This window comes from Phytoactinopolyspora limicola, from assembly GCF_011320225.1.
GTDB classification, from domain to species: Bacteria; Actinomycetota; Actinomycetes; order Jiangellales; family Jiangellaceae; genus Phytoactinopolyspora; species Phytoactinopolyspora limicola.
Genome location: NZ_JAAOEN010000002.1, coordinates 362375 through 476803, shown reverse-complemented (window position 1 = coordinate 476803; position 114429 = coordinate 362375). Strand labels below are relative to the sequence as shown.

Genomic DNA, 114429 nt, shown 5'->3' with positions numbered 1-114429 from the left:
CACAGAAAGGCGCTTGGCATGAAACTCTGCTGGATCGACATCCGCGGTTCCGGTACGGAGATGAACGCGATCGTCGAGGAGGCCGTGCACTTGCACGTCGATGCGCTCGTCTCGGACGACCCGGTGGATCTGCGGGACCTGCCGGCGTCGGTGAGCAGGGTCCTCCTTCTCGAGTCGCGGCCGGTGCCGGATTCGTTTGACGGTGTCGACATCGTGATCGTGGATGCCGACCGTGACCCGGCCGAGCTCGCCGCGGAGCACCCCCAGGTGGACTTCGGCCGTCGCGTCGAGGTCAACGATTCGCCGAGCCTGAACCTCGCCTGCGAGGTGGCTAGATCTGACCCATGGTGTGTGCTGGAGTTCCGCGATCCCACCAAGATCCCGCTCGAGATCATCCTCGCCGCGGCGGACAAGGCTGAAGGAAGCCTGATCACGGTGGTTCGGGACGTGGCCGAGGCGGAGATCGTTTTCGATGTTCTTGAACACGGATCCGACGGCGTGCTGTTGGCCCCTCAGGCGGTGGGGGAGAGCGCGAAGCTAAACGCCGCGGCGAAGCCTGATTCGCGGGACATCGCCCTGACCGAGCTGACTGTCGTCAGCATCACTGACGTTGGGATGGGCGACCGGGTCTGTGTGGATAGCTGTCTTCATTTCCGGGAGGACGAAGGTATCCTCGTCGGTTCGTATTCGCAGGGTATGATTTTGTGCTCGAGCGAGACTCATCCGCTGCCTTACATGCCCACCCGACCGTTCCGAGTCAACGCCGGTGCGCTGCATTCGTACACGCTGGTCGGTGCCGAACGAACCGGGTACCTCAGCGAGCTGCGGTCCGGCGGCAAGGTCCTCGCCGTTGACTCCTCAGGGCGGACCCGGCCCATCGTCGTGGGTCGAGTCAAGATCGAGTCGCGGCCGCTGCTGAGCATCGATGCCGAAGGGCCGGACGGACAGAAAGTCAACCTGATTATCCAGCACGACTGGCATGTACGCGTCCTCGGGCCCGGCGGTGTTGTGCTCAACTCGACCGAGTTCAAGCCGGGTGACCGGGTCCTCGGGTACTTGTCGAGTGCGGCACGGCACGTCGGCTACGCGGTCGACGAATTCTGCCTCGAGAAGTGACCCTCGACATCACGGTCGTCGGTGGCGGCATCGCTGGCCTCACCGTGGCCGCGGCGCTGGACCGCGCGGGAATGCGCTGCACGGTCTTCGAGCAGGTGGAGCGGCCTCGGGCGGTAGGTGCTGGTCTCCAGATATCTCCCAACGCGGCGCGGCTACTGCACCGTCTCGGTCTTGAACAGTATCTGCGGGCCACTGCCGTTCGGCCGGAGGCGATCGAACTGCGCCGCTGGGATGACGGCCGTGTTCTGGGCCGTACCGCGCTCGGTGATGCGTGCGAGAAACTGTACGGTGCGCCCTACTACACGATGCACCGGGTTGATCTCTATGAGGGCCTGCTCCAGCTCGCGGCGCCGTACGTACGGTTCGGGTGCCGAATCGATTCCGTCACCCAGCGGGAGGTGGGTGACGGAATCGTCGTTGGCGCGGACGGTGTTCACTCTGTCGTACGGGCGACGCTGACCTCGGACCGGCCTCGATTCTCCGGGCAGACCGTCTACCGTGCACTGGTGCCTTCGGCAGCCGCCCCCTGGCTTCGCCGGGAACCCAAGGTGGCGATCTGGCCCGGGCCCGGTCGGCACTGCGTTTGCTACCCCGTGTCCGGCGGTTCGTCTTTCAACATCGTTGCGACGGCGCCGGCTGAGACTGCGCACGCAGAGTGGTGGACCACCCCGGCAACTAGGGAGGAGCTGATGGCCGCCTACTCTGGTTGGGACGAGGACCTGACCCGGATTCTCGACGCATCCATGCAGGTGACAAGGTGGTCCCTGCACGACCGGGACACCATGACCCGGTGGGGGAGCGGGCGGCTAACACTCGCCGGTGACGCTGCTCATCCGATGCTGCCGTTCCTCGGTCAGGGTGCCAATATGGCAATCGAGGATGCGTGTGCGCTCGCCGCGTGCCTGCGGCGGGATGGCCCGGGCGAAAGCACAGAGGCCGGGGTCACCGAGGCGCTGCGCCGGTACGAGAGCCGGCGGCAAATTCGGACGGAACGAGTTCACCAGGCGTCCCGGGAGAACGCGCGTACTCTTCACCTTTACGACGGTGACGGGCAGCGCAAGCGGGACGCGGCCGTGGACGAGGCGCACAATCTGCGCAACCGTTCATGGCTCTTCGGCCACGATGCCGAAGAGCCATGAACGACCAAGGGTGCGCCTGTCACACAAGCATCGTGCCTCCGTCGACCTCCAGGTTGACGCCATTCACCGCAGGATTTCGCAGGAGGAAGACGATGGCGTCCACGACGTCGTGGGTGGTCGCGAGCCTGCCGGTCGGGGTTCGGGATCGGGAGCGTTCGAGGATCTCCGGCTTGTTCGCCCAGTACGGACTGTCCCTGACCATCGCGGGGTGGATGGCGTTGACGCGCCGCGGGGCGAGCTCTACGGCGAGTGTGCGGACCATGGCGCTTACGCCGCCGTTGATGGTGGAGACGGTGGTGGATCCGGGATAAGGCCGGGCCATTGCGAGCCCGCCGATGATCACGATCGAGGCGTCGTCGGCCATCCACGGCGTCAGGGTGTGCACGACCTCGATATAGCCGACGAGCTTCAGCGTGACCAGCCTCGTAGCTTTGGCGACGTCATAGGACTGGACTGTGTTCGCGTCGCGTTCGATGGCGGCTAGGACGAGATGATCGACTCGCTCGATGCCGAGGAGGTGCTCGCCGATCTCGGCAGGCCGGGTGAGATCTACGGCGAGCCCGTGTGCCCGGCCGCCGATCTGCTCGGCAGCCGTCTTAGCGCGGCTTGGGTCGCGTCCGGTGAGTACGACGTCGTGGTCCTGCGCGGCAAGGTGCTCTGCGACGCCAAGGCCGAGCCCGGATGTTCCGCCGATGACAACCGTGGTCGGCATATTCTTCCCTCCTCACGATCGGCCGAACAGGCGAGACAGGGTGTCACGGCGCCCCCAGGCAATTATCCCGGCCATGACGCCGAGGAGCATGATAGGAATTGGGGTGATATCAAGCACGGGCCCGTGGAAACCGAGGGCGCATAGCGCTAAACCGACGAAGGCGAGACCGGCGAGGCCGGAGAGCCTAGGTATGACGAGAGCCACCGCTCCGACTATTTGGACGACACCGGTGAAATACTGAAACCATGAGCCCCAGCCGATTTGGTCAAAGATTTCCACGTGAAAGATTAGCTTGCTTAGTCCGGCGATGAAGAAAGAGCCGGCGGTGATTCCTTGAATGATCCACAGATTTCGGTTTCGCTTCCGCGCGGTTTCGGAGATTCTTGTGTGGATTGTCGTGTCCTCGATCATGTTTCCGACCTCTCATGACTGATTTCCGGTGACTACACGCATGACATTCCATGCGTTGAATTCGGTGTTGCTCCGCCATGCGACACGCTGGTCTGGCCTAATGAGAACGAGGTCGCGTTCCCACAAGCGCCGTGCGTGATCGTCGTGGATTACCACGTGCCTGATGGTTACTTCGTGTAGCTGCGCGGCCGCGAGCAAGGGTTCCGCCCGCCCGTCCCCGGCGAAGTCGACCAGGGTGAACCCGGAGCCGAGTTGCTCGAAGAGCGAATGTCCCTCGGCAGTCAACACACTGGGCGGCCGACTGCCCGGCGTGGTGGTAGGTATGTACTGCCACGGGTCCCACGCCGGGCTCGGGAGCGGTTCGTCGCAGACGACTGGAGATCCGTTGTACCGGTCGCCGAGCTCGACTCCGCTGTATTCATTCTCCCCACGTTCAGCCTGGAGATATTCGGCGATCTCCGCGAGGGGGCGGCCCCTCTTTAACATGCGGCCCGCGGTGACGTGCACTCCGATGTGCCGCCGCGACATGTGGATGTTGTTCAGGGCGACCGGCCGCCGTTCAGTCTCGTAGCTGTCTAGCAGCTTGGGGCCACCCCAGCTGCGGATGACGGCGGAGAGCTTCCAGCCGATGTCGACCGCATCGGCGACGCCGGTATTCATTCCGTAGCCGCCGGTGGGAAACATTTGATGCGCGGCGTCACCTGCGAGGAACACCCGGTCCTTTCGGTACGAGTCGGCAATGACGAACCGGGGGCGCCAGCGAGAAGTAACCAGCACCTCGTCGATATCGAGGTCGAGACCGAGGAGCGAGCGCACCAAGCCTGCAGGATCCTCGGGTGGCACCGTGAAGTCGTCCGGGTGCTCGGCATGTGCGTGCACGGTCCATGTCTCAACTTCGTCCTGCGCGAGGATCACGTATCGGAAGGCGAAGTAGTGCCAGAATCGACCGTGTCGGTGCAGGGTAGCCAGGTCATGGCTACGCAGGTGGACTTGGTAGAGGCCAGGCAGATCCGGCACGTCGGTCACTGGCCGCACGGCGATGCCGAGCATGTCCCGGATCGTGCTCGCCGGGCCGTCGCACCCGACGACGAAACCGGATCGCACGGCTGCGAGATCTCCCGACGCTACGTCTGCGACATATGTCGTGACGCCGTCGTCGTCTTGTTCGAGTCCGACGATGCGTTTTCCGCATCGCAGATCGATGAGCTCGCTTTCCTCGCAGTGGGTCCGCAGTATCGGTTCCAGCACGGTCTGCGACATCCGCTGCCACGGCTGTGCTGGCTGCGTACCGTCGTTGCGGTCGCGGATCCGGTCCCATACGTCGTTGACCGATGGTAGGTCCCACGTCGTGATCACCTCTCCGTCGAGACCGGTCGACCAGATCACGTCGAAGGCGTGCTCCGGCGCCACCCCGGCGGCGCGGACATCGCTGGCGAGGCCAAGGCGGTCGAACAGCTCCATGCTGCGGGTGTTGATGACATCCAGTTTCGGTTGGGAAGTGGTTGTTAGGCTCTGCTCGACGAGGACGCTCGGTACGCCGTGGTGGGCGAGCTCGAGCGCCGTCACCATGCCCACAGGGCCCGCGCCGACGACCGTGACCGGTGTCATTTGTCAGCTCCGGCGCCGGATAGGGAGCGGATCTCCATCTCGGCGTAGGCGGCGTCGTCGCGCTCCCGGCTGAGCTTGGAGCCGAGCCAGCCGTAGAGGAAGCCGAGCGGGATCGACACGAGGCCTACGTACGACCACGGGAAGATCGCGAAGTCGACGTCGGGAAGCATGGACTGCGGAGCACCGGAGACTGCCGGCGAGAACGCGACCAGCACTACCGTGGTGATGAGGCCGCCGTACATGGTCCACAGCACCCCGGAGGTGTTGAAGCGGCGCCAGAACCAGGAGTAGACCATAGTCGGCAGGATCGAGGACGCGACGAGCGTCACGTTGAGCGCGAGCATGAAATGCAGGTTCTGCCGCATCAGCAGCAGTCCGACGACGGTCATGAGGACGCAGAGAACCACGACTGTGATGCGGGCCGTGTGGACCTCCTGGCCCTCCGAGGGAGTGTGCCGAGCGATGTTGCGGTAGATGTCGTGAGTGAACGTGGCCGCGGCGGAGATCGCGAGGCCTGCGGTCACCGCGATGATCGTGATGAAGACGACGGAGGCGATGAAAGCGAGCAAGGCCACGCCGCCGAGCTCCTCGGCGAGCAGCGGTGCGGCGGAAAGGCGCCCGCCAGGAGAGGACTGGATTGTCTCTGCGCCGACGAGCGCAGCGGCACCGAAGCCGATCAGCATGACGAGCACGTAGAACGGCACTATCAGCCAGATTGCCCACGAGACCGACCGGCGGGTTTCGCGTGCCGAGGGCGTCGTGAGGAATCGGATGAAAAGGTATGGCAGGGCGGCGTGCCCGAGGATCACGGTGAGCATCTGGGAGACGAACTGAAGCTTGTCCGTGGTGTCCGCGCCGAACTTCCCGCCGGGGGTGAGCAGCGCCGCGCTCTGCGACCCGGCGCCGCTCGCTGCGTCACCAAGAAGCGTAGAGATGTCGAAGCGATAGTGCAGCAGCAGCGCCCCGCCGAGTGCGACGACACCGACGAACAGCAGTCCCGCCTTGAGTATCTGCGTCCAGGTGGTGCCGCGCATCCCGCCATAGAACACGATCACTGTGGTGGCGGTGCCGATGAGGAGGATGACCATCGCCTCCGCGAGCGGCGAGGCAACTCCCAGCAGCAGTGTCACGATCGCGGCGGCACCGGTGAGCTGGATCGTCATGTAGAGAAAGAAGACGATCAGCGTGACCGTCGCCGCGGCCATGCGGACGGGCCGTTCTTGCATTCGGATACTAAGAGCGTCGCCCAAGGTGAATCGTCCCGTATTGCGCAGCGGTTCGGCAATGAGCACCAGCGCCACGAGCCAGGCGATAATGAAGCTGACGCCGAAGAGGACCGCGTCGTATCCATTGAGCGCGACGTCACCGCTGAGCGCGAGAAACGACGTCATCAACAGATACGTGCCGAAGAGCGCGAGTCCGTTCTGCGGGCCGGTGAACGCCCGATTGGCGACGTAGTAGTCGGACGGGGTGTTCTTCCCGCGGCCGATCCGCGCGACGAAGACTAGAATGATCGCAAGGAAGATCATGGAAAGTACCCCGGCACTCATCGGTTGCTCCTTTCGAACTCGTCGCGGACTCGTTCGGCGAGGGGGTCAAGCCAGCGGCGGGCGTACCGCAGGTAGAACGCGGTGATCAGGAGCGTCGAGAGGATCTGGCCGACGACGAATAGGAGTCCGACGTTGACGTTGCCCGCCACCTCAAGAGCGAACAGGTCCGGAGCCCAGCCCGCGAGCAATATCGTGGCGAGGAACCAGCCGACGAAGACCGTGAACAGCGCGGCGATGAGGCGTCTAGCTCGCCGGCGCAGCTGGATAAAGGCGTCGCTGCTCTGAATCGTGAGATAGGTCGTCGTCCTCGTCTTCTGAGGGCCCACTGGAGTGGTCATGATCCTCCTCGGATGGTGGGGTTGAGCAGAGAGACGATGAGGTCGCTGAGGATGGCGGGGCCGTTGCGGGTGAGCACAGATTCCGGATGGAACTGCGCCGAAGCGAATCCGGGACCGCGCATCGCGTGGACGTCGCCGCTCTCCTTGTCGCGGCTGACATAGATGGCTTCGCCCGAGCGCGCGTCGATGGTGTCGTGGTCGCAGCGCGCCGCGAAAGTGTTGTAGAAGCCGGCGTACTCGGACCGCCCGAACAGGTCGATCTCCATCTGAAGACCCTGGTTCGGGATCTCCCTGCGGACGATGTCCAGGCCGAGCAATGAGGCGAGGATCTGGTGGGACAGGCAAACCGCCAGTAACGGTCGGCCGGCGTCGAGTAGATAGGTGATCGTGTCCCGGAGGGCCCGGACACGCGGATCGGATGAGTCACGAGGGTCTCCTGGGCCAGGGCCGCCGACGACCACGTCCCAGCCGCTGAGACGGCCGGGCCGGGTGCAGGGGTGGACAGCGACCTCGGGACCTTGCGCCCTTAAGACCTGGGCGAGCATCGCGGTGAAGGCGTCCTGGGCGTCGAGGATGAGGATGCGTCGTTGTTTCAGCGGGCGGCGGTCACATACGTTCGCCGGGTTCAGCCAGAAGTCGCTGAGAGTGGTGTTGCGCCCGGCGAGCGCCGCTCGGATCTGCGGACTGTGCGCGAGCCCACGCCGCCGTACAGGTTCATCCGTCTGTGGAGCCGGCGAGGTCAGCGCGGAGAGAAGACCGGCAGCCTTCGCGTGGGTCTCCGCGATCTCCGACGCCGGATCCGAGAGGCGCACCAGCGTGGAGCCAATGCCGATGCGCAGCCGACCGGTGTCGTCGATATCGGCGGTCCTGATGAGGATGGAAGAGTCCAGCGTGTGCCGTCCTGCGGCATCCCGCCCGATCAGTGCGACCGCGCCACTGTAGTAACCACGCCCGGATGGTTCCCTGCGCGCGATCACGCGACAGGCGTTTTCCAGAGGGCTTCCGGTGACCGTGGGGGCGAACATGGTCTCGCGGAGGATCTCCCGCGCGTCAAGGGCACTGCACCCCTGAATGATGTACTCCGTGTGGGTGAGCCGTGCCATCTCTTTCAGAGCCGGACCAGTAACTGAAGGCGCCGCGTCGCAGATCCGCGACATCATCTTGAGTTCCTCATCCACGACCATGTCAAGCTCGTCGGTTTCCTTGCGGTCGGCCAGGAAACTGAGCAGGTCCTGCAGGCCCGGGCCTTCGGTCCCATGCCGCAGTGTTCCGCTGATCGGATTCATTACTGCGGTGCCGCCCGTCAGCGTCACGTGCCGCTCGGGGGTGGCGCCGACGAAGGTCCTGTCGCCGGTGTGCACGACGAACGTCCAGTAGGTGCCGCTTTCGCTGAGCATCAGACGTCGGAAGACGGTGAGTGCTGTCGCCGCGGCGTCGGCGGGGACGTTGGCCGTGAAGGTGCGGCGGAGGACGAAGTTCGACCCTTCGCCATTGCCGATATCGTCCTTGACGACCTCCCGTACGATTTGCGCGTAGGCCTCGTCGCTGACGTCGAAGCCGTCCGAGTGGAGGTGTATCGGAGTCTCGGGAATGTGCCGCAGAATCGCCTCGGCTGGGGCGTTGTGGTGTTCGCGTATGACGATTCCACGGATCGGTTCGCCATCGTCGAGACAGGCGTACCCGCGTTCGGTGATCTGGCGGTATGGAATCAGCGCCAGTAGACGCGGCCCCTGGGCGCCGCCGAGAGGTAGGTCCGCGAGGCGGCTCACCCGGATCGCATCGCCGGAGAACACCTCCAGCGCCGCGGAACCCAGCGGGGAATCCGGGCGGTATACCAGAGCGAATGGCGGCGGATTCCCGCCGAGGATTCTCTCCAGAATTTCGTCCGGCCAGCTTTTCATGCGTTCACGATGGCGCGTTACCCGAATCCGCGCATCGCGTGTCCTCGTGATTTAGGGCGGTCTGCCCGGCGCGAGTCCGCTCCCGCAGGCGTACCGCGGGGATCATGTTCTCCGGTAGATATACATCGACTCGGGAACCGAGCCGGATCAGCCCGATGCGTTCGCCCCGGCCGACCCGTGTGCCCTCGGGCACGTAAGGAACAATCCGCCGCGCCACAGCACCGGCGATCTGTACCAACTCGATATCACCGTGCTTGGTGTCCAAACGCCAGATTACGCGTTCGTTCCGGTCGCTATCTTTCTCGAATGCGGGCAGGTATCCACCGGACACATGCTGCACCGAGGTGATCACGCCGTCAGCGGGAGCCCGGTTGACATGCACGTCAAACGGGCTCATGAAGATCGATACTCGGGTGCGCCCGTCTGGCCACGGCTCGATCGCTTGGACGACGCCGTCGGCGGGGGAAAGTATGGAGCCCGCCCCGGGCGTGCGATCGGGGTCGCGGAAGAACCACAGCATCAACCCCGACAGCGCGGTCATGGAGGTGGCTGCGGCAGTCCATGGCCACGACCGGCGCGCCGTTGCTACCCCGATCGTGACAGCGGCGGCCGAGACCATCGGGGCCAGCCATCGTGATGTGCCACGCGCCAGCCGTACCTCACCCATAGGACAACTCCCGCAGACTGATCCGCCAAGGTCCCCACTGCCCCGCCGCGCCTTGGCCGTGCTCGCGTTCGGCCCGGCTGAACTGGGTCAGGCTGCGGGCGGAGAAGAGACCCATCCCCACCTGGAAGCCAGTGGGGCGGGCCGGCGCGACGGCCCAGTAGTGCGGCTCGCCATCGACGAACCAGGTAAAACCGCCCGTGTCGGACCGGTATGCCAGGGAGTAGCGATGCTGTTGCCCCGGCCTGGTAGCGACGTCCAGGACGATTCGGTGGGTGAACTGATTCTCGCCGGTGCCCCTGGGCACAGCGAGCCGCTCATGCACGGCGTACACAGTGTCGTTGGTGGCGGCCATATTGATGACCGTGCCGGTGGCGAAGTCCACCAGATTGGCCGTACCGAAGGCGTCGAGTAGATCGAAGGGAACCTGACCGTTGGTCGTGACCGCCATGTCCACCTCGAAGATGAGCTCGAGGCCGGGTGGCGCTTTGAAGTGCTCGGTGGACAAGCAGAGCAGCTTGGCGTTGTTGCCCATCGGATCCGTGTCGTGGAAACGGGTGAACGGCAGCACCGAGATGTTCAGTCGACCGTCACCGGCACGAACCCGGGCGTTGCGGTCCCGGTACTCGTGGACCGTGCCGTTCTGGTCCCGCATGCGGACGATCTCCCAGCGGGAGGGGTCCAATTGAGTGGACCGCTCCAAGAAACTGTCGTAGGCGCGTTCTTTCATTGCCGTCATTCTCTGGTGCCCGGTGCAAGCACACATCGCGTGAATACGCGATGTGTGGCGTGAGCGTGGCCGCCATCCTGACAACAAAGTCAAAGTCATTACTCCGGGAGAGATCTGATGAGAGAAACCGGCCTCTTTATCTCCGAATTTTTCAGGAATCCGCGCCGTACCGGAGCGGTCGCTCCAAGTTCGGCGCGCATGGCCCGGCCGATGGCTCGTTCTATTGCGGAACACAATGCCCCGGTCGTCGTTGAGCTCGGTCCGGGCACGGGAGCGTTCACCACCGAGATCCAGCGACAGCTTGGTGGTCGCGGCCACCACATAGCTGTGGAGGTCAACGAACGGTTCGCCGCGTTGTTGCACGACCGGTTCCCCGACGTTGATGTTGCTGTCGACCGCGCCGAGGAAACACCCAACCTGCTGGCCGCCCGTGGGCTGGCGGCGGCCGATGTGATTGTGAGTGGTCTGCCTTGGGCCGCATATCCGAGGCAGACCCAGCTGGAGATCCTCGGTAGCATCTGCGACAGCCTGACGGCCGAGGGGACATTCGTGACGTTCGCATACCTTCACGCGGCCTGGGCTCCGCCCGCCCGGCGATTCCGCGCGCTACTGGAGGAGAGCTTTGGGGAGGTGATCGTCGGCCGGACCGTGTGGGCGAACCTGCCTCCGGCCTTCGCCTATACGGCTCGATGGGTTCGAAGATAGATCAGGTGGCCTGCGACTAGTGTCCCGTGCGACACACTAGCGGGCTTGCAACTCGATGATTGCGATTTCCGGGGGAACTCCGACGCGGACCGGTGGTCCAAAGAACCCTGCCCCGCGGGTAACGAAGATGGATGTGCCGCTCATCGAGGCGAGCCCTGAGACAACTGGCTGCTGCAGTCCAGTGATCCGGTCGAAAGGCACTGTTTGGCCGCCATGTGTATGCCCGGACAGCTGCAAGTCGACGCCGTGTTCGATGGCGTCGAAGACCTGTACCGGCTGATGTGCGAGAAGCACGACCGGATGTGCCGGATCGCGGTCGGATAGCGCCTGGTCGTAATCAGGGCCGGACGCGTCGTACATGGGAGCGGCGATGTCGTTGACGCCGGCCAGATTGAACGCCGCACGCCCGCTGGGTATCTCCACCCGGTCGTTGAGAAGTGGTGTCATGCCGAGCTCTCGCACTCTCTCTAACCACGAGTCCGCGCCGGAGGAGTACTCGTGGTTACCGGTCACGAAGTAGGTGCCGAGACGCGACTTCAGGTGCCGTAGTCCGTCGATCTTATGGCCGACCGCGTCGATGGTGCCATCGACGAGGTCCCCGACGATCGCTACCATGTCGACCTGCTGCCGGTTGACGTGCCGCACCACCCGCGCTGCCATCTCTTCATGGATAAGCGGGCCGAAATGGGTGTCGCTGACGAGAGCGATCCGGAACCCAGAGGCGCTGGAATGCAGCCCGCGCAGCGGTACCGTCGCCCGGACGGTTCGCAGATCACTAAAGGCCGTATACATGCCGTACCCGACCGTGCAAGCGGCGGTGATACCCGCCGTCGCCGCGAACGCGCGGGCGATAAAGACCCGCCGGTCGAGCAATGACGCTGGACCGGAACTTGCGGACTCTCCGGCTGGCGTCTCGGCGTCGGCATCCTCCTGGCCGTCCGCGGTAACCAGCGTGTTCTCCTTGGTGGTCAGTGATGCCGATGGACGGCTGCGCTTTCTGTTACGGCTGCGCCACCGGAACGCGAGGATCATCCGGGGAACTTCAAGGATGAGCAGGACGATCAGCAGGTAGAAAAGCAGGCCGATCCACGTGTACCCGGGCCACGCCAGCCACCAGGCATCAACGGCGACGGTGCGGGTGATCATGAATGTCACGGTGGCGAAGATGCCGAGTCCGGCGATGGCAATCGTGCCCACACGACGCCACCGTCCGGGGGCCGTGGTGTCACGGATCAGCCGCGCCCACAGGTAGTAGTGCAGCGCGGCCGATAGCACGACGATGATGCTGAAGAATGCCACAGGGCCTAACATGCTGACTGCCTCCAGAGTCCAAGGCTCCTCTGACGGCAGTGTGCTGCCCTACTGCCCGGCAGGGCATCACGTGAACACGTGATGCCCTGCCGGGATGGGCACCGCGACAATCCTGAGGATGAGTGATCGTGAGCACGCGCCGACCGAAATGATGAGGCTGATTTACGGAGCCTTTCTGAGTCAGCAGCTGGCTACCGCCGCCGATCTGGGAGTCGCAGATTTGCTCGCCGACGGCCCAAAGCCAGTCTCGGTGCTCTCTGAACGGACGGGGACAGATCCGGTCGCGCTGCACCGCGTCCTGCGCGGGCTCGCGGCCGTGGGGGTGTTCACGGAGATCGCGCCGGCGACGTTCGGGCTCACACCGCTCGCCATGACTCTACGGGCCGACGTCCCGGAGTCGTTGCGCAACGTTGCACGGCTCGCCGGTGCCCGGGAAACTCACGAAGCGCTCGCCGGGCTAGAACATAGCATTCGCACCGGCTTGCCCTCATTCGAGCGAGCATACGGCACCGACTGGTGGTCCTACCTCGCCGCCAATCCTGGCCGGGCCTCGCTCTTTCACGCGGCGATGGGTGATGTCGCCCGACAGACTCATGCCGCCGTGGCTAGCGCGTACGACTTCTCGGACCGGAGGATCCTCGTTGATGTCGGCGGGGGACACGGCCACCTGGCTGCCGCTATTCTCCAGCGCTACCCGGAGATGACCGCTGTCGTCTTCGACCGGCCAGAGGTGGTTTCCGATGTGCCCACCACCCTCGACAAGACCGGGGTTGCCGGGCGGGCGAGAGCAGAGGGCGGCGACTTCTTCGAACGGATACCGGAAAATGGAGATGTCTATGTGCTCTCGTGGATCTTGCACGACTGGGACGATGACGATGCCGCCACCATCCTCGCGAATGTCCGCGAGGCAATGGCTCCAGGTGCGAAGGTTATCGTGATCGACACGTTGATCCCGCCCGGCGACGAGCCGCACCTGGGCAAGCTCCTCGACATCATCATGCTCATGCAACATGGCGGTAAGGAACGCACCGAGGCCGAGATGGTCGGTGTGCTCCGGGCCGGCGGGTTGACCGAGACCGAAATCGTGGAGCTTGCGCCTTGGCCGACGGCGCTGATCGTGGCCCAGTCCTAGGCCGTGATCGAGAAGTGGGTGAGAACCGGAAGCCCGGGTGTTCGCGATCGAACCAGGAGAAGATCTCCGAGCGCGGTCGGTAGGCAGCTGCGGCACGCAGCCGTACGGGAGTTCTTTTACTTCGGCTCGAACAGCTCGATCGGGTTTCCGGACGGGTCCTCGAGGAGAATCTGCCGGCCACCGCGCCCGTCCACGATGTCGTTGCGGAAGCTCGTCCCCGCCTCCCGGAGCGCCGCGACGAACGCGTCGAGGTCGTCGACCTCGATCTGGATGCGGTTCCATCCGCCGGGTTTGGGCTTGCGCCCGTCCGGCATCGACTGGGCCGCTCCGCCTGCGCCGTGTGGGGCGCTGAGCAGCATCCGCAGTTGGTCGCGGGCGATGATAGCGAACCCTTTGCCGGGCCGGAATACGGTGGTGAAACCGAGGTGCCCGGTGTAGAAGTTGACCGCGGCGTCGACGTTGTCGACGATGTAGCGCACGCTCACCGTTGCCATGGATCCTCCTGGCTCATATCAAGTCCTTGCCGGTTAAGTCTGCACCGTCGGCGTCGTGCGGGGCGAGGCGCAGCAGATAGTCGCCGGGGTCGAAGCGCCGTACCCGCCGCCGGAATGTCCCGGTTAATCCCGGCCAGAGAGTAGTGTTACGACCCCGTTCGTCGAGGTACCAGCTGTGACAGCCCGAGAGCCAAACCGTACCTTTCATGCGCGCCTGAACATCGGCGACGAATGAAGACTGCGTGTCGCGGCGCACATCCAGCGTTGCCACCCGGAATCGGCTCATGAACCTGAGCGCGTCGACTACGTAGTTAACCTGAGCTTCCATCGTGAGCAACGAGGAGTTCTGGCCGGAGACGGTGTTCGGGCCTAGGAGCAGGAAGAGGTTGGGAAACCCAGCGACGGCCGTGCCAAGGTAGGCCTCGGCGCTGCCATTCCATCGTTCAGCAAGGCTACTCGTGCGTCCGTGCAGGCGGTGCGCGATCGGCATGTGGGCCGCCTCGAAGCCGGTAGCGTGAATAATGACGTTGATGAGGCGGTGAGCACCGTCTTCGGTGACGATTCCGTCCGGGGTCACCGCCCAGATCGCGTCGGTGACCAGCTCGGTGTTGGCCTGGGTGATCGCTGGGAGATAGCGGTTGGAGAGGATGAGCCGTTTACATCCGATCGTGTAGTCGGGAGTCAGGGCAGCCCGCAGGCCCGGGTCACGGACCTGGCTGTGCAGGTGGAGACGGGCGAGCCACTCTGCTGGTTTGAGGAGCCGCCGATTGACCGTGAGGCCGGCGACCAGCGACTCGCGCGCCCAGAAGATGGTGGTGCGGACCACGCGTTGTAGCACGGGAAAGCGGCGGTAAAGTCGGCGTTCCCAGTCGGCCCTACGCCGGTCAAGCCGTGGCATCACCCAAGGCGGGGTGCGCTGAAACACGTATAGCCGGCTGACGATTGGCTGGATCTCGGGAATGAACTGGGTGGCGGAGGCGCCGGTGCCGATGACCGCCACCCGGCGGTCGGCGAGGTTGAGCGTGTGATCCCAGGCGGCTGAGTGGAAGACGTCCCCGGCGAACCGTTCGAGGCCCGGGATGGAAGGGGAAGCCGGCTCGCTGAGTGGTCCCGTTGCCGCGATGAGAACGTTCGCCGTGTAGGTTTCACGTGCTGTCGTGATCTCCCAATAGGCCTCTTCCTCCCGCCACTTCGCGAAGAGCACCTCATGACGGAGCCGCAGGTGGGGCCGGACCCCGTAGGTGTCGGCGCAACGGTGCAGGTAGTCCGCGACCTCGCGTTGGGTCGGGAACGTGCTGGTCCAGTGTGGCCTGGGGGCGAAGGAGAAGGAATAGAGTGCTGATGGGACGTCACAGGCGCAACCGGGGTAGGTGTTGTCATGCCATGCGCCGCCGATGTCTCCGGCGCGTTCGAGGACGATGAAGTCCTCCATGCCGTGATCACGGAGCCGGATCGCCATGCACAGGCCGGAGAATCCCGCACCGATGATCGCCACATGTACGTGCGTCACGGTGTGCCCTCGTCCCTCAACCTGAGCCACAGGGCGGGCCCGGAGAGCAGGTAGCCTGCGATAGCGAGACCGAATGCCGTGGCCGGGTTGATGAATGCGACGGCCACACCTGCGGGCCAGACCCACCACGGCAGTGCGGTCAGCCGGCCGAACTTAGCGTATGGCAGGGTCGTGACCATCAGGATTGACAGCATGACGGCGAAGACGATGTAGGGAACGCCTGGGCGGAGGTCCAGGAGGATGCCTCCGGCGACGATTCCCGTCGGCATTGCCGCCGGGAGACCGCTGAAGTAGCGACCGTTCTTGGGCATGGCGTTGAACCGGGCGAGGCGGACCATCGCGCACGCTGCCAGCAAGGCGGACATCAGGGCGACCGCGACCGTGGGGGTGGTCGTCTCCAGCCAGTAGTAGGCGAGTAGTGGAGTTGCCACCCCGAAGGCGCACAGATCGGCGAGCGAGTCCATTTGAGCACCGAACGGGCTAGTGACGCCGAAGCGGCGGGCGAGCCCGCCGTCGAGTCCATCCATGACGATGCAGGCGAGGAGGAACACCGCCGACCAGTGCGGTTCGCCTCGGGTGACCAGCAGGATCGCCGCCCCTCCCATCAGCAGACTGGAGACTGTGCAAGCGTTGACGGCGAGAAAACTCAGCCGTCGCCGCGGTGTCGGATCACCTGGAAGTAGCGATAGCCTTCCGGGCGGGGCATACGGGCCGAGCGGTCTTGGAACTGCCTCCGGCGCAGCGGCACTGCGTGGTCGAAACACCGGTTGCTGCACCGCCTTCTTGCCGCCGTCGCGGAGCCGTCGCGTCCAGGCCCCGGAAGCGACATTCTCGGCCCTTCGTTGTTTGAACACGACAACCTCCTTAAGCGTCACGCGTTCGCCAGCAGCATCCATCTCGCGCGTCATTGGAGGCATCACCCGTTCACGGGATTCCGCGGCATATCCCGTGAATCGGTGATGTATCCACACATCGTCGAATCGGAGGCTTGAGCAAAACATCAGTTGGGCAGGAGGAAATCGCGGAGAATGGGTGACGTTCTGGTTCAGAAGTACGGCGGAAGTTCACTTCTGACGCTCGACCAGGTGCTCCAGGCGGCCGAATGCGTCGCCCGCAGCCACCATTCGGGAAAGCGTATGGCTGTCGTTGTGTCGGCGAGAGGTGACGCGACCGACCAGCTGATCCGGCTGGCCGAGGAGATTTGTGGGGCGGGGGTCGCGACAGTCCGCGCCCGGCGCGAGGCGGACCAGCTGATGGCGACGGGCGAGACCGCTGCTGCCGCCCAGATGGCTCTTGCGCTGGGCCGGCTCGGTGTCCCGTCCGTCTCTCTCACTGGAGGCCAGTGCGGGATCACCGTCGCCGGTCGTCAAGGAGCCGGGACGATTACCGGGATTGACACCGGCCGTATCTACCGGCATCTGGACGCCGGCGAGGTCGTGGTCGTCGCCGGATTCCAGGGGATCAACGATGAGGGCGACGTCGTCACGCTCGGCCGTGGCGGTTCCGACACGACGGCGGTGGCTCTCGCCGCGGCATTACGCGCGCGCCATTGCGCCATCTTTACGGATGTCGGTGGTGTCTGCACGGCCGACCCGCGGTTGGTGCGCGCGGCCGGTGTGCTGCCGGTCGTGGACACGGCGCTTATGGCCGAAATGGCCTTTGCTGGCGCCAAGGTTCTGCACACCCGAGCCGCCGAACTTGCTGCTCTGCGAGGTGTGGAGATCCATCTGGGGAGCTCGCGGGCACAAGAGCTCGGAACAGTGATCACTGATGTCGGGGAGGAAGAGAGCATCATGATGGAGACGGACACCACTGTCATGGCGGTCACCCATGAGACCGACGTCGCGGGTGTTGTTGTACGGCCCGGCAAGGACCGTAAGGATCCGACGGAGAAGGTACTCACAGTCCTTGCGCAACGGTCGATCCCAGTCGATCAGGTAACCCATTGCTCGACCGGATGCGCCGGGGAGCCCCGTCTCGGCTTCACCACGAGCCGGGAGCACGCCGAGAGCTTCGCCCGAGCTATGTCGGACGGAGCGCCCGAACTGAGCGTCACGATCCAGGGGGACATGGCCAAGGTGTCGCTGATCGGCGTTGGCTTGCTCACCCGGCCAGGACACATGTCACGACTGATCTCCGTGCTGGCGGCGAAGGGTATTTCGGTGGGCCGGACCTCGACATCACAATCGCGGCTGTCGGTCACGGTGCCTGGCGACCGCGTGGTCGACGCCGTGGAGGCGTTGCACCGGGAGTTCGAACTCACTGAGGTCGGGACCGGGCAACCGTCGAGTCTGCCGGTCTGACCGGTCCGCTCACTGGTCAGTGTCACCGCAGGCCAGCCGAACAAGAGAGGAATGTTCAATGGTCGCCAACCTTACGTTCGCCAAGGGGGTCCGGACGCGACGGCTATTCCATCGGGTTAGCGGCAGGATCTTCATCGTGCCACTAGACCACTCGATCACCGATGGTCCGATCACTGGCGGCTGCAGCCTCGATGATCTTGTGGGTCGGCTCGCCGGCAACGGCGTTGACGCGGTTGTTCTCCACAAGGGCAGTGCCCGACAAGTGAACGATGCCCATTTCGCCGAAACGTCGTTCATCATGCACCTGAGCGCCAGCACAGCGTGTGCCCCGGATCCGGACGCCAAACGCCTCGTCGCCAGCGTGGAGGAGGCGCTGCGCATGGGCGCCGACGCGGTGAGCGTGCACCTCAACATCGGGTCCATGGACGAGGCGCGACAGATCGCCGACGTGGGGACTGTCGCCGGGGCCTGTGATCGGTGGAACGTCCCGCTGCTCGCGATGGTGTATCCCCGAGGGCCGAAGATCGAGAATCCGCGGAATCCGGATCTGATCGCTCACGCTGCGACGGTTGCTGCGGACCTTGGCGCGGACATCGTTAAGACCGTCTACGCAGGATCGCCGGATGTCATGCGCGATATTGTCGACGCCGTTCCCATACCGGTGGTTGTCGCAGGCGGCCCGCGACAGGCCGATGCCGACGCGATCCTGGACTATGTGGATGAGACGTTACAGGCGGGAACTGCGGGCCTAGCGATGGGCCGTAACGTCTTTCAGGCGCCGAGTCCGGGGTTGATGGCGAGACGGATCGCCCAGCGGGTCCATGCTGATGAGGTGCGGTTCGTGAACGCGGCCGGGTTCGAGAACGGTACCAGGTGAGCGCGATGCCGGTCCTCGACTTTCATGCACGGCTGCACCCCGGAGGTATGGACGGGCTGCTTGCCGCTATGGATTATCACGGCATCGATCGGGCGGTGGTCAGCGCCGGAGGAGTGATCGATCCGTATCGCCTGTCCGATCAGATCATCTGGGGCGGTCACATCGAATCCGACGCTGACAACGAGGCGGTGCTCGCCACCTGCACGGCCTCCGGCGGACGCCTGCTGCCGCGGTATTTTGCAAACCCGCACCGCGATCCGTCCGAGTACCACGCGTGGGGGCCGGACTTCTGCGGCGTCGAGATCTCACCGGCTGTACACGGTGTTCCGCTCACTGATGAACGCACGATCGCCCTCGTCGAGGTTGCCGAGTCGGTGGGGCACGCGGTCTACATCGTCAGCCTCGGCCGTGCGGGCTGCGGTTCGCGTGACCTGGCCTTCCTGGCGTCGAAGTTCCCTGCCGTGCGGTTCGTGCTGGGGCACTGCGGCTTCATCGGCATCGACTTTGGTGCGATCAAGGACGTCGCCGATCTCGGAAATGTCTTCGCCGAGACGTCGGGCTGTTACCTGGCTGTCGTCCGCGTTGCGCTGGAGCGTCTTGGCGCCGAACGCTTGCTCTTCGGGACCGAGTACCCGGGACAGGACCCCGGTGTCGAACTCGCCAAGTACCGCGCACTCGATATCAGCCTAGAGCAATGGCGCCTGATCTCGTGGACCAACGGTGCCCCACTGCTCTCCATCGGAGGTGTTACCGATGACTGACCTGCCGCAGATCGGTGACTGGAAGGGGTACGTTGAGCTCGCTGCGCTCCAGGACGAGCGGTTGTCACATGTCCTTGAACGCGCGGCTGCTTCGCCGTTTTACGCCGACCGAATCCCTACGGTCGGGCGGACGCGTGCTGACCTCAACGCGCTTGCGTGTACCACCAAACGTGATCTGCGCGACAGCTATCCGTTCGGCATGCTCGCCTGCGGAATGGACCGGGTCGCCACTTACCACGAGTCGAGCGGGACGGCTGGGCAACCTACGCCGTCTTTCTACACCGAGGCCGACTGGACCGACCTTGCCGAACGCTACGCCCGCAAACGGATCCCGATCACGCCCGACGACACCTTCCTGGTGCGCACGCCGTACGCTCTCATGATCACCGGGCATCTGGCACAGGCCGCCGCCCGATTGCAGGGTGCGGCGGTGGTTCCGGGTGATAACCGGTCGCTGGCGATGCCGTATTCGAGGGTGGTTCGGGTCCTGCATGATCTGGGAGTGACGCTGACCTGGTCGATGCCGACCGAAACACTGCTATGGGCGGCTGCGGCCAGGGAGGCCGGATACCGGGAGTTCCCGGCCCTGCGTGCTTTGTTCGTCGGAGGTGAGCCGCTGAGCTTGCCCCGGCGTAGACGGATCGAGGAGATCTGGGGAGTCCCCGTCGTCGAAGAGTACGGCTCCACCGAGACCGGCAGCCTCGCCGGCGAGTGCGACCAGGGCCATCTGCACCTCTGGGCCGACCGCGCGATCTTCGAGGTGCGCGATCCAGCCAGTGCAGAGATCATGCCGGAGGGCCGCGGCCAGCTCGTCGTCACCCCGCTGTACCGGGAGGCGATGCCGCTGCTGCGCTACAACCTGGAGGACGACGTCGAGGTCTCCTATGCCCCGTGCGACTGCGGCTGGGGTCTCCCGAGGATCCGGGTGTTTGGACGCGCCGCGTTCGGCTACCCCGTCCAGGGAGCGCGGATTACCCAGTACCGGCTGGAGGAGTTGGTGTTCGGGCTCCCTGCCGATCTTGAGGTCATGTTCTGGAGGGCGAAGACGTCTCCTGACGTTCTACGCGTGCAGATCGAGGTCCCGTGCGGGCGCCATGACGAGGCACGCAATGCGCTGACATCGGCGATCCACGAGGCGTACGGCGTGTACTGCGAGGTCACTGCGTTGCCTGCGGGGTCCCTGGTGCCGCGTGCGACGCTCACCGCGGTCCATGACGTCGTCAAGCCACGCAGCCTGTTCGGCGCCGACGAGGAATGGGACAAGGCGCTGCTCTATCACTGACGAGGAGGCAATCATGGATCAGCTGGGAATCGAGGGCCGCGTTGTTGTGGTCACTGGAACCGCCCAGGGGATCGGAGCCGCCGTGGCGCGGACCCTCGGACGTAGTGGCGGGCGGATCGCCGCGGTGGATGTTGACGGTGATCGCCTGAACGATGTCGTGAGAGGCATCGAGCCGGAAGCACTCCCTTATGTGGCCGACGTCCGCGACCCCGCACAGGTGGACCTCGTGGTTAAACGGGTCGAGCGCGACCTGGGCGCCGTGGACATCCTGGTGAACGTCGCCGGGGTACTGCGGACGGCACCGGCGACAGAGCTGACGGACGAAGATTGGGCGTACGTGTTCAGCGTCAACGCCACCGGAGTGTTCAACTTCTCCCGCGCGGTCGCCCGAGCCATGCTCCCCCGCCGGTCGGGATCGATCATCACGGTGAGTTCTAATGCCTCCCACGTGCCGCGGACAGGCATGGCCGCATACGCAGCATCGAAGGCGGCTAGCACCATGTTCACCCGGTGCTTAGGGCTAGAGCTGGCGCCGCATGGTATCCGGTGCAACATCGTGGCGCCGGGGTCAACCGACACGCCCATGCAACGATCCTTGTGGACGTCTGGGAACGGAGCGGAATCCGTCATCGCTGGTGACTCCGAGGCGTACCGCGCCGGGATTCCGCTGGGGAAGCTAGCGTCTCCTTTCGATGTGGCCGATGCTGTGGCCTTCCTCGCCTCCGACCGGGCGAGACACATCACCATGCAGGAACTGTGCGTGGACGGTGGAGCTTCACTCTGACCCTATTCGGAAGGTGTTTTGTGATGCCGATTCCGACGATCGGGCCTTACCCGATGCCCGCCGACCTTCCGGCGAACCAGGTGCCATGGTGGCCCGACACTTCGCGGGCATTGCTGCTTGTCCACGACATGCAGCGCTACTTCCTGAACTTCTTCCGCCCGAGGAAGTCGCCTTATAGAGAGCTCGTTGGCAATATAGGTCTGCTCATATCGGCGGCGCGCTCCTCCGATGTCCCTGTGGCTTACACGGCACAGCCCGGCGGAATGTCGCCGGCCCAACGTGGCCTGCTCTGCGACTTCTGGGGGCCGGGCATGACGGCCGAACCTGAGCACAATGAGATCATCGGCGAGCTCGCCCCGGAGTCCGATGACGTCGTGATCACGAAGTGGCGGTATAGCGCGTTCCACCGGACCGGCCTGCTGGAGACGATGCGGAAGCTCGGACGGGACCAGCTGCTGATCTGTGGTGTCTATGCCCACGTCGGGTGCATGCTTACGGCGTGCGACGCCTTCAGTCACGACGTAGAGCCGTTCCTCGTCGCCGATGCAGTTGCCGACTTCAGCCTTGAAGATCATCGAATGGCGCTCACCTACGCAGTCCGCCGGTGCGCGTCTGTCCTGCCTACCGTGCAGGTCCTTGGTGCAGTGCGGACCGAGCAGCGTCTGGGTGGTATCCGCTGAGAGCATCTGCATGTCCCGGTCAATCCCAGCCAGAGTGTAGGTTATGACCCCACTGGGAGCCTACGCGGTGAGAAAGGGCAGGAATGACCGCACGCCGAGTTGCATTCGCAGCGGTTGAGGACGGGCAGCTGACCTTCGGTGACCCGGGATCTCGTCATCTGGTGATGACCGCGGCGACGGTGCGCTGTGCTGGCCAGTTCCCTGATGGTGAGTCCGGCCCTGACGACGCGTCCGGGAGCGCTGCGGGCCCCGGGGCGGTGCCATGGACCGAGATCGTCGAACTCACGGTTGACGCTCCCCAATCGCGGATGCGATATCCGATCCCCGCGGTGACCGCCATCGCCACAGGCGTGTCGTTGATCGGCTGGGAATGGTCACCTGGCACCGCCGCAGGCTTCAAGGCGAGCTGCGCAACAGGCTTAGTCGAGGGTGAAGTAGTCCGGCCCGGCGTAACGACCAGTGGTCATCTTCTGCCGCTGCATGAGTAGGTCGTTGAGCAGACTGGACGCCCCGAGCCGGAACCAGTCCGGCGACAGCCAGTCTTCGCCGGCCGTCTCGTTGACCAGCACCAGATAACGGATGGCGTCCTTGCTGGTGCGGATGCCACCGGCCGGTTTGACGCCGACCTGACGCCCGATGGCCTCGCGGAAGTCGCGGACCGCCTCGAGCATGACGAGCGTGACCGGGAGGGTCGCGGCCGGGGCGACCTTACCGGTGCTCGTCTTGATGAAGTCGGCGCCGGCGAGCATGGCTAGCCACGATGCCCGCCGGACGTTGTCATAAGTGGCCAGCTCGCCGGTTTCGAGGATCACTTTGAGGTGGGCCTCGCCGCAGGCTTCCTTGACGGCGGTGATCTCGTCGGACACCTGGCCGTATCGGCCGGCGAGGAAGGCGCCGCGGTCGATGACCATATCGACTTCGTCCGCGCCGGCGGCCACGGCAGCTCGAGTGTCGGCCAGCTTAACCTCGAGACTGGTGCGCCCCGCCGGGAAACCTGTTGCGACGCTAGCCACCTTGACGCCGCTGTCGCCGAGCGCATCGCGGGTAACGGCGGCGAGATCGGGATAGACACATACCGCGGCCACCGGGGGCACGGTTGGATCGGACGGGTCGGGGCGTTGCGCCTTGGCGCACAGCGCCCGGACCTTACCGGGGGTGTCCTGTCCCTCGAGTGTGGTCAGGTCGATCATGGAGATGGCGAGGTCGATCGCGTACTGCTTGGCGGTGGTTTTGATAGACCGCGTGGCCAGAGTAGCGGCCCGGGCCTCGGCGCCCACCTGATCAACGCCGGGAAGCCCGTACAGGAAGCGGCGCAAGGATGCTTCGGACGAGGTCACGTCGGCTACGTGCGCTGGATCGAGCACAGTCACGGTGTCGAGTCTACGGGCCTGACCGGTCTCGCTGCCCCAGGTGGGACTGCACACGTCGATGCCTCATGCCGCCGTGGCCGCCGTCAGCCTCCTTGTGGTGGACGCCGGAGTGCAGTAAGCCTCCTTGTGGTGGACGCCGGTGTGCAGTAAGCCTCCTTGTTGTTGTCTGGGCGACAACAAGCCTCCTTGTGGCCGACGCCCGGTGGCAGTAAGCCTCCTTGTGGCGCATCGGGTGGGTGCGACCGATCGGCGGAGCCGGTTACAGCTGGAGCAACCTGGCCAGGTCGGTGCGCAGCGCGGCCAGCTGTTCGGCGGCAACAACTCGGGCGGCGTCGATGTCATCGGCCACGTCGACGACGACCTCGAGGTAGCACTTGAGTTTCGGTTCGGTGCCGCTCGGCCGCACGATGAGCCGGGCGCCGTCGCTGGTGAGGTAACGGAGTCCGTCGGTGGGTGGCAGGCCGGCCAGTCCGTCTCGGAGATCGTCCACGGTGGATACCGCCGATCCGCCGAGCACCGCCGGCGGGTTCCTCCGCAGCCTGCGCATCGTGTCGGTGATCAGTTTGAGGTCATCCACCCGGATCGATAGCTGGTCGGTGGCGTGGACGCCGTGGGCGCGGGCGAGGTCGTCCAGGACGTCCCACAACGTGTGGCCCGCGGACTTCGTTTCAGCTGCCATTTCGGCCAGGAGCACCGCGGCCGAGATACCGTCCTTGTCTCGAACGGCTGCCGGGTCGACGCAGTAGCCGAGGGCTTCCTCATACCCGTAGACGAGGCCTGGCACGCGGGAGATCCATTTGAAGCCGGTGAGTGTTTCGGCGTGGGCTATCCCGTGCGCCGTGGCGACCCGGCCGAGTAGCCGCGACGACACGATGGTGTTGACGAATACCCCGCCGGAGGCTGTCAGCTCACGTCCGCCCCGGCGCGCCAGGTGTAGCCCAAGCAACGTGCCGACGTCGTCGCCGTGCAGCATCTGCCACGAGCCCGCTCCGGACGAAGCCGGGCCGGGAAGGGCGACGGCCAGCCGGTCGGCGTCGGGGTCGTTCGCCACCACGAGGTCGGCGTCGAGCCGGCTGGCGAGCGCCAACGCTAGATCGATGGCGCCGGGCTCCTCCGGGTTGGGGAACTCCACGGTGGGGAAATCTGGATCAGGCTCGGCCTGCTCGGCGACCGGGTGGACGTCGTGGAACCCCGCGCGGCGTAGCGCCTCGACCGCAGTGGCGCCGCCGACGCCGTGCAGGGACGTCAGCACGATGCGGAGGTCGCGTCCACTGGTGCCGGGGGCTGGTGAGCTGGCCATGGCGGCCGCCGCGTCGAGATAGGCCTCGACGACGTGGTCGCCGACCTCGGTCCAGCCGCTGGCCGCCCGGGGAATGTGCGCGGTGAAATGTACATCCTTGATGTACGACGCGATCTCGGCGTCGACCGGGGCGACGATTTGGGAGCCGGCGTCGGGCCCGCCGAGGTAGACCTTGTAGCCGTTGTCGTGTGGCGGGTTGTGGCTGGCGGTCACCATCACCCCGGCATCGGCGTCGAGATAGCGCACCGCGAATGCCAACACCGGCGTGGGCAGCTCGCGCGGGAGGACGAGTGTGTCGATCCCGGCAGCGGTGAACACGGCGGCGCTGTCCACTGCGAACGTCCGGGAGCCGTGCCGGGCGTCGTATCCGATGACCACCCGGTGCCGGTCCGGCCGGACCGGTTCGCGCATCCCGACGAGGTAGTGGGCCAGCCCGGCGGCGGCCCGCAGCACAACCGAGCGGTTCATCCGGTTCGGCCCGGCCCCAAGGCGGCCGCGTAGGCCGGCGGTACCGAAGGTCAGGAAGCCGGCGAACCGGTCACCGAGGTCCGCCAAGGCGGCGCTGTCGCCGTCTTCGGCGCGTTCGATGATGGCACGCAACTCCGCACGCGTGGCCGGATCGGGATCGTCGGCCAGCCAGGTGTGAGCCTCGTAGAGAACTTCGCCCATCAGCTCATCGTCCCATGATCATGAACACTTGTCCGTGCTAGGACCCGGACAAGTGTTCATGATCATGGGGTGAGGCGGGCGACGATGTCCGCGAGAAGTGCGCTGATCCGCGGCGCCGCGGCCTGCCCGGTCTCCAGGACCTCCGCGTGACTGAGCGGCGCCGGACTGATCCCCGCGGCCAGGTTGGTGATCAGCGAGATACCAAGCACCTCCATACCCGCCTCCCTGGCCGCGATCGCCTCGAGCGCCGTGGACATACCCACGAGGTCGCCACCGATACGCCGGGCGAACTGGATCTCGGCCGGGGTCTCGTAGTGCGGGCCCCGGAACTGTACGTAGACACCTTCGGCGAGCGACGGATCGACCTCGCGGGCCAGCGCCCGCAGCCGGGTCGCATACAGGTCGGTCAGGTCCACGAACGTGGCGCCTTCCAGCGGCGACGTGGCCGTGAGGTTGATGTGGTCGTTGATCAACACTGGAGTGCCAGGTGCCCACTCCGGGTTCAGGCCGCCGCAGCCGTTGGTGAGCACGAGGGTGCGCGCGCCGGCCGCTGCCGCTGTGCGGACGCCGTGCACGACGGCCCGCACCCCGTGCCCCTCGTAGAGATGGGTGCGGGCCCCTAAGACCAGCGCATGCCGGGTGGGCTCGCCAGCGGCCGAGGCGACCCGGATCGACCGGATGGTGCCGGCGTGTCCGGCCACGGCGGAGGTGGTGAACCCGCTGATGTCGGCGGCCGGGATCTCGGCCACGGTCTCGCCGATCAGTTCGGCGGCGCCTCCCCAGCCGGAACCGAGCACCAAGGCAACGTCGTGCGACGGTACACCGGTCAGCTCGGCCAGCTGGCTGGCCGCGGAGCGAGCGAGGTCATGGGCGGAAATGTTCTCGGACACGCGGCAGACGCTACCGTCCCGCGGCGCGGTTTGCCCGCTGGCACCACCGACGACCCCGCCCGAACGGGCCAGATGCACGACCGTGCGCCAGAATGGCGGGGTGACACGTGTGGCGATCCTCGGTGGCGGTCCTGGCGGATACGAAGCGGCGCTGGTGGCCGCTCAACTCGGCGCGGAGGTGACACTCGTCGACCGCGACGGCGTCGGCGGCTCCACCGTGCTCACCGACTGCGTGCCAAGCAAGACGCTGATCGCCACCGCCGAGGTCGCCACCGACGCCGCGGAGTCCTCCGAGCTGGGCGTGGTGCTCGGCGACGACGCGGTGCGGGTGGACCTGGCCAGAGTTAATGCCCGGGTGCAACGGCTCGCCGCGGCCCAGTCCGCCGACACCACCGCCACGGTGGAGCGCGCAGGTGTGCGGATCGTCCGCGGAACTGGACGGCTCGCTCCCGGTGATCGCGTCCTGGTCGACCTCAACGACGGCGGCACCGACGAACTCGTCGCCGACGTCGCGTTGGTGGCCACGGGGGCCCGCCCACGTGTACTGCGCGACGCAGAGCCCGACGGTGAACGGATCCTCACCTGGGAGCAGGTGTACGACCTCCAGGAGTTGCCGGAGCGGCTCATCGTCGTGGGCTCCGGGGTGACCGGCGCGGAGTTCGCCAGCGGCTACAACGCGTTGGGTTCCGACGTCGTACTCGTATCGTCTCGCGACCGAGTGCTACCCGGCGAAGACGCCGACGCCGCATTGGTGCTGGAGGACGTTTTCGCCCGCCGCGGGCTCACCGTGTTGTCGCGGTCGAGGGCAGCATCGGTGAAACGGGTGGGTGACGGTGTGGTGGTGACGCTCTCCGACGGACGCACCGTCGAAGGCACACATTGCCTGATGGCGGTCGGCTCGGTGCCCAACACCGAGAGTCTCGGCCTGGCCGAGTGCGGGGTAGCGGTCGACGAACAAGGTTTCATCACGGTCGACAAGGTGTCGCGGACCTCCGGACGCGGTGTCTACGCCGCGGGAGATTGCACCGGAGTGCTGATGCTCGCCTCGGTGGCGGCTATGCAGGGCCGCACCGCGATGTGGCACGCCCTGGGCGACGCGGTCCGTCCGCTGGACCTCAAGACCGTCGCCGCCAACGTCTTCACCGCGCCGGAGATCGCCACGGTGGGCTGGAGTCAGGCTGCCGTCGACTCGGGCGAGATCGACGCGCGGGCGGTGAAGCTCCCACTGGCCACCAACGCGCGGGCGAAGATGCAGGGCATCAAGGACGGCTTCGTGAAGCTCTTCTGCCGGCCGGGCACCGGGATCGTCGTCGGCGGAGTCGTGGTCGCGCCGCGGGCGAGTGAGCTGATCTACCCGATCTCGCTGGCGGTCGAGGCGTCCTTGACCGTCGACCAGCTGGCCCGCGCGTTCACGGTGTACCCGTCGCTGTCCGGCTCGGTGGCCGAGGCTGCTCGCCGGCTGCGGCACCGCGGCTGAGCAGCGCGCTGGTAGCGGTAGGCGTCAGTCCCACGCGGTCTCCCGTGTTCGGCACGACGAGTGTTCCGTCGGCTGTCTATCGCGGGGGCAGCGCTTGGGCTGTCGGAACGATCGAGCTGTTGTTGGTCGGCAGCGGCAACTGCAGGACGCTGTGGCAACCGTAGTCAGCCACCAGGAGCCGGTCTTCCCACACCGCTAGTGATAGTGGCCGGATGAGCTGGCTGTCCATCGCCGCGGTATCAGCATCGTCGCAGGTGAACTCGCCGTCGTCCGGAGGCTGTTGACGGGCCGCGAGCACCGAGACCGTCTCGGGTGTCATGCGGCGTACGCACCTGCCGCCGTCACAGGCGGTCAGAACTCGAAGCCGCCGAATCCGCCGCCGAAGTCGCCGCCGCCACCGTCGAATCCGCCGCCGAAGTCGCCGCCACCGTCGTCGAATCCGCCGCCGAAGTCGCCGCCACCCTCACCACCGGCACCAGCTCCGTAAGCCATTGGCGCGGCCATCGCCGAACCGAGCATGGTGCCGACCATCATGGCCGGCAGGACCGCGCCGAAGTAGCCGGCCGCCCAGCCGCCGTAGGCGGGACCGGCCTCCCAGTACGGGCGGCGCTCACCGTCGCCGGCGCGGACGAGGCGGACGTCCGGGTCCAGCCCTTGTTTAACCCGCATGGCGTCGGCAGCGCACGCCGGAACGAGGCGCGGCACACCGCCGGGCGGCGCCCACGACACGTCCTCGACCGACGGGCCGTGACCGGGGTCGAAGAAACACGGCGAGCGGCGTTCGGGCAGGGAGTCGCCGCTCATCCGGGCTTGGACGCAGCCGAGCAGCCAGCGGCCCTCCTCGAGTGCGTTGGTGACCGGCTTGAGATCTTCGGCCTTCTCGGCCCGGTCGGCATACATCTTCGCGTTCTCGTAGAGGTCGAGCGCTCGGCCGTATTCCTGCCGAGCCTCGATCGGGACGGCCGAGTCTGCCTGCACGTCCAGGTCCAGTTCGGACAGGCGCTCGCCGTAGGCGGTGATGTCTTCGTCGAGGGCATTACGCACCTGGTCGAGTTCGACCCGTTCGCGGTTGCGCCGATTGCGGCGGTAGAGCAGGTAACCTCCACCACCGGCCGCTACCAGGATGGCCAGCGGCAGCATCCCGCCACCGCCGCCGCGCGGGCGGGTGGTGGCGCCCCCGGCTCCGGTGCCCGCACCGGCCTGGTTCTCCGCCAACCGCTCGATCTGGTTGACGCTGTGCTCGATCAACTCCAGGGTGTTGGTGCCGAAGTCGGCCGCGCCGTGGGCGACCTGGCGGACGCCGTTGATAGCGGTTGAGACGGCGTCACCCTCCCCGTTGCTGAGGAAGACGACGTAGGTACCTTGCTGCCCGACAGCATTAGCGATATCGCGCGGAGCGCGGCTGGCGGCCTTCGCCTCGACCGGAAGGATGGCAACCCAGATGGGCACCGCGGCGTCGTCGAGATGTGAGCGGGCCTCGTTCTGGTCACCGGAGGTGAAAGGGATGTCGGCCGCCGCCAGTTCGGCCTCGGCGTCGGGATGGACATAGAGGCGTGAGTTGCGTAGTGCTTGCCCGGCTTCGTCCCACGCGTTCGACATACCTCCATCATCCACTTCTTGCTGATCGCGTGCTACATCCGGTCCGGGGTGAAGAACACCACGTGTCATCGCGCCGGTTGACCGCTTCAGGCACGTCGTTCCGGGCCTTGGGTTCGGCGCGGGTGACGGTGTTCCGGGCCTAGGCGTCGGGGTCGACCCTGGTGTTGATCATCAGGGGTGGCTCATGCCCCGGGTTGACCCTCCGTGACTGCGGGTCATACCCCGGCCAGACGGGTCTGACCTGGTGAATCATCCGCCGGCCAGACGTTTTGACGGGTCTGCCCCGGCACGATGGATGGTGTCAGTCGCACTGAACAGGAGGGCACCATGGTTACCCACGCCATACCGGTCGTCCCAGCCGAGCGGGAGCGCGCCACAACCTGGCTACCGCGCATCCTCGCCGCATTGCGCGCCGCCTTTGAGACCGCGTCGAGTCGGCTATCCGGGTGGGCGCACAACCCCGACGCGGACCCGGCGTCCCTGCAACGGATCCTCGTCGAACTCGGCCGCCTGCATCCGGACCAGGCGACCGGCCGGCCGAATCCGGCGACGACACGCGCCGTGGCCGTGTTCCAGCGGGGCCGTGACCTGCGGGCTGACGGTGTCGCCGATGCTCGAACGGTGCACGCGCTCGCCCGCGCCTGGCATGCGGCATGAAACGTCGGCGGCCGCCGTACCCCCTGCCCCCCGTGATCGTCAGCAGGATCGTGTCGCTCCACCCCGGTGATCGTCGGCAGAATCGTGTCGCTATGGCGACCCAAATCCGGCGACGATCACCGGGAGCGGGGGCAGAAATGGGGCGATGATCACGGGTGAGGGGGGACCGGTGAGGGGGGGACCGGTGAGGGGGGAGGGGACTCAAGGGCCGGTCTGCTCCACGAGATGTGTCACCTTGATCCGGACGGTAACCCGTCGTTCGTCGTCGGCCAGGTCCCGGAAGTCTTGCCCGGTGTACTTGTGCGCCAGCTGGTTGATCACCTCGGCGCCGTCGTCGGCGCTAAACGTCGCCGCGCCGCTGACGCTGGCCCAGCTGAAGGGGTGGTCGGGATCCAGGACGCTCACCGACACCGTCGGGTTGTGCCGCAGGAAACGTTCCTTGGCACGGTCCAGGGCAGTGTTGAACAGCACGGTGTCGTCGTCTTCCACGTCCAGCCAGACCACGGAGTTGTGTGGTGAGCCGTCGGGACGGATCGCGGTGGCCCAGCCGAGTATCGGCCGGGAGAACAGCGAACGGGCGTGATCGGACAGGGGCGGCATAGGGCACTCCTCGATGGCGGGTACCTGATTGGAGACGTGTCAGCCCATAACGTCGGACACCGGCCATCATGTTCCGCGGCACCACATTGAGCCGCCGGTGTATGCGCAGCAAGAAGCCACGATGGCCCAGAATGAACCCATGGACGAGAAACCACAGTCCACTGTGCTGACCCGATCGAGGCTCGCCGAAGACATCCGCGACCTCGGCCTGGGCGCCGGTGATGCGGTGATGATCCACGCTGCGTTCAGCCGCGTCGGACCGGTTCTCGGCGGGCCGGACACCCTCGTGGACGCGGTCCTCGACGTCATCGGACCCGACGGAACGCTGTTGAGCTATCAGGACTGGGAGCTTGCGGTCGACATCTGGGATGACGACGGTCGGGTCGTGGATCATCTGCGCGCGCACGTGCCGCCCTTCGACCCGGCGACCGCCCGTCCATCCCGCAGCCACGGCATCATCGCCGCGACCATCGGGACCCGGCCAGGCGTGCGGCGCAGCGGCAACCCCGGTGCATCGGTGGCCGCCCTCGGCGCACGCGCGGAGGAGTTCGTCACCTCGCACCCTCTTGACTTCGGCTACGGGGAAGGATCACCGTTCGCACGGCTGGTCGAGACGGGCGGCCAGGTGGTGATGGTGGGTGCACCACTCGACACGATGACCCTTCTGCACCATGCCGAACATCTCGCCGATCTGCCCGGCAAACGCCGAGTCCGGGTCGAATACCCCCTCCTCAGCCCGGCGGGTGGGGTGACCTGGCGGACGGTCGAGGAGTTCGACACCAGCGATCCAGTTGTCGAGGGGCCAGCGGACGACTACTTTCGGCTCATCGTCGAGGAGTATCTCGCCACCGGAGCGGGAAACCAGGGCCAGATCGGCCAGGCGCCCAGTGTTCTTGTCGACGCCGCTGGCATCGTCACCTTCGCCGTCAGGTGGCTTGAGCAACGATACGGGCGCCGATGACGTCAGCCGCGCTGACCCGGCGACCTGGACCGGCCACCACCACGAGGTTCATTGGCCGGTGAGGACACGTTCGACGAGGTTGGCGCGGAGTGCGCCGTAGCCGGTGGACGCCCAGGGCTCCAGGCCGGACTCGTAGTAGGGGACGTCCTGGCCGCCGACGGTGACCTGGAGCGTATCCGGCTGTACGTCGCTGTCCACCTGCTCGGCGCAGACGCCGCACGCACCTACCGACCCGGCAGCGCTGCCGGGAAGCCGGACGTCGCGCTGGGCAGCGCCGTGGAGCGGATTGAAGAAACACGGCCGGGGCCGTGGGCGCCGGCGCAGGGCGTCGCGGCCCGCGGTGCGCCGCAGGTGCGCTTCACCGGTCTCGGCCAGTACCAGCGCGCCGACTATGTCGGCGAGGTTCTGCTGCCGGTCCAGGGTGCGTCCGGCGGCGTCGTAGGCGTCCAACGCGGCCCGATACTCGGTTAGTGCGCTGCCGCCGGGAGGAACGTCGGTACGCTCCAGCTCCTCTCCGAGGGCCAGGATGGTGCTGCGGGCTTGCTCGGTGACGGCCTCCGAGCGGGCACCACGAACCGCGTCGAGTACATGGGCCGGCACGCTGTACGCCCGGGCTACTCGCCGGCTGTCCCGCCGGATCTTGGCCCGGTAGGCGAAGGCCCAGATAATGGCGCCGACGACGGCGAAGACCACGACACCGCCGGCCGCCGCCGCGACACCCTCGGTGAACGACTCCGACGAACTCGACGAACGAGAGTCACGCAACTCTCGGTAGGCCTGCTCGCCGGTGCCCGTGGCGACCAGTTCCACGAACCGCTCGATCTTGCCGACGTGCGTGTCCTCTTGATGCGCGACCCGCGCCGCGTCGTACTGGCTGGATACGCCGTGGGTGCGGGCAGTGAGCACGTCCAGCGAATCGATCGACACGTAGACGCCGTCGGCACCGAGCTGGTCGTGGACGAGGGTGAGCAACTGCCCGGCGCTGCCGTTGAACTCGTCGTCGTAGCGCAGCGGCAGATACACCACGTAGATAGGGACGGGAGAGTCCTCGACCATCTCGGTGATCGACTGAACATGTTCGGCGGGCAGTGCACCAGGCTCGACGTACACCGGCGACTCTGCGAGGTGGTCGGCGATGGAGGCGACGCGATCAGTCGACATCATTGTCCTCGGGGATCCACTGAGTACGACGATCCGGCGGGTACATCCGGGGGATGACGCTGGACAAGCGACCATCGTAGACGGAGGCGCCGAGCCAGGTGAGCGCGTCACCGTAGCGGTCCACCGACGACGCGTGCCGGTCCTGATCGATGATGACGTAGTGTCCGTCCCGGCCGACCTCGTCGGAGAGTGCGATCACGGCGGCGTCGGTGTTGCCACCCATGCCGTCCTGCCGGATGAACGGGGCGATGACGACGTAGATCGGCGGCCCCGCGTCGAGTGCCTCGATCACCGCGGCCCGCTCGTCGGGCGGCAACATGTGGGACAGCGCCGGATCGACGTACAGCGGTGCCTCCTCCAACGCGGCAGCGGCCTCGAGGATGCGGTCGTCGGCCGGTGGAAGGTCGGCGTAGTCGGCCAGTTCCTGCCGGGTGGCCCAGCTGCGATCCGGCCGTTCGTCCGCGGGTTCCCGGCTGGAGTTCCAGTCGAGGGCACCAGCGAGCACGCCCGCCACGAGCCCGATGGCAATGGCGGGGAGGAGGTGGCTGCGCTGCCCGGGTGTCTGCGACTCCTGCTCATCGGGGCTCATGTGCCAACCTCCCAGGGAGCGGAGTTCCCGCGCGGGCGCCGGCCAAGACCAGGTCAGGGAGGTCGGCGCGCAGGGAGCCGTAGCCGGACACCGCCCACACGTCGGGCCGGCGGTAGTACGGAATGACCCGCCAGCCGCGCCGTAGCCGGAACACATCCGGCTGGTGATCCTTCGAGAGGTCGTCGGCGCAGCGCTGGCAGACCGGGACCCGGACCTGCTGGCGCTGGCCGGGTAGCTCGGCGGTGGTGCGGTGCGGTCCGTGCAAGGGGTGGAGGAAACAGGGCTGTGGGCCGGGCGGCGGATCGGTGTGTGAGGCGGCGTACACGGCATGTTCGGCCAGCACTGCCGCACCCATGATGTCGGCCGGGTCGGTACTGTCCCGCAGCCGTCGGGCGGCGTCGGCGGCTCTCCATGCCACCGGCGGTACGGCTGAACCGTCCGGACCGGATACGTCGGTCTTCCATCCGTCGATAGAAGCGAGCGCCGTGGCCAGCCGCTCGCGTGCTGGGCCGATGTCGGTGGGCGAGCCGGTGATCGCCCGGCCCGCCGCGCGTCGCCCGAGCACCACGTTGGCCAGCGCGGCGACGACGATGGCGACGATGAAGCCGGTGCCGAGGTAGGAGTCGTCGCGGCTGGATGTGGGCCACGGAGGTGTGGTGAGTTCGCGTTGAGCGGAGAACGAGCGGAAGTCGACCTCGGTGACCACCATGACGGGCTGGGTCAGCAGTTCGTCGATGATCTCCGCGGCCGCGGCGTCGGCCTCGGGTGAGACGAGGTCGTCTACCCATGAGGTCAGCCGGAGCTGGGCGACGGCCTGGGCACCGGGACTCAACGTGACCTCGGCAGCCTGGGCGGCGTCATGGATGGCCAGCCACGACCGGGCCGGATCGGGGACGTCGACGCCGGCGGCTATGCCGCTCACGGCATATTCGATTCCCACGACGTATACGCCGTCCTCGCCGAGCCGTCGGTGCAGGAGGGCGGCAAGCTCCGCCGGATCGGCGCTGCCCCCGGAGCCGTCTCGGAGCAGATCGTCGCCCGGAACGTAGTGGACCAGCACGGCGTACGCCGGATACGGCAGGGCGTCGATCTCGGCCCGCAGGGCTGCCCGGAGGGCCTCGGCATCTCCGTTGCCCATAGCCCGGTCCACATACACAGGGTCGTCGGCGAGGTGGTGCACGATCTGATCGACCCGGTTGTGCAACGAGCTGATCCCGGGGCCGGTGTCGGCGGTGGTGTGCGCTGGTTGCGCTGCTGCGGCGCCATCAATGACGCCACCCATCACGCCGGCCGCGACACTGGCCACGACGAACGTAGCCACGACGGAAGCGACGGCCCTGATCAGCCGCTGCCGCACCGTCTGCGTGACGTAGCCCACCGCCGGGTATCGCCTCCGTCTTGACTGGTAGCTCTACTCCGAGGTGATGGTGCAGATGGCCGACCCGTTGGCGACGGTGGCGCCGATGGTGGCGTCGAGTCCGGTGACCACGCCGGCCTTGTGTGCGGTGAGCGGCTGTTCCATCTTCATCGCCTCGAGGACCACGATGACGTCTCCCTCGGCAACCTGCTGGCCCTCGTCCGCGACCACTTTGATGATGGTGCCCTGCATAGGCGATACGAGAGCGTCGCTGCTGCTGGTGGCGGTGGCAGCAGCACCGGACTGCCGGCGTGCCGGTTTGCGGGCGGCAGTTTGGCCCGACGCCGCCGTACCGGCACCAAGACCGGCCGGAAGCACCACCTCGAGCCGTTTACCGCCGACCTCCACGGTGATCCGTTCCCGGGACGCGGTGTCGTCGGTAGCGTCAGTGCCGCCCGAATACGGTTGCAGGGTGTTGTTCCACTCGGTCTCGATCCACCGGGTGTGTACCTGGAACGGCGTGTGCGGATCGGCCGGTGCGAACGCGTCGTCGTCGAGGACCGCCCGGTGGAACGGGACGACGGTGGCCAGCCCGTCGACCTGGAACTCCGCAAGCGCCCGGCGAGCCCGTTGAATCGCCTGGGTACGGTCGGCGCCGGTGACGATCAGCTTGGCCAGCAGGGAGTCGAAGTTCTGGCCGATGACACTGCCGGGTTCGATGCCGGCGTCGACCCGGACACCGGGCCCGGACGGTGGCACGAAGGTCGTCACCCGGCCCGGAGCGGGCAGGAAGTTGCGGCCCGGGTCCTCGCCGTTGATCCGGAACTCGATGGAATGCCCGCGCACCGGCGGATCGTCGTATCCGAGCTCTTCTCCCTCGGCGATGCGGAACATCTCCCGCACCAGGTCGATGCCGGTGACCTCTTCGGTGACCGGGTGCTCCACCTGAAGCCTGGTGTTGACCTCCAGGAACGAGATGGTGCCGTCGGCGCCCACCAGGAACTCGCAGGTACCGGCGCCGACGTAGCCGGCCTCGCGCAAGATGGCCTTGGACGCTTGATAGAGCTGAGTGTTCTGGGCCTCCGAGAGGAACGGCGCCGGAGCCTCTTCCACCAGCTTCTGGTGCCGGCGCTGCAACGAGCAGTCGCGGGTGGAGATCACCGCGACGTTGCCGTGCTGGTCGGCCAGGCATTGGGTCTCGACGTGCCGTGGCTGGTCCAGGTATCGCTCGACGAAACACTCACCGCGGCCGAACGATGCCACCGCTTCCCGCACCGCGGAGTCGTACAGCTCTGGGATCTCTTCCAGGGTGCGGGCTACCTTCAGCCCACGTCCGCCGCCGCCGAAGGCCGCCTTGATCGCGATGGGGAGGCCGTGTTCCTTCGCGAACGTGACGACCTCTTCGGCGCCGCCCACGGGGTCGGGGGTACCGGCCACCAAGGGCGCACCGGCACGCTGCGCGATGTGCCGGGCGCTCACCTTGTCGCCGAGTGATTCGATGGCCGCCGGTGGGGGACCGATCCAGGTGAGCCCGGCATCGATGACGGCCTGAGCGAAACCGGCGTTCTCGGCGAGGAACCCGTAACCGGGGTGGACCGCGTCCGCACCGGATCTGGCGGCGACGTCCAACAGCTTCTGGATGTCGAGATAGGTTTGGGTGCCGGTCTCGCCGTCGAGGCTGTATGCCTCGTCCGCAACCCTGGTGTGCGGAGCGTCGCGGTCGCCGTCGGCGTACACAGCGACGCTGCTGATTCCGGCGTCTCGGCAGGCACGGGCGACCCGGACGGCGATCTCACCGCGGTTGGCGATGAGTACCTTGGTGATGCTGCGCTTCACAACCTCTCCCTTCGGCTGACCTCCTCGTGGCCTGCTGCTACAGGTTAGTCCACCAGATTTCACCGATGAGCGGGCTGATCGTGACATTCCTCATGAAGGCGCCGCCACGTCGATCATGGGCACGTGAGCCCTCTAGAAGCCTGCGAGGTGTCACGTGCCCATGATTACGGAAACGGCTCAGGCAGTGCTGCGTTTAAGGGCTTGCCGGACCATATATCCGCCGCCGACGAGCGCCCCACCGCCGAGGGCCGCGAGGATCACCGCACCGGGTGAGATGGACAAGCCGCCGTTGGCTTCGCTCGCGGTGTTGGTGGTCATGTCGTGGTAGGGCGGTGTAGTCGTGACTTGATCTTCTCCTGGGGACGGCTGCTCGGCATCGTCGTCAGTGCCCGTCTCGTCATCGTCGCTGGGGATGTCGGTATTCGTGTCGCCCGATGTCGCTGGTTCGTCGGCTGTGTCGGAGCCGAGGAGGCCGCCGACACCCTCGCCGTCGTATGTGGGTGCACCGGCGCCGGCCTCGCCCATGACGTCGACGGTCAGCGTGTAATCGACCAGATGGTCGTTGCCACCGTCCGGGTCTTGGTTGTCGGTCACGGCAATGAAGTAGGGACCCGGGATCACTGCGTCGTGAACACCGTCCCAGTAGAGGGCCTCGCGGTTGAGTAGCCGGATGGAGGGTGTAGCCGCCCCTAGGCGGAATCTCATGTCACCGCGCTCCTCGGACCAGTCTGGCAGCCCTTCCGTGACGGAGTTCCGGTCCCGAAGGGTTCGGTAAGGGCCGAAAATCCGAAGGTCGTACCGAGCCGAACTGCCGGTGCCGAAGCTGCCTTTTTCGTCAGGGCCGACCTCCATCAGCGCCTGGACGTGCTGTCCCCAATCGGCGTCGACGGCGATGACCTTGGTTTCGCCGGGCAGCATTGACATTTCGTAGGTTCCGGGCTCCACAATCGGCGCGGACGAGAAGCTATTGCCGGGCTCAATGTCGTCGCGCGGCTCGCCGGCGCTCATGTCGTGCCAAGTAGCGATCTCCGATGCCGGCAGCTCGTCGGAGTTGGTGGTCGGTGGTTCTTCATAGACGACCAATTCGAAGTCCTGGCCGGCCAGTCCAGCACCGCCGAAGAGGCCGTCCTGGCCCACCTCGATGATGAGGGAATCCACGCTCTCACAATCATCACTGCGGATGAGGCGTGCTGTGGAGTTGGTGCCTATGCCAAGTAGCCCGTGGTCCGAGGATTCCTGTAAGGCCTCCAGTCCGCAGATGTCGCGATCCTCGGTGAGTATGCGGACTCGGCTCTGTGGGCGGCCATCCCCGTCGGTGAGTGATGCCGTGATCCCGGCGTGTAATGTCGAGCCGGCCATGCTGCGATCCACTCGATAGTAGATCGGCTTGATGTTGTTGGCATACGACCGTCCGTCGTTGGCGAAGGTGTCGATGTACTGGCCCGGCTCGATGGGGGTGGCTTCGGCAATGGTGGCGCCGCCGGTGATGCGCTCGCCTTTCAACTCGAACGGTTCGAAGGCGCGAGTGGAGACCTCAGTGAGGGCATTGGCGAGCTCGTCGGCGTTGGAGACGTCGTAGTACACCCCGCCGCCGTTGTCGGCGATGCATTCCATGGTTGCCCGCGCGTTTTCGTCGAGATCGAATCCGACGACGTGAATGCGCATGTTGTAGCCCCGGCTGATGAGATCGGCGGCGACCTCACAGGGGTCCGGGTCGCACGTCGGTTCACCGTCGGAGACGAGCACGATGGTGCGTTGGGTCTCGGTACCGAGGTCGTTGGCGGCCTGCTGGAGTGCGTATCCGATGGGGGTTTCGCCGTAGGGCTCGTAGTCGGCGACGGCGGCGCGCAAATTGTCGCGGTTGTCGGTGGCGGGCTCGACGACTTGCACCGAGTCTTCGCATGCGCCGGGATCGGAGGAGCTGAAGACTTCTGATCCGAAGACTCGCAGTCCGACATGGGCGTTGTCCGGGAGGTCGTCGATCAGGGTGTTGAGGGCCGACTTGGCGGCCTCGATGCGGGTGGTGCCCGCGTCGTCGCCGGTGGGTTCAGCCATAGAGCCGGAAGCGTCCATGACCAGCTGCAGGCGGCCAGTGTTGTCCTGGTTGGTTGATTGGTCGGCGTGGGCCGGGTGGGCCAGGAACGGCATTGCCGCGGTGCCAGTAAGGACGGCTGCGGCCAACATGCCGAGGAGTTGGTTGCGGTTGTTTGCCATCATCCAAACCTTCGATCGTTTGCGATTGCGAATTCACCATAAGCATTTGCAATCGCGAACGTCAACTTTTCATGCCATGCTTCTCTTGTGGAACCGGAGATCATTGAGCGCAACCGCCGCCAGCAGGCTGAACTCTACGGTGCCGCCCTGGGCGACTTGGTGCTGACCGTGCGCAACTCACTCGGACTGACTCAGAGACGTATCGCCGAAGTACTTGGGCTGTCACCTCCGATGCTGTCGCAGCTGATCAGCGCGCAGCGGGTGAAGATCGGTAACCCGGCTGTGGTGGCTCGGCTGACGGCACTGCTCGACTTGGCCGAAACAAACTTAGCTCTGGAGCCCGATGAGCTCGAAGCCCGCCTGGGGGCAGTCTCGCTCGCATCAGGCGCATTCACTCAGCAGTCCAGCAGACATGCGGTGACCGAGGAGGTCCGCAAAGCCCTCCTGGCGACCGGCTCGCCTGCCCGGCTGCGTGCGTCGGCCGAACTCGTTGAGCCTTCGCACGCCGCGCTGGCTCGACTCCTACGCGAGGCGGCTGACCATGGGTGAGGTGTTCGCCGGCCGATACGAGCTAGTCGAACTCGTTGGCCAGGGCGGCATGGGAACGGTGTGGATCGTCTGGGACCGGCGTAGCGAATGCTTTCGTGCGGCAAAAGTGCTGAGGCAAGCCGACGCGGCGTCGCTCGTGCGGTTTGTGCGCGAGCAGTCGTTTCGTATCTCGCACGAACACTGCGTCACTCCGCATGGCTGGGCCGGCGAAGACGATCGGGTGCTGTTCACTATGGATCTTGTGCGCGGGGGATCGGTCGCGACGTTGCTCGGCGACTACGGTCCCCTGCCGTCCGGATGGGCGGCGGTGCTGCTTGATCAGCTGCTCTCCGCGCTGGAAGGAGTACACCACGCGGGTCTGGTCCATCGCGATGTCAAGCCGGCCAACCTGCTGTTGGAGCCTACCGGCACCGGCCGGCCCCACCTGCGGCTCAGCGATTTCGGGGTGGCGGTTCCGGTCAACGAACCGCGCATGACACGCACCAGTGCAGTGCTCGGTACACCTGGTTATCTCGCGCCCGAACAGCTGCGCGGCGAAGACCCCGACCTGCGCTCCGACTTGTGGGCGGCGGGGGTCGTCTTGGCTGAGATGCTGACCGGCCAACCGATGCGACACGACGGCTCGGGTGTGCCGGAGGAGGTGCCGGCTGGGGTAGCGCCGAAGCTCTGGGAGTTAGTTCAGTCGCTAACCGCGCCCGGCCTTCAGGACCGGCCGGAAAGCGCCGTTCGGGCCCGAGCCTTGCTGGCCCGGACGGGCCTTCTAGTCGAGCCGCCGCAGATTCCCGACGACGACGGCCGCGGCATCGAGGTGCTGGAGCAGATCGCGTGGCCCGGACCCGGGCGCGACGTCGATGAGAAGCCGCAAGTGTCCGTCGACGCACCCGTGGGGGAGCCGACACTGGTGGCGGCCGGTCCTGTTGTTCCGCCGCCACCCCTACCACCGACGCAGCACCTACCGCCGACGCAGCACCTACCGCCGACGCAGCACCTACAGCCGGCTGAGAACCACGTGCCGAACGAGGATGTCCGATCGGCCGAGCCAGAGGTCGGTGCGTACGGTTGGCGTTCGGGCCGGACATGGCTGGGTGTCGTCGTCGTTGGTGTGGGTCTGGTCCTTCTCGCCGCCGCAGTGATGGTGGCCGTCTCCTGACGGCCTACCAATCACGACCCGCTGCCCAGCCGATGAAGATCGGACCGGCAGCGCTGCTCCAGCTCGTCGAACTCGGTCAGGATCGCTTGGATGTCCCGCAACCTGGACTCCAGCTCGGCGCGGCGTTGGGTGATCTGCTGAAGTAAGTATTCGAGCTGTCCGGCTTCGCCTACGTCGGTGTCGTACATGCCGACGATCTTCTTGATCTCGGTCAGGGAGAACCCGAGGCGCTTGCCGCGTAAGACGAGTTTCAGGCGCACCCGGTCGCCCTCGCCGAAGATACGCTGGCTGCCCTCCCGAGCCGGGCTGAGGAGGTCCTGCTCCTCGTAGAAGCGGATGGTGCGGAGCGTGACGCCGAACTCGTTCGCGAGTTCGGTGATCGTCCAGGTCCGGGCGGCGCCCAACGTCATCGCTCCTCTCGCTTCGGTGATGGTGCTCTTCGGTGATTCCGGCGTTCATCCTCCGGCAGGCTGCCTCGTGGTCTGGCGTCGCCCTATCGCTTACGTTAACGTAAGCGTCAACCGATGTCCGCGATCACGACGAGGTGACGCACACATGCCATTCGAGCTGTCGGCAGAACACGAGACGTTCCGCAAAGTGGTCCGGGAGTTCGCCCGGGCGGAGATCGCACCGCACGCAGCGCAGTGGGACCTCGACCACCATTTTCCGGTCGGCGTGGTCCGGGCCATGGGTGAGTTAGGACTGTTCGGCTTAACCGCGCCCGAGGAGTACGGGGGCTCGGGTGGAGACCTGACCAGCCTCTGTGTCGCCATCGAGGAGATCGGACGGGTCGACCAGTCGCTGGGGATCACCCTGGAGGCGGCCGTCGGGCTCGGCATCAACCCGATCCTCAACTACGGCACCGACGAGCAGAAACAGCGCTGGCTGCCAGACCTCACGGCCGGCCGGGCGCTCGCCGGATTCGGTCTCACTGAACCCGGCTCCGGCTCCGACGCCGGCGCCACGTCGACTCGGGCGGTCCTCGACGGCGACGAGTGGGCCATCGACGGAGCCAAACAATTCATCACCAACTCCGGCAGCGATCTCACCTCATGTGTAACCATCACCGCGCGCACCGGCACCACTGACGCCGGTGAACCCGAGATCTCGGCGATCATCGTCCCGGCGGGTACTCCCGGGTTCACCGTCGAACCGGCGTATCACAAGCTCGGATGGCACGCCTCCGACACGCACCCACTAACGTTCACCGGTGCCCGGGTGCCGGCCGACCACCTGCTCGGGGCCAGAGGCAAAGGGTTCGCCCAGTTCCTCGCCACTCTCGACGATGGCCGGATCGCCATCGCCGCGCTCGCCGTGGGATGTATTCAGGCGATGCTCGAAGCGTCGGTGGCCTACGCCAACGAACGCACAGCCTTCGGCGTCCCCATCGGGCGCAAACAAGGGGTGGCGTTCCAGATCGCCGACCTCCACGTCATGGCGGAGTCGGCCCGATTGCTCACCTATCGGGCGGCATCGCTGCGCGACGCGGGGGCTGCGTCCGCCGCGGTGAAACAGGCGGCGTCGGTTGCCAAGCTGCAGGCCACCGAGTTCGCCGTCACCTCCACTCGGATCGCCACCCAGGTGCACGGCGGCTACGGCTTCATGGAGGAGTACCCCGTCGCCCGGTTCTACCGCGACGCGAAGATCCTGGAGATCGGGGAAGGCACCAGTGAGGTCCAGCGGCTGCTCATCGCCCGCGGCTTGGGCCTGCCGGTCGAATGACAACACACACCATTACGGCCGGCCGCCCCACCTCATCTTTCCCACCGGTCAGGCCGGACAAGTCGGCGACCTGGACGCACGTGTTTGGCTACCCTGACAGATCGACGAGAAGGGGAGCGTGAGCCGTGGCCGAGGATCACTACGCTGATGTCGCCACCGCGCGGGACACGACGCTGCGGCCGTCGGAAGCCGGAGCGGCCAAGCTCGCCACACAGGGCAAGCTCTACGTCCGCGACCGGCTCGCGCTGCTGTTCGACGAGGGGACCTTCGTCGAAGACGGGCAGCTGGCCAACGCACAGGCCAGCGGGCTACCGGCGGACGGGGTCGTCACCGGGCGCGGGCTCGTGAACGGCCGCCCGGCGCTCGTCGTCGCCAACGACCCCACCGTCAAAGCCGGTTCCTGGGGTGCACGTACCGTCGAGAAGATCGTGCGCATCACTGAGCTGGCGCTGCGCGACGAACTGCCGGTGTTCTGGTTCATCGACTCCGCCGGGGCCCGCATCACCGACCAGGTCGAGCTGTTCCCTGGCCGGCGCGGTGCCGGGCGAATCTTCCACAACCAGGTGGCGTTGTCCGGCAAGGTGCCGCAGATCTGCTGCCTATTCGGCCCCAGCGCAGCCGGCGGAGCGTACATCCCGTCGTTCTGCGACATCGTCATCATGGTCGAGGGCAACGCATCGATGTACCTCGGCTCCCCGCGGATGGCCGAGATGGTTGTGGGTGAGCAGATCAGCCTGGAAGAGATGGGTGGCGCCCGGATGCATGCCACCGTCTCGGGCTGCGGCGACAACCTAGCCGCCGACGACGCCGACGCCATCGACCAAGCCAAGGCGTTCTTCTCCTACCTGCCCTCGTCGTGGCGGGCCGACCCGCCATCGTATGCCGGTGATCAACCGGCCCGGCCGTTCACCGCCGACCTGGTACCAGCCGACGAGTCGATGGGTTACGACATCCACCAGGTGATCGACTCGATCCTGGACGGTGACTCGTTCTTCGAGGTCAAGCCGCTATTCGCGAGTGAACTAGTCACCGGTTTCGGGTTGCTGGAAGGACAGGTAGTGGGCGTCGTCGCCAATCAGCCCGCGGTGAAGGGCGGTGTGCTGTTCGTCGACTCGGCGGACAAGGCAGCCCGATTCATCTGGCTGTGCGACGCGTTCAACGTGCCCCTGATCTACCTGGCCGACGTGCCCGGCTTCATGATCGGCTCGGCTGTGGAGCGGCAGGGCATCATCCGGCACGGTGCCAAGATGATCACGGCGGTGTCCGAAGCGACCGTACCCACGGTGTCGGTGATCGTGCGCAAGGCCTATGGCGCCGGGCTGTACGCGATGTGTGGACCCGGCTTCGGACCCGACGCATGCCTCGCGTTGCCGACCGCGAAGATCGCCGTGATGGGCCCCGAGGCGGCGATCAACGCGGTGTACTTCAACCGGATCGCCGCCATCGAAGACGAGTCCGAGCGAGCCGCCTACGTCGAGAGCCTGCGCCTGGAATACGAGGCCGACATCGACATCCTGCGGCTGGCATCCGACCTCGTGATCGATGCGATCGTGGAGCCCGAGCAGCTTCGGGACGAGATCGTCGCCCGGCTGGCGGCGGCTGCCCGCAAGGATCGGCGGTTCTCGGATCGACGCCACGGCGTCCCACCCGTCTAACCCCGGTTGTGCACCTGATCTCCGTTTTGACGCCTGATCGTTTTCGTGGCGACGATCAGATGCGTCGGTGGTGACGACGGCCAGTGCCGACGTGCGGTAGCGGCGTCTGATCGTCTCCACGATGTGGGACGGCTAGTGATCAGATGCGCGAACGGGCGTGTGGTGTCATTTCGTGCATCTGATCGTGTCGCGGTGGGCGCCAGGTGAGTGTGCTGGGCTCGCGGGTGCGCGTTGTGAACGAGCGCAGCGCCCTCGGCTGAGGCCTGGTGCGCTGGCCGCTTGTTGGCGTTGGTGAAATGTCGTAGTTGTGGAGGCGGTCAACGCACCACCCCGGGCTCCAGCTCCGGGCTACCCCGGTGAGCGCCGGTCAGCAGCCTGGGGAAATCGGCGGCACTGGCACCCCGCGCGCCACTGCCGCGCGCCGCACGCGAACGCCACATCCGATGGGATACGGGTGCCGCCTCGACACGATCACACGGTGCCGCCTCGAAAGGATCAGATGCACTACCGGACACCACACGCCCGTTCGCGCATCTGATCACTAGCCGTCCCACATCGTGGAGACGATCAGACGCCGCTACCGCACGTCGGCACTGGCCGTCGTCACCACCGACGCATCTGATCGTCGCCACGAAAACGATCAGGCGTCAAAACGGAGATCAGGTGCACAACGGGGCGGCGGGTGGGGCGGCGCGGTCGGGGTTAGCGCCAGAGGTCGGTAATGGCGACGCCGAGGTCGGCCAGCAGGTTGCGGAGCAGCGGCAGCGACAGTCCGATGACGTTGTGGTGATCACCTTCGAGGCTGGCGATGAACGGTCCGCCGAGTCCATCGATGGTGAAGGCCCCGGCCACTCGTAGGGGTTCGCCGGTGGCGACGTAGGTGTCGATTTCGTCGTCGGTGAGATCGGCGAAGTGGACGTGGGTGGAGGCGCTGGCCCCGATCGCGCCGCCGGTACCGCCGTCGGCCGGTGAACGGACGTCGACCAACCAGTGGCCGGTGTGGAGTATGCCGCTGCCGCCACGCATGAGGCGCCACCGTTGGACAGCCTGGGCAGCGTCGGCGGGTTTGCCGAACAGCTGTTTGTCGAACTCCAGCACGGAGTCGCACCCGAGCACGAGGATGTCGCCGGACACGGTGCTGCTCACCGCCTCGGACTTGGCTCGCGCCAGTGTCAAGGCGACGTCGACGGGGGCAAGCGGGCCGAATCGGGTTTCGGCTTCGGCGAGGAACAACTCTTCGTCCACACCCGGCGGATGGACGACTGGCTCGATCCCGGCAGAGCGGAGTGTGGCCAGGCGCGCCGGGGATGTGGACGCGAGGAGCAGACGGGTGACGGTCACGCGCCCACACATTACCGAAGTTGATCACAAATAGCTCGGTGGATTCGGCGAATGCCGGGCGCAGGTGTGCCGGCGAGGCACCCCAGCGAGCGATCATGCCCGCATGCTCACCTGTCGCTCAGGGCGGTCGAGGGTTGTAACCGCGGTCGAGCTCGCCAACCGCGGTCGAGCTCGCCAACCGCGGTCGAGCTCGCCAACCGCGGTCGAGCTCGCCAACCGCGGTCGAGCTCGCCAACCGCGGTCGAGCTCGCCAACCGCGGTCGAGCTTGCCCATCGCGGTCGAGGGTTATAGCCGGGCGAGGGCGTCCTGCAGTGGGTCTAGGCCGATGCTGCCCAAGTTGAGGGCCTGGCGGTGGAATTCCTTGAGGTCGAACGCCGCACCCTTGCGCCGGCGGGCTTCCTCGCGGGCGGCCATCCAGATCCGCTCACCAACCTTGTACGACGGGGCTTGTCCCGGCCACCCTAGGTATCGGGTGATCTCGAACTGGATCACCTCCGGTGCCTGGCGGGTATGCAGGTCGAGGAACTCGTAGGCTGACTCGGCCGTCCACGGGCCGGGCGCCAGCCCGTCGCGGCGCACCACCTCGTCGGGGATGTCGAGCCCCAGGTGCACACCGATGTCGATGACGACCCGCGCGGCCCGGAACGCCTGTGCGTCGAGCATGCCCAACCGGTCGGCGGGATCGTCGAGGTAGCCGAGTTCTCCCATCAGCCGTTCGGCGTAAAGGGCCCACCCCTCGCCGTGGCCGGAGATCCAGCAGAAGAGCCGTTGCCACCGGTTGAGCGCCTCTTTGTGGTACGCCACCTGGGCGACCTGAAGGTGATGACCTGGTACTCCTTCGTGGAATACCGTCGTCGTCTCCCGCCACGTGGAGAAGGTGCTGATCCCTTCCGGCACGGACCACCACATCCGGCCGGGCCGGGAGAAGTCTTCGCTGGGCCCGGTGTAGTACATAACACCGTCGCGGGTGGGGGCGATTCGGCACTCAAGGGTCCGGATCGGGTCGGGGATGTCGAAATGGGTGCCGTTCATCTCGGCGATGGTGCGGTCGGACAGCTCCTGCATCCATGCCCGGAACCGCTCGGTTCCGGCGATGTTGCGTGCCGGGTCGGCATCCAGTGCGGCCACGGCGTCATCAACCGACCCGCCCGGTACGATCCGCCGCGCTAGCTCCGCCTGTTCGGCTTCGATGCGGTAGAGCTCGGCCAGGCCCCACGCGTAGGTCTCGTCGAGGTCGATCTCCGCGCCGAGGAAGTTGCGGCTGGCGATCCGGTAGACGTCTCGCCCGACGTGGTCGTCGGCCCGGGCCCGTTGGTGTACGTGGTCGCCGAGATAGTCGGCGAACCGGCTGAATGCCTCGCCGGCCGCCACGGCCAGCCGGTCCAGCTCGCCACGCTGCGGGGCGGGTGCCGTCTCCACCAAGCCGGTGAAGAACCCGTCCTTGTTCACTTGGTTGGCCTGCTCGATGACGGCGCCCACCTGGCGGCGTGCTGGTGTCAGGCCGGCGGCGAGGTCGGCTTCGATCGTTGCGCGATAACGGTCGAGGTTGGTCGGGACATCGGCGAGCCGCGAGGCGATGGCCTGCCAGTCGTCGGCGGTCTGCGTCGACATGAGATCGAAGGCCTCGCGGACGGCATGCATGGGGCTGGCCAAGTTACGAATGACTCGGTTGAGCCCGGCTTCCTCGCACGCGATCTCGCATTCCAGCCGCTCGCGCATGGCATCGCGAGCCACCGACTCGCGGTCCTCGTTGGCGACGGCTCTCTCCAGACCGGCCAGGGTCCGCTTGACCAATGCCAGCCGCTCGGCGTACCCGTCCGGCGAGAGATCCGTGGACAGGTGGTCGTGACCAGCCACGCCAGCGAACGTCGCTTCGTAGGGGTCTAGCCGCACGAGGTGATCGACGTATTGGTCGGCGACGCCGTCCACGCTCATCGCATCGGGCTGGCTCACGGGCGGCGAGGAGGTGTGGCTCATGGCGGCACCTTACTGGGCCGGCCGCGAGCCGGGCATCTGATATTCGCACCGAGACGAGCACCTCCGGATGGGCCGAGGAGTTCGGCGGGCTCCAAGGAGGCGGTGCTCAGCGCGGGAGCGCGCTGCTGCGCCAGGCGCCAGGCCCGGGCCGCAGCGGCGTGCGTACGGTGCGCCAGTAGGCGGCCCACGTGGATGGCTGTGCCGGTTCGGGCGGGTCGGCTGGAGCAGCGGACTTCGCCGAGATCACGGCCACGACGGCGGCGAGTTCGTCGTCGGAGGGGTGGCCTGTGACGACCTGGACCAGTGGCTGGTCGTCGGCTGCCGGGGTCTCGTCGCTCATGTGCTGAAGTCTAATGCTAGACACCAGGTGATCTTCTTTCGTCGCGGGGGATGCTGCCGGGGTCTAGACGTCCGGTGCGCATCGCCCACCGCTCGAAGATCAGCGTCGTGAGGGGCGGGACGCTGGCCGCCAACGCCCATGCCGTCGTCCATAGCCCCCAGCGCAGCGGCCGGAAAACCAGCAGGGTCACCACTAGGTAGATGATGAACACGGCACCGTGAATCGGCCCGAAAATCTCGACGCCGATCTCGGTGTCGCTGATCACGTATTTGAACAACATCCCGACCAATAACCCGGCCCATGAGAGTGCCTCGGCGATCGCGACGATCCGGAACCAGGTGCCCGGCGCCAGCCGCCGGTGAAGAGGTGGGCGTGGCACCGGCCCCGTGCCGGTCACCCGGGTATGGGTGTCCAGTCCGCCTCCAGCGGTATCGGACATGAACTGTTCCTCCAGCGTCAGGGTGGCCGACGGCTTCGGCCGTCACAACGGGATGTTGCCGTGTTTCTTCGGGGGTAGTGTCTCTCGTTTGGTGCGCAGCGCCCGCAACGCCTGCGCGACGGCGGACCGAGTGCGCGACGGCTCGATGACCGCGTCGACGTAACCCCGCTCCGCGGCCGTGTAGGGGTTGGCCAGCGTGTCCTCGTATTCGGTGATCAGCTCTGCGCGCCGGGTGTCGGGATCGCCGGAGGTTGCCAGCTCTCGGCGGTAGAGGATGTTGACCGCGCCCTGAGCACCCATAACCGCGATCTGCGCGGTGGGCCAGGCGAAGTTGACGTCGGCACCGAGATGTTTGGATCCCATGACGTCGTAGGCGCCGCCGTAGGCTTTGCGGGTGATCACCGTGACGAGTGGAACGGTGGCCTCGGCGTAGGCGTAGATCAGCTTGGCGCCGCGGCGGATGATGCCGTCCCACTCCTGGGCCGTGCCGGGTAGGAAGCCGGGGACGTCGACGAAGGTCAACACCGGGATGTTGAAGGCGTCGCACGTTCGGACGAACCTGGCCGCTTTCTCCGAGGCGTCGATGTCGAGGGTGCCGGCGAGGTGCATGGGCTGGTTGGCCACGATACCGACCGAACGGCCGCCGATCCGTCCGAACCCGACCACGATGTTCGCCGCGAACAGCGGCTGCACCTCCAGGAATTCGTCGTCATCGAGGACGGTCTCGATCACTTGGTGCATGTTGTACGGCTGGTTGGGGCTGTCCGGGATCAGGGTGTCCAAGACGCGGTCGTGGTCGGTGACCTCGTAGACCGGCTCCGAGACCGGAAATGTGGGCGGCTCGTCGAGGTTGTTCTGCGGGAGGTACGACAGCAGCGCCTTGACGTAGTCGATGGCGTCGGCCTCGTCGGCTCCCATGTAGTGGGCGTTGCCGCTTTTGGTGTTGTGGGTGTGGGCGCCGCCGAGTTCTTCCATGCTGACGTCCTCGCCGGTGACGGTTTTGATGACGTCGGGCCCGGTGATGAACATCTGCGACGTTTGGTCCACCATGACGGTGAAGTCGGTGAGGGCCGGAGAGTACACATGGCCCCCCGCGGCCGCCCCCATGATCAGCGATATCTGCGGGATCACGCCCGAGGCGAGGGTGTTACGTCGGAAGATCTCACCGTAGAGCCCGAGGGAGACCACACCCTCCTGGATACGTGCGCCGCCACCCTCGTTGATGCCGATGAGGGGACAACCTGTTTTCAGGGCGAAGTCGATGATCTTGACGATCTTCTCCCCGTAGACCTGGCCGAGGCTGCCGCCGAACACGGTGACGTCCTGGCTGAACAGCGCCACCTGGCGGCCGTTGACCAGGCCAACTCCGGTGACGACGCCGTCGCCGTACGGACGTTTCTGCGCCATGTCGAAGGCCGTCGAGCGGTGCCGGGCCAACTCGTCGAACTCGACGAACGTGCCCTCGTCCACGAGCATCGCGATCCGCTCCCGGGCCGTCTGCTTGCCCCGCGCATGCTGCTTCTCCACCGCGCGAGCCGAGCCGGCGTGAACCGCCTCCTCGATCCGGTTCTGCAGGTCAGCGATCTTCCCCGCGGTTGTGTGGATGTCCGGGCCGTCTTCGGTCACGGTTGTCTATCCCTCCGCTTGATGGTCCCACAGCAGGGTAGACCAGAGGGGTGCGACGAGGTTGCGACGAAGTTCACGCGCAGGGGGCCCAGGATCGAGTGACATCCGCCACGTTGATGCTGGCGTCGTCGTGGTCGCCCGGCCCACCACCCCAGGATCGGGCCGGACGGTCGGTCGTCATGACGACGCGATCGCCGACCCGATCACGGGCCGCGGGTGGTCAGCTGGACTCGGCGAAGCCCGGCAGGGTGTGGGCCTGCGTCATGTGCAGGATGGTGCTGGCGTAGGCCTCGGCAGTGTTCCGGGCGACCATTTGGACGGTGGTGCCGCCCTCGTCTACGACGGTCACCGTGGGGTTGTCGAAATACCGCGTGTAAGGACGTTCGCTGCGCGGGTGTTGTCCAGTGGACAGGGCGTCCTCCATGGCGGCGGCGATGACGGTCGCATCGCCGGCCAGCACCGTCTGTACACACACGACGCTCACGGGTTCGTCCGGGCGGTCGGGGTCGTAACGCACTCCGGCCGCCACCGGAGGTGTCCCCGGGAAGTAGTTGCGGCTGGCCACCATGGCAACGACGACGTCGCCTAGGCAGTCCACGAGGTCGGCGATGACGGGATCGTCGATCAGGCTGGCTCGCTCGGAGTCGATGACCGAGAGATCGGCCTCGACCTCGCCCAGCACGGCATCCGCGTCTAACGCACGTACCTGACGGACGTAACTGGTCAGCGGCTGGCTCGGGTTGCCGTCCGTGGCCAGTACTTCATCTCCGTTCCAGCCGGAGTCCGCGGCCGACGACGCGACGTCGTCTTCCTTCTGCCCCCCTCCGATGAGCATCACGGCATGTGGTGACTCACCGATCGAGACCAGAATCTCGGCCTCGGTGAGGTCGACTCCGAGGACCGATGGCAGTTGCCCGCTGTACGGGCCGGCAACCGAGGCCCCCCAGCCGTCCAAGCTGCCCCAGGTCCAGCTGTATCCGCTGCCAGTGACCTCCCGGTAAAGGGCGGTGTTGGCGAACTCGACGTAACGCGTGGTCTGCTCGGTCGCCTGGATTCTGCTGAGCGAGCTTTCCAGCGCGGTCTTGCCGTCGTCCTGATTGCCGGATCCGCTGCTGGTGGTAGAGCAGCCGGCGACGATCAGCGCAGTTGCGATCAAGAGGCCCCGCAGAATGGGACGTCCCGGGCTTGTGGGTTTCGATATTCTGGCTAGCGACCTGTTCGGCAGGCGACGTACAAGTGCAGTACGTGTCCTGTCGTGGCCGTGCCGTCCAGATGCCGAACCCCATTGACGTACCGGCGACCCGCTCTGCGCGCCCCCTACCCTGCCTAGCCATGCCCTAAGCAGAAATCGGATATATCCGTTTTTGCGCATGGCCGGACTTTAGGGCACTGACGGCCGTAGCGCACTAGGGGGCCGAAGATCGTCCACGTGCGTTTCGGCCGAACTCAACCATTTTCGGGAGCTCGGCCGCGGAATTGGCGGCGAGGCCGGGAGGCCCGGCAGCACGTGTAGGAGGCGCGATGGTGGCCGGAATCCGAACCCAGGCCATTAGTCGCTATCGGAGTCGAGTTCACCTCCGTGCAGGCCGGGCAGATCACGGGTGGCGATGAGTCGCATCGCGGAGATGGCGAAAGCGTCGTCGGTATGGCGTAGCTCGACTTGCGCCGTTGGCACGTCGCCGTCGATGACGTCATGACCGACCACCGAGAACAGGTCGGCGAACGGCCGGTTGCCCTGGCTGAGGCTGACGCCGTCGTTGATGTCATCGATCATCCGCTGAGCAAGCTGCTCGGCGCTGTCGGCGTCGTCAGCGGCGGCGCACACAATGCTGACCGGCACGTCGGCGTCGTCGGTGTCCGGGCGTACGCCGACCACAACCGGCTGTGGGTCGTCCACAACGAATGTGGCGGCGATGACGTCACCAACACAGCTGGCCAATGAGCCGACCAACGGATCGGCGTCGAGTGTCTCGGCGTCGTCGGGGTCCACCATCATCAGGTCGGCGCCCGGTCCGCCAAACGTCACGTCCGAGCCGAGCGGGCGCACCTGGGGGGCGGCCAGGCTGATCGGTTCGGCGGGGCTGGCCTCGGTGGCCAGGATGTCGTCTCCGGACCAGCCGGAGCCGGTACTCGTCGAGACGATGACGTCCTCGTCCTGGCCGCCCTGGACAAGGGTGATGGCCGTGGGGGGCAATCCAACAACGATGGAGGTGTCGGCAGCGGTCACGTCCACCCCCAACACGTCGGGAAGCTGGGTGCGGTAGTTAAAGACACTCGAGGTGCCCATGCCGTCGAGGTTGCCCCAGATCCCCTGGAACGTGCCGCCCGATGCCTCGTCGATGCGGTTGAGATCACCGAACTCGATGAAGTTCACGGCGTCGGGGACGGCGACCCGGCTCAGCGCCTGGAGCAGCGGTGTGTCTCCGCCGCCCGGCCCGTCGTCGGAGCTACAGGCCGCGATGGTCACACCCGCGACGGCAAGCGCCGCGAGCAGCATGGTGCGCGAGACGTGACCACGCTGGCCAAGCCGGCGTTGACTGTTGACGATGACCCTTGGAGAACGCACAGGGTGACTCTACCCATCTCGCCAAGGGCCCTGGTGTCATAGGTGCGCCACGACACCAACTTCGGCATTGGACCACTGGTGCGGCACACTAGGCGGCGTGTCTCCTACCGCAACGGGGTCCCGTGAGGCTGCCCGCTTTGAGATGCCCGACGCCCTGCGCGCCGACGTACGCGTGCTCGGCGAGGCGCTCGGCCATGTCCTCCGCGAGTACGGCGGAGCTGGTCTGCTCGACGACGTAGAACGGCTGCGGGAGCTGGTCATCGCCTCGCACCACGAAGACCAGACCGTGGGCGACGACGCCGCCACCCAGGCCGAGCGGCTGGTCAGCTCGTGGCACATGCGCCGGTGCGAGGAGGTCGCCCGGGCCTTCACCGTGTACTTCCACCTGGTCAACGCCGCGGAGGAGTACCACCGGATCCGCGCGCTGCGAGCCGGCGACACCGAAGATCGTCCGTTGTCCGGCGCTATGTCGCAGGCCGTCGCCGAGATCGCGGGGTTGGCTGGCGCGGACCAGGCCGACGGGCTGCTCGCCAACTTGGAGTTCCGGCCGGTACTGACCGCCCACCCCACCGAGGCGCGGCGGCGGGCCGTGGTCAACGCCATCCGGCGGGTCGCGGAGATCCTCGAGCGCCGGGACGACCCTCGGCTGGGTGCCTCCGAGACGGTCGAAACCCAGCGGCTGTTGCTGGAACACGTGGACGTCCTGTGGCGCACCGCCCCACTCCGGTCGCAGCGGCCCGGTCCGCTGGACGAGGTACGTACGGCCATGTCCGCCTTCGACGACGTGCTGTTCCACGTCGTGCCGCAGGTATACCGGCGGGCCGACGCCGCGCTGGGCGACGCTCAGGAAACGCGTGCACCCAGAGTCCCGGCGTTCGTCCGGCTCGGGTCCTGGATCGGTGGCGACCGCGACGGCAACCCGTACGTCACCAGTGCCATCACCAGGCAGGCCATGGCGATCCAGTCCGATCATGTGCTGTCCGCCCTCGAAGCGGCGTGTGCCCAGGTCGGCCGCGGCCTGACCCTCGACGCCGCGACCACCCCGCCGTCGCCGGAAGTCGTCCGGCTGCTGGGTGATGCCGAGGCCGCCCAGCCGGAGATCTACGCCGACATCGCGGCCCGCTCGCCCAACGAACCACACCGGATCGCGTTGCTCTACGCGGCGACCCGTCTCGGCGCCACGCGCCGCCGCGACGCCGACCTCGGGTACGGCAGTGCCGATGAGCTCCTGGAGGAGTTGCGCACGGTCCAGGCGAGCCTGGTGCAGTCTGGGGCGCCTCGACAGGCCTATGGCGAACTACAAGGCCTCGTGTGGCAGGTCGAGTCCTTCGGTTTCCACCTGGCCGAACTGGAAGTGCGCCAGCACAGCGCGGTGCACCGGGTCGCCCTGGAAGAGGTGCGCGCCGGGGGTGAGCTGTCCGAACGCACCCAGGAGGTGCTGGCCACTATCCGGGTGATGGCTCAGATCCAAGCCCGGTTCGGGCCCGACGCGTGCCGTCGCTACATCGTTTCCTTCACCCAGTCCGCCGCCGACATCGCCGCGGTGTACGAACTCGCCCGGCACGCCCTGGGCGAGCGGAGCATGGCGCTCGACGTCGTACCCCTCTTCGAGACGGGAGCTGACCTCGACGCCGCGGTGAGTGTCCTCGACAGTGCGCTGGAACTGCCCGAGGTGTGCGGCCGGTTGGACGAGTCCGACCGCCGGCTCGAGGTCATGCTGGGCTACTCCGACTCCGCGAAGGACGTCGGCCCGGTATCGGCCACGTTGAAGCTGTACGACGCACAGGCCCGGCTCGCCGAATGGGCCGCCCGGCACAAGATCACTCTGACCATGTTCCACGGCCGCGGCGGTGCTCTGGGCCGCGGTGGTGGCCCGGCCAATCGCGCGGTGCTCGCGCAGGCACCCGGTTCGGTGGACGGCCGGCTGAAACTCACCGAACAAGGTGAGGTGATCTTCGCCCGATACGGCAACCCGGCTATCGCCCGCCGGCACATCGAACAAGTGGCCTCCGCGGTGCTGCTCGCCTCGACACCGGAGGTGGAGGAGCGCGCCCACACCGCCGCCGTGGAGTTCGCCGGTGTCGCCGAGACTCTCGACACCACCGCCCGCGAGGCCTACCACGCCTTGGTGCGCAGCGACGGATTCGCCGAGTGGTTCGCCCGGGTCACCCCCTTGGAGGAGGTTGGCTCGCTGCCGCTGGGTTCGCGCCCGGCCCGCCGCGGGCTGGCCGTCTCGTCGCTCGACGATCTGCGGGCCATCCCATGGGTGTTTTCGTGGGCGCAGACCCGGGTGAACCTGCCGGGTTGGTACGGCCTGGGATCGGGCCTGGCCGCCGTCGGAGATCTCGACCTCCTGCGCCGCGCCCGCGACGAGTGGCCGCTGTTCACCGTCATGCTGGAGAACGCGGAGATGTCGCTGGCCAAAACCGACCGCAGGATCGCCGCGCGTTACCTGGAGCTGGGTGAACGTCCCGAGCTGACCGAGCTGATCCTGGCCGAACACGCCATGGCCACCGAGTGGGTGCTGAACGTCACCGGCCACGCCCGGCTGCTGGAAGACCGCAAGGTACTCGGCCGCGCGGTCGCGCTGCGCAACCCGTACGTCGACGCGCTGTCTTACCTGCAGGTCCGGGCCCTACGGACGTTACGCCGAGGGGATGAGACCGCGGACGAGGCCGCCAGCCGTCGCCTGCTGCAAATCAGTGTCAATGGTGTTGCCGCCGGATTGCAGAACACGGGCTGACCAACGCCGGCCGGCTGGATTCCGATACCGGCTGGCGACGATCCATGAGGTGAGGCATCGGGAGAGCACATGTGGCAGGTCCGGAGGGTCGAGACCACGGGCTCGACGAACGTCGACGTCGCTGAGCTGGCGCGGGCCGGAGCACCGGAAGGCACCGCGGTGGTCGCCGACCATCAGAGCGCGGGCCGCGGCCGGCTGGACCGGACCTGGCAGTCGCCGCCCGGCACCGGTCTTGCCGTGTCGTTCTTGCTGCGCCCGGTGGATGTGGCCACCACACACTGGCCATGGCTGCCCCTGTTGGTCGGGGTTGCCGCCGCGGACGCGGTCGTCGGGTTGTGTGGTGTTCGAGCGGCGCTGAAATGGCCCAACGATGTCCTGGTAGGGGAACTCAAACTGGCCGGGATCCTGGTCGAGCGGGTGGACACACCCGCCGGGCCGGCCGCGGTGGCCGGGGTGGGGCTGAACGTCGGTCAGCGGCGGGCGGAACTGCCGCCAACTGGGACGTCCTTGCGCGTCGAGGGTGCTGCGGGTGTCGGCCGCGACGACGTCTTGACCGCACTCGGCGAACAACTGGCGCGGCGCTACGAGGCTTGGCTCGACGTCGGTGGAGACCCGCAGGCCGGCCCGGAGGGTGGGCTGGCCCAGGCCTACCGGCAGCGCTGCGCGACGCTCGGGCAACGGGTACGGGTAGAGCTTCCCGGGGGGCGGATGGCCGAAGGGGTTGCCACCGGCCTCGACGAGTCCGGGCGGCTGCTTCTCGACACCGGGGGGCGGCCCTTGGCCGTCGGGTCGGGCGATATCGTGCACCTCCGTCCCGTCGAGGGTGGATCTTCGACATCACCGTGAACCCGGAGAACTGACACATAGAGAACTGACACGCTGCCGATGGCAGCGCGCCGGCCCATATGCGTGTCAGGATTCGCCTATGGGCTTTCCGCAGAAGCACCTCAGCGAAGGTGAGATCGTCGAGTACCACCTGCGCACGCACGTCAAGGCGCTCATTCTGCCGGTTGTGGTGCTGCTCGTTACCGGCGCGGCGGTCGGATTCGGCCTCGGGATCCTGCCGGACGACGACGGCACCGGGGTCACGGTGGGCCGGTGGGCGTTGGTGATCGTCGGCATCCTCGTCGTGCTCATCTGGTCGTTGTGGCCGTTCCTGTCCTGGCTGACCACCACGTTTACCGTCACCAACGTCCGGCTCATCACCCGCACCGGGATCATCACCCGCACCGGCCGGAACATCCCGCTGCGGCGGATCAACGACGCCGCGTTCGAGCAGGACCTGTTGGATCGGGTCCTGCGGTGCGGCACCCTCATCGTGTCGGCGGCGAGTGAGGAGGGCCAGATCAAGCTGTACGACGTCCCGCGGGTGCACTCCGTGCAACTCCGGCTGAGCGAGCTGGTCGCCGAGGCGCACGACGACAATTGGAGCCGTGACGACACTCAGATCCAGCCCGAGGACGAGGCCGAGCAACGATGATGCCGCCACAGGCTGACCAACCGTGACGAACGAACGCCCCACCCCGGACGACCTCGAACGCCTCTTGCTGGGCGCCTCGCGCCGATACACCCGTGAGCAGGTGGCCGAGGCGGTCGGGCTCACCCCGGAAGCGGTCGACAAATACTGGCGTGCACTGGGATTCCCCGACGTCGGCGGCGAGTCCGCGTTCACCGTCTGGGACCTGGAGGCGCTGCGCGGCGTCGTCGAATTGGTCGAGTCGGGGGTGGTCGACGACGCCACCGCGGTCCAAATGGTGCGGGCCCTGGGCCGGATGACGGGCCGACTCGCGGAGTGGCATGTCGAGACCCTCGCGGAGATCGTCGAATCATCGGTGGTGGAGGGCGACAACCCACGAAGCCGGCTCACCGCGGCCTACCGCTTGGCACAGCAGCTGCTGCCCGAGTTCGAGCGGCTGCTCATCTACGCGTGGCGGCGCAAGCTCGCATCGTCGGTCAACCGGCTGGTGGCCATCGCGGAGATGGGCGAATCCCCCCTGTTGGCCGCGCCCACCTCGGTCGGCTTCGCCGATCTCGTCTCATTCACCCGGTTGTCCCGTGGGCTCAACGTCGAGGCTCTGGGCAAGCTGGTCGAGGAGTTCGAGGCCACCTCCAACGACGTGATCTTCGGCGGGGGCGGGCGGGTGATCAAGACGTTGGGCGACGAGGTGGTGTTCGTCGCCGACACACCAGTCGCCGCTGCCATCATCGGATGTGAGCTGGTGGAGCAGATCGGACACAACCCCGCGCTGCCGGATGTCCGGGTGGGTATCGCCACCGGTCCGGTCTTGGCCCGGCTCGGTGATGTGTTCGGCACCCCCACCAACCTGGCCGCCCGCCTGACCACGGTCGCTGAGCGTAACTCCGTACTGGTCGACGCCGTGACCGCCAAGGCGCTCGAAGACGAGGCCAGCATCGCGTTGCGGGCGTTGCCACCGACCACCGTCCGGGGCCTGGGCGCCGTCGAGGTGTACACCGTCTACCCGCGCCGCTCCCCATGATCATTGGCTTTTGACTACCGGATCCGGTAGTCAAAAGCCAATGATCATGGGGAGGGCATGGCGGACCAGTTGAACGTCACCTGTGCCGTCGGCCGGACGCCTTGCGACGTGCCTGCCCGTGGCCGAACCGACAACGTCACATAGCCGATCTCACTGGTGGCGACGAGCGGGTGGGGCCGATCGTTTCCAGCCAGCACCTGGGTCGTGCGCTCGATGTACTCGTCGGTCAGCCGGCCCCGGTACGCACCGAGTTGGCTGGCCAGATCGCGTAGGAACACCTCGGCGGCGTCCGCGGTGTCGAACGAGAACATGAGATTGGCCCGCGCCGGCGGAGCGGTCCGTACGGTCAGGCCGGTGGGCCGCCCGGCACCAGCACGAGGCTCGATCACCAGCCGCTGTGGGCGCAATGTGAGCTCGACATCATCCGGGAGGGTCAGGTGCACGCTGATCGGCGTGGACGCGTCGTCGTCGGCGGACACCGAGACACCGGTGCTATCGGTACTCATGCCCACCGCGGCCCGGCTGGGCGGGGTACGCAAGTCCAGCTCGTGGCGGTCGGTGCGGACGGTGTCGAAGCCGTAACCGCCGCGATGGTCGTCGTTCATACACGCTCCCAGCAAGATGATCATCACCAGTGCCGTGGTGGCACCACGGAGGTGGCGTCGGTCCAGTGCGGCCGTCATACCGCTACGCCTACCACGGCAATCTGGGCACGATGTAGTCCAACGGTGAAGGCAGCCGCGGATTCCAGCCGGGGAGGTCCGGCATCGAGATCGTGACGGGTGGCCCGTCGAGGATCCAACCCAAGATCGGGTACTGGTTCTTGAGCCGCTGTTCGTCGATCCGGTTCGACACCGGAGACGAGATGATGTCATTGGCCTGCTCGCGGTCGTTGCGCATGAGTTCCAGGTAGGCGGGCAAGGTGTCCTCCTGAATCAGCGCCCAGCGGTCCTCGAAATGGGCGATGTTGCCGGAGGTGTCGAACACCTCCGGGTACCCCCGGGCACCGGGAATCGACGGTGCGCCGATCAACGTCATGATCTTGGTGACGAGCGGTCCACTCGGCTGCCGGTTGTACATGTCCTGGTAGTAGCCGTCGATGACGTCACGTTGCTCCCTGAGTAGCAGCGCCTCGTTGCCCTGCTCGACGAGATGCTGCTCACCGGAGCTGATGTCGACCCAGGCGTCGTATACGTCGCGATCGATGACCCCGGCCTGATACATCTCCTCGACCGCGTCGACGCCGCCGGCCAAGTACGCCTCATGGACCGGTGCGAGATCGAAGAAGATGTCCTTCTGCATCTGAAGGAACGTGGTCTCGAAGAACTCCAGCTCGCGGTCACCGAGGTTGGCCGCCTCCGCGAGGAGCAGGTTCAGCGTCCGGCCAGCGAGCGGCGTCGTCCCCAGAAGCGAGCGCAACATCGCGTTCTGCTGAACCCGCTGCGCGATATCGCGGAACTCGGCCAGGTCGAAGAACCCGGCGGCGAACGACGGACCGATCATGTTGGCCATGCCGGCCCACAGGAAATCTTCGTCCTCGCCGTAGATCTCGGCGTAGTAGACATAAACCCGCTCGATGATGTCCCGCTGGGCATCGGCGCCCAGCGATGGGTCCCACTCGTCCGGATCGATGCCGGCGCGGTCAAGGGCCCGCCGATCCCAATAGTTTTGCAGTGCCTCGCCGTAGTCGGCGGGGTGGATCCCCGCCGCCCGCGCGAGCGACAGCAGATGCTCGAGTTGGTCGAGCTCCATGCTGGCGTACTCGCCGAGGGCGCTTTCGATGTCAGCCTGATCTATGTGGTCATGAAGCTCGTAGCGGTCGGCCACCTGCGCCCAATTGGACGGGAGGTTGTCGTCGCCACGGACGATGGCAGCGGCGGTGCGTAACCGCCCGGCCAGCTCCTGCACCCAGATCTGCAGCGGCCAGGACCGCAGTGACCCCCAGCGCACGCGGAGTGCCCAGGCGCGGCTGCGGGCGTCGGAGATGTCCTCGGCCAACTGGTCGAGGCGCCGAGCGAGCTCGTCGGCTCCGTCGGGGTCGATCGACACCTTGGTCACTGCTGCAGTCTTCCCGCCTCTTGCGCTTTTAGAGGACTGGCCCGATGTTATCCGGCGCCGGTATACAGCCGATACCATCGCGACATGGACGAAGCTCAGCAACTCCGCGATCTGGCCGACGAGGTCGACGATCTGGTCCTGCCGGTGGAGCGAGAGCTGTCCGGACAACTGGAGAGTGGTGTTTTCGCGGGGCCGTTGGCAGACGAGGCAGAGGGTATCGTGCAATCGGTCAGCGGCAGCTTGGACTCGTTGGCCAGCACGTTACGAGACGCCGCCGACGAGCGTGACGCCGAGGATTGAGCAGCTCATCCAGCCACGCTTGGATTGAGCGGCTTATCCAGCCACGCGAACCAGGCGTTGCGGAGCATGGCTGCTGGCCCGGGCTGGGACGTCCACGCATGGCACCGCGGTGTCCCCCGGCTCTCGCAGTGCCGCCCGGCGCGCCTTAAGCTTCCACTGCGAGCGCTGTGACGACGTCGTCACCACCGCCACGTGCCCGAACGGCACCCAGACATACCCCAACATCAGGAGAAGACGTGGCCACGATAGAAGCGATCGGAGCACGCGAGATCCTCGACTCGCGCGGCAACCCCACCATCGAGGTCGAGGTGGCTCTCGACGACGGCACCATCTCGCGGGCCGCCGTGCCGTCGGGTGCGTCGACCGGCCAGTTCGAGGCGGTCGAACTGCGTGACGGCGACAAACAGCGTTACCTCGGCAAGGGTGTCCAGAAGGCGGCGACGGCCGTCATGGACGACTTCGCGCCCCAACTGCTCGGGTTCGACGCCAGCGACCAGCGGCTGATCGACCAGGAGATGATCGACCTCGACGGCACGCCGAACAAAGCCAAGTTCGGTGCCAACGCGATCCTGGGCATATCGCTCGCTACCGCGAAGGCCGCGGCCAAGTCCGCCGACTTGCCGTTGTTCCGGTACCTGGGTGGCCCCAACGCGCACACGCTGCCAGTGCCGATGATGAACATCCTCAACGGCGGTGCACATGCCGACAGCAATGTCGACATCCAGGAGTTCATGATCGCTCCGATCGGGGCCGAGACGTTCCGCGAGGCACTGCGCTGGGGTGCCGAGGTGTATCACGCGCTGAAGAAGGTCCTCAAGGAGAAGGGCCTGGCCACCGGGCTGGGCGACGAGGGCGGCTTCGCGCCGGACCTGCCGAGCAACCGGGAGGCCCTCGACCTCATCCTGCTGGCGATCGAGCAGGCCGGGTTCAGCGCTGGTTCGCAGGTAGCGCTGGCACTCGACGTCGCCGCGACCGAGTTCTACGGCGATGCCGGCTACACGTTCGAGGGCGAGGTCAAAACGGCCGAGCAGATGAGCGCCTATTACAGTCAGCTTGTCGCCGACTACCCCCTGGTGTCCATCGAGGACCCGCTGGCGGAGGACGACTGGTCCGGGTGGGCGAGTCTCACCGGCGCGATTGGTGGCCGGGTGCAGATCGTTGGTGACGACCTGTTCGTCACCAACCCGGAGCGGCTGGCCCGGGGGATCTCCGAAGGTTCAGCCAACGCCTTGCTGGTGAAGGTCAACCAGATCGGCACACTCACCGAGACGTTCGACGCTGTCGATATGGCGACCCGCGCGGGCTTCGCGAGCATGATCAGTCACCGGTCCGGCGAGACCGAAGACACCACCATCGCCGACATCGCCGTAGCGACCAACGCTGGGCAGATCAAGACCGGCGCGCCGGCTCGGTCGGAGCGGGTAGCCAAGTACAACCAGCTGCTGCGGATCGAAGAAGAGCTCGACGACGCCGCGCGTTACGCCGGTTCTGCGGCTTTCCCACGGTTTAATAAGTAGCTGTGCCAGCTTCGCGTCGTGCCCCCAGCGCCCGTCCGTCGGGCGGCGCTGGTGCGGCACGGCGTCCAGGCGCCCGCGCTTCCCGGGCACCACGCGGCGGACCGCGCCCGGCGCGCCAGCCGACCCGCCGCACGGGGGGACAGCGCACCGCTGTGGGGACCCGCGACGGACAACCGCCGCCACCGCCACCACCGCGGCCCCGGATGGGTGGTAGCCGCCCATCGGTGACCGGCCGGGCGGCGGTGCTGACCTTGGTCTTGGCGATCTTGATGGTGTCGTACGCCTATCCTCTGCGTACCTGGTACGAGCAGCACAATGAACGCAGCGCGCTGGAGCAGGAGGCCGCCGAGCTGCGTGAGATGGTCGATCAGCTCGAGACCGAGTTGGAGCTGTGGGACGATCCAGCGTACGTCGCTATTCAGGCGCGTCAGCGACTCGGCTATGTCATGCCAGGTGAGCAGGGATTCGTCGTCATCCACCCGGAGGCGGAGGAGGACGAGACCGGCCCGGAGGGGCTGCCGCCCGTGGGTGACGGCGCCTGGCACGAGCGGCTCTGGGCGTCGGTGTTGGCCGCTGATGAACCACCTGAGGAGGACCTGCCGTGATCCGGACCGACCGTGAGCGGCCGACGCCGCCCGCTCGGCATATCGGGTGACGGTGGCAGTGTCGATGGTGACCGACGACGAGACTGTGCTGCGCGAGCAGCTGGGGCGGCCGCTGCGTGGTGTGCGAGCCGTAGCGTACCGGTGTGGATCGGGACATCCGACCGTCGTCGAGACGGAACCCCGGCTCCCGGACGGTACCCCGTTTCCCACGTTGTTCTACCTGACCTGCCCGCGGGCGGTCGCGGCCGCGTCAACGTTGGAATCGATCGGGGTGATGGCCGACATGACCGAATGGTTGGCCGCCGACGTCGAATTGGCGGAGAGGTACCGAGCCGCCCACGAGGACTACCTGACCCGTCGGGAACACGTCGGGCACGTCGAGGAGATCGCCGGGGTGTCGGCCGGTGGCATGCCGACCCGGGTCAAATGCCTGCACGTGTTGGCGGCGCACAGCCTCGCCGTCGGCCGTGGCATCAACCCGTTGGGCGACGACACACTGGACCGGATGGCGGAGCTGGACGACAAGCCGTGGACACCCGAGAGTTGCACGTGGCGTCCGTCCGAGGGGAGCGCAGCGTGACCCGAGTCGCGGCCGTGGACTGTGGCACGAACTCGATCCGGCTGCTGGTCACCGATCTCGACCCGGCGTCCGGGCTGCAGCGTGACGTGGATCGGCGGATGCGGATCGTCCGCCTGGGCCAGGACGTCGACCGCACCGGGCGGCTCGCCGCGGCGGCACTCGACCGCACGATGGCCGCCCTGGCCGAATACGTCGAAGTCATCAAGGCGAGCGGCGCCGACACGGTACGGATGGTGGCGACGAGTGCCACCCGGGATGCCGAGAACGCCGACGAGTTCGTCGCCGGTGTGCGGTCATTGCTGGGCGTCGACCCCGAGGTCGTGTCCGGCGACGACGAAGCGTGGTTGTCGTTCACCGGAGCCACCCGCGATCTCGGTGCGACGGTGCCCGGCCCGTATCTCGTTGTCGACATCGGCGGCGGATCCACCGAGTTCGTCACCGGCAGGTCGACACCTGAGGCGGCCCGCAGCGTCGATATCGGTGCCGTGCGGCTGACCGAACGGTGCTTCGCGGCCGACCCACCCACCGCTGACCAGGTAGCGGCAGCGGTGGCGGCGATCGACGGTGCACTGGACCAGGTGGCGTCGGCCGTCCCCTTGACCGAGACCGCGACGGTGATCGGGTTAGCCGGTTCGGTGACCACTGTGGGCGCCATTCACCTGGGATTGACCGAGTACGACGCCGCCTCGATCCACCACGCCCAGGTGCCGGCCGCGGCCGTCGCCGAGATCAGCGACCGGCTGCTCGCTGCTACTCACGCCGATCGGGCCGCGATACCGGTGATCCATCCCGGCCGGGTCGACGTCATCGCCGCTGGTGCGTTGATCCTGCGACGGGTCCTCGAGCGGGCCGGTGCGGACGGGCTGCTGCTGAGTGAGCACGACATCCTGGACGGCATCGCGTGGAGCCAGCTGCTCAACCCCCGGTGATCGTTGCCGCGATAACGTCGCTACAGCGACGTTATCGCGGCAACGATCACCGATAGGGGAGGTGCGGTGGGGGACGTGGAGCTACCTCATCCGGTCACCGGTGTGCTGTTCCCCAGCCCCGTGCCGCCCGGCACCGGCTGGCCCGACGATCTCACCGTCGACGAGACGCCGGTGGCCACCTCCGCCGTCGACGTCGTAGAACTGGCCGCCGACGCCTCACTCGACGACGTGACGGCGCGATCATCGGTGTGCCGGGCGTGCTCGCGGCTCGTGGAATGGCGCGAAGACGTCGCGACGGCGAAACGCCACTCGTTCGCTGACCAGCCGTATTGGGGCCGGCCCACACCCGGATGGGGTGATCCGGCGCCACGTGTACTCGTCATCGGCCTGGCCCCAGCCGCCAACGGCGGGAACCGCACCGGCCGCATCTTCACCGGCGACCGCAGCGGCGATTGGCTGTTCGCCGCGATGCACAGAGTAGGGCTGGCCAACCAGCCAACCTCCCAGCACGCGGGCGACGGGCTGCGGTTGGCTGGCGTCCGGATCGTGGCGACGGTGCGCTGTGCACCACCGGCCAACAAGCCGACACCGGCGGAACGCGACGCATGTGCGCCGTGGCTGAACCGTGAAGTGGCACTGGTGTTGCCGACCGTCCGCGCGGTCGTGGCACTGGGGTCGTTCGCCTGGAATGCGGCGCTCGCCGTCCTCGGCCGCGTCGGTCTGGAGATCCCGCGACCGCGGCCGAAGTTCGGCCACGGAGCCGAAGTGTCGCTGCCCCGCGGCCCCGGCGATTCAGCGGGTTCGATCAGCTCGGCATCCGACGTATCGTCGCCGTCGATCGTCCTGATTGGCTCGTATCACCCCAGCCAGCAGAACACATTCACGGGCAAGCTGACCGAGCAGATGCTCGACGACGTTCTGACCCGCGCGGCCACGCTCTGACGCGGCGAATTGTTGTGGACGGGTTCCGCACGTCGCGTGGTGTCACCGTTGGTCCGGCGACTCGGCGGTCCACACGCATGGGGACTGTGCGACGAGCCTGAGCATTCCGTTGGTGCTCTCCTGGACGCTGATCGAGAAGCCTTCGTGCTGGGCTTCAAGAAAACGCGCGTTGGGTTCTTCGCGGATGTCGTGTTTGATTTCGTAGTTTTGGGTGGTCCAGTAGTGGTGGAGGGTGTTGAAGATGTCTTGGTTGTCTTCGGTGGGGATGTCTCGGAGCCAGTAGTCGCGTTCGACGCGGAACTGGCCCGTGGCTTGGTCGTAGCGGTCGACACATGGGATGTCTAGTGGTCGCAATGGCTCGAGGCGTGGTGGCGGATGGAGTTGTGTGGCGGCGTCGTGGATGTGGTGTTCGACCTGTGCAATAGCTTCTTCCTCGGTCATCGCTGGCTCGCTTCCTCCGCATGCCGCTATCAGGGCGATGAGTATTGCCGCCGTGGCACGTCGTTTCATCAATTCACCTCGTCGTGCCAGCCGATGATGATGTAAGCCAGGTTCCGTCGTGCTAGCTGGCTCTCCCAATAGTCGGAATGTCCGGCGAGTGGGTTGGAATTGTCGCTTCGGAAGTGGGTAGCCCCGAAGCCGCCGCCAGTAGGCTGCGGACCCAAGATGTTCCGTGGTGTCGCCTTGATCAGGTCCCATTTTGCCCGGGTCGCGAAGACCCGATCGGGATCGATGCCGAGATCGGAGACGTGGCCGACACCGACACCAGGGCTTGCAATGAAGACCAGGTTGTCTACGTGGATGTCACCCTCCCGTGCCGCACGACCAATAACGGTGCTGCCGTAGCTGTGCCCCAACAGCGTGTTGTGTGACCGGCCCTTGAGATGGGTTGTGCGGAGCGCTTCTTGGAAGTTCCGGACGTTGTCGGAAGCCTTGTCCGCCAGCGACGGGCTAGGGGCTTCGGCGAAGACGTCCTGAGGTGCGTCATAGCCAAGCCACATGATGAGGGATGTTGTGCTCTCCGGGGCGAAACGGTCGGCGGCCTCCAACATCCGATCCGTCCGGCGGATATCGGTGGCGAGGCCGTCGCTGAGTCTGCTGCCGGTGCCGGGGATGTACGTGGCGACGTTGTCTGCCTCATCCGGGTTTCCGATTGACACGACAGCTCGGCCGAGCCCGTCGGTGCTGATGTCAATGAGGTACGCCCTGGGCCGACCGGGCTGATCGTCCAGGCGTTCGATGATCACGTCGAGGCCGCCGAGGCGTTCCTTGAGGTGTTCACCCTCGTCGAGGTAAAAGGGGAGCGGATTCGGCTCGTCGGGGTAGAAGTCGATCGGCGCCCCCGCCTCGAGTTCGGCTAAGCGTTCACTCATCCGGGTGTACTCCTGCATGATCACGCGCCGGTTGGCTTGGTCTCGCGCAGCGATCGGAACGCCATTCAGGGAACCAACCGTATCCGGGTAATAGCTGATCGCGTACGCCCGTTCCGTGTCGGTCAGCCCTTCCCACCAGGTGTGCACGTCGCCTGGTGTTCGCCCGTCCTGGTGATGGATTTCGTGTGTGACGTGGTGGTCTCCGTCGAGCAGATCGCCGGGGAATCGGACGATGCTGTCCGCCCCGGCCAGCCCGCGGCCTTCATAGTCGGCAAGGAGGACTTCGGCGCGGTTGTGCCGCTCCCACAGTTCCTCCACGACGGTGGTCAGTTCGCGGTAGCCGTTGGAGAGTTTGGTCAGGTTGGCGGTGTCGACCCCGAAGAACTCGAAGTCTCGACGTAGGCCGGGGAGTGTGCGGTCCATGAGCCCGGCCGACTGCTCGAGATCTTCAATGACGCCGCGCAGGCCGGTGACGTCGATCGAGGAATAACTGTCCGCTCGGCCGGAACTCATCTGATCGACAGCTCCACCTGCAAGGCGATGGCAACGTGCTCGGGCACCAGGTCATCCAGCTCACGCAGCCGATGTTCGACGTCGGCGGCGAGCGACTCCGCTGCCGTGCGAATGTCGTCGGCCAACGGTTTGAGGACGTCGTCGTGATACCGACGGGCGGCCGAGCCGGTCCAGGTGGCGCCGGTGTCTAGTTCGGTGATCGGCGATTCAACGTCGCCAAGCTCGTCGTTGAAGGTTGACGCCCTGGTCAGTACCCGTTCTAGCGCGGTCTTCAACGGATTTGGGACCATGATGGACGCTTCGGTTTCGGATGTTCCCACCCCAGGTACTCCCGCCTGCTCGTACATGTCCGCCGCGGGAACCGGTAGGCAGCGCGGAGGACTCCCCTCGGGGAGAAAGTACCGGATTGACCATTGGTCAGTACAGACTCGAACGTGAAGTTATGCATCAGTCACGCGGCCAGTCGGCGCCGGTCACCAGCCGTCGGCAGACTCAGCCGAGATGACCACCCGTCGGGCGGTGGCCGGTTTGCCGCCCGACGGGTGGTGTGACAGAACGACGTTATGCGGTGGCGCCACCGTCGATGACGAGGTCGTGGCCTACGGTGAATCCGGACTCGGCAGAGGCCAGCCACATCACCGCCGAGGCGATCTCGTCCACGTCGCCCACCCGCCCGATCGGAACAAGATCCTTGAACCGTGCTGCTCGATCGGTGGGGGTCTCACCCGGCAATAGGGACATGGGGGCGTCGACGGGGCCGGGGCTCACCACATTGATGCGGATGCCGTCGCGGATGTGCTCGAGGGCGGCGGTCCTGCTCAGCGCACCAACCGCTGCTTTCGACGCGGCGTAGGCGGCCATCCCAGGGAGGCGGGAGTGGGCGCCGATGTTGGAGCCGATGTTGACGATGGCACCGCCGCCCTGTTTCCGCATGGCGATGATCTGGTGCTTCATCGCCCGGAAGACACCGGTCACGTTGACGTCGAAGATGCTGGCCCAGTCGTCGTCGGACATCTCCGCCACCGGCCCGGGGACGAGCACGCCGGCGTTGTTGACCGCGACGTCGAGCCGGCCGAAATGGTCCAGAACCTTCTCGACGAGTTCCGCGGGGCCGTCGGTGGTGGTGACGTCACAGGTGATGGCGATGGCCTGACCGCCGTCCTCGTCGACGACGAGGCGCGTGGTCTCCTCTAGTGCGTCCTGGCGGCGGCCGGACACAACGACGGTGCCGCCTTCCCGCGCGAACGCTCGGGCAACGCCGCGGCCGATGCCGGATCCACCGCCGGTGACGAGGACGACGCGGCCGTCGAACCGTCCGGCGCTGCTCCCTGGGGTGTTTTCGTGCACCCGGCTCCGCGTCGGCGAGTTGGTGGTTCCCACTGGTTTCTCCTTCTTCGGGGGTTGGGTTCTTGTTCCTGCGTTGTTGCCGAATGTGAGCCACGCGGCGATGGCGATGACGGCGAAGGCCGCCGCGGTGGCGGTTAGTGCACCGGCATAGCCGGCTGTGGTCGCGGAGGTGATGTCTTCGCCGGCGCGGACGAGGGCGTCGGTTCGCGATGCGGCTAGCGACAGCAACAATGCGAAGCCGACCGTGGGGCCAACCTCTAGTGCGGTGTTGGTCAGCCCGCCGGCTACCCCGCTGTGTTCGGGCGGCACGTCGCGCAGCGCGGCGACGGTGGCGCCGGCGAAAGCCAGGCCGGAACCAATCGGGAAGATGATCAATCCGGCGAGGATTGGCCCGACGTATGGCGTGGAGACGTCGATCTGGCTGAGCACCGCCATCGCCGCCGCCGCCAGCACCGCACCAGCCGTGGTCAGGCCGCGTACACCGAACCGGTTGGCCAAACCCGGGCTGATCGGCCCCATGGCGATGACGAGCAGGAGGGGAAGGAAAGCGACGCTGGTAGCAATAGTGCTGCGCCCTTGGATCTGTTGAAAGTAGAGGCTGAGTAGGAACGTGCTGGTGGCGCTGGCGGCAGCGGTGACCCAGATGACGAGGAGTGCGACGCCGCGGGTCCGGTTGGTGAGCAGGCGCAGCGGTAACAACGGGTCGGTTGAGTGGACCTGGCGGACGAGGAAGGCGGCGAGCAGCACTGCGCCCACTCCGATGAGAAGCAGCGTCGATTCGAGGACGCCGTGGCTGAGTGTCACCAGCCCAACCGTGACGAGCGCGCCGTCGACAGCCCCCAGTTTGCGCTTCGTGACGCTGGGCTCCGGTGTTGCGTTCGGGAGGGTGCGGACTCCGACGATGACCACAACGGCGACGGCCGCGGGTACAACGAACGTCCACCGCCACGACATCGCCGAGGTGATGAGGCCGGAACCTATGGTGCCGGCCACTGCCCCGGTGACCGAGAGTGTCCCCCACACGGCCAAGGCCCGCGCGCGTCGTTCGTCGGTTGGATACAGCCGGATCAGCAGGGCCACAGCGGCCGGCGCAGCGAGTGCGGCACCGATGCCCTGGGCGAACCTGGCGCCGAGGAGGACGAGTAGCCCGGGGGCGAACGCGCCGATCAGTGATGCGGCTCCAAACGCCGCCATCCCGGCGACGAACATCCGTTGTGCTCCGAGGCGATCGGCGAGCCGGCCCCCCACCAGCAGCAAGCCGCCGAACGACAGCCCGTAGGCGGCGTTGAGCAGTGCCAGGTGCTCGTGGCTCAAGTCGAGCTCGGCCTGGATCTCGGGGAGGGGAACGGTGATGAGGGTAACGGCCGCGATCAGCCCAACTTGTGCGCTGCCGAGGATGACGAACGGCCAGCCAATTCTTGACTGAACGTTCCAATTAGCGGCCATGGAGTGATCCTCTGCTGCGAAGAGTGTGTGATGGTGGCTGGCGCGGGCTCTAGGTGATCAGCGCAGCACGGTCAGCGCCTGTTCGGCAGCGTCGCGATGCCACGTCGGCGGCATGACACCTTTGCTGGTGACTCGGACGCCTTGGAGGAAGACCACGAGGAACCGGGCCAGCGCGCGTGGGTCGGCGTCGGCGTCGATCTCGGCCTGCGCCTTGGCGCGGACGAGTGCCGAGGTGATGGCGGTTTCGAGCGTGGTCCAGGAGGCTTCGACGAAGCGGGCTACTTGCTCGTCCCCGGGCAGCATCTCGGCTGCGGCATTGACCACCATACAGCCGCGCCGGCGGCTGTTTCCGGCGGATTCTTCGGCGTAGAGATGGACCAGGCGACGGATGGCCGGAACCGCCGGGCCGGGCTGGGATAGAAGTTCGATCGGGTGTGGATCCCTGCTATCCAGGTAGTGGTCAAGGGCCTTCAAGTAGAGATCGTGTTTGCTGCCGAAGGTGGCGTACAGGCTGGCCCGGCCGATGCCCAGGTGTTCGACGAGTTCGGCCATGGAGGTCGCCTCATAGCCGCGTTCCCAGAACAGTTCGAGTGCGCGGTGGAGGGCGGCGTCGGGGTCGAACTCTTTGGTGCGGGCCATGGGGTAACTCTAGAGTTATTGGAATGATTGGTCAAGAATAGGCTTCGGGTGGCCGCGGTGCAGCCTCCCCCTGCCCCGTGATCGTTGCCGGATTCCTGCCCTCCTGCCCGGTGATCGTCGCCGGTTTCGTGTCGCCATAGCGACGCAATCTTGACTTCGATCACCCGAGGTTGGGGCGGAAATCCGGCAACGATCACGGGGCAAGGGGGAGTGTGTTCGTGGCCCGCTCGGCTATCAATGTGGCGCCGGTCACTGATCAATCTCGACATGTGGACTTAATGTGACCAATATGTGAGAAATTCTGGTGGTCGATTTTGCGCCCACTGGTCTAGGCCTGACCATGGTGGTTATGTCCCGCGAATTCGCCTACACACACCGGACCATGCTTGCCGCGCATCGTCGTGGCATGTCCATGTGTGTGATGAGCATGCGCGGCTGTTGCGCCTGACGACGTTCGTCGCCGGCCAGTCGCGCTCGAGCTCAGCTCTCGCGGAGTGACCTTCTAGGCGCGGCGGTATGCCCGGCTAGACCGTCCCGGTTCGCCGGACGTCGTGCCCGTCGGCCTTCCGTCATTCCGATTCCCCTCTTCCCCGCACCGGTGCCAGGACACCCCTGGGCGCCGGTCGTTCCCCTGTGAAAGGACAACCCTGATGATCGGAAAGAACGCGACGCTCGTCGGTGTGCTCGCAGCTGGCGCCCTCGTCCTGGCGGCCTGCGGCGGCGACGACAACGGCACGGTCGCCTCGGGTACGGACGGCGACGCCATCAAGATCGGCGTGGTGGGTGCCAGCGACGACTACTGGAAGGTCTTCACCGACCTCGCCGAGTCCGAAGGCATCGAGGTAGAGCTGATCAACTTCACCGACTACCCACAGCCAAACCCAGCTCTCTCCCAGGGCCAGCTGGACCTCAACCAGTTCCAGCACCTGCAGTACCTGGCCGCTTACAACGTCGCCAACAACGACGACCTCACTCCCATCGGCGCCACGGCGATCTACCCGCTGGCTCTGTACTCGAAGGAACACGACTCGGTCGACGACATCCCCGAAGGCGGCGAGGTCGCCATCCCCAACGACGAGACGAACCAGGCGCGGGCGCTGCTCGTTCTGCAGGACGCTGGGTTGATCACCTTGGAAGACGGCGGGAACTCGACGTCGCTGCCGTCGGACATCGTCGAGGACGAGTCCAGAGTGTCGGTCACGCCGGTATCCGCTGAGCAGACCGCCGTCGCGCTGAACAGTGTCGACGCGTCGATCATCAACAACGACTTCGTCACCGATGCCGGCCTGGACCCGTCGGACGCGCTCTATCAAGACCAGGCGGACAGCCCCGGCGCCCGCCCCTACATCAACGTCTGGGCAGCACGTGCGCAGGATCGGGATAACGAGACGTTCCAGCGGCTCGTCGAGCTGTATCACACGGCGGACGTGTTGGCTGCGTCGTCGGCGTCGTCCGGCGGCTCGGCGGTCTTCGTCGACAACCCAGCCGACGAGCTGCGGGAGATCCTCGGCGAAATCGAAGGCGACCTCACCAACCCATGATCAGTTTCCGCGACGTGACCAAGGTCTTCGGCAGCGGCACCGGCGCGGTGTGTGCCGTCGACTCCGTGACGCTCGACATCCAGCGTGGCGAGATCTTCAGCGTGATCGGCTACTCCGGGGCCGGCAAGAGCACCCTGGTGCGGCTGGTCAACGCGCTCGAGACGGTCACGTCCGGGCAGGTCGTCGTCGATGGTCAAGACATCACCGCCCTCGGTGAGTCCGAGCTGAGGCAGGTGCGGGCCGGCATCGGGATGGTGTTCCAGCAGTTCAACCTGATGAAGTCGCGCACCGTCGCCAGCAACGTGGCGTATCCCCTGAAGGTTGCCCGCTGGTCCAAGGAGCGACGCAAGGAACGTGTCGCCGAGCTGCTGGAGTTCGTGGGTTTGGCGGACAAGGCGCGAGCGTATCCGAGTCAGCTGTCCGGTGGGCAGAAGCAGCGAGTGGGGATCGCCCGGGCGTTGGCCACCCAACCGGCGATCCTCCTCGCCGACGAGGCCACCAGCGCACTCGACCCGGACACCACCCAGGACGTCTTGGCGCTGCTGAAACGGGTCAATCAGGAGCTCGGAGTGACCATCGTCGTCATCACCCATGAGATGGACGTGGTCCGCTCGATCGCCGACCGGGTGGCCGTCATGGAGGCGGGGCGGGTGATCGAACACGGTCCCGTCTACGACGTGTTCGCCGCTCCACGCGAACGGGCCACCCAACGGTTCATCTCGACGACGCTGCGCGACCGGCCCAGCCCGGACGCACTGGAGCGGCTGCGGCACCGACACCCCGGCCGGATGATCACGGTTGCGGTGCGGGAAAACGATGGTCGGGGTGTGGATGTGACGGCGGCGCTGCGCGAGCACGGCGTCGCCGGCAGCATCGTGTTCGGTGGTATCACCGAGATCGACGAGCGGCCGTTCGGCAGTCTGACCATCGAGGTCGACGGCGACCAAGCCGCCGTCGACGCTCTCATCGCGGATCTGCGCCGAAGCACCGACGTGCAGGACCTTGGTACCCGCGAGCAGCCGCTGGGGGACGACCCGTTGGCCTCGGCACACGTCGGGGCGGCGCGGGACGTCGGGGCCGGGGGTGGGCCGTGAACCGCGATTGGTCGACCCTGACACCGATCCTGCTGGAGTCGATCCGCGAGACGCTGTACATGGTCTCGCTGACCCTGCTGGTCGGTGGCTTCCTCGGATTGGTGTTGGGGGTGTTGTTGTATGCGACGCGGAAGGGGAACCTCCTCGAGAACGCGTTCGTGTTCGCGATCCTCAACGTCGCGGTCAACATCGTCCGGCCCATTCCGTTCATCATCTTCATCACCGCGGTGGGGCCGTTGACGCTGGCCACGATTGGGACGACGATCGGCAACGATGCGGTGATCTTCGCGATGTCGATCATGGCCACGTTCGTCACCGCACGGATCGTCGAACAGAACCTGGTAGCGACCGATCCCGGGGTGATCGAGGCGGCCCGGGCCATGGGGGCGTCGCGGTTTCGGATCATCCTGACCGTGCTCATCCCGGAGGCGCTGGCGCCGCTGATCCTCGGGTACACCTTCCTGCTGATCGGCATCATCGACATGTCGGCGTTGGCGGGCTACGTCGGCGGCGGTGGGCTCGGTGACTTCGCCATCGTCTACGGCTACCAGCGGTTCAACTGGCAGGTGACGTTCGTCACGGTACTCGTGATCATCGTGATCGTTCAGCTGGCGCAGATGCTCGGAAACTGGCTGGCGCGCAAGGCTCTGCACCGCTGACCGGCCGCCGACGGACGTCTGGGTGAGCGCCGCTTGACGTGAACCTTGGTTCATGTTCGAGAGTCGATCCTGAACCTGATCCGCAGTGTCGACGGGAGAACACCCATGGCTGGCCCGCACATTGGCATCGCACTCACCACCATCGCCGAACCCGGCGACGACGTATCGTCGCTCGACGACATACCTGCCCGAGCCCGTGACGTCGAGGATGCCGGACTCGACGCGATCTGGGTGCCGGACGTCGTGACCGGAGACAAACGTCCGGCCCTCGAGGTGATGACGGTGCTCGCGGCCGCCGCGGGTGCGACGAGCCGGATCGGGCTGGGGACCTGCATCCTCGCGCTGCCGTTGCGGCAACTCGCGTGGACCGCTACCCAGATCCAGACGGTGCAGTACATCTCCGGCAACCGCCTAGTGCTAGGTGTGGGAATCGGCGGCTTCAACGGGGAACCATTCTGGCGCGCCGTGCATGCACCGACGAAGCGCCGGGGTGCGTGGCTGGATGCCGCCCTCGATACGCTGCCGCGGCTAGTGGCTGGCGACGAGGTGGACCCCGACGGTGGTGGTGTGCCCATCGCGCTGCAGCCGGCCGCACCCATGCCGCCGTTGCGGGTGGCCGGCAACGCCGATGCCGCGTTGGTGCGGGCGGCCCGGCACGGTGGTTGGTTCGGCGGGGGTGCCGGCAGCGGAGGTGCGGAGACGTTACGGCCAGAGCTTGACCGCCTTCGGCACATCACCGCTGAGCTCGGGGTGCCGATGCCGCGGGTCACCGTCGCGCCGGAGGTGACCATCGGCGTTGGTCCCGCGGCACGGAAGGCGCGTGACGAGCGGGCGGCGGGGTTGGTGGCGGACGGCTTCATGACGGCCGACGAGGCCGCGCGGATCCCGACCGCGGAGAGTGTTGCGCAGGTAGTCGATGCCTTGGGTGCGTATCTCGACGTCGGGGTCGACGAGATCGTCACCGGGGTGGCCGGTGTGGGCGACGATTGGCGCCGTGGCGTGGAGTTCCTCGTCGATGCCCGCGATCAGCTCCGCCAATAGTCGTTACCCGCCGGCCCGTCAGCTTTTGTGCGACGTGTCCGGTCTGACACGCCGCGGAGAAACCAGCTTGTGAATGTGTTCACAAGCTGGTTAAGGTGGTCATGCATCGGGAAAAAACGACGGTGCACCGGGAGAATAGAGCCCGGGACGGTGACAACGACGCGCCGGACCAGTCTCGCGACGAGAGGCGAGGGTTGAGCGTGAACGAGAAACGCGGCAGAGTCCCAAACATCCTGATCGTGGGCGGCGGTTACGTCGGCATGTACACAGCGCTTGGCTTGCGGCGCCGGCTCCGCCGAGGGCAAGCACAGGTGACCGTGGTCGACCCCCGTTCCTACATGACCTACCAACCGTTCCTGCCGGAGGCGTCGGCCGGAGCACTCGAACCTCGGCACGTGGTTGTCCCGCTGCGCCGGGTACTCCGCGGCTGCCGGGTGATCACCGGGCGGGTGACATCGATCGCGCACGAGGCGAAGACGGTGCGGATCGAGCCGGAGGAAGGCGCGTCGTACGAGCTGTCGTACGACATCCTCGTCGTGGCCCTCGGGTCCATCGCGCGCACTCTGCCCATCCCCGGCCTCGCCGACGTCGGTATCGGGTTCAAGCAGGTCGAAGAGGCCATCGCGTTGCGTAACCACGTGCTGGACCGGCTCGACATCGCGGCATCCACCACTGATGAGGCCGCTCGGCGACGGGCGCTGACCTTTGTGTTCGTGGGGGGTGGTTTCGCGGGTGCCGAAGCCCTGGGCGAGTTGGAGAATCTGACGCAGTACGCGGTCCGGAAGTACTACCCGGAGATCTCGCAGCGAGACCTGCGCTGGGTGCTCGTGGATGCCGCGGACCGTATCCTGCCCGAGGTCGGCGACGAAATGGGTGTCTACACCGTCGAGGAACTCAGCAAGCGCGGCATCGAGGTACGGCTCAAGACGTTCCTCGAGTCCTGCGTGGATGGTCACGTCGTGCTGTCGAAAGGTAAGCCGTTCGACGCCGACACCATCGTCTGGACCGCGGGTGTCAAGGCCAACCCGGTTTTGGCCGATAGCGACCTCCCACTCGACGAACGGGGCCGGGTCAGCTGCGCCGCCACCATGCGGGTGGTGGGGCACGACGACGCCTGGGCGGCTGGCGACAACGCCGCGGTCCCCGATCTCACCGCCGCCGACCCCGGCGAGGTCTGCGCTCCCAACGCCCAGCACGCGGTACGGCAGGCGAAGCTGCTGGCCAAGAACATCGTCGCCGCGCTCAACGGTCAGCAGCCCAAGGAATACCGTCACAAGTACGTCGGATCCGTCGCCAGCTTGGGGCTCTACCGCGGTGTGGCACACGTCTACGGCGTCAAGGTCAAGGGTTTCCCCGCCTGGTTCATGCACCGCACCTATCACATGAGCAAGATGCCGACGTTCAACCGAAAGATGCGGGTGCTCGTCGACTGGACCATGGCGTGGTTCTTCCGTCGCGAGGTGGTATCCCTCGGCCGCATGCGGGTGCCACGTGAGGAGTTCCGGCGAGCAGCCACCCCGAAGACGTAGGCCCGCGGCAGCACGGGAGTCATGCTGGCATACAGGGTGGTCCACCAGCGTTGAGGTTGTCGACGGTGGACCACCCAGAAGGAGAGGACGGAAGGACGATGTCTGGCACAGGGGCGGCGCCGCGGATCGCCGGCCTGGTCGAGCGGGTGCTCGGACGGGAACTGCCGGTACAGCTGCGCACGTGGGATGGAACTCACGCTGGGCCCCGCAACGGCCCGGTACTAGTGGTGCGGTCTCGGCGAGCGCTGCGCCGGGTGTTGTGGCAGCCGGACGAACTCGGACTCGCCCGCGCCTGGGTCGCGGGCGAGATCGACGTCGATGGCGACCTGGAAGGTGTGTTGGTCCGGCTGGATGGTGTCTTGGACGACCTGGACTCGCGGCCGCGGCTTTCGGCTGCCGATCGCGCCGAGGCGCTGCGTTCGGCGGTTCTGCTCGGCGCTGTCGGGCCGCCGCCGAAACCGCCCGCCATCGAGGTGGAGCTGGCCGGCGACCGCCACTCCCGGCGTCGCGATCGAGCCGCCATCAGCCATCACTACGACGTCGGCAACGACTTCTACGAGCTGGTCCTGGGCCCGTCCCTGACCTACTCGTGTGCCTACTGGGCGCGGCCGGATCAGCCGGAGGCCACCCTCGAGGACGCCCAGTGGGACAAACACGAATTGATCTGCCGCAAGCTGGGCCTGGAGCCGGGGATGCGGTTGCTCGACATCGGCTGCGGCTGGGGCTCACTCGTCCTGCACGCCGCCCGCGAGCACGGTGTCGACGTCGTCGGGGTGACGTTGTCGGCTGCGCAGGCGGAGCTCGCCCAGCGTCGGATCGCCGACGCCGGACTGGGGCGGCTGGCCGAGGTCCGGGTTCAGGACTGGCGCGACATCGACGACGGACCGTACGACGCCGTCGCGAGTGTCGGTATGGCCGAACATCTGGGTTCACGCACCTGGCCGCACTATGCCGAACGGCTGCATGATCTGCTGAAGCCCGGAGGTCGCCTGCTCAACCATCAGATCGTGCGAGCGCGGCAGCGCCCGGCGACGACCCCCGATCAACGGCGGGGCAGGACGTTCATCGACGCGTACGTGTTCCCCGATGGGGAGCTGATCCCGGTGGGCGACGTGGTGCGCCACCTGGAGTCGGGCGGCCTTGAGGTGCGTGACGTGCATGGGCTCCGGGAACACTACGCGCGTACGCTGCGGGCGTGGGTGGCCAACCTGGAAGCCAACTGGGAACGTGCTGTGGCCCTCGCCGGGGCCGGCCGGGCCCGAGTGTGGCGGCTGTACATGACAGGGTCGGCGTTGTCTTTCGACGCGGGCCGGATCGGCGTCCATCAGGTGTTGGCCGTGCGGCCGGACAAACATGGCTACGCCGGGATGCCGATGGTGCGGGTGAGCTGACCCGCACGCCACCCAGCGCACCCCGATCGGTGTGATCGTCCTGCGGCGTGTTCAATAGGTATGTGAGTCTCATCGCCATTACCGTCATCGGGCACGACCGTCCCGGAATCATCGCCGAGGCCACGGGTGCGCTGGCCGAACTCGGCGTGAACATCGAAGACTCCACTATGACCCGGTTACGGGGTCATTTCGCGATGATGCTGGTCTGCGCGGGCGACGTCTCGGCCGCTGCGGCTGAGAAAGCACTGGCCGGCCTCACGGCGGACGGAACGTTGCAGGTCACGGCCCGCGAGGTGGCCACCGAGGAGCTGGCCACACCGGCCGGGCGCCCGTATGTGCTCACCGTCCACGGGGGAGACCGCCCCGGCATCGTGTCAGCGGTGACCAGCGCGGTAGCCGCCGACGGAGGTAACATCACCGACCTCACCACTCGGCTGACCGGTCAGCTCTACCTGGTGGTCGCCGAGGTCGACGTTCCTGCCAGCGCTGATGAGGCCGATCTGACCAGTCGGCTCGACGAGGTAGCCCGGGAGTTGGGGGTCGACGTGACCTTCCGCCCGCAGGAGGCCGACGTCCTGTGAACGTGCGTGACTGGTCAGAACATGAGCTCGGCGTCGAGGGGCGGATCCGGCCGGTGGTGCGGGCGCCGGACCCGGTGTTGTCGGCGCCGTCGGAGAAGGTCGATCCCGCCGACCCCGCTGTGCTCCAGCTCGCTGCCGACCTCGTCGCCACGATGCGGGTATCACCCGGGTGTGTAGGTCTGGCGGCGTGCCAGGTGGGTGTCGGCTGGCATATTTTCTGCGTCGACGTCACGGATCACCCCAAGGCTCGGACTACCCACGGCACCTTCGTCCTGTGCAACGCCCGGGTGGTCGAGGCCACCCGGAAGGAGAAAGGCCGTGAAGGCTGCATGTCGGTTCCCGACCTCACCGGCGACGTCAAGCGGGCCAGCCGGCTGACCGTGGCTGGCCAGTTGCCCGGTACTGGCGCCGAGGTCGTCGTCGAGACCGATGCTTTCGAGGCACGAGCCCTTCAGCATGAGATCGACCACTGCGACGGCTTCCTGTTCGTCGACCGGGTCGCGGGCGCCCATGCCGTGTATCCGCGCAAGACCTACTTATGACCCCTCCCATGATCATGAACACTTTGCCGTGTTATAACACGGCAAAGTGTTCATGATCATGGGAGGGAAGGCGCGTGGAGCGGTGTGACGCCCGTTCGCCGAACAAGGACAAATCGCCCTGATCGTCGTAGTGGCGTACAGTTCCATCGGAATGCCCCCGTAGCCCAATCGGCAGAGGCGCCGGACTTAAAATCCGTCCAGTGTGGGTTCGAGTCCCACCGGGGGCACCGCGATCCGTGGTGTATCTGATGATTGCTGCAAACTGGCTCTTCGGATTTCAGCGAGGGTGCTGGTGCGCTGAACGCTCGCTGGAAGCCGGCATCTGGGCCGCGCGAGCGAGCACTCACCGCACCAGGCCTGGGGAAACTGATCGCCCAGCAGCCGCAGAAGATCGGTGAGCTCGACGCCCAAAAGCGGGTCGGATAGCCGGGTGAATGTGGCCGAGCGGGCGCCCCGATGGCGCCATTTGACGTGGACACCCCTGGTGAGATGTGATACTTACGGGTGGGAATGGATCTGAACGCGACCGCGTCTCAGATTACGGTCGTAGTTTTGTGTGTTCGTGTCACCCACACGCTCGCCAAGAACGACGTTGCGGGCGCTGCTCGTTTCAGGAACCTGGAGCGGTCGCGTCTAGACCGACCTTGGATCACACGGTGTGATCCAGTATCCGGCCCTGTGAGGAGCAGACATGGCCCAGGGAACAGTTAAGTGGTTCAACGCCGAGAAGGGTTTCGGCTTCATTGCCCGGGACGACGGACCGGACGTGTTCGTTCACTACTCCGAAATCGCCGGCGACGGCTTTCGGAGTCTCGACGAGAACCAGCAGGTGGAGTTCGAGGTGACCCAGGGTGCCAAGGGCCCCCAGGCCACCGGAGTCCGTCCGATCTGATCGAGGGGACACCGTCCACCTCGGCAGATAGCACAAAAGAACCAGCTTGATGGGCCGGCACCCGTGTGGTGTCGGCCCATCGTGCTGTCCCGCGCGTCCCACCCCATGATCATGAACATTTCGCCGTACTATCACCCGGAGAAGTGTTCATGATCATGGGGGAGGGGTGGGGATGGGTGTGACGACCACAGACGTACTGGGCGAGGGTTATACCGCTCAAACGTTGCCGCTGCGCCCGGACGGCGAAGGTGAGGTTGTCGCCACCCTGGTCAGGCGCGTCACCGACGCGCCGCCCGGCCGTGCGGTCCTCTACGTCCACGGGTTCGTCGACTACTTCTTCCAGACCCACCTCGCCGACGCATGGGCCGACCACGGCTACCACTTCTACGCTCTTGACCTGCGTAAGTACGGCCGCTCGTTGCTGCCACATCAAACCCCCAACTACTGCACCGACCTGCGTGAGTACTTCGAGGAACTCGACGCCGCGGCGCACATCCTGCGCGAGGAACATGGGCATGACACCGTCGTGGTGATGGGGCACTCGACCGGTGGGCTGATCACCAGCCTGTGGGCGCATGAACGGCGCCACGACGGCATCGTCGATGCGCTGGTGCTCAACAGCCCATGGTTCGATCTCAACGCATCGTGGTTGAGCCGGGTAGTCCTCACCCAGGTGATCGACGTCCTAGGCCAGTTCCGGCCGCGTCGGCAGGTCGGCTCCATCGCGCCGCACTACGGGCGCAGCATCCACCAGGACGCCGACGGAGTGTGGGACTACAACCTGCAGTGGAAACCACACGAGGGTTTTCCGGTCCTCGCCGGTTGGATTAGAGCCGTCCGCCGCGGGCAAGCGCGGCTTGCCCAAGGTTTAGACATCACCTGCCCGATCCTGGTCTGCTGCTCCGACCGGAGTGGAGACAACAAGCGGTGGACCCCCGAGATCACGGAGACCGACTGTGTGCTCGACGTCGAACACATCGCCGCTCGCGCCGTCCGCCTCGGCCCAACCGTGACGATCACTCGTATCCGCGGCGGCATCCACGACCTGGCGTTGTCGGCCGACGCCGCTCGGGAGCAGTATCTCGACACTGTCTTCCGATGGCTTCGGACCGGATCGTCAGAGTGAGCAGCTGTCAACTGCCGGACGCCGCCGCGGTTTGTTGGCGGGGTGGGCGACAGCTCTCGGTGAACGGCGGTTGCTGGAATCGCGGGGACCGGCAAGGATGGGCAGGTGCTATCGAGCGTCGCGGTGTTGTCCGACATCCACGGTGTGCTGCCGTTTCTGCGAGCTGTTCTAGCCGAGCCGGATGTCCAGGCGGCGGAGCGGATCGTGCTGACTGGAGATATCGCCGCTGGACCGCAACCGGTGGAGACGCTCGACCTATTGATGTCACTCGGCGACGGGGTTACCTGGGTGCGGGGAAACGCTGACCGTGAACTGGTCGACGTCGCACGTGGGCAGGAGTCTCCCTACGTTGTCTCACAATGGGCCGGGCAGCAGTTGCGCGCTGAGCATGTGGCGCTTCTGGATGGGCTGCCACATCCGGTGACCCTCGACGTGGCTGGGTTCGGCCCGGTGCTGTTCTGTCACGGAAGCCCCCGCCGAGACGACGAATTCGTGCTGGTGGACAGCTCGCTGACGCGATGGGCGGACGTGTTGGATGGTGTCGACTCGCAGGTCCGCACAGTGGTCTGCGGGCATACCCATATGCCGTTCCAGCGGCTGGTCGATCAGCGGTTGGTCGTCAACCCGGGCAGCGTCGGGATGCCCTACGGTAGGCCGGGTCCGCACTGGGCGCTCTTGGCCGGTGGAACGGTGCAGTTACGACACACCGTCGTCGATCTCGATACGGCCGCCGACGACGTCGTAGCGGGCAGTGGTTTCCCCGGGTGCCGGGAATGGGCGGATGACTACGTGCGCGACGCGGCGTCCGACGTCGAGGCGTTGACGGCCTTCGGGCCATTGGACGGCCGTTCCGCCTAACCGCCGGCGACGACGCGAGCGAAGCGGCCGGCCACCTGCTGCCAGACCTGGGTGGCAACCGGGTCGTCGGCGACGGCCTGCCGGTGTACCTTGTCTCGGTCGAAGCCCTGTTCACTTAGATCGGCGGCATCCCATTGGAGGATCCGGTCCGGGCCCACCTCAGGATGGAACTGAACACCCCACGCGGACGCACCAACCCGGAACGCCTGATAGGGGCAGCGGTCGGTGGCGGCGAGCCAGGTGGCCTGGGCCGGCAGCGCGGTGATGGCGTCCCGGTGGTGCTCAATGGCGGGCACTACCGTTGGCAGTCCGGTGAACAGGGGGTCATCTGCCGCTTCCGGACGCAGCCGAATCGGGGTGCTGCCATGCTCCGGTGCGCCGGCGTCGGCCTGTACCGACCCGCCGCTGACGAGCGCCAACATCTGCGCACCCAGGCAGACCCCGAACAGCGGACGGCCGTAGTCCAACGCCTGATTCACCAGCGAACGTGTTGGCCGCAGCCACGGCGCGGAGGTGTCGTCGTCGGGCATGTAGCCGCCGCCCAGCACCACCAGCGCGTCATGGTACAGCTCGTCCGGGATCTCGGCCCCCTCGAAGGCGCGCACGACGTCGAGCCGGAGCCCGGCGGCCTGCCACCACTCTTCCAGCCGCCGTGGCCCACCCTGTGCGGTGTGCTGTATGACCAGTGCTGATGCGGCTACGTCCTGGTTGGTCAGTCCACTCACGTCGCGCTCACGCTGGACCGCACCAGCAGGACCACCGCACGGCCGGCATCACTTGACCGTGATCCGCAGTGTGCTCTCGGCGAAGCCGTCCCGCATCCGGGTCGAATAACCGATGGCATCGATCAACTCGATCGACTGCACCAGGTCCGGGTCGGCACCCTGCGCGACGATGACGGGCACCAGTGCCTCGACGATGACGTCGGCGTTCAGGTAGAACACGGAGTCTGCTTGGCCGGCGTCGCGGACCGCCCGCGTGTAGCTTTCGCTTTCGCCGAGAGTGCCACCCTCGGTCAGCGCAGCCGAGTACCCGGGGCTGGAGGCGATGACGTAGCCGTCGTCGGTGCGAGTCAGGGGAACCTCGTCCAGCGGAACTTCGGCCCATTCGGCGGCGACCTGCAGCCGGTCCCACATCTCGGTGAACGCCTCCGGGTCGGTGACGACCTGGAGACCGATGTCGAGCGACGAGAAATCGTCGTACTCGAACAGTGCACGGAGATCGAGTCGCTCCCCGTCAATGGCGATCACGAAGTTGTCGCCCACTGCCGTGGCGAGGTCGGCGGGCAACTCCAGGCCCATCGCGGTAGCCATACCCTGCAGCATCGCCATCTCCTGAGGGGACGTCTCGCGCACCAGATCCCAGTGGTCGTTCAGGTAGGTGTTCATGTTGCTGAACCCGAACAGCAGAGCCGTCGTGTCTGGAACGTTGGCGCTGACCCCGTTGCCGCCGACTTCTTGGTACAGGTCTCCGGTGATGACCGACGCCACCTCGGCGTAGTCGTTGCTGAACCGGAAGGTGACCGCGAAGCTGCGGAAGTTGTCCTCGACCAGTTCCAGAATCTCGTCCGGATCGACGGTGTCGGAGTACCCGTTGTAAAGATCGTCGCCGTATTCGTCGTCGCCGTACTCGTCATCGAACATCCCGCCGCCCATGGCACCGGACATCGTTGGCTCGAACGCCTCGAACATGGCGATGCCGGAGATCCATGCCGACGCGACACCGGGGTCGCCCAGCTCGTTCATTGCCCGGGTGAACTCGTCGTTGTCGCCGAGCGCCGACTCACGGGCCGCAGCGGCGCTCTGCTCGGCGATCTCCTGCGTCTCGGCGACGATCATGTAGCCGTCGAGGTGGGTAAAGCCGGGCCCATGGTCACCAGCCGGATTGGCGCACTCGTTGATCGCCTGCATCGCCTCGTCCGCGGCGGCGTCGTCGCTCACCTGGAAGGCAAGGATGCCGTCAGGGTCGGCGTACGGCTCCGCGGGTGGCAACACCGCGATGCCCATCCGGTCGCCGAGCCACGGCTCGATGTCGCCCTCGAAGCTGATGGTGCAACCGGTGTCGGTGTTGAACTGCTCGATCATCCACTCGCGCAGATCGATGTCCTCGCTCAAACCGCTGGTGTCGAGGCCCGGGAACTGGCCAAGGAAGCGCATCGCGTTGATCTTCTGCGTTGCTGACGGGTCGAGGTCGAGGCGCGCGTAGCCGATGGCGTCGCCGGGGAGGACGTCGTGCGGCTGGGTGCCACTGCCGTCGAGCGCCCGCCAGGCGAACACCGCACTCGGCACCACGACGAGCAAAGCCGCGACCAGGGCGCCAACCAGGATGCCGCGCCGGCGCGGGCGTGAAGATCCAGTGGCCGGAGGTCCGGGTGGCGATGGTGGCGGAGGAGGTGGCGCGGCAGGTGCACCAGTGGATCCGGCGGCTGGCACCTCGGAGGCAGGAGGCGGCGGAGGCGCTGCCGGGTCGGCTCCCGGCGGAGTGCCAGGATCAGGCGGTGGTGGCGTTGGCTCGGTGGAACCGGGCTGCTGCGCTCCCGCCTCAGGCGGATCCAACTTCGACATCCGTGCCCCTCATGCTCGACCTGCTCGACACGTGGGAGGTGGTCCGAGCAGTTGATGGTGTGTCTGAGGTGCCTCGTCGCCGTGGCTGTCGATTCGAAAGCGCCTCGTCGAGGAGCTAGTCAGGGGGGTAGCTCTGCTTCGGCCGTCTCCCCCCGGACAAGGCCGCTACGCGAACGACAGGCCCGGTCAAGGACCTCAAGTGTCGCGGACTGGACCGCGACACCTGCATTCGACACTAGCCGAATTCGCCTGTCAACGTGTGAACCGGATCTCGGGCGGAGCTGCCGGGTCGATCATCGGTGGTCCTCGCTGTGGGAAACAAAGCCGTGATCTGTACAGTAGAAGCGGACACATGATCTGCCCTTGGGGCGTTGGAGGAGCGATGCAGAGTAGTAACCCGGTCTTCGGGCGGTCCGCCGCGTTCAGCGGGCGCCCGGGTGTTCGTGACGTGCCGGCGCCCAGCGCCGAGAAGCTCGAAGCGATGTATTCCGCCCCGTCGGCCACGCCGACGCAAACCGGCCGGATGACCTATGACGACGTCGTCATGCGCACCGGCGCCACGCTCGGTGTGGTGCTGATCGGTGCGGTGATCGGCTGGAACGTCCCCGGCCTGTTCTACATCGGCTTGATCGGCGGGTTGATCCTCGGTCTGGTCAACGCGTTCAAGCGGGAGCCCAGCCCGCCGCTGATTCTGGCCTATGCGCTGCTCATGGGCACTTTCCTCGGTGCCATCAGTGGCATGCTGGAGGGGGCTCAGATCTCCGCCGGCGGCTCGACGCTCGACGGCATCGTCGCGCAAGCGGTGATCGGCACGTTGGGTGTCTTCGCGGTGGCGCTGTTCCTGTACCGCAGCGGTCGGGTGCGGGTCACGCCCAAGTTCCAGCGTGGCGCCATGATCGCTATGGGCGGCTATCTGGTCTTCGTGATCGCCAACTTGTTCTTCCAGATCTTCGGCTCGTCCGACAGTGCGTTCGGGTTCCGGACCGGCATCGTCGGGATCGCGATCGGCCTGTTCGCCGTCACGCTGGCGGCCGTTTTCCTGATCCTCGACTTCGACTTCATCGAGAAGGGTGTCAAGGAAGGTATTCCCGCCAAGTATGCCTGGACGGCGGCGTTCGGCCTGACGGTCACCCTGGTCTGGCTGTACATCGAGATGCTGCGGTTGCTCGCCATTCTCAGAGGAGAGTGACTCGCCGCGGAGGCGGTCAATAATTGAGGGCGGTGTCGGGTCGGTGACCTGACACCGCCCTCAGTATGTGTATGACCGCACACGCTCGTGAACACATAACCGGCCCCTCGCAATTGGGAGTGTGGTGGTGAGCCTCGCTCCCAGGTAGGGGTCTGGCGGCCGGGGTCGTGCGAGGCGACCGATAGACATCGCGAGTGCGGCGACCCCCTGCTCGCGTGGGTTCTTAGTGACCACTGATGTCGTGAGACCGACTGTGCACGGCGTCCTGAGACTTCATCCGCCAGTTATCCGTACGCCGCAAGCTAGGAAAGAGGGTTAGCGGACACATTTTGGCCGCAAGCCCAAGAAGAGCCACATAACCGTCCGGCACAAGACTCGTCGGGCCGCGGCACTCGCAGGGAAGCCCGGGTTAACGTGACCGCGCGGATGATGGAGCGCAGGCACACGTGCCGACGGGGCGCCGGGCCTGCCGCAATGTGAACTGGCTACTGGAACGAGCGTGCGGCGCGGCGTAGGTCGTGCTCGTGCACGATCGCGGTGGCGTGGCCGTGGGCGAGCCCATGCTCGGCGCGTAGCCACCTGACCCGATCGTCGAAGCGGGAGAACGCAGGCCCGGCTTCGAGCGCTTTGAACCACTCTCGAAGTTCTCGCCCGGTGCAACTAGGCACACGGGCGAGTAGATTGCGATGGGTTTCCTCGGAGTGGTTCAGGCTCATGGCGGCCTCCGTTTGCTCGTGAGGGCTCCGTAATACGACTCTGCCTGACGTCGGAGGTCAATACAAGGGCTATGAGTTGATCCTTTCTGGTGCCCATGATCATGAACGCTAGAGACGTTCGAGCACGACGGCCATGCCTTGGCCACCGCCGACACACATCGTCTCCAAGCCGATGGTGCCGTCGGTTTCCTGCAGGCCGTGTAGCAGGGTGGTCATGATGCGAGCCCCAGTGGACCCGAACGGGTGGCCCAACGCGATGGCACCGCCGTGGACGTTGAGCTTCTCGTACGGAATCTCGAGCTCGCGTGCGCTCGGCACGACCTGGGCGGCGAAAGCCTCGTTGATCTCCACCAGATCGACGTCGTCGATGTTCATCCCCGTTCGGTTCAAGACCCGACGAGAGGCCTCCACCGGCCCAAGCCCCATGATCTCGGGCGACAGAGCCGACGTCGCGGTGGCGACGATCCTGGCCAACGGGGTGATGCCCAACTCACGCGCACGCACATCGGACATGATGACGACGGCTGCGGCGCCGTCGTTGAGTGGCGTGCAGTTTCCCGCCGTCACGGTGCCATCGGCGCGGAACACCGGCTCCAGGGCGCTGAGCTTCTCCAGGGTGGTGCCGGCGCGGGGGCTGTCGTCGGCGTCGATGATCCGGCCGTCGGGCAACTCCACAGGGGTGATCTCGCGAGCGAAGAACCCGCTCTTGACGGCGTCCTCGGCCCGATTCTGCGACAGCAGGGCGAACTCGTCCTGATCCGCCCGGGAGACACCGCTGAGGGTGGCGACGTGTTCGGCGGTTTGGCCCATCTGGATGTAGATGTCAGGCAGTTCGCCGTTGTCGCGGGGATTACGCCAGGGTGCATTGGTGCGGGTGTAATCGGCCGTGCGTTCCTGCGCGGCTGCGAAGCCAGGATGGTGTGTTTCGACCGGGTCGACACCTGCGCCGCCGAAGCCGCTGTACCGGGAGACGCACTCCACCCCGGCCGAGACGAATACGTCGCCGTCGCCGGCGCGGATCGCGTTGGCGGCCATCCTGGCCGTCTGCACCGACGACGCGCAGAAGCGGTTGATCGTGGCGGCCGGGACGGTGTCGAGGCCCAACAGGACGGCGATCCGGCGGGCGATGTTGCCGCCGTGTTCGTCGCGGGGTTCGGCGCAGCCGACGTAGATGTCGTCGATGGTGGTGGGATCGAGTTCGGGAACCGAGTCCAGGGCGGATTTGATGATGGTGGCCGCGAGGTCGTCCGGGCGGACGTCGACGAGTGACCCCTTGGAGGCTCGGCCGATCGGGGAGCGGGCAGTGGCCACGATCACGGCGTCCGGCATGATGCCTCCTTGGTGCTGATCCAGAACTAGTGCGGCGCGGCACACTAGCGGCGATCAGGCCATGTTACCCGCTAGTAACGTCGGTCGGGTAGCACCCCGGAAGTCGGCGGCCGGGTCATCATCGCGGGCTGGGATATGGCGTTTCCGGTTCATCCTCGATGTGCGCCGCTGTGGTGTGGTCGCGCAGACGCACCCAGCGGCCGTGTGGGCCGGTCTCGGCACCGTCCACCGTTGTTGCTGCTACCTCGGTCCCGCCGTGATCCGCGGCCTCGGCTGCCGCGACCGAGATTGGCACCACGGCATGTTGGTCGGCGTCCAGGGTGTGATCCTCGTCCGTCCACAGGCCGAGCGCACTGGCGAGCGACGGAAGGATGGCGGCCGCGGCATGTGCGTAGCCGGCCGACGACGGATGGAACTGGTCGGCGCTGAACAGCTCCGCGGGTGACGCCGCGAACTCCGGGCCGAGGAGCGATCCTAACGAGACGCTCCGCCCACCGGCGTCGACCACGGCAAACGTCTGGGCGGCGGCGAGTTGCCGGCTCCACCGGCGGGCCAGCCAGCGCAGCGGCGGCCGGATGGGTCGGATGGTGCCGAGGTCCGGGCAGGTGCCCACCACCACTTCGCAGCCAGCAGCACGCAGAGCGCGTACTGCGTCGATGAGGCTACGCACCGCGGTAGCGGGAGGAACCTGGTGAGTGACGTCGTTGCCGCCCACGATGATGAGGGCGACGTCGGGCATGGCGACGAGCGCCTGATCGACCTGGCCTTCGAGGTCGGCGCTGCGCGCACCGCCCTGAGCTACCGACGTCAGCCGGACCGGCCGCTCCGCGATCTCGGCGAGCCCGGCAGCCAACAGCCCGCCAGGTGTCTCCTCCGGGGTGTCCACGCCGTAGCCGGCCGCGCAGGAGTCACCGAGTACGGCGAAGGAAATGGGTCGGCCGTGGAACGAGCCGTACTCGCCGTTGGGATCCGGTGGGTCGCTGATCGGCACCCCGCTAATGGCCTTGCGAGCGACCCGCGCCTGGAGCCGGAGGAATCCGTACAGAGATGCGCTCAGAACGCTGATACCGCCGCCTCCGTAGGCGGCGGCAGTAGCGATTCGACGTGCGATTCGTGCGTTGAGCAGGCCCACCATGGCCCCAATCTAACGCGCTCGCGGGCCGGTTGACACGGGGCCGCGTACGCCGCCGGAATAGCCCCGGCCTGCATTAGAGTCGGCTTCGTGGACTACTACGAGAACGTCATCGATCTCATCGGGAAGACGCCGCTCGTCCGGCTCGGCCCCATGGCTGCTCACGCCCCCGCTATGGTGCTGGCCAAGGTCGAATACTTCAACCCGGGCGGTTCGGTCAAAGACCGGATCGCGGTGCGTATGGTGGACGATGCCGAGGCAGCCGGCTTGATCGGGCCCGGTGGCACCATCGTCGAACCCACCAGCGGCAACACCGGCGTGGGGTTGGCTCTGGTGGCGCAGCGGCGCGGTTATCGGTGCATTTTCGTCTGCCCGGACAAGGTCAGCGAAGACAAACGCAACGTTCTCAAGGCGTATGGTGCCGAGGTCGTGGTGTGTCCAACGGCGGTGGCGCCCGAGGATCCCGACTCTTACTACTCGGTCTCCAACCGGCTCGTCGAAGAGATCGAGGGAGCGTGGAAACCGAACCAGTATGCCAACCCGGCCAATCCGCGTTCGCATTACGAGACCACCGGGCCGGAGCTGTGGGAGCAGACCGAGGGGCGAATCACCCATTTCGTCGCCGGCATCGGCACCGGCGGCACCATCAGCGGCACTGGGCGTTACCTCAAGGAGGTCTCCGACGGCCGGGTCCGGGTTGTGGGCGTCGACCCCGAGGGTTCGGTGTACTCCGGCGGCAGCGGGCGCCCCTATCTGGTGGAAGGGGTCGGGGAAGACTTCTGGCCGGACACCTACGACCGTGACATCTGCGACGAGATCGTCGCGGTCTCCGACCTGGAATCCTTCGAGTCCACTCGACGGCTGGCCAGGGAAGAAGGGTTGCTCGTCGGAGGGTCGTGTGGGATGGCCGTGGTCGGCGCGTTGCGGGTGGCCGAGCAGGCCGGACCCGACGACGTCGTGGTTGTCCTCCTGCCGGACGGCGGCCGAGGTTACCTTTCCAAGATCTTCGACGACAGCTGGATGATGTCCTACGGGTTCATGCCACCGGCCGAAGGTGCCACGGTCGGCGACGTCATCCGCCTGAAGTCGGGTGACATGCCGGCGCTGGTACACACTCACCCGAACGAGAGTGTCGCCGACGCCGTGGCCATCATGCGGGAGTACGCGGTGTCGCAGATGCCGGTAGTGCAGGCCGAGCCGCCGGTCATGGCCGCGGAGGTGGTCGGCGCCGTCGTCGAGCGCGACCTCATGGAGGCGCTGTTCTCCGGCACCGCCGCGCTGAGCGACCCGGTGGACAAACACATGTCCAAACCGCTCCAGGTGCTGGGCGCGGGCGAGCCGGTGTCCACGGCGTTCGAGCAGTTGAGGTCGGTTGACGCGGTGATGGTCATCGAGGATGGCAAACCGGCGGGTGTGATCACCCGGGCCGACCTCCTTGGCCATCTGGCCGGCTGACCTGGCAGCCGAAGCCTCCACGGGGGAGATCGTCGTCGGGGTCACCGTTTCCGCGACCCGAACCGAGATCTCACCCGTGAAGCTATCCGCCGGAGTTGGGCGCGACCCGTTTAGCCGAGCAGCGCCTCGCCTAGCCAGCCTCCCGGCTCGCACCCTGGCAGGACCGCGAAGACCGCGGAGCCGATCGGCGTCGTGTAGGTGTTGAGGAGATCTAATTCGTCCAACCGTCGCTGGATCGGAACGAACTGCGCATCGACGTCGGCCTGGAACGATGCGAACACCATCCCGGTCCGGGCGTGGCCGTCCGGCGCTGGGCCCTCGTCATAGTTGTAGGAACGTCGGAAGATCCGTTGTCCCGGATCGTCCGGCCGCGCCCGCCGGATATGTGACCAGTCCGGGATGACGGTGAAACCGATGTCGTTCACCGCGTCGAAGTCCGGTTCGTCATGTTCGTCGTCACCGGTCAGCGGCGCGCCATCGGTTAGGCGACGACCGATGGTCTCCTCCTTCCCTAGCCGGCTGACCAGGTCCCACTCCTCCAACTCGATCCGGATTCTGCGCAGCACCAGTGAGGTGCCACCGATCAGCCAGTCCGGGCCGTCGCGGATCCAGACCTGGGCGTCGAACTCGGGTGTGCCCGGTGTGCCGTTGGAGGTGCCGTCCAACTGACCCATCAGGTTCCGGGGTGTGGCCCCGGCCGGCGTCGAACCCGAGGCGTGGCGGAAGCCGCGTTGGACCCATCGCACCTCGGCGAAGGTACGTGCGTCCTTGGACAGCATCCGCATGGCATGCGAAATGGCCACCGGATCGTCGGAACAAACCTGCACGGCGAGGTCTCCACCGGACCAGGTCTCTTCCAGCCGATCGACGCCGAACTCCGGCAACGGGCGCAACCAGGATGGTGCATCGTCGAGCCCCGCCGCGGCCAGGAACCCGGGACCGACGCCGACGGTGATGGTCAGCCTGGCCGGTTGACGGGCCAGCTCCGGGTCGGTGTCGGCCAGGGCGGGACGGCCTTGGGTCAACCGTTCGGCATTACCCGTCCAGAGCCGCATGAGCCGGATCAAACCACCTTGGTCAACCTCCGGGAGCAGATCGAACGCGGCGAACGTCGCGAACGCCTGAGCCGGGGTGTCGATACCGGCCTGGTGGGCGCCGTGGAATGGCACGACGTCGGTGCCGAACGGCGCCCGTAGATCCGGTTCGGTGTTGCTCTCGGCGGCTGCGGTGATGGGCGCCCCGACGGCGACACCGGCCAGACCGGATACCCCCGCGGTGAGCAGGCCACGTCGGGAGACGCCGCGTAGCTCAACGCTCATCGTCGTGCACTTCCTCCTCGTCGGAGCCGTGGTCGTCGTCTGGTGCGCCGCCGTGCCCGTCGTCGCCATGCCCTCCCTCACCGGGTATGTACTCCTCGTCGGCGCCACTGAACTCTTTGGCCTGAGCGGTGAACTCGAACGTCGCACCGTCCTCCAAGGTCAGTACGAACTCGACGTCGGCGCCGGGGAGAATCGGTTCGACGACGTCCATCAGCATCAGGTGATCCGCGCCCGGTTCGAGCAGATGCTCGCTGCCGGCCGGGACCACGAAGCCGCCGTCCTTCTCCCGCATGGCGGGCTGGCCATCGGTGACGACCACCTCGTGTAACTCCATGACCGGAGACGACGATGTGGTGGCGTCCACGATCCGGATGTCGTCGGGGCCGTCGTTGACGAAGACGCCGAAGGCGGCCGTCATGCCGTCGTCGGCGGCTTTGACCCAGGGTTCGTCGATACGCAGGCCGCCACCGTCGAGGGTGGTGTCGACGGTCTCGGCGTTGTTGGTCGAGCTGGTGTCGTCGTCGGAACCACATGCGGCGACGACGAGGCCGGCGAGGGCGAGGCCACCGGTGTAGGCCAGCCGGCGGCGGCGTCGGGGTGTGCGGGCAGGGGTCGGTGCAATGGTCATGATGAAGTCGCTTTCCTGCGAAGGTGATCCGTCGATAGAGGTCTGCAAGCCGCAGCCGGGTTAGCCGGCTGGGCAGACCTCTGGTGGACCTCGCAGGCTGGCGCATTGGCGGGTGTAGACACTCGTCATCCGGCGTGGCGCGGACAGGCCGGTGGGCCGGATCCACGACGGCCGGCTCGGGGGCGGCTGGACGAGCCGCCATGCCGTCGTGATGCGGAGCAGGCTGAACAACGACCAGATCAGCGTCTCGCCCTTGGTGAGCATGGCGCTGATGAGCACGGTGGCGACGGCGTGGTAAGTGAGCATCACGGGGGTGGTGGCCTGGCCCACGCTGTGGGTGTGATGCCCGCCAAGACCGGCCAGGAGGTGGAACACGATTTGCGACACGCCGACGACGGCGATGATGGCCCCGAAACCGCGGCGAGCGTCGGCGGCGGCCACGCAGATAGCCGACAGTCCGAGCCCACCCAGCACGAGCCCGAGGGAGACGTGGATCGAGCCGCCGGCGCCCACGTGTGCCAGCAACGAGAGCAGCAGACACAGTCCGGACAGGGTGAGCCCGCGGGCCACCCTGGCGTGGCCAACCCCCGGACTTGTCACGTTTCTACCTTAAAAGACCCCCGACGGTCGGGAGCCCCGGGGCGTCACCGTGCGTACCGTGAGCTGTTGGGCACGCCAGTTTCGCCGCACTCCTTCCCGGTGATCGTCGCGGCAATCGCGTCGCTATAGCGACACGATTGCGGCGACGATCACCGGCGGGTGTGTGTTACCCGTTGCTCGAATGTTCGGACCTGCCGTCAGGACGTCACTGCTCGCTGTTCGCCTCGCTGAACCGCAAGGAGTTGCCGAATGGGTCGTGAACGTTCAAGACCCGTGCATCCCACGGGGCCTCCTCGATCCCTGGTCTGCCGTAGCTGTACTTCTTCGCGAGTAGCTCGCGGTGGAAGCTGTCGATGCCGGTCATCCGGACGAAGACGTTCGACCCTGGGCTAGCATCCCCGTGATGCTCGCTGAGGTGCAGGGTGAGCCCCGAACGCGAGACTTGCGCATACAACGGAAGGCCCGGCTCGAACCGATGTTCCCACTCCAGCGTGAAACCGAGGAAGTCGACGTAGAACTCCATCGCCTTGTCCACCGAGAAGATCCGCACGATAGGAATCGCCGAATCCAGGTGAACATCAGGCCGGGTCGGCACATCCGCGTCGGCTCCAGCATGGTCCACGATCCGGGCCGAGAGGACATTCCAGTTCTCGAACCCGAATTGATGTGCGACGATCTCCAGACACTCGCTGTGTGACAGAGCCACGTTCTTGTCGGCCATCACCGCACGCAGGGTCTTGGCCATCGCCTTCGCGTCATGGAATGTACGCATGAATCCAATCCTCCACAGCCTTGGCGAACGGAAGTGTCAGCGCTTGCGTTGCTGAAGTCGTCCGCCATCAGGTGGATGGACCAGATACGACATGTCATACATTCACCATGCCCGATAGGGGTGCAAGCGGCTGGCTGTATGAGGCCTCCTTCAGCGTAGAAGCAGGAAACTCAGCCCGTCAAGGACACGACGGGACGCGCGCCCCTACGCCGCCGCGCTTCTGTGACGTAGAACCCGCGCGTATAGCGAGTCCTGATTGATCATGTGCGAGTTGCACCCCCGATAGGGTGAGTAGCTCGCACATGATCAAGCCACTCGGGCCGCTTATGAGCGCTGAGTGAGCTTCGGGAGACTAGGCGGGGTTTCTAGAGGGTGGTGCCGGTGCCGACTGGGCAGGACACCCCGGTGCCAGCCAGGCCGCAGTACCCGCTCGGGTTCTTGGCATCGGACAGATACTGCTGGTGGTAGTCCTCGGCGTAGTAGAACGCGCCGAGCTGGGCGATCTCGGTGGTGATGTCGCCGTGCCCGGCGTCGGCCAGCCGCCGCGCGTAGGTGTCCCGCGACGCCTCGGCCGTGGCGCGCTGCGCCTGGCTGGTCCAGTAGATGGTGGAGCGGTACTGGGTGCCGGTGTCGTTGCCCTGCCGCATGCCCTGGGTGGGGTCGTGTGCCTCCCAGAACACCTTGAGCAGGTCGGCGTATGACACCTGGACCGGGTCGAACACCACTCGGACCACCTCGGCGTGCCCGGTGAGTGCGGTACAGACCTCGTCGTAGGTGGGGTTGGGCGTGTACCCGCCGGCGTAGCCGACCGCGGTGGTCCACACGCCGGGGATCCGCCAGAACTCGCGTTCGGCGCCCCAGAAGCACCCCATACCGAGGACGGCCTCCTGATGACCTTCCGGCGGTGCGGCGTCGATGCGGGTACCGAGCACAGTGTGGACGCCGGTCAGCGAGAACGGGCGTTGGTCGCGTCCGGGCAGTGCTTCGCCAGGCGCGACCAGCTGGGTCTTGGCGGACGAACCGAACAGCGGCACAGCGCACCTCTCTCACGGCAACGGTTGTTGGTCAGGAACGGCGTGCGCCATACCCGGCCTCGTGCTGAGCGGTCGTGCGGAACGGTCATGGCTGCCCCGCTCGACATCATTGTGTGTCCCTTCGTCGGGACACCTGGTTCTCGTCAAACACGATAACCGGGACCTTTGTTCCGGCCGCCAACCCACATCCGATGTGGGGGCGTGGGCCGGATAGTCGACGCCGGGCGGTGGGTGCTGTGACGGCTCGCGACTATCAGGCGAACACGTCGTGCAGGTCCTGGCTGGATCGTTTCGGTGTGGCGGCGACGGTGGAGTGTGCCTGTACAAGCATGGCGACCGCTTGGTGCAGGGCGTCGGCGGGCAGCGTGTAGGGCAGTCGCAGCCGCCGCTCGAAGGCACCGTCCACACCGAAACGTGGCCCGGAAGCCAGCCGGACGCCGAGCCGCTCGGCCGCGGCCACCAGCGAGCTGGACACCGGTCGGCCGATGTCGCACCACACCACCAGGCCCCCTCGGGGGCACCGGACCTGCCACGATGGCAGTTGGTCGGCCAGCGCCGCCATAAGCGTGTCTCGGCCCTGTCGCAGCTCGCTCCGGCGGTCGTGGAGGACGTCGTCGAGTGAGGTGAGTAGCTCGGCGGTGATCAGTTGGTTGATCACGGGGGAGGAGATGTCGACGCTGGCCCGGACTGCCGCCAGTCGGCGGATGAGTGACGGTTCGGCGCGGATCCAGCCGACCCGGAGTCCGCCCCAGAGGGTTTTGCTCGCGCTGCCGATGGTGATCGCCAGGTCGGGCGGTAAATAGCTGGCCAGCGGTGGCGGCACGTCGCCGTCCAACGCGAGTTCTACCAGGGTCTCGTCGACGACGGTCATGGTGCGGTAGCGGCTCAACGACGACGCTAGGGCGTGGCGTTCATCGGCGGTGGCCAGCAGGCCGGTCGGATTGTGGAAGTCAGGCACGACGTAGGCCAGCCGGGGCGCGGTCTGGCGGATGGCCGCGTCGAATGCGTCGACGTCCCAGCCCGCTGTTGTTGTGGCGGCGGGGTCGTCGTCGACGAGGGCGACCGGCACTGGACGGGCGTTGGCCCGACGGATGGCATCGATCGCGTTCGGGTAGGTGGGGTGATCGATCAGCACTCGGTCACCGGGGTCGATCATCAGCCCGACCACCAGTGAGAACGCATGTTGAGCGCCGGAGGTCACCAAGATCTGACCGGGGTCGGTGGGTAGTCCGCGGGCCGTGAACCGGGCGGCTACGGCGGCGCGTAGCTCGGTCAGGCCGAACAGGTTGTACCCACAGCCGGGTAGATGCCGGGCGAGCTGCGCGAGGCTGTTCTGGTGGGCGTCCAGTAGGGCGGGACCTGGCGCCCCGGGGGACGCGTGGGCGAGGTCGAGGACCTCTGAGCCGTCGGGCCCGAACGGTGCCCACGACCCGGTGGTGGTGGGCGCTTGCCCGTTCGCCGGTGCCGCTGGGAGTTCGGTACGGGTACCCGATCCTTGCCGGCTGGCGGCGTAGCCGGTGTTGCGCAGGAGGTCGTACGCGGCGGTGATAGTGGTGCGGCTGACGCCGAGGGCGGTAGCCAGTTCGCGTTCGCCTGGCAGCCGGGTGTCCAGGGGCATCCGGCCGTCGAGGATCAACGCGCGAATGGCCGCGGCGAGCCGCACGTAGGTGGGCCGGCGCTGATCATTCAGGTGCCATTGCCCGAGAGTCCGAGCCAATTGATGGCCATTGATGGATCTCATGAGGCCACTTTTCCATAAGTGGTCCTGGATTTAAAGGCCAACGATGGTTGATGATGGCGGAGTGTTCAGCCACCTCTCACGTCGAGCGCTGCCGCGCCGGCTCAGCCAGCTCTACCTAGGTCTCCTTCTCTACGGCTTCAGCATGGCGCTGATGATCAAATCAGGCCTTGGTCTCGACCCCTGGGATGTCTTCCACCAAGGGGTCGCATCGCGTACCCCACTGTCCATCGGCGTGGTGACGATCATCGTGGGGGCGCTGGTACTGCTTGCCTGGATCCCACTGCGGCAGCGGCCGGGCCTGGGCACGGTGAGCAATGTCATCGTCATCGGCCTGGCCGTCGACGCCTCGATGTGGGTGTTGTCAGAGCCCGAGCCGATGGCGATCCGGATCACGTTCATGATCTCCGGCGTAGTGCTCAACGCGGTGGCCACCGCTGCCTACATCGGGGCGCGGTTCGGCCCAGGGCCACGAGACGGCTTGATGACTGGCCTGGTCCGCACTACGGGCCACTCGGTGCGTGTGGTGCGTACGGGCATCGAGTTGACGGTGCTGGCCATCGGGTGGCTGCTGGGTGGCACGGTGGGGGTCGGCACGGTGCTGTACGCGCTGAGCATCGGACCCCTGGTCCACGTGCTGTTGCCCCGCCTCACCGTCCCCACCCATGATCATGAACATATTTCCGGGTGATAGCACGCAAAAGTGTTCATGATCATGGGGGCGGTGTGAGGGATGACGTAGGGTCCACTCCGTGTATGGTTTCGAGACTCGAGCGATCCACGCCGGCCAAGAGCCGGACCCCACCACCGGTGCGGTGATGCCGCCCATCCACGCGACGAGCACCTTCGCGCAGGATGGCGTTGGCGGGCTGCGGGGCGGATACGAATACAGCCGGTCGGCCAACCCCACCCGGACCGCGCTGGAAGAGTGCGTCGCGGCCCTTGAGCAAGGTGCGCGCGGCCTCGCGTTCGCCAGCGGGATGGCCGCGGAGGACACGCTGCTGCGCACCGTGTTGCGGCCCGGTGACCATGTGGTCATCCCCAATGACGCCTACGGCGGCACATATCGGCTATTTAGCAAGGTGCTGGAGCGCTGGGGGGTGTCGTGGACGGCGGTGCCGGTATCCGACGTGTCCGCCGTGCGGGCGGCGCTGCAACCGTCGACGGCGGTGGTCTGGGTCGAAACCCCCACTAACCCGCTGCTCAACGTCGCCGACATCAAGGCGCTGGCCGACACCGCACACGACGCCGGGGCGCTGCTGGTGGTCGACAACACCTTCGCCACGCCGTATCTACAGCAGCCGCTCACGCTCGGTGCCGACGTCGTCGTCCACTCGACCACCAAATATTGCGGCGGACACTCCGACGTCGTGGGCGGGGCTATTGTGGCGGCCGATCCGGAGCTCGGCGAGCAGCTGGCTTTCCACCAGAACGCGATCGGTGCGGTGGCCGGCCCGTTCGACGCGTGGCTGGTGCTACGCGGCCTGAAGACACTCGCCTTGCGGATGGAGCGGCACAGCGACAACGCCGAGCGGATCGTGGCGACGCTGAGCGCTCATCCGGCGGTGACCGAAGTGCTCTACCCCGGGCTCGCGGACCATCCCGGCCATGAGGTCGCCGCGCGGCAGATGCGCCGCTTCGGTGGCATGGTGTCGTTCCGGGTGGCCGGTGGTGAAGAGGCGGCGGTGGCGGTGTGCAACCGGGCGCGGGTCTTCACGCTGGCCGAGTCGCTGGGCGGCGTCGAGTCGTTGATCGAGCACCCGGGCCGGATGACACATGCGAGTGCGGCGGGTAGCGCTTTGGAAGTCCCGGCGGACCTGGTGCGGTTGTCGGTCGGCATCGAGACCGTCGACGATCTACTGGCCGACCTCGACCACGCCCTCACCCCCTGACAGAGTGATCGTTGCCGCGTTTGCGCTGCTATGACGGCGCAAACGCGGCAACGATCACCGATTCTTAGAGGCGGCCGCTTAGGCGGTGGCTTCGCGCAGGGCGGGCAGAACCTGCGTTCCGACCTCCTTGATGGTGCCCACCGGGTCGAGGCTGGCCACCTGGATCGCGACGTAGTCAGCGCCGACGTCCTGAACCAGGGGCCGGTAGGCATCGGCGAGCTGATCGAGGTCACGCACGATCGTGTACTTGCTCAGGATTTCCTGCCGATCCATCTCGTCCGCCCGTTCCCGCAGGATCATCGGATCGGCCACCTCGAGCCGCCCAGGTGCCCGCAGCCCGCGCATGGCCTGCAACGCGTCCCACGCCTCGTCGTCGTTGCCGGCGAGCACCACCCACCGGGTGGCCATGATGGTGGTCGACGCACCCCGGGCCGCGGCAGCCTCGCGATACGGCTTGATCACTCGTTCCAGCGCGTCGGCGGGGTCTTTGACGCTCGTGATCAACCCTTCGGCGTGCTGCCCGGCGAAGGTGGCCGACTTCGGTCCGCCCGCGGCCATCCACACCGGCACCCGGCCGACCGGCGGGCTGTACAGCTTCGCGGTCCGCGCCTGGTAGTACTCGCCGTCGATGTCGAGCTTCTCGCCGGCCAGCAGGCCGTGCATGATGGTGAGCGCTTCCTCCATCCGGGCGATCCGCTCGGTGTAACCCGGGAACTCGTACCCGAGGGGAGCCTCGTTGATCGCCTCCCCGGTGCCGACGCCGAGGATGAATCGTCCTCCCGACAGCCGGTCGATGGTGGCGGCCGCCTGGGCGATCAATCCGGGGTGGTAGCGGAACAACGGCGCCGTGACGCTCGTAGCCAACTCGACGCGGGAGGTGGCCTGTGCCACCGCGCCGAACCAGCTCCACACGAAGCTGGACGCTGACGCGTCGTCGACCCACGGGTGGAAGTGATCCGCCCCGGTGACGACGTCGAAGCCGGACTGCTCGGCGAGGACCGCGTGCTCCAGCAGGACCTCGGGCTGATAGGACTCGTGACTACACAACCACGCAAGCTTCATATGTCCAGCCTAGTGCCCTGCATAGGAGGGCTTTGTGGCCGTCCGCCCGGCGGGCGATGCCGCACCGCGTTCCTCCGTGGCCGGTGTGAACCTCAACAGTTACTCAAAAGCTGTTCCCGGCTGGGCTCCGCCTCTTTATCGTCCGCGGCACACCCCGTCCTGCTCCATCTCGCGTCCGTCCGACCGACGGGCGTGCCTCGAGGAGGAAACATGAACCACATTCCACTCTCTCGGCGGCTCCTCGCCGGTGTCGGAGCGGTCGCTTTGATCGCCGCGACGGCTCCGGCCGCGACGTCGGCGTCGGGCGGTGCTGCGCCGGCCGCGGACAGTCGCGGAGCGTCCGACCAAGCCCATGACAAGATCGTCACGGCGCGCATCGATGCCGACCGCATCATGGGCCACATCGAGACGCTGACCGTCGATATCGGACCGCGAGTGGCGTCCTCACCCGAGGAGGACGCGGCCGCGTCCTACATCGCCGACGAGCTCGAGAGTCTCGGCTACGACGTGGAGGTCCAGGAGTTCCCGTACGTCAACACAGTCGGGTACCTCCACGTGGGCGGCCCGGACGGTACGGCGCTGCTGGTCCGCGCCGGCGGTGGATCCGCGCTGACCGACGGTGACGGCATCACCGCTCCTGTCGTGGATGCGGGATTCGGCAGCCCGGCCGACTTCCCTGCCGCCACGGCGGGCGCCATCGCTTTAGTCCAGCGGGGCGGGAACACGTTCGCCGACATCGTCGGGAACGCGGCCGAAGCCGGTGCCGTCGGGGTGGCGATCCAGAACGACGACTGGCGGATCTTCTCCGCGACGGTCGCCGACAGCCCGATTCCCTTCGTCACCATGAACGACGAACAGGGTGAACTCCTGCGCGCGGCGGCGGACGACGGAGCGACGCTGCGGATGAACCGATATCAGACCTCGCAGAACGTCATCGCTACCAAGGCACCTACCTTGCCCGGCCGCGGCGCGCGCGACGAGGTCGTGATCTTTTCGGCGCACTACGACTCCGTGCCTGCATCACCCGGTGCCAGCGACAACGCTTCCGGTGTCGCCGTCATGCTGGAACTCGCCCGGATCAACGCGCAGCTGCCCACCGCGACGGAGATCCGCTTCGCGGCGGTCGGGGCGGAGGAAGTGGGGTTGAGAGGCTCCCGTCATTACGCCCAGAACCTGCCTGCGGCGGAGCGGGACCGGATCATCGCGAACTTCAACATGGACATGGTCGGCACCGCGAGCCCAGAGCAGAACACCCTGTTCATGAACACGCTCAATGGAACCGGCGTTGACGACCCGGCGGACAACCTCGTGTCGCGGGCCGGCCGGCAAGCCGCGGAGCGGCTCGGCTACGGCGACATCGTGCGCTCGCCCTACCACCGGGGAGCCAGCGACCATCAAGCGTTCCATGAGATCGGCGTCCCAGCGGTCAACTTCATCTGGCGCGACCCGGTCACCGCGGCGCTCGAGCCGACATATCACCAGCCGCTCGACACGATCGACCGGGTGAGCCCGGATCGGTTGCGTACCGCGGCGGAGATCATCGCAGCGGCGTCGTATCGAGTGATCCGGCATCGGGTCCCGGGCCGCCCAGCCGACGGCGGATAGTGGACCCATCGGGCTTAGAGCTGCGGCCGGCCGGCCCGACAGGTGTGCCGAGGTGATGGGTGAGCCTGGCTTAGCCGGTTGGTCCGCTCCGGATGGCTGGTGTTGGCGAGCCTGTCGGTCCAGCTCAGGGCGTTGCGATAGTGCGTCGTGTCGCCGACGAGCCCCGTGGACGTGCGCTGCTGTTCGCGTCCGTGCGTGGGTGGTGACAGGATTCGGGCTATGGACCTGACGATGCAGGAGGTCGACGCTGCCCGCGAGATGCTCCGCGACGTGGTGCGGCCGACTCCGCTGGAAGACTCTCGCTGGCTTGGCGGCAAGGTGGGCGGGCCGGTTCACCTCAAGTGTGAGAACTTGCAGCGGGCCGGTTCGTTCAAGATCCGCGGGGCGTACGTGCGGATCGCGCGGCTGTCGCCGGAGGAACGGGAGTACGGCGTGGTGGCGGCCAGCGCGGGCAACCACGCTCAAGGGGTGGCGCTGGCCGCCAGCATGCTCGGTACTCCGGCGACGGTGTTCATGCCGGAAGGCGCGGCGATCGTCAAAGAGCGGGCCACTCAGGCGTATGGCGCGGACGTACGGTTCGCCGGCGCAACCGTCGACGAGGCGCTGCTGGCCGCACGGGCCTTCGCGGCCGAAACGGGTGCCGTGCTGATCCACCCGTTCGACCATCCCGACATCGTGGCCGGGCAGGCAACCGTCGGCACCGAGATCATCGAACAGTGTCCTGACGTACGAACCATCCTGGTTGGTACTGGCGGTGGTGGGCTGCTGGCTGGTGTGTCGTTCGCGGTGCGCCAGTTGCGGCCTCAGGTCCGGGTGGTCGGGGTTCAGGCTGAGGGCGCCGCCGCGTACCCGGTGTCGTTGAAAGCGGGCATGCCGGTGTCGCTGGAGCGGATGTCCACCATGGCCGACGGCATCGCGGTCGGCCGCCCCGGTGACGTGCCGTTCGAGCTGATCAAGGAGAACGTCGACGGCATCGTCACGGTCGGCGAGGAGTCGCTGTCGCGGGCGCTCGTCTCGCTGCTGGAGCGGGCCAAACAGGTCGTGGAGCCGGCCGGGGCGGCAGCGGTGGCAGCGATCCTGGAAGACGCGGGCGCCTACGAACCGCCGGTGGTGGCGGTCCTGTCCGGAGGCAACATCGATCCGTTGCTGTTGATGCGCGTGGTCCGGCACGGTATGGCGGCTGCCGGGCGTTACCTATCGATCCGGGTGCGGGTGGCCGATGCCCCGGGGGCGCTTGCGCAGTTGCTGAGTGAGCTCGCGTCGGTGGATGCGAACGTGCTCGACGTCGTGCATGAACGCACCGCGGCGTCGTTGCCGGTCGACCAGGTGGAGGTGGCGTTGCAGCTGGAGACCCGCGGCCCGGAGCATCGCGCCCGGGTGCTGTCCAGGCTTCGGCAGTCGAACTACCCGATGTCCATTCCGGAGGAATAGGCCGGTCGACTTTCGTTTTGCTAAATCAGAATTGACATTATCTAAAGTCACCTTCATGCTATGAGGCATGGCTGAGGGTGACGGGAAGCGTGAGATTCTGCAGAAGGTAGCGTCGGGCGAGATCGATCCGGCTGAGGCCTCCCGGCTTCTGGACGAGCTGGCCGTCAGTTCACCGGAGCAGGTGCACGAGCGGGCACCAGTGACGGCTGAGCCGCTCGAGGGAGCGACGCTGCCGTCGATCGGCGAGATCCGCCGGGTGCAGGTGCGAGCCACCTCGCGTCGGGTCAGGGTCATTGGCGATCCGACGGTGGCGACGGCCGCCATCGACGGGCCGCACAGTGTGCGTAGGGACGGCTCCACCCTCCTCGTCGCAGGTGAGACTGAGTTGGTGCCCACCGACAACGCCTTCGTTCTGCTGGTGGGCGGTCGCTGGCGCGAGGTCGCCGACCAAGTGCAGCACAGCCTCGGGCAAGGCCTTGAGCTGACAGTACGTGTGCAGCCTGACATCCCGGTGGGCGTAGAGGTCATCGCCGGATCACTGAGCGTCGAGGGGGTCCCGCATCTCGATCACGTGCGGATGACGGCGGGCTCGCTACGGGTCCGTGGTGCCCAGAGCCCGATCGATCTGCTGATGCAAGCCGGCTCGGCCCAGGTTCACACGGTGCAGACGTATGGCCAGTCCAGGTTCCGCTGTGAGTCGGGTTCGTTGCAGCTGACCCTCGAGAACGGGTCCGACGCCCGGGTGCGCTCCGACGTGCAACTCGGTCGATTCTCGGTTGAGCCGGAGCGGCGAAACCGGGATCGGCACCGTGATGTCGTGGTTGGCCTCGGCGGCGCGGAGATCGACGTCGAGGTCGTCATGGGTTCGGTCACCCTGCGCACGCCAGATCGCGGAGACGTGAGATGACCCATCAGGCCCCGAGGGATTGCCCGGTCTGTGCCGACGTGCTGCACGTCACGCGGCTGGCGTGTAGTTCCTGCGGGACCGAGTTGTCCGGGCGTTTTACCTCCTGTGCCTACTGTTCGCTGGGGGCACAAGACCGGAAAATACTGAGCGCGTTCCTTGCCTCGCGAGGCAATATGAAAGAGCTCGCCCGTGAACTAGGGGTGAGCTATCCGACGGCCCGGATTCGTTATGCCGAACTACTGGGACGTCTTGGCATAGAGGAAACGGGGGTAGTGGACGCTGTCATCGAGCCGGTCGACCGGGAGGACGTCCTGCGGAGGCTGGCCATCGGTGAGCTCGATCTCGACGAGGCGACCGAGCTTCTGAGATAGGTGCCGGTTGCCTGCGGGCGTGGAGTGTTGAGAGTCGCCGATCGAGCTGCTTGACCCTGACGCAGGGATAGGCGGCACGGTGGTGCGGTGGGGCCAAATCCCCCGAGTTGTGGCAAGGCACGAAGTTTGCTCGCGCGGTGGTCGCGTGAGCCGGATCGCCTACTGACGGTTGCCATGGAGGTAGGCGACTCATGAAAGGAATGTGCAGTGAATGCAATCATCGCCGAAGGTCTGGTCAAGACTTTCGGCTCCGGCGACAAGGCCGTCAAGGCGGTCAGCGGCGTCGATCTCACTGTTGACGAGGGCACCGTCGTCAGCATGTTGGGGCCCAACGGCGCCGGTAAGACCACCACGGTCCGGATGCTCACCACCTTGCTGCCCATCGACGGCGGCCGCGCGCTCGTGGCCGGCTACGACGTCGCCGATCAGCCCCAGGCGGTGCGGTCCAGTATCGGCCTGTCCGGGCAGTTCGCCGCCGTCGACGAGAACCTCACCGGGCGCGAGAACCTGTGGATGTTCGGCCGCCTCTATCAGCTGTCCAGCAAGCAGGCTGCGCGGCGGGCGGATGAGTTGTTGGAGCAGTTCTCGTTGACCGACGCGGCCGACCGGCCGTCCAAGACATATTCGGGAGGTATGCGTCGGCGGCTCGACCTCGCTGGCAGCTTGGTCATCCACCCGAAGATCCTCTTCCTCGACGAACCCACAACGGGCCTCGACCCGGCCAGCCGGCTCGACTTGTGGGACATCATCCGGCAGCGGGTCCGTGGCGGTGCAACCATCCTGCTCACCACCCAGTATCTCGAGGAGGCCGACGCTTTGGCGGACCGGATCGTGGTCATCGACCACGGCCGGATCATCGCCGAAGGAACCGCGGACGAGCTCAAGGCCAAAGTGGGTGGCGAGCGCATCGAGGTAGTCGTCCACGATCCGGCGTTGATGCAGCGGGCGATTGAGATCTTGCAGCGGGGCAGCGACGGCCAGTGCGTCGTCGACGAACACACCCGCAAACTCACCGTCCCCACAACAATGGGCTCGAAGGGCCTGGTCCACGTCATCCGCGACCTCGACGAGCACAAGGTCGAGATCGACGACATCGCGCTGCGCCGGCCAACCCTTGACGACGTCTTCTTGGAGCTCACCGGGAGACACGCCGAGGACGAGGCCGCGAGTACGGACGCGGCGGCGGGTACGGACGCGGCGGCGGGTACGGACGCGGCGGCGAAGGAGGCGGCCAAGTGAGCACCACCGATCTGACACCCAGCACGACGACGCAGCCGCCGAAGAACAGCGGTTTGAGCCAGGTGCTGAACGACACGATGATCATCGCCTGGCGCAACATCAGGGGTGGCCTTCGGGTACCGGACACGCAGATCTACATGTTCATCCAACCGATCATGTTCGTGCTGCTGTTCGCGTACGTGTTCGGTGGCGCCATCCAGGTGCCCGGTGCGGAGAACATCGCCGGTGCATATCGCGAATATCTGATGGCCGGGATCTTCGTGCAGACCATGGCGTTCGCGGTGGCGCCGGCTAGTGTAGGCCTAGCGGACGATATGCATAAGGGTCTGATCGACCGGTTCCGCTCACTGCCGATGGCCCGTTCGGGTGTAATTGCCGGTCGGGTCGTCTCGGACCTGGCCAGTCAGTTCGTCGTTCTGATCATCATGATGATCTGCGGCTTGATCGTCGGCTGGCGGGTGCACAATGGTGTGCTGCCGTTCCTCGGCGGTGTCGGCCTGATGCTGCTGTTCGCGTTCGCCATGTTGTGGGTGGGCGCCCTCATCGGTCTGTCCGTCGGGAACCCGCAGGTGGCCGCATCGGCAGGACTGATCTGGCTGTTCCCCGTCGTCTTCCTCTCCAACGCGTTCGTGCCGCCGGAATCCATGCCGACGGTGGTCCGCAACATCGCTGAATGGAACCCGATCAGTGCGCTGGTGGCGGCTGCTCGTGACCTCTTCGGCAACCAGAGCATCATCGTCTCCGACGCCTGGCCCATGCAGAATGCGGTGTTGGCGGCGCTGCTGTGGTGTGTCGTGATCATCGGCGTCTTCGCGCCCCTGGCGGTCCGCAAGTACAAGGCAGCCGCCAGCAAGTAGCCAACTCGGAGGCGCGCCAGCAACGCGGCTGCCCCACGTGGCCGAGCCGAAAGGGGTACGACACAGGGCCCGGAAGACCATGTCTTCCGGGCCCTGTGTCGATGAACGGTCTGTTGGTCAGCTGCCGGTGTAGGGCTTCACAGTGAGGATCTCCACCTTCACCGTGCGCCCGTTCGGCGCCTCATAGGAGGCCGTGGAGCCAGCCTTCTTGCCGTTGATCGCCGCGCCGAGCGGCGACTGCGGGGAGTAGACCTCTAACTCCACGGACTCATCGAGAGAGGCCAGCTCGCGGGAGCCAAGCAGGAATCGCTCGACTTCGTCGTCGCCAGCGAACTTGATCTCTACGATCATGCCGGGCTCGACGATGCCGTCGTCGGCAGGGGTCTCGCCGACCTTGGCTCTCTGCAATAGCTGCTGCAGCTGATGGATCCGGGCTTCCTGCTTGCCCTGCTCTTCCTTGGCAGCGTGGTAACCCCCGTTCTCCGAGAGGTCACCCTCCGCCCGAGCGGCCTCGATGCGCTTGGCGATCTCGGTGCGAGCCGGTCCCATCAGATACTCGAGCTCGTCCTGAAGGCGCTTGTAAGCGTCTTCGGTGAGCCATGCGACATTGTCGCTTGCAGCGGTCACAGCATCTGCTCCTTGCCTATCGTTACGAGACCACACCCGGAGAAGGGTGTGGTCCGGAACCGGGCCTTGACCCGGTGAGCGTCGAGTTCAGGAAGAATAGACAACAGTACCAACTCGGCCTGCTCGCTGGCGATCCCGCGAGGCCGGAGGCCAACTCACGCGGCGCACCTGGATCGCCGTCCAACCCCAGGTTATGTCGACGAAGAAGCGCTGGCAGTCCGTCCAGCGGGAATCGAGCGACGAATCATTCCTGCCGTTGGCAGCTGATCAGCTCAGGGGCGATGCCATCGCCGCGCAATGGGATCTCGACGGCCACCCGTTGCCGCGCTGGTTCACCCGCCGGGACCTCGAACTCGAGTTGGCCGACCACGATGAACCGCGCGTCGACGGCGATGAGTTGACAGGTGAGGGCGGTACTGGGGGAGCGATCCACCTCCACCGTCACCGGCATGACGCCGTCCACCGGATCGTGCCACGAGTGCAGTGCGGTCCGGATGGCGCCCCGCTGCGAGTCGATGATGAGCCAGGTAGCCACCGCGGCGATCACCGCGACCACGACGATGATGATCACATTGCGGCGCCGATGGCCAGACTCCGTTGCCCCCTGGCCCAGGTGCTCAGTGGCACGTCCGTACCGGGCGGCGATCGGATCTGTGTCGGGGTTGGTCAACGGGGCTCCGGAAGGCTGTCGGTCGTCAATGGCACCATTATCTCTTGGTGGGCCGCGGAGCGTGCGTGGGCCCGGTGATACGAGGTTGAGGTAGCTGATGGCAGAACAACTCCGGCTGATGCACGTCCACGCGCATCCGGATGACGAGTCGAGTAAGGGTGCGGCATCGACGGCCCGGTATGTGGCCGAAGGGGTCGAGGTTCTGGTCGTCACCTGCACCGGTGGTGAGCGTGGATCCATCCTCAATCCGAACATGGATCGGCCTGACGTCCTCGCCAACATCAGCGAGATCCGTCGTCAGGAGATGGACCGTGCTCGCGAGATTCTCGGCGTCGAGCAGGAATGGCTCGGTTTCGTCGATTCCGGGTACCCGGAAGGTGACCCGCCGCCCCCGCTGCCAGAGGGGTCGTTCGCCACCGAGCCGGTCGAGCGGGCCGCCAGCCGGCTGGTCGAGTCCATCCGTCGGTTCCGGCCACACGTCGTCACCACCTATGACGAGAACGGCGGTTACCCACATCCGGATCACATCATGTGCCACAAGATCAGCGTGGCGGCGTTCGACGCCGCGGGTGATGGCGCGTTGTACCCGGAGGCGGGCCCGCCTTGGCAGCCCGTCAAGCTGTATTACCACCACTCGTTCCACCGGCAGCGCCATGTCGCCTTACATGAAGAGATGCTCCGACGTGGTCTCGAGTCTCCTTATGAGCAGCGGTTGAAGGAGTGGGAACCGGACCCGGCATGGGATCGGCGGATCACCACCCGGGTCGAATGTGCGGAGTATTTCCCGGTGCGAGACAAGGCGCTGCTGGCGCACGCCACACAGATCGACCCCGAGGGGCCATGGTTCGCGGTACCGCTGGCGGTGCACCAGGCCGCTTGGCCCACCGAGGACTACGAGTTGGTCCGTTCCATGGTCGACGCCGAACTCCCGGAGAACGACCTGTTCGCGGGGGTCAGGCCGAACCGCTGACAGCGCCGAACCGCTGACAGCTCCGGGAACCGTGAGATACCGCCAGGGTGTGGCTGAGTGGCGCGTAACGCCGCATGTGGAGACCGTCGCGGGCTGGCGTCATGGGTGGGAGTAAGGTGAGTGGTGTGGACGTGTTGATGGCCGTGGGAATGTTCCGTGATGGCCGCACCGGAGAGGTCGGCGGCCTGTCGGTGAGCGCTGGTTCGGCCGCCTTCTGGATCGTCGCCGCATTGCTCCTCGTCGTCATCGTGTTGTACCGGAGCATGCGCAAACAGATCGGGCGGATCAGTTTCGACGAGTCCGAGGGTGGCGAACAGCGGCGCGTCTCCCGCTCCGAGCGGACCGCCGAGTAGCACCGCCCCTCCGAGATCACCGGGCACGGACGCGGGGCGTTGATCGTGCCAGCCGACGTCGCATCAAACGGTTAGTTGGCGGTGTCGGCCGATCGAACGCAGCGGAAGCCGATGTTGCCGGCGGAACTGTCGGGAGTGTTCGAGCTGCGGGCATCGACCCGGTAGCGGTAGCAGTAGCTCGCGTGGCACAGGTGTGAGCCGCCACGCATCACCTTACGACCGGTCGACGGCGGCCCGGTCGGGTCCACTCGCGGGCCATCCCGATGCCAGACCGGGTCGAACCAGTCCGCGCACCATTCCCAGACATTGCCGGTCGTGTTGTATAAGCCATAACCGTTGGGTGGGTAGGCGTCTACCGGCGCGGTGCCGACGTAGCCGTCGGCTCCGGTGTCTCTTGTGGGGAACGTCCCCTGCCAGACGTTCATGCGATGTTCGCCGGCTGGTTCGCGTTGGTCGCCCCACGGGTACCGCTGCTGGACGAGGCCACCACGGGCTGCGTATTCCCACTCGGCCTCGGTGGGCAGTCGTTTGCCGGCCCAATTCGCGTAGGCGCGCGCGTCTCGCCAGGTCAGATGGACGGCTGGATGATCCATCCGGTCAGCGATGGTGGATTGGGGGCCTTCCGGATGCCGCCAGTCAGCGCCCTGCACTTCCCGCCACCAGGGTGCGTCGGAGACGGCGCGGGTTGGTGGGAAGTTCGCGGGCAAATACGCGGCGAACACGAACGATGTGCCGAGCCGCTCGGCCACGGTGACCCATCCGGTCGCGTCGGCGAACGTGGAGAAGTTCTCATTGCTGACGGTGGTGGTATCGATCCAGAACGGGCTGAGTGTCACCTCGCGAGCCGGACCTTCGCCATCCGCCGGGTAACCGTCCGTACGGTCGGTTCCCATGATGAACGCCCCGCCGGGCAGCAAGACCATACCCGCCGAGCCGACGCCGGGTCCGGTAGGGATCGTGGCGTCGGGTGCGACGGCGGACGGCTGGTCGGGGTCGCGGGCGGCCCCGCAACAAGCGGCTGATCCGGTCACGTCATGACCTTATCGCGTCGGGAATAGTGTCGGTGGGCCCGAATAGACTGAAGAACCATGGCTGCCAGTCGAACCGCCGTCGAAACCCTGATAGCGGTGCGCAAAGCTCGTGACCTCATCGACCGCTGCTACGCCGAGCCGCTCGACCTCGACCGCATCGCCGCGGCTGCGGGGTATTCACGGTTTCACTTCGTCCGGGCGTTCCGGTCGGCCTACGGAGAGACGCCCGGCCGATACCTGACCCGACGGCGGGTCGAGCGCGGCCAAGAACTACTGCGTTCGGTCAACTTAACCGTCACCGAGGTATGCCACCTGGTGGGCTTCTCGAGCCTGGGGTCGTTCAGCAGCTTGTTCCGGGAACTGGTAGGGGTGTCACCCGCGCAATATCAGCGTGAGGCCCATCAGGCCGGGCCGCCCCCTATCCCTGGATGCTACGTGCTCATGCTGACGGCACCCCCACCCAAGCGCCCGTCGGCACAGACGTCAGCTGACCACGCGCCGCCGCCGGACGTCGAGGCACACAGAGCAATGCCGGAGAAGCCAACGGTGACCGCGCGGCCGTAACGTCGATCGTGTTCATCCAGCCGCGTCTGCGGACTCGATATACAAGGAGCGCGAAATGATCACGAAACTTGGCGTGGCCGGCGTCTATGTCCATGACTACGACGAAGCGAAGGCCTTCTTCGTCGACAAGCTGGGCTTCGAGGTCCGGCACGACCTGACAATGGGCGTCGGGTACCGGTGGTTGACCGTGGGTCCGGCCGGTGCCCCCGACTTCCAGCTGGCGTTGACCGTGCCGGGCGCACCGAAACACGACGACGAGACGACGGCAATGATCCGGGCCCTGATGGCGAAGGGTGTGCTCAGCGGCGGTGCTTGGCACACCGAAGACTGCCGGAAGACCTACGAGGTACTTGCCGCTCGGGGTGTGGAGTTCCTCCAGGAGCCGACCGACCGCCCGTACGGTGTGGAGGCAGTGTTCAGAGACGTCTCGGGTAACTGGTACAGCCTGAACGAGATCAACGACGAGGCGCTCGATCCCGATGCGATGAAGGATGCGTTCCCTTCCTGACCATGCCTGCGTGGTCCGGATGGTCGGCACCGGTGGATGTTCGCCTGAATTGTTCGGTGATTCCGGTGAATCGGCGGCACCCGGGTAGCGTGGTTGGTAGAGATTGATCCGTGCCACTGCCTACACGACGAAGGACCTGGGTGAACCGCCTCAGCAACGCGTCGAGTCCTTACCTCCTCCAACACCAAGACAACCCGGTTGATTGGTGGGAATGGGGCGACGACGCCTTCGCCGAAGCGGAGCGCCGGGATGTGCCGGTGATGATCAGTGTTGGCTACGCGGCCTGCCACTGGTGCCACGTCATGGCACACGAGTCGTTCGAGGACGAGGCCATCGCCACCCTCCTGAACGAGCAGTTCGTGGCGATCAAGGTAGACCGCGAGGAACGGCCCGACGTCGACGCCGTGTACATGGAGGCGGTGCAGGCCCTGACCGGTCAGGGTGGCTGGCCGATGACGGTGTTCGTCACCCCCGCCGGCAAACCGTTCTACGCCGGAACGTACTACCCGCCGCAGCCCCGCCCAGGTCTGCCGTCGTTCCGCCAGGTGGTGGAGGCGGTGGCCGATGCCTGGCGACAGCGGCGCGATCAGGTGGAGAACGCCTCGCAGGAGATCGCGCAGCGCCTGGACGGTCCGCGCACCGTTGCCGAACGGCCAGCGCCGTCGGCAGAACAGCTCGACGCCGCGGTGCACCGGTTGGCCGCTTCGTTCGACGAGGAACACGCCGGGTTCGGGGGTGCACCCAAGTTCCCGCCGTCCATGGTGCTGGAGTTCCTCCTCCGGCACCATGCCCGCACCGCCTCCGACTCCGCCCTGCACATGGTGGAACGTACCGCTGAGCGGATGGCCCGCGGTGGCCTTTACGACCAGCTGGCCGGCGGATTCGCCCGCTACTGCGTGGACCAGGCCTGGGTGGTGCCGCACTTCGAGAAGATGCTGTACGACAACGCGTTGTTGCTTCGCGTCTACACCCACCTGTGGCGGGCCACCGGTTCGCCGCTGGCAGCCCGCGTCGCACGAGAGACCGCCGAGTTCCTGATGCGCGACCTACGGACCGCGGAGGGTGCGTTCGCCAGTGCCCTCGACGCGGACGCCGTCGATCCCGTGTCCGGTCAGCCGGCCGAAGGTGCGTCCTACGTGTGGACGCCGGCCAACATCTACGAAGCCCTCGACGCCGCCGACGCCGCCTGGGCCGTCGAACTCCTCGGTGTCACCGAGGCCGGGACCTTCGAGCGGGGCTATTCCACCCTTCAGCTCCCAGCCGACCCGGCCGACCCGGATCGGTGGGCACGGGTCCGCGCCCGCCTACTCTCAGCTCGCGAGCAGAGACCGCAGCCCGCACTCGACGACAAGGTCGTCACCGCCTGGAATGGCCTGGCCATCGCGGCCCTGGCCGAGGCTGGTGCCCTGTTTGACGAGCCGGCCTGGGTCGACGCCGCGGTCGAGTGCGCGGATCTGCTCATCCGGGTGCACCTTGACGAACGTGGGCGGCTGCGCCGAGTATCGCGCCGCGGGGTGGTCGGCGAACCCGACGGTGTGCTCGAAGACTATGCCGACCTCGCCGAGGGATTCCTGGCCCTGTTGGCCGTTACGGGCGACCCGGCCTGGTTGTCCCTGGCTGAGCAGTTACTCGACACCGTCCTCGGGCGCTTCGCCGACCCGGATGGAGGGTTCTTCGACACCGGCGACGACACTACTGACAGCCGGTTGGCCGGGGTGCGCCGACCGCAGGACCCGACCGACAACGCCACCCCGTCCGGCTGGTCCGCGGCCGCAGGTGCGCTCTTGACGTTCGCGGCGTATACGGGCTCGGCGCGGCATCGGGAAGCGGCGGAGGCGGCGCTTGGCGTGTATGACGCCCTGGCCGTGCAGGCCCCGCGCTTCGCCGGATGGGGCCTGGCGACGGCCGAGGCGCTGTTGGCCGGTCCGGTCGAGGTGGCCGTCGTCGGCGACCCTGCTGATCCGCGCACCTGGGAGTTGCACCAGGCCGCCTTGCGGCAGGCGGCGGCCGGGGCAGCCGTTGTGGCCGGTGACCCGCGGGATCCGTCGTCGTCGATGGTGCCATTGCTTCGCCAGCGCCCCCTCGTCGACGATGCACCGGCGGCGTACGTGTGCCGTCATTTCGTGTGTGCCCGACCTGCCAGTGACGTGGCGGAGTTGGCCACCCAGATGTCGTTCAGTGATCGTTAGCAGTTTTCCGCCCCCACTCCCCGTGATCGTCGCCGGGATCCGGTCGCTATAGCGACGCAAACCCGGCAACGATCACGGGGAGTGGGGGCGGAAAACTGCTAACGATCACGGGTCTAGGCGGCACGTTCGGACAGGTAGGCCGCTTCGATCTCGGCCAGCACATCATGGGGGCATGCACGTAGCCGTTGCGGTGAAACCGGGATGACGAGCCAGCCATGTGAAGCGAGCAAAGCCCGTCGCTGCTCGGTCTTCTCGTACATGTCTCCGAATCGATGCCATTCCACCGAGTCGACCTCGACGATCAGCCTGCGGATCGAGAAATAGGCATCGGGAACCAGATTCGGCAGCCCAGGAAGCGGTCCGTTGTACGTCGGAGTTGGCAAGATCTCGGATGACGCGATCAGGTCCCGTAGCTCGCACTCAGGGGCCGACCTGCAGCCCGCCGACACATCGTCGACCGCCCGACGTGCCAACGCCGAGCCACGACGTGGACCGTGCTCTAGCTCATCAGCGAGCGCGTCAACCGTAGTCAGGCCGCGCTGGATAGCTTCGCATGTCAGGGCACGCACATCTTGGAGGGCTTTGCGATAGGCGACGTCGGCCCCCGGGACGGTGAGAATCGGTTGTCCGTTGGCGCGCCGTGGGATGGTGCGGGCAGTGATGAGGCCGACCGTTCGAGAGGTGTCCATAACGGCGCGTGCCACCGAGGCGACCCGGACGGGTTTGACGAATGCCGATGCCTCGGCGGGTGAAGGTCGCCAAAGCTGGTAGCCCGGTAGCCGCGTCGTGACGATGATCCGAACGAATCCGGCCTGGGGTCGCCGGTCCTCGGGGCGAGCCAGCAACTGGACGCCCTCGTCGTCGGGGACGTACCGCAGTCCAAGGAGCTGACAGGCGCGCGCACCAGTGATCCTGGCCGACGTGCCGCCGTACATCGATGCCGCGTAGACATGATGAGCCGGGGTGAGTTGGCCATTGAATATCGCATAGACCCCTGGGAGTATCCGAGTCCAGCGTTTGCTACGTAGTTTGTGCCGGATCGCCGACGGCGTCATGCCGGACTGTAGCGCTTGGGTGTGGGTGATCAGGTCGAGTTGGGTCGTGGCCAGGTGCTTGAGATCGTCGTCCATGCCGAAGAGCGTGTGATGCCTGCTGTGTCTGCGTAAGACCTTGCTGGGCAGTTGTGGAAAACTCTGGCTCCTCGGCGCCTAAACCTGTGGACAACTTCGGTGATCGTTGCCGGATATCTGCCCTCCAACCCGGTGATCGAACTCAACATCCGGTCGCTATGGCGACGCAAACCCGGCAACGATCACGGGGAGTGGGGGCGGAAAACTGCTAACGATCACGGGGAGTGGGGGCGGGCTGGGCGCCCCGCGGGATGATGCCGGCCGCCACGCGGGATGATATGGGCATGAGCGACGACGCTACGAACTCCACCATGTCTGGGGACACCGACTATCGCATCGAGCACGACACCATGGGCGAGGTCCGAGTCCCGGCCACAGCCAAATACCGCGCCCAGACTCAGCGGGCCGTCGAAAACTTCCCCGTCTCCGGCACCCGGATCGAGAACTCCCTGATCCACGCGCTCGCATCGATCAAGGGTATCGCCGCGACCGTCAACGCCGAGCTGGGTGTGATTGACGCCGACATCGGCCAGTCGATCCACGCCGCCGCCGCCGAGGTAGCCCGTGGCGAATACAACGATCATTTCCCGATCGACGTGTTCCAGACCGGCTCCGGCACGTCCAGCAACATGAACGCCAACGAGGTCATCGCCACCCTCGCCACCGAAGGCCTAGGTAGTCCGGTCCACCCGAACGACCACGTCAACGCGTCGCAATCAAGCAACGACGTCTTCCCATCGGCGATCCACGTTGCTGCCACGGTGGCCGTCGTACGCGACCTGGTCCCGGCGCTCCAGCATCTGCGCGACGCGCTGTCGGCCAAGGCGGACGAGTTCGCGTCGGTGGTCAAGAGCGGCCGGACCCACCTGATGGACGCCACCCCCGTCACCCTGGGCCAGGAGTTCGGCGGCTACGCGGCGCAGATCGGATACGGGATCGAGCGGCTGGAGTCAGCGCTGCCGCGAGTGGCCGAGCTTCCGCTGGGCGGTACCGCGGTGGGCACGGGTATCAACACGCCGCCCGGCTTCGCCGAGAAAGTGATTAGCCGGCTCGCAGCAGACTCCGGACTGCCGTTCACCGAAGCGCGCAATCACTTCGAGGCGCAAGGCGCACAGGACGGGCTGGTCGAGTTGTCGGGCCAGCTGCGGACCATCGCGGTCTCGTTGAACAAGATCTCCAACGACGTGCGCTGGATGGGATCCGGGCCGCGCACCGGTCTGGCAGAACTTGCCTTGCCCGACCTTCAGCCCGGCTCGTCGATCATGCCGGGCAAGGTCAACCCGGTGATCCCGGAGGCCCTATGTATGGTGTGCGCCCAGGTGATCGGCAACGACGCTACGGTCGCCTTCGCCGGGGCGTCGGGCAACTTCGAGCTGAACGTCATGCTGCCGGTGATCGCCCGCAACCTGTTGGAGTCGATCCGGCTGCTGGCCAATATCAGCCGGCTATTCGCCGACCGTTGCGTGAACGGGCTAGCGGCCAACGAGGAACGGTGCCGGGAGTACGCGGAGTCGTCGCCGTCCGTCGTCACCCCGCTCAACCGCTACATCGGGTATGAGGAAGCCGCGAAGGTCGCCAAGCAGTCCCTGGCGGAGCGCAAGACGATCCGCGAGGTCGTGGTGGAGCGCGGTTACATCGACCAGGGCAAGCTCACCGAGGCGCAGCTCGACGAGGCGCTCGACGTCCTGCGGATGACTCGTCCCTGAGGACGTGGCCCAAGCCCCGGTGATCGTTGCCGGGATCCGGTCG

Annotated in this window: 109 protein-coding genes, 1 tRNA gene and 1 pseudogene (1 of these 111 running past the window's edge); 56 read left to right on the top strand and 55 right to left on the bottom strand. The window is 66.5% G+C overall.

From position 1 onward, the window contains the following. The 3 genes in view from G8760_RS07885 to G8760_RS07875 are tightly spaced (each overlapping or abutting the next) and all read left to right on the top strand, a layout consistent with a single transcriptional unit that may run on beyond the window. Positions 1-22, top strand: partial view of a response regulator transcription factor gene (locus tag G8760_RS07885; protein WP_246222472.1) — the final stretch only. It extends 515 nt beyond the left edge of the window; 22 of the gene's 537 nt are visible here — the last part of the coding sequence; its start codon lies off the left edge, out of view; it ends in the stop codon at positions 20-22. Next, on the top strand, positions 19-1116 hold the full coding sequence (locus G8760_RS07880; RefSeq protein WP_166349380.1) for a 3-dehydroquinate synthase II: 1098 nt from the start codon (positions 19-21) through the stop codon (positions 1114-1116). Before G8760_RS07885 ends, G8760_RS07880 begins: the two co-directional genes overlap by 4 nt. Continuing rightward, entirely contained in the window at positions 1113-2255 is a 1143-nt protein-coding gene (locus G8760_RS07875) for an FAD-dependent monooxygenase (protein WP_207782129.1), read from the top strand. Before G8760_RS07880 ends, G8760_RS07875 begins: the two co-directional genes overlap by 4 nt. 19 nt (positions 2256-2274) lie before the next feature. Here the strand turns inward: G8760_RS07875 and G8760_RS07870 are convergent, their stop codons facing one another. Genes G8760_RS07870 through G8760_RS07835 form a run of 8 tightly spaced genes read right to left on the bottom strand, consistent with a single transcriptional unit; the run spans position 2275 to position 10169 of the window. Further along, positions 2275-2967 (bottom strand): SDR family NAD(P)-dependent oxidoreductase, encoded by a 693-nt coding sequence (locus G8760_RS07870; RefSeq protein WP_166349376.1) that lies wholly within the window; start codon positions 2965-2967, stop codon positions 2275-2277. 12 nt (positions 2968-2979) lie between these two features. Then, the gene (locus G8760_RS07865) at positions 2980-3378 is read right to left on the bottom strand and encodes a DoxX family protein (protein ID WP_166349371.1); all 399 of its coding nucleotides are present in this window, start codon (positions 3376-3378) and stop codon (positions 2980-2982) included. Positions 3379-3390: 12 nt separating this feature from the next. Continuing rightward, positions 3391-4986 (bottom strand): FAD-dependent monooxygenase, encoded by a 1596-nt coding sequence (locus G8760_RS07860; protein WP_166349368.1) that lies wholly within the window; start codon positions 4984-4986, stop codon positions 3391-3393. Beyond that, on the bottom strand, positions 4983-6536 hold the full coding sequence (locus G8760_RS07855; protein ID WP_166349365.1) for a solute symporter family protein: 1554 nt from the start codon (positions 6534-6536) through the stop codon (positions 4983-4985). Before G8760_RS07855 ends, G8760_RS07860 begins: the two co-directional genes overlap by 4 nt. Continuing rightward, positions 6533-6874 carry a DUF485 domain-containing protein gene (locus G8760_RS07850; protein ID WP_166349362.1) on the bottom strand — a complete coding sequence of 114 codons (342 nt, stop codon included), beginning with the start codon at positions 6872-6874 and terminating at the stop codon, positions 6533-6535. The genes G8760_RS07855 and G8760_RS07850 overlap by 4 nt, the downstream gene beginning before the upstream one ends. Next, positions 6871-8775: an anthranilate synthase family protein gene (locus G8760_RS07845; RefSeq protein WP_166349359.1), complete on the bottom strand. Its 1905-nt coding sequence runs from the start codon at positions 8773-8775 to the stop codon at positions 6871-6873. Before G8760_RS07845 ends, G8760_RS07850 begins: the two co-directional genes overlap by 4 nt. 4 nt (positions 8776-8779) lie before the next feature. Further along, entirely contained in the window at positions 8780-9442 is a 663-nt protein-coding gene (locus G8760_RS07840) for a phosphatidylserine decarboxylase (RefSeq protein WP_166349354.1), read from the bottom strand. Further along, positions 9435-10169: a DUF6081 family protein gene (locus G8760_RS07835; protein ID WP_207782128.1), complete on the bottom strand. Its 735-nt coding sequence runs from the start codon at positions 10167-10169 to the stop codon at positions 9435-9437. The genes G8760_RS07840 and G8760_RS07835 overlap by 8 nt, the downstream gene beginning before the upstream one ends. Positions 10170-10379: 210 nt before the next feature. Here G8760_RS07835 and G8760_RS07830 point away from each other — a divergent pair, with 210 nt between their 5' ends. Next, positions 10380-10874 (top strand): class I SAM-dependent methyltransferase, encoded by a 495-nt coding sequence (locus G8760_RS07830; protein ID WP_207782127.1) that lies wholly within the window; start codon positions 10380-10382, stop codon positions 10872-10874. A 36-nt stretch (positions 10875-10910) separates the two neighbouring features. Here G8760_RS07830 and G8760_RS07825 read toward each other — a convergent pair whose 3' ends face one another. Beyond that, complete coding sequence (locus G8760_RS07825; RefSeq protein ID WP_207782126.1) at positions 10911-12173, bottom strand: metallophosphoesterase; 1263 nt, start codon at positions 12171-12173, stop codon at positions 10911-10913. Positions 12174-12303: 130 nt separating this feature from the next. On the opposite strand from G8760_RS07825, the gene G8760_RS07820 reads away from it, so the two are divergent. Next, positions 12304-13317, top strand: coding sequence for a methyltransferase (locus tag G8760_RS07820; RefSeq protein WP_166349339.1), 1014 nt, complete (start codon positions 12304-12306; stop codon positions 13315-13317). A 116-nt stretch (positions 13318-13433) separates the two neighbouring features. Here the strand turns inward: G8760_RS07820 and G8760_RS07815 are convergent, their stop codons facing one another. From G8760_RS07815 to G8760_RS07805, 3 genes are read right to left on the bottom strand one after another with little or no spacing between them, the layout of a single operon-like run. Then, positions 13434-13811, bottom strand: a complete 378-nt coding sequence (locus G8760_RS07815; RefSeq protein WP_166349335.1) for a VOC family protein — start codon at positions 13809-13811, stop codon at positions 13434-13436. Between the two features lie 13 nt (positions 13812-13824). Then, on the bottom strand, positions 13825-15321 hold the full coding sequence (locus tag G8760_RS07810; RefSeq protein ID WP_207782125.1) for a flavin-containing monooxygenase: 1497 nt from the start codon (positions 15319-15321) through the stop codon (positions 13825-13827). After that, complete coding sequence (locus tag G8760_RS07805; protein WP_281355138.1) at positions 15318-16217, bottom strand: CDP-alcohol phosphatidyltransferase family protein; 900 nt, start codon at positions 16215-16217, stop codon at positions 15318-15320. The genes G8760_RS07810 and G8760_RS07805 overlap by 4 nt, the downstream gene beginning before the upstream one ends. Positions 16218-16349: 132 nt before the next feature. Here G8760_RS07805 and G8760_RS07800 point away from each other — a divergent pair, with 132 nt between their 5' ends. From G8760_RS07800 to G8760_RS07775, 6 genes are read left to right on the top strand one after another with little or no spacing between them, the layout of a single operon-like run. Beyond that, positions 16350-17624: an aspartate kinase gene (locus tag G8760_RS07800; RefSeq protein WP_166349327.1), complete on the top strand. Its 1275-nt coding sequence runs from the start codon at positions 16350-16352 to the stop codon at positions 17622-17624. Positions 17625-17682: 58 nt separating this feature from the next. After that, positions 17683-18501 (top strand): 2-amino-3,7-dideoxy-D-threo-hept-6-ulosonate synthase, encoded by an 819-nt coding sequence (locus G8760_RS07795; protein ID WP_166349323.1) that lies wholly within the window; start codon positions 17683-17685, stop codon positions 18499-18501. Between the two features lie 5 nt (positions 18502-18506). Beyond that, complete coding sequence (locus G8760_RS07790) at positions 18507-19262, top strand: amidohydrolase family protein (RefSeq protein WP_207782124.1); 756 nt, start codon at positions 18507-18509, stop codon at positions 19260-19262. Beyond that, complete coding sequence (locus G8760_RS07785; RefSeq protein WP_166349317.1) at positions 19255-20544, top strand: phenylacetate--CoA ligase family protein; 1290 nt, start codon at positions 19255-19257, stop codon at positions 20542-20544. The genes G8760_RS07790 and G8760_RS07785 overlap by 8 nt, the downstream gene beginning before the upstream one ends. A gap of 13 nt (positions 20545-20557) precedes the next feature. Then, positions 20558-21328, top strand: coding sequence for a 2,3-dihydro-2,3-dihydroxybenzoate dehydrogenase (locus G8760_RS07780; protein ID WP_166349313.1), 771 nt, complete (start codon positions 20558-20560; stop codon positions 21326-21328). A 23-nt stretch (positions 21329-21351) separates the two neighbouring features. Then, positions 21352-22008 (top strand): isochorismatase family protein, encoded by a 657-nt coding sequence (locus tag G8760_RS07775; RefSeq protein WP_166349310.1) that lies wholly within the window; start codon positions 21352-21354, stop codon positions 22006-22008. Positions 22009-22427: 419 nt separating this feature from the next. Here G8760_RS07775 and deoC read toward each other — a convergent pair whose 3' ends face one another. From deoC to G8760_RS07760, 3 genes are all read right to left on the bottom strand, one after another. Continuing rightward, positions 22428-23378: a deoxyribose-phosphate aldolase gene (gene deoC, locus G8760_RS07770; RefSeq protein ID WP_166349306.1), complete on the bottom strand. Its 951-nt coding sequence runs from the start codon at positions 23376-23378 to the stop codon at positions 22428-22430. A 259-nt stretch (positions 23379-23637) separates the two neighbouring features. Then, a complete protein-coding gene (locus G8760_RS07765; RefSeq protein WP_166349303.1) occupies positions 23638-25347 on the bottom strand; it encodes a phospho-sugar mutase in 1710 nt (569 codons plus the stop codon). A gap of 62 nt (positions 25348-25409) precedes the next feature. Continuing rightward, complete coding sequence (locus tag G8760_RS07760) at positions 25410-26237, bottom strand: purine-nucleoside phosphorylase (RefSeq protein WP_207782122.1); 828 nt, start codon at positions 26235-26237, stop codon at positions 25410-25412. Positions 26238-26337: 100 nt separating this feature from the next. Here G8760_RS07760 and G8760_RS07755 point away from each other — a divergent pair, with 100 nt between their 5' ends. Further along, positions 26338-27714, top strand: a complete 1377-nt coding sequence (locus G8760_RS07755) for an NAD(P)H-quinone dehydrogenase (RefSeq protein WP_207782121.1) — start codon at positions 26338-26340, stop codon at positions 27712-27714. Between the two features lie 76 nt (positions 27715-27790). On the opposite strand, the gene G8760_RS07750 is transcribed toward G8760_RS07755, so the two are convergent. After that, positions 27791-28033: a hypothetical protein gene (locus tag G8760_RS07750; RefSeq protein ID WP_166349296.1), complete on the bottom strand. Its 243-nt coding sequence runs from the start codon at positions 28031-28033 to the stop codon at positions 27791-27793. 32 nt (positions 28034-28065) lie between these two features. Further along, on the bottom strand, positions 28066-29313 hold the full coding sequence (locus G8760_RS07745) for a hypothetical protein (RefSeq protein ID WP_166349293.1): 1248 nt from the start codon (positions 29311-29313) through the stop codon (positions 28066-28068). A gap of 327 nt (positions 29314-29640) precedes the next feature. On the opposite strand from G8760_RS07745, the gene G8760_RS07740 reads away from it, so the two are divergent. Then, complete coding sequence (locus G8760_RS07740) at positions 29641-29970, top strand: peptidoglycan-binding domain-containing protein (RefSeq protein ID WP_166349290.1); 330 nt, start codon at positions 29641-29643, stop codon at positions 29968-29970. A 201-nt stretch (positions 29971-30171) separates the two neighbouring features. Here G8760_RS07740 and G8760_RS07735 read toward each other — a convergent pair whose 3' ends face one another. Further along, positions 30172-30570, bottom strand: a complete 399-nt coding sequence (locus tag G8760_RS07735) for a PPOX class F420-dependent oxidoreductase (RefSeq protein WP_166349287.1) — start codon at positions 30568-30570, stop codon at positions 30172-30174. A gap of 139 nt (positions 30571-30709) precedes the next feature. Here G8760_RS07735 and aac(3) point away from each other — a divergent pair, with 139 nt between their 5' ends. Continuing rightward, on the top strand, positions 30710-31531 hold the full coding sequence (aac(3), locus tag G8760_RS07730; RefSeq protein WP_166349284.1) for an aminoglycoside 3-N-acetyltransferase: 822 nt from the start codon (positions 30710-30712) through the stop codon (positions 31529-31531). Positions 31532-31579: 48 nt separating this feature from the next. On the opposite strand, the gene G8760_RS07725 is transcribed toward aac(3), so the two are convergent. The 5 genes from G8760_RS07725 to G8760_RS07705 form a co-directional block, all read right to left on the bottom strand. Then, positions 31580-32692, bottom strand: coding sequence for a hypothetical protein (locus G8760_RS07725; RefSeq protein ID WP_166349281.1), 1113 nt, complete (start codon positions 32690-32692; stop codon positions 31580-31582). Beyond that, the gene (locus G8760_RS07720) at positions 32682-33281 is read right to left on the bottom strand and encodes a hypothetical protein (protein WP_166349278.1); all 600 of its coding nucleotides are present in this window, start codon (positions 33279-33281) and stop codon (positions 32682-32684) included. The genes G8760_RS07725 and G8760_RS07720 overlap by 11 nt, the downstream gene beginning before the upstream one ends. Then, positions 33268-34659, bottom strand: coding sequence for a hypothetical protein (locus G8760_RS07715; protein WP_166349275.1), 1392 nt, complete (start codon positions 34657-34659; stop codon positions 33268-33270). Before G8760_RS07715 ends, G8760_RS07720 begins: the two co-directional genes overlap by 14 nt. A 33-nt stretch (positions 34660-34692) precedes the next feature. Beyond that, positions 34693-36462 (bottom strand): ATP-binding protein, encoded by a 1770-nt coding sequence (locus G8760_RS07710; protein WP_166350008.1) that lies wholly within the window; start codon positions 36460-36462, stop codon positions 34693-34695. Positions 36463-36651: 189 nt separating this feature from the next. Next, positions 36652-38688, bottom strand: coding sequence for a vWA domain-containing protein (locus tag G8760_RS07705; RefSeq protein ID WP_166349272.1), 2037 nt, complete (start codon positions 38686-38688; stop codon positions 36652-36654). A gap of 87 nt (positions 38689-38775) precedes the next feature. Between G8760_RS07705 and G8760_RS07700 the strand changes: the two genes are divergently transcribed. Together G8760_RS07700 and G8760_RS07695 are read left to right on the top strand one after the other, a co-directional pair. Beyond that, the gene (locus tag G8760_RS07700; RefSeq protein WP_166349269.1) at positions 38776-39237 is read left to right on the top strand and encodes a helix-turn-helix domain-containing protein; all 462 of its coding nucleotides are present in this window, start codon (positions 38776-38778) and stop codon (positions 39235-39237) included. After that, the gene (locus tag G8760_RS07695; RefSeq protein ID WP_166349266.1) at positions 39230-40387 is read left to right on the top strand and encodes a serine/threonine-protein kinase; all 1158 of its coding nucleotides are present in this window, start codon (positions 39230-39232) and stop codon (positions 40385-40387) included. Before G8760_RS07700 ends, G8760_RS07695 begins: the two co-directional genes overlap by 8 nt. 11 nt (positions 40388-40398) lie before the next feature. Here G8760_RS07695 and G8760_RS07690 read toward each other — a convergent pair whose 3' ends face one another. Next, a complete protein-coding gene (locus G8760_RS07690; RefSeq protein WP_166349263.1) occupies positions 40399-40797 on the bottom strand; it encodes a MerR family transcriptional regulator in 399 nt (132 codons plus the stop codon). 145 nt (positions 40798-40942) lie between these two features. Here G8760_RS07690 and G8760_RS07685 point away from each other — a divergent pair, with 145 nt between their 5' ends. Next, entirely contained in the window at positions 40943-42109 is a 1167-nt protein-coding gene (locus tag G8760_RS07685) for an acyl-CoA dehydrogenase family protein (protein WP_166349260.1), read from the top strand. Between the two features lie 125 nt (positions 42110-42234). Continuing rightward, positions 42235-43764 (top strand): acyl-CoA carboxylase subunit beta, encoded by a 1530-nt coding sequence (locus tag G8760_RS07680; RefSeq protein WP_166349257.1) that lies wholly within the window; start codon positions 42235-42237, stop codon positions 43762-43764. A gap of 702 nt (positions 43765-44466) precedes the next feature. Here the strand turns inward: G8760_RS07680 and G8760_RS07675 are convergent. The 7 genes from G8760_RS07675 to G8760_RS07645 form a co-directional block, all read right to left on the bottom strand. Beyond that, positions 44467-45105, bottom strand: coding sequence for a Maf family protein (locus tag G8760_RS07675; protein WP_246222470.1), 639 nt, complete (start codon positions 45103-45105; stop codon positions 44467-44469). Positions 45106-45391: 286 nt separating this feature from the next. Beyond that, positions 45392-47083, bottom strand: a complete 1692-nt coding sequence (locus G8760_RS07670) for a DUF885 domain-containing protein (RefSeq protein ID WP_207782120.1) — start codon at positions 47081-47083, stop codon at positions 45392-45394. Between the two features lie 106 nt (positions 47084-47189). Further along, the gene (locus G8760_RS07665) at positions 47190-47423 is read right to left on the bottom strand and encodes an acyl-CoA carboxylase subunit epsilon (protein ID WP_166349250.1); all 234 of its coding nucleotides are present in this window, start codon (positions 47421-47423) and stop codon (positions 47190-47192) included. Between the two features lie 16 nt (positions 47424-47439). Next, positions 47440-47862, bottom strand: coding sequence for a DUF3817 domain-containing protein (locus G8760_RS07660; protein WP_166349247.1), 423 nt, complete (start codon positions 47860-47862; stop codon positions 47440-47442). Positions 47863-47904: 42 nt separating this feature from the next. Further along, entirely contained in the window at positions 47905-49488 is a 1584-nt protein-coding gene (locus G8760_RS07655; protein ID WP_166349244.1) for an acyl-CoA carboxylase subunit beta, read from the bottom strand. 220 nt (positions 49489-49708) lie between these two features. After that, positions 49709-50644, bottom strand: coding sequence for a hypothetical protein (locus tag G8760_RS07650; protein ID WP_166349241.1), 936 nt, complete (start codon positions 50642-50644; stop codon positions 49709-49711). Between the two features lie 393 nt (positions 50645-51037). Then, positions 51038-52054, bottom strand: a complete 1017-nt coding sequence (locus G8760_RS07645) for a hypothetical protein (RefSeq protein WP_166349238.1) — start codon at positions 52052-52054, stop codon at positions 51038-51040. Positions 52055-52196: 142 nt separating this feature from the next. On the opposite strand from G8760_RS07645, the gene G8760_RS07640 reads away from it, so the two are divergent. The 4 genes from G8760_RS07640 to G8760_RS07625 all read left to right on the top strand — a co-directional run bounded on the left by G8760_RS07640 (position 52197) and on the right by G8760_RS07625 (position 57295). Further along, positions 52197-54797, top strand: coding sequence for a phosphoenolpyruvate carboxylase (locus tag G8760_RS07640; RefSeq protein WP_166350004.1), 2601 nt, complete (start codon positions 52197-52199; stop codon positions 54795-54797). Between the two features lie 69 nt (positions 54798-54866). Continuing rightward, positions 54867-55643, top strand: coding sequence for a biotin--[acetyl-CoA-carboxylase] ligase (locus tag G8760_RS07635; protein WP_166349235.1), 777 nt, complete (start codon positions 54867-54869; stop codon positions 55641-55643). A gap of 79 nt (positions 55644-55722) precedes the next feature. After that, positions 55723-56277, top strand: coding sequence for a PH domain-containing protein (locus G8760_RS07630; RefSeq protein WP_166349233.1), 555 nt, complete (start codon positions 55723-55725; stop codon positions 56275-56277). A 22-nt stretch (positions 56278-56299) separates the two neighbouring features. After that, positions 56300-57295, top strand: coding sequence for an adenylate/guanylate cyclase domain-containing protein (locus G8760_RS07625; protein WP_166349231.1), 996 nt, complete (start codon positions 56300-56302; stop codon positions 57293-57295). Between the two features lie 44 nt (positions 57296-57339). Here the strand turns inward: G8760_RS07625 and G8760_RS07620 are convergent, their stop codons facing one another. After that, entirely contained in the window at positions 57340-57978 is a 639-nt protein-coding gene (locus tag G8760_RS07620; protein WP_166349228.1) for a hypothetical protein, read from the bottom strand. Positions 57979-57988: 10 nt separating this feature from the next. Beyond that, a complete protein-coding gene (locus tag G8760_RS07615; RefSeq protein ID WP_166349225.1) occupies positions 57989-59353 on the bottom strand; it encodes a hypothetical protein in 1365 nt (454 codons plus the stop codon). Positions 59354-59437: 84 nt separating this feature from the next. Between G8760_RS07615 and G8760_RS07610 the strand changes: the two genes are divergently transcribed. The 6 genes from G8760_RS07610 to G8760_RS07585 all read left to right on the top strand — a co-directional run bounded on the left by G8760_RS07610 (position 59438) and on the right by G8760_RS07585 (position 64226). Next, entirely contained in the window at positions 59438-59653 is a 216-nt protein-coding gene (locus G8760_RS07610) for a hypothetical protein (RefSeq protein ID WP_166349222.1), read from the top strand. 236 nt (positions 59654-59889) lie between these two features. Then, positions 59890-61170, top strand: a complete 1281-nt coding sequence (gene eno, locus G8760_RS07605) for a phosphopyruvate hydratase (protein WP_166349219.1) — start codon at positions 59890-59892, stop codon at positions 61168-61170. Between the two features lie 224 nt (positions 61171-61394). Continuing rightward, positions 61395-61775, top strand: a complete 381-nt coding sequence (locus tag G8760_RS07600; protein ID WP_166349216.1) for an FtsB family cell division protein — start codon at positions 61395-61397, stop codon at positions 61773-61775. 64 nt (positions 61776-61839) lie between these two features. After that, positions 61840-62355 (top strand): DUF501 domain-containing protein, encoded by a 516-nt coding sequence (locus G8760_RS07595; protein WP_207782178.1) that lies wholly within the window; start codon positions 61840-61842, stop codon positions 62353-62355. Beyond that, positions 62352-63284, top strand: coding sequence for a Ppx/GppA phosphatase family protein (locus tag G8760_RS07590; RefSeq protein ID WP_207782185.1), 933 nt, complete (start codon positions 62352-62354; stop codon positions 63282-63284). Before G8760_RS07595 ends, G8760_RS07590 begins: the two co-directional genes overlap by 4 nt. A gap of 75 nt (positions 63285-63359) precedes the next feature. Beyond that, positions 63360-64226 (top strand): uracil-DNA glycosylase, encoded by an 867-nt coding sequence (locus G8760_RS07585; protein WP_166349210.1) that lies wholly within the window; start codon positions 63360-63362, stop codon positions 64224-64226. Between the two features lie 42 nt (positions 64227-64268). Here the strand turns inward: G8760_RS07585 and G8760_RS07580 are convergent, their stop codons facing one another. From G8760_RS07580 to G8760_RS07555, 6 genes and pseudogenes are all read right to left on the bottom strand, one after another. Next, the gene (locus G8760_RS07580) at positions 64269-64736 is read right to left on the bottom strand and encodes a hypothetical protein (protein WP_166349207.1); all 468 of its coding nucleotides are present in this window, start codon (positions 64734-64736) and stop codon (positions 64269-64271) included. After that, a complete protein-coding gene (locus G8760_RS07575) occupies positions 64736-66112 on the bottom strand; it encodes an alpha/beta hydrolase (RefSeq protein WP_166349204.1) in 1377 nt (458 codons plus the stop codon). Before G8760_RS07575 ends, G8760_RS07580 begins: the two co-directional genes overlap by 1 nt. Beyond that, the gene (locus tag G8760_RS07570) at positions 66109-66432 is read right to left on the bottom strand and encodes a hypothetical protein (protein ID WP_166349201.1); all 324 of its coding nucleotides are present in this window, start codon (positions 66430-66432) and stop codon (positions 66109-66111) included. The genes G8760_RS07575 and G8760_RS07570 overlap by 4 nt, the downstream gene beginning before the upstream one ends. A gap of 241 nt (positions 66433-66673) precedes the next feature. Continuing rightward, complete coding sequence (locus G8760_RS30770; RefSeq protein ID WP_166350002.1) at positions 66674-67459, bottom strand: glucose 1-dehydrogenase; 786 nt, start codon at positions 67457-67459, stop codon at positions 66674-66676. A 249-nt stretch (positions 67460-67708) separates the two neighbouring features. Then, a pseudogene (locus tag G8760_RS30765) lies at positions 67709-68905 on the bottom strand (MFS transporter); the annotation flags it as partial. A 57-nt stretch (positions 68906-68962) separates the two neighbouring features. Then, on the bottom strand, positions 68963-69544 hold the full coding sequence (locus G8760_RS07555) for a TetR/AcrR family transcriptional regulator (protein WP_166349198.1): 582 nt from the start codon (positions 69542-69544) through the stop codon (positions 68963-68965). A 650-nt stretch (positions 69545-70194) separates the two neighbouring features. Between G8760_RS07555 and G8760_RS07550 the strand changes: the two genes are divergently transcribed. The 12 genes from G8760_RS07550 to G8760_RS07495 all read left to right on the top strand — a co-directional run bounded on the left by G8760_RS07550 (position 70195) and on the right by G8760_RS07495 (position 80798). Next, positions 70195-71085 (top strand): MetQ/NlpA family ABC transporter substrate-binding protein, encoded by an 891-nt coding sequence (locus G8760_RS07550; protein ID WP_166349195.1) that lies wholly within the window; start codon positions 70195-70197, stop codon positions 71083-71085. Next, positions 71082-72179, top strand: coding sequence for a methionine ABC transporter ATP-binding protein (locus G8760_RS07545; protein ID WP_166349192.1), 1098 nt, complete (start codon positions 71082-71084; stop codon positions 72177-72179). Before G8760_RS07550 ends, G8760_RS07545 begins: the two co-directional genes overlap by 4 nt. Continuing rightward, positions 72176-72838, top strand: coding sequence for a methionine ABC transporter permease (locus G8760_RS07540; RefSeq protein ID WP_166349189.1), 663 nt, complete (start codon positions 72176-72178; stop codon positions 72836-72838). The genes G8760_RS07545 and G8760_RS07540 overlap by 4 nt, the downstream gene beginning before the upstream one ends. Positions 72839-72943: 105 nt before the next feature. Further along, positions 72944-73879, top strand: a complete 936-nt coding sequence (locus G8760_RS07535) for an LLM class flavin-dependent oxidoreductase (protein ID WP_166349186.1) — start codon at positions 72944-72946, stop codon at positions 73877-73879. Positions 73880-74079: 200 nt separating this feature from the next. Further along, complete coding sequence (locus G8760_RS07530; protein WP_246222468.1) at positions 74080-75408, top strand: NAD(P)/FAD-dependent oxidoreductase; 1329 nt, start codon at positions 74080-74082, stop codon at positions 75406-75408. 98 nt (positions 75409-75506) lie between these two features. Then, entirely contained in the window at positions 75507-76799 is a 1293-nt protein-coding gene (locus G8760_RS07525; RefSeq protein ID WP_166349180.1) for an SAM-dependent methyltransferase, read from the top strand. Positions 76800-76861: 62 nt separating this feature from the next. Beyond that, positions 76862-77380, top strand: a complete 519-nt coding sequence (locus G8760_RS07520) for a glycine cleavage system transcriptional repressor (RefSeq protein ID WP_166349177.1) — start codon at positions 76862-76864, stop codon at positions 77378-77380. Continuing rightward, positions 77377-77922 carry a peptide deformylase gene (locus G8760_RS07515; protein WP_207782117.1) on the top strand — a complete coding sequence of 182 codons (546 nt, stop codon included), beginning with the start codon at positions 77377-77379 and terminating at the stop codon, positions 77920-77922. Before G8760_RS07520 ends, G8760_RS07515 begins: the two co-directional genes overlap by 4 nt. Before the next feature lie 153 nt (positions 77923-78075). Then, positions 78076-78149, top strand: a tRNA-Leu gene (locus tag G8760_RS07510). A 464-nt stretch (positions 78150-78613) separates the two neighbouring features. Further along, on the top strand, positions 78614-78814 hold the full coding sequence (locus tag G8760_RS07505; RefSeq protein WP_166349174.1) for a cold-shock protein: 201 nt from the start codon (positions 78614-78616) through the stop codon (positions 78812-78814). A 178-nt stretch (positions 78815-78992) separates the two neighbouring features. Beyond that, positions 78993-79940 (top strand): alpha/beta hydrolase, encoded by a 948-nt coding sequence (locus G8760_RS07500; RefSeq protein ID WP_207782116.1) that lies wholly within the window; start codon positions 78993-78995, stop codon positions 79938-79940. Between the two features lie 105 nt (positions 79941-80045). Next, on the top strand, positions 80046-80798 hold the full coding sequence (locus G8760_RS07495) for a metallophosphoesterase family protein (protein WP_166349168.1): 753 nt from the start codon (positions 80046-80048) through the stop codon (positions 80796-80798). Here the strand turns inward: G8760_RS07495 and G8760_RS07490 are convergent. After that, positions 80795-81514 (bottom strand): type 1 glutamine amidotransferase, encoded by a 720-nt coding sequence (locus G8760_RS07490; RefSeq protein WP_166349998.1) that lies wholly within the window; start codon positions 81512-81514, stop codon positions 80795-80797. The genes G8760_RS07495 and G8760_RS07490 overlap by 4 nt on opposite strands. Before the next feature lie 57 nt (positions 81515-81571). Next, on the bottom strand, positions 81572-83362 hold the full coding sequence (locus G8760_RS07485; protein WP_166349165.1) for a DUF3352 domain-containing protein: 1791 nt from the start codon (positions 83360-83362) through the stop codon (positions 81572-81574). A 382-nt stretch (positions 83363-83744) separates the two neighbouring features. Here G8760_RS07485 and G8760_RS07480 point away from each other — a divergent pair, with 382 nt between their 5' ends. Further along, positions 83745-84551 (top strand): Bax inhibitor-1/YccA family protein, encoded by an 807-nt coding sequence (locus tag G8760_RS07480; protein WP_166349162.1) that lies wholly within the window; start codon positions 83745-83747, stop codon positions 84549-84551. Positions 84552-85036: 485 nt separating this feature from the next. Here the strand turns inward: G8760_RS07480 and G8760_RS07475 are convergent, their stop codons facing one another. The 3 genes from G8760_RS07475 to G8760_RS07465 form a co-directional block, all read right to left on the bottom strand. Next, positions 85037-85267: a DUF4287 domain-containing protein gene (locus G8760_RS07475; protein WP_166349159.1), complete on the bottom strand. Its 231-nt coding sequence runs from the start codon at positions 85265-85267 to the stop codon at positions 85037-85039. A gap of 108 nt (positions 85268-85375) precedes the next feature. Then, entirely contained in the window at positions 85376-86596 is a 1221-nt protein-coding gene (locus G8760_RS07470) for an acetyl-CoA C-acetyltransferase (RefSeq protein ID WP_166349156.1), read from the bottom strand. Between the two features lie 118 nt (positions 86597-86714). Continuing rightward, positions 86715-87731, bottom strand: a complete 1017-nt coding sequence (locus G8760_RS07465; protein ID WP_166349153.1) for an SGNH/GDSL hydrolase family protein — start codon at positions 87729-87731, stop codon at positions 86715-86717. Positions 87732-87818: 87 nt separating this feature from the next. Between G8760_RS07465 and G8760_RS07460 the strand changes: the two genes are divergently transcribed. Next, positions 87819-89183, top strand: coding sequence for a cystathionine beta-synthase (locus G8760_RS07460; protein ID WP_166349150.1), 1365 nt, complete (start codon positions 87819-87821; stop codon positions 89181-89183). A gap of 110 nt (positions 89184-89293) precedes the next feature. Here G8760_RS07460 and G8760_RS07455 read toward each other — a convergent pair whose 3' ends face one another. The 6 genes from G8760_RS07455 to yczR all read right to left on the bottom strand — a co-directional run bounded on the left by G8760_RS07455 (position 89294) and on the right by yczR (position 95277). Then, positions 89294-90502, bottom strand: coding sequence for a Dyp-type peroxidase (locus G8760_RS07455; protein ID WP_166349147.1), 1209 nt, complete (start codon positions 90500-90502; stop codon positions 89294-89296). After that, positions 90492-91130, bottom strand: coding sequence for a copper chaperone PCu(A)C (locus G8760_RS07450; RefSeq protein WP_166349144.1), 639 nt, complete (start codon positions 91128-91130; stop codon positions 90492-90494). Before G8760_RS07450 ends, G8760_RS07455 begins: the two co-directional genes overlap by 11 nt. Positions 91131-91190: 60 nt before the next feature. Next, on the bottom strand, positions 91191-91730 hold the full coding sequence (locus G8760_RS07445) for a hypothetical protein (protein ID WP_166349141.1): 540 nt from the start codon (positions 91728-91730) through the stop codon (positions 91191-91193). Between the two features lie 205 nt (positions 91731-91935). Beyond that, a complete protein-coding gene (locus G8760_RS07440) occupies positions 91936-92502 on the bottom strand; it encodes a glyoxalase superfamily protein (protein WP_166349138.1) in 567 nt (188 codons plus the stop codon). Between the two features lie 365 nt (positions 92503-92867). Further along, positions 92868-93530, bottom strand: a complete 663-nt coding sequence (gene msrA / locus G8760_RS07435) for a peptide-methionine (S)-S-oxide reductase MsrA (protein WP_166349996.1) — start codon at positions 93528-93530, stop codon at positions 92868-92870. Positions 93531-93789: 259 nt separating this feature from the next. After that, positions 93790-95277 (bottom strand): MocR-like transcription factor YczR, encoded by a 1488-nt coding sequence (gene yczR, locus G8760_RS07430; protein WP_166349135.1) that lies wholly within the window; start codon positions 95275-95277, stop codon positions 93790-93792. A 43-nt stretch (positions 95278-95320) separates the two neighbouring features. On the opposite strand from yczR, the gene yczE reads away from it, so the two are divergent. Then, positions 95321-95965 carry a membrane protein YczE gene (gene yczE / locus G8760_RS07425; RefSeq protein WP_166349132.1) on the top strand — a complete coding sequence of 215 codons (645 nt, stop codon included), beginning with the start codon at positions 95321-95323 and terminating at the stop codon, positions 95963-95965. A gap of 61 nt (positions 95966-96026) precedes the next feature. Beyond that, on the top strand, positions 96027-97166 hold the full coding sequence (locus G8760_RS07420; protein WP_166349129.1) for a cystathionine gamma-synthase: 1140 nt from the start codon (positions 96027-96029) through the stop codon (positions 97164-97166). 78 nt (positions 97167-97244) lie between these two features. Here the strand turns inward: G8760_RS07420 and G8760_RS07415 are convergent, their stop codons facing one another. Continuing rightward, positions 97245-98228, bottom strand: a complete 984-nt coding sequence (locus G8760_RS07415) for a TIGR03557 family F420-dependent LLM class oxidoreductase (RefSeq protein ID WP_166349126.1) — start codon at positions 98226-98228, stop codon at positions 97245-97247. Between the two features lie 210 nt (positions 98229-98438). Here G8760_RS07415 and G8760_RS07410 point away from each other — a divergent pair, with 210 nt between their 5' ends. The 6 genes from G8760_RS07410 (at position 98439) to G8760_RS07385 (ending at position 104638) form a co-directional block, all read left to right on the top strand. Beyond that, the gene (locus G8760_RS07410) at positions 98439-99833 is read left to right on the top strand and encodes a M20/M25/M40 family metallo-hydrolase (RefSeq protein WP_166349123.1); all 1395 of its coding nucleotides are present in this window, start codon (positions 98439-98441) and stop codon (positions 99831-99833) included. Positions 99834-100052: 219 nt separating this feature from the next. Further along, entirely contained in the window at positions 100053-101264 is a 1212-nt protein-coding gene (ilvA, locus tag G8760_RS07405; RefSeq protein ID WP_166349120.1) for a threonine ammonia-lyase, read from the top strand. A gap of 67 nt (positions 101265-101331) precedes the next feature. Then, complete coding sequence (locus G8760_RS07400) at positions 101332-102171, top strand: hypothetical protein (RefSeq protein ID WP_166349117.1); 840 nt, start codon at positions 101332-101334, stop codon at positions 102169-102171. Further along, entirely contained in the window at positions 102168-102542 is a 375-nt protein-coding gene (locus G8760_RS07395) for a DUF2089 domain-containing protein (RefSeq protein ID WP_166349114.1), read from the top strand. The genes G8760_RS07400 and G8760_RS07395 overlap by 4 nt, the downstream gene beginning before the upstream one ends. Positions 102543-102749: 207 nt before the next feature. Next, the gene (locus G8760_RS07390; RefSeq protein ID WP_166349111.1) at positions 102750-103781 is read left to right on the top strand and encodes an ATP-binding cassette domain-containing protein; all 1032 of its coding nucleotides are present in this window, start codon (positions 102750-102752) and stop codon (positions 103779-103781) included. Next, positions 103778-104638 (top strand): ABC transporter permease, encoded by an 861-nt coding sequence (locus G8760_RS07385; RefSeq protein WP_211198948.1) that lies wholly within the window; start codon positions 103778-103780, stop codon positions 104636-104638. Before G8760_RS07390 ends, G8760_RS07385 begins: the two co-directional genes overlap by 4 nt. 117 nt (positions 104639-104755) lie before the next feature. On the opposite strand, the gene greA is transcribed toward G8760_RS07385, so the two are convergent. Together greA and G8760_RS07375 are read right to left on the bottom strand one after the other, a co-directional pair. Further along, positions 104756-105265: a transcription elongation factor GreA gene (gene greA / locus G8760_RS07380; protein WP_166349108.1), complete on the bottom strand. Its 510-nt coding sequence runs from the start codon at positions 105263-105265 to the stop codon at positions 104756-104758. A 244-nt stretch (positions 105266-105509) separates the two neighbouring features. Beyond that, positions 105510-105935: a DUF4307 domain-containing protein gene (locus G8760_RS07375; protein WP_166349105.1), complete on the bottom strand. Its 426-nt coding sequence runs from the start codon at positions 105933-105935 to the stop codon at positions 105510-105512. A 97-nt stretch (positions 105936-106032) separates the two neighbouring features. On the opposite strand from G8760_RS07375, the gene mca reads away from it, so the two are divergent. Together mca and G8760_RS07365 are read left to right on the top strand one after the other, a co-directional pair. After that, entirely contained in the window at positions 106033-106905 is an 873-nt protein-coding gene (gene mca / locus G8760_RS07370) for a mycothiol conjugate amidase Mca (protein WP_166349102.1), read from the top strand. Between the two features lie 125 nt (positions 106906-107030). Then, on the top strand, positions 107031-107258 hold the full coding sequence (locus G8760_RS07365) for a hypothetical protein (protein ID WP_166349099.1): 228 nt from the start codon (positions 107031-107033) through the stop codon (positions 107256-107258). 71 nt (positions 107259-107329) lie between these two features. On the opposite strand, the gene G8760_RS07360 is transcribed toward G8760_RS07365, so the two are convergent. Continuing rightward, complete coding sequence (locus G8760_RS07360) at positions 107330-108289, bottom strand: formylglycine-generating enzyme family protein (RefSeq protein WP_207782114.1); 960 nt, start codon at positions 108287-108289, stop codon at positions 107330-107332. Between the two features lie 57 nt (positions 108290-108346). Between G8760_RS07360 and G8760_RS07355 the strand changes: the two genes are divergently transcribed. The 3 genes from G8760_RS07355 (at position 108347) to G8760_RS07345 (ending at position 111550) form a co-directional block, all read left to right on the top strand. Then, on the top strand, positions 108347-108853 hold the full coding sequence (locus G8760_RS07355) for a helix-turn-helix transcriptional regulator (protein ID WP_166349095.1): 507 nt from the start codon (positions 108347-108349) through the stop codon (positions 108851-108853). A 55-nt stretch (positions 108854-108908) separates the two neighbouring features. Continuing rightward, positions 108909-109361, top strand: coding sequence for a VOC family protein (locus tag G8760_RS07350; RefSeq protein WP_166349092.1), 453 nt, complete (start codon positions 108909-108911; stop codon positions 109359-109361). Positions 109362-109501: 140 nt separating this feature from the next. Beyond that, positions 109502-111550: a thioredoxin domain-containing protein gene (locus tag G8760_RS07345; protein ID WP_166349088.1), complete on the top strand. Its 2049-nt coding sequence runs from the start codon at positions 109502-109504 to the stop codon at positions 111548-111550. Between the two features lie 113 nt (positions 111551-111663). Here G8760_RS07345 and G8760_RS07340 read toward each other — a convergent pair whose 3' ends face one another. Beyond that, positions 111664-112680: a type IV toxin-antitoxin system AbiEi family antitoxin domain-containing protein gene (locus G8760_RS07340; protein ID WP_166349084.1), complete on the bottom strand. Its 1017-nt coding sequence runs from the start codon at positions 112678-112680 to the stop codon at positions 111664-111666. A gap of 284 nt (positions 112681-112964) precedes the next feature. On the opposite strand from G8760_RS07340, the gene G8760_RS07335 reads away from it, so the two are divergent. Beyond that, positions 112965-114386: a class II fumarate hydratase gene (locus tag G8760_RS07335; RefSeq protein ID WP_246222467.1), complete on the top strand. Its 1422-nt coding sequence runs from the start codon at positions 112965-112967 to the stop codon at positions 114384-114386. Positions 114387-114429: the final 43 nt, after the last annotated feature.

What these genes read in the sequence shown, in the direction of transcription:
- G8760_RS07550 (WP_166349195.1), top strand. Translation starts at nt 70,195, where the DNA reads ATGATCGGAAAGAACGCGACGCTCGTCGGTGTGCTCGCAGCTGGCGCC.
- G8760_RS07340 (WP_166349084.1), bottom strand. Translation starts at nt 112,680, where the DNA reads ATGGACGACGATCTCAAGCACCTGGCCACGACCCAACTCGACCTGATC.
- G8760_RS07410 (WP_166349123.1), top strand. Translation starts at nt 98,439, where the DNA reads ATGAACCACATTCCACTCTCTCGGCGGCTCCTCGCCGGTGTCGGAGCG.
- G8760_RS07545 (WP_166349192.1), top strand. Translation starts at nt 71,082, where the DNA reads ATGATCAGTTTCCGCGACGTGACCAAGGTCTTCGGCAGCGGCACCGGC.
- G8760_RS07800 (WP_166349327.1), top strand. Translation starts at nt 16,350, where the DNA reads ATGGGTGACGTTCTGGTTCAGAAGTACGGCGGAAGTTCACTTCTGACG.
- G8760_RS07635 (WP_166349235.1), top strand. Translation starts at nt 54,867, where the DNA reads ATGTGGCAGGTCCGGAGGGTCGAGACCACGGGCTCGACGAACGTCGAC.
- G8760_RS07870 (WP_166349376.1), bottom strand. Translation starts at nt 2,967, where the DNA reads ATGCCGACCACGGTTGTCATCGGCGGAACATCCGGGCTCGGCCTTGGC.
- G8760_RS07805 (WP_281355138.1), bottom strand. Translation starts at nt 16,217, where the DNA reads ATGGATGCTGCTGGCGAACGCGTGACGCTTAAGGAGGTTGTCGTGTTC.
- G8760_RS07535 (WP_166349186.1), top strand. Translation starts at nt 72,944, where the DNA reads ATGGCTGGCCCGCACATTGGCATCGCACTCACCACCATCGCCGAACCC.
- G8760_RS07400 (WP_166349117.1), top strand. Translation starts at nt 101,332, where the DNA reads ATGGCTGAGGGTGACGGGAAGCGTGAGATTCTGCAGAAGGTAGCGTCG.
- G8760_RS07475 (WP_166349159.1), bottom strand. Translation starts at nt 85,267, where the DNA reads ATGAGCCTGAACCACTCCGAGGAAACCCATCGCAATCTACTCGCCCGT.
- G8760_RS07850 (WP_166349362.1), bottom strand. Translation starts at nt 6,874, where the DNA reads ATGACCACTCCAGTGGGCCCTCAGAAGACGAGGACGACGACCTATCTC.
- G8760_RS07575 (WP_166349204.1), bottom strand. Translation starts at nt 66,112, where the DNA reads ATGAGTTCCGGCCGAGCGGACAGTTATTCCTCGATCGACGTCACCGGC.
- G8760_RS07835 (WP_207782128.1), bottom strand. Translation starts at nt 10,169, where the DNA reads ATGAAAGAACGCGCCTACGACAGTTTCTTGGAGCGGTCCACTCAATTG.
- G8760_RS07785 (WP_166349317.1), top strand. Translation starts at nt 19,255, where the DNA reads ATGACTGACCTGCCGCAGATCGGTGACTGGAAGGGGTACGTTGAGCTC.
- G8760_RS07335 (WP_246222467.1), top strand. Translation starts at nt 112,965, where the DNA reads ATGAGCGACGACGCTACGAACTCCACCATGTCTGGGGACACCGACTAT.
- ilvA (WP_166349120.1), top strand. Translation starts at nt 100,053, where the DNA reads ATGGACCTGACGATGCAGGAGGTCGACGCTGCCCGCGAGATGCTCCGC.
- G8760_RS07855 (WP_166349365.1), bottom strand. Translation starts at nt 6,536, where the DNA reads ATGAGTGCCGGGGTACTTTCCATGATCTTCCTTGCGATCATTCTAGTC.
- G8760_RS07845 (WP_166349359.1), bottom strand. Translation starts at nt 8,775, where the DNA reads ATGAAAAGCTGGCCGGACGAAATTCTGGAGAGAATCCTCGGCGGGAAT.
- G8760_RS07830 (WP_207782127.1), top strand. Translation starts at nt 10,380, where the DNA reads ATGGCTCGTTCTATTGCGGAACACAATGCCCCGGTCGTCGTTGAGCTC.
- G8760_RS07860 (WP_166349368.1), bottom strand. Translation starts at nt 4,986, where the DNA reads ATGACACCGGTCACGGTCGTCGGCGCGGGCCCTGTGGGCATGGTGACG.
- G8760_RS07795 (WP_166349323.1), top strand. Translation starts at nt 17,683, where the DNA reads ATGGTCGCCAACCTTACGTTCGCCAAGGGGGTCCGGACGCGACGGCTA.
- G8760_RS07705 (WP_166349272.1), bottom strand. Translation starts at nt 38,688, where the DNA reads ATGGCAAACAACCGCAACCAACTCCTCGGCATGTTGGCCGCAGCCGTC.
- G8760_RS07725 (WP_166349281.1), bottom strand. Translation starts at nt 32,692, where the DNA reads ATGTCGACTGATCGCGTCGCCTCCATCGCCGACCACCTCGCAGAGTCG.
- G8760_RS07555 (WP_166349198.1), bottom strand. Translation starts at nt 69,544, where the DNA reads ATGGCCCGCACCAAAGAGTTCGACCCCGACGCCGCCCTCCACCGCGCA.
- G8760_RS07775 (WP_166349310.1), top strand. Translation starts at nt 21,352, where the DNA reads ATGCCGATTCCGACGATCGGGCCTTACCCGATGCCCGCCGACCTTCCG.
- G8760_RS07480 (WP_166349162.1), top strand. Translation starts at nt 83,745, where the DNA reads ATGCAGAGTAGTAACCCGGTCTTCGGGCGGTCCGCCGCGTTCAGCGGG.
- G8760_RS07820 (WP_166349339.1), top strand. Translation starts at nt 12,304, where the DNA reads ATGAGTGATCGTGAGCACGCGCCGACCGAAATGATGAGGCTGATTTAC.
- G8760_RS07735 (WP_166349287.1), bottom strand. Translation starts at nt 30,570, where the DNA reads ATGCCGCCCCTGTCCGATCACGCCCGTTCGCTGTTCTCCCGGCCGATA.
- G8760_RS07765 (WP_166349303.1), bottom strand. Translation starts at nt 25,347, where the DNA reads ATGGGCGAAGTTCTCTACGAGGCTCACACCTGGCTGGCCGACGATCCC.
- G8760_RS07350 (WP_166349092.1), top strand. Translation starts at nt 108,909, where the DNA reads ATGATCACGAAACTTGGCGTGGCCGGCGTCTATGTCCATGACTACGAC.
- G8760_RS07865 (WP_166349371.1), bottom strand. Translation starts at nt 3,378, where the DNA reads ATGATCGAGGACACGACAATCCACACAAGAATCTCCGAAACCGCGCGG.
- G8760_RS07750 (WP_166349296.1), bottom strand. Translation starts at nt 28,033, where the DNA reads ATGACACCCGAGACGGTCTCGGTGCTCGCGGCCCGTCAACAGCCTCCG.
- G8760_RS07720 (WP_166349278.1), bottom strand. Translation starts at nt 33,281, where the DNA reads ATGAGCCCCGATGAGCAGGAGTCGCAGACACCCGGGCAGCGCAGCCAC.
- G8760_RS07470 (WP_166349156.1), bottom strand. Translation starts at nt 86,596, where the DNA reads ATGCCGGACGCCGTGATCGTGGCCACTGCCCGCTCCCCGATCGGCCGA.
- G8760_RS07620 (WP_166349228.1), bottom strand. Translation starts at nt 57,978, where the DNA reads ATGACGGCCGCACTGGACCGACGCCACCTCCGTGGTGCCACCACGGCA.
- G8760_RS07455 (WP_166349147.1), bottom strand. Translation starts at nt 90,502, where the DNA reads ATGAGCGTTGAGCTACGCGGCGTCTCCCGACGTGGCCTGCTCACCGCG.
- G8760_RS07465 (WP_166349153.1), bottom strand. Translation starts at nt 87,731, where the DNA reads ATGGTGGGCCTGCTCAACGCACGAATCGCACGTCGAATCGCTACTGCC.
- G8760_RS07665 (WP_166349250.1), bottom strand. Translation starts at nt 47,423, where the DNA reads ATGAGCGACGAGACCCCGGCAGCCGACGACCAGCCACTGGTCCAGGTC.
- G8760_RS07450 (WP_166349144.1), bottom strand. Translation starts at nt 91,130, where the DNA reads ATGACCATTGCACCGACCCCTGCCCGCACACCCCGACGCCGCCGCCGG.
- G8760_RS07790 (WP_207782124.1), top strand. Translation starts at nt 18,507, where the DNA reads ATGCCGGTCCTCGACTTTCATGCACGGCTGCACCCCGGAGGTATGGAC.
- G8760_RS07395 (WP_166349114.1), top strand. Translation starts at nt 102,168, where the DNA reads ATGACCCATCAGGCCCCGAGGGATTGCCCGGTCTGTGCCGACGTGCTG.
- yczE (WP_166349132.1), top strand. Translation starts at nt 95,321, where the DNA reads ATGGTTGATGATGGCGGAGTGTTCAGCCACCTCTCACGTCGAGCGCTG.
- G8760_RS07660 (WP_166349247.1), bottom strand. Translation starts at nt 47,862, where the DNA reads ATGTCCGATACCGCTGGAGGCGGACTGGACACCCATACCCGGGTGACC.
- G8760_RS07640 (WP_166350004.1), top strand. Translation starts at nt 52,197, where the DNA reads ATGCCCGACGCCCTGCGCGCCGACGTACGCGTGCTCGGCGAGGCGCTC.
- G8760_RS07690 (WP_166349263.1), bottom strand. Translation starts at nt 40,797, where the DNA reads ATGACGTTGGGCGCCGCCCGGACCTGGACGATCACCGAACTCGCGAAC.
- G8760_RS07485 (WP_166349165.1), bottom strand. Translation starts at nt 83,362, where the DNA reads ATGTCGAAGTTGGATCCGCCTGAGGCGGGAGCGCAGCAGCCCGGTTCC.
- G8760_RS07880 (WP_166349380.1), top strand. Translation starts at nt 19, where the DNA reads ATGAAACTCTGCTGGATCGACATCCGCGGTTCCGGTACGGAGATGAAC.
- G8760_RS07740 (WP_166349290.1), top strand. Translation starts at nt 29,641, where the DNA reads ATGGTTACCCACGCCATACCGGTCGTCCCAGCCGAGCGGGAGCGCGCC.
- G8760_RS07355 (WP_166349095.1), top strand. Translation starts at nt 108,347, where the DNA reads ATGGCTGCCAGTCGAACCGCCGTCGAAACCCTGATAGCGGTGCGCAAA.
- G8760_RS07745 (WP_166349293.1), bottom strand. Translation starts at nt 29,313, where the DNA reads ATGTCGAACGCGTGGGACGAAGCCGGGCAAGCACTACGCAACTCACGC.
- G8760_RS07525 (WP_166349180.1), top strand. Translation starts at nt 75,507, where the DNA reads ATGTCTGGCACAGGGGCGGCGCCGCGGATCGCCGGCCTGGTCGAGCGG.
- G8760_RS07580 (WP_166349207.1), bottom strand. Translation starts at nt 64,736, where the DNA reads ATGAAACGACGTGCCACGGCGGCAATACTCATCGCCCTGATAGCGGCA.
- G8760_RS07505 (WP_166349174.1), top strand. Translation starts at nt 78,614, where the DNA reads ATGGCCCAGGGAACAGTTAAGTGGTTCAACGCCGAGAAGGGTTTCGGC.
- G8760_RS07780 (WP_166349313.1), top strand. Translation starts at nt 20,558, where the DNA reads ATGGATCAGCTGGGAATCGAGGGCCGCGTTGTTGTGGTCACTGGAACC.
- mca (WP_166349102.1), top strand. Translation starts at nt 106,033, where the DNA reads ATGGCAGAACAACTCCGGCTGATGCACGTCCACGCGCATCCGGATGAC.
- G8760_RS07595 (WP_207782178.1), top strand. Translation starts at nt 61,840, where the DNA reads ATGGTGACCGACGACGAGACTGTGCTGCGCGAGCAGCTGGGGCGGCCG.
- G8760_RS07630 (WP_166349233.1), top strand. Translation starts at nt 55,723, where the DNA reads ATGGGCTTTCCGCAGAAGCACCTCAGCGAAGGTGAGATCGTCGAGTAC.
- G8760_RS07440 (WP_166349138.1), bottom strand. Translation starts at nt 92,502, where the DNA reads ATGCGTACATTCCATGACGCGAAGGCGATGGCCAAGACCCTGCGTGCG.
- yczR (WP_166349135.1), bottom strand. Translation starts at nt 95,277, where the DNA reads ATGAGATCCATCAATGGCCATCAATTGGCTCGGACTCTCGGGCAATGG.
- G8760_RS07415 (WP_166349126.1), bottom strand. Translation starts at nt 98,228, where the DNA reads ATGAAGCTTGCGTGGTTGTGTAGTCACGAGTCCTATCAGCCCGAGGTC.
- G8760_RS07840 (WP_166349354.1), bottom strand. Translation starts at nt 9,442, where the DNA reads ATGGGTGAGGTACGGCTGGCGCGTGGCACATCACGATGGCTGGCCCCG.
- G8760_RS07685 (WP_166349260.1), top strand. Translation starts at nt 40,943, where the DNA reads ATGCCATTCGAGCTGTCGGCAGAACACGAGACGTTCCGCAAAGTGGTC.
- G8760_RS07695 (WP_166349266.1), top strand. Translation starts at nt 39,230, where the DNA reads ATGGGTGAGGTGTTCGCCGGCCGATACGAGCTAGTCGAACTCGTTGGC.
- G8760_RS07670 (WP_207782120.1), bottom strand. Translation starts at nt 47,083, where the DNA reads ATGAGCCACACCTCCTCGCCGCCCGTGAGCCAGCCCGATGCGATGAGC.
- G8760_RS07815 (WP_166349335.1), bottom strand. Translation starts at nt 13,811, where the DNA reads ATGGCAACGGTGAGCGTGCGCTACATCGTCGACAACGTCGACGCCGCG.
- G8760_RS07610 (WP_166349222.1), top strand. Translation starts at nt 59,438, where the DNA reads ATGGACGAAGCTCAGCAACTCCGCGATCTGGCCGACGAGGTCGACGAT.